The following is a 113,926-nucleotide window of genomic DNA, read 5'->3' as shown; positions in this document are numbered from 1 at the left end:
AAAGCCGACGTCGCCAAGCGCCACGCGGAAGGCGTAACCGGGCCACTCCCAGCCGATCTCGCGACCGCATCTGGTTCGGGTCTCGATCCCGACCTGTCGCCAGCCTCGGCCTATGCACAGGTCGCCCGCGTCGCGCGTACCCGCGGCCTCTCCGCCGACAAGGTCCGCGCGCTCGTCACCGCCAACGTCGACGGCCCGCTGCTCGGCATCCTCGGCGAACCACGCATCAACGTCTTCGCTCTCAACCGCGCCCTAGACGCCGCACGTTGAACGAGGAAGGACGACCATCCCCTGAGGCCCTTCTGCGACAGGCGTCGCAGGAGGGTCGCGGCCGTCTGAAGATCTTTCTCGGCGCCGCTCCCGGTGTCGGCAAGACGTACGAGATGCTCTCCGAAGGTGCCGAACGTCGCCGCGCCGGCGTCGATGTCGTCATCGGAGTGGTCGAGACGCACGGCCGCGTCGAAACCGAAGCGCTCACGCGGGGCCACGAGATCGTCCCGCGCAAAGCGATCCCCTACGAAGGCCGCACGCTCGACGAGATGGACCTCGACGCCATCCTCGAACGCGCCCCCACGCTCGTCCTCGTCGACGAACTCGCCCATACCAACGCGCCCGGCAGCCGCCACCCGAAGCGCTATCAGGACGTCGAGGAACTGCTCGCTGCGGGCATCGACGTCTATTCGACGATCAACATCCAGCACATCGAGAGCCTCAACGATGTCGTCGCCTCGTTCACGCGCGTCCGCGTCCGCGAGACCGTGCCCGACAGCATCGTCGAGGCCGCCGAGATCGAAGTCGTCGACATCCCGCCGGACGAACTGATCGAGCGGCTGAAGGCGGGGAAGGTCTACCTGCCCCAGGAGGCGACCCGCGCCCTCTCGCATTTCTTCTCCAAGTCGAACCTGTCGGCCTTACGCGAGCTCGCGCTCCGCCGCGCCGCGCAGGCTGTCGACGCGCAGATGCTCGAACATGTCCGCGCGCTCGGCGTCGGCGGCACCTGGGCGGGCGGTGAGCGGATCGTCGTCGCGATCAGCGAACTGCCCGGCGCGCTTGGCCTCGTCCGCGCCACCAAGCGGATCGCCGACGCGATGCATGCTCCCTGGACCGCGGTGTATATCGAGACACCCCGCGCGCAGACCTTCGGCGAGCCCGAGCACCGCCAGCTCGCCGCAGTCTTCAACTTGGCGACGCAACTCGGCGGCGACGTCGCCACCGTCCCCGCGACGTCGGTGGTCGACGGCCTGAAGACCTTCACGGCCGAGGCGCGCGCGACGCAGCTCGTGGTCGGCAAGTCCACCCGCTCGCGCTGGTTCGAGCTCCGCCACGGCTCGGTCGTCGACCAGATGGTCCGCGAGTCACCCGGCATCGCCGTCCACGTCCTGCCGATGGACCCACCCACCGCGCCCCGCGGCACGCGGGTGCGGACCGGCGGATGGGGCAGCAAGGCCGGCTACGCCTGGACGACGGCGATGGTCGCGGGTGTCACCGGCGTCGCGAGCGCGCTGTTCCACATTCTCAACCTCGGCAACGTCGCGCTGCTATACTTGCTGCCGGTGATGGCCGCGGCGAGCCTGTTCGGCCTTCGCACCGGGCTGTTCGCAGGTGTGGTTTCGTCGATCGCGTACAACTTCTTCTTCCTGCCGCCGACCGGTACGCTGACGATCAACAATCCCGAGAACGTGATCTCGATCCTGGTGCTGCTCGGCATCGCGTTCGTGACGAGCCAGCTCACCTCGCGAGTCCGCGCACAGGCCGACATCGCCGCCGCCAGCGCCCGCACCAACGCCGCGCTCGCCGGCTTCCTGCGCCAACTGACCTCCCTCAACGACCCGGTGGCGCTGGCCCGCGCGATTTGCGAGGAAATCGGACGGCTGTTCGGCGTGCGCGCGGTCATCCTCGTCGCGGAGGACCCCGGCCTTGCGGTGCAGGCAGCGAACGGCGCGGATTACCGGCTCGAGACGATGGAAATGGCGGCCGCGCAATGGGCCTATGATACGGGTGCGCCTGCGGGCCGCGGGTCGAGCACGCTGGCGGCGTCGGAGTGGTTCTTTCAGCCGCTGCGGTCGGGCGAGCGGACGCTGGCGGTGCTCGGCCTCGCGCGCGAGGCGGGTGGAGATCCGGTGCGGTCGGACCAGTTGCCGCTGCTGATGAGCCTGGTCGATCAGGCGTCGCTCGTGCTCGAACGCGCGCGGCTGGAGGTCGAGATGCGCGACGTCGATGCGGTGCGGGAGCGCGATCGGTTGCGGCAGGCGTTGCTGTCGTCGGTCAGCCACGATCTGCGTACGCCGCTGACCTCGGTGATGGCGGCGGCGGCGGAATTGCACCGCGGCGTCACGCCCGCGCTGATCGACACGATCGAGACCGAGGCGGCGCGGCTCAACCGGTTCGTCGGCAATCTGCTCGACATGGCGCGAGTCGAGGCGGGCGCGCTCCGGTTGCGGCTGGAGCCCACCGACCTGACCGATGCGGTGGCGGGTGCGGTGCATGATACGAAGCGCGTGCTCGAAGGCCATGCGATCGAGCTCGACGTCGCACCGAACCTGCCTTTGGTCCGCGTCGATCCGCAGTTGCTGCATCATTGCCTGCTCAACCTGCTCGACAATGCCGGGCGCTATGCCGATCCGGGCACGCCGATCGTGGTGCGTGCGGAACACCGCTTCGGGATGCTCAGGCTGTCGGTGATCGATCAGGGGCCGGGCCTGCCGCCCGGCCGCGAGAAGGAGGTGTTCGAGACGTTCCGCCGCCTCGAAGGCTCCGACCGCGCGATCGGCGGGACGGGGCTCGGGCTTGCGATTGTGAAGGCGTTCGCCGAAGCGATGGGGATGAGTGTCGAAGCCAGCAACCGCGAAGACCTGACGGGCGCTCGGTTCAGCCTGTGCTTCCCCGTGGCCCTGCTGGTCCGCGACACCGATGGAGCGAATCTGTGAGCGCACAAACGGTCCTGATCGTCGACGACGAACTGCATATCCGGCGGCTGTTGAAGAACACGCTGGAGCGCGCGGGATACGGCGTCGAGGAGGCGGTCGACGCGCGTGCTGCGCTGCGGATCGCGGGGAGCCGGCCGTTGACCGCGGTACTGCTCGATCTCGGGTTGCCCGATCGTGACGGGCTCGAACTGGTGCCGCTGCTGAAGAAGCTCGGCGATCCGATCATCCTGGTGGTCTCCGCGCGCGAGGCGACCGACCAGAAGGTAGCTGCGCTCGATCTGGGGGCCGAGGATTATGTGACCAAGCCGTTCGATACAGAGGAACTGCTCGCACGGTTGCGGGTCGCGTTGCGGGGGCGCGGCGAGGCGACGTCGCGGCCGACGGTGCTGCGTGCGCAAGGGGTGGAGATCGATTTCGAGCACCGCCTCGTCCGCCGCGGGAACGAGGAGGCGCATCTGACGCGGAAGGAGTTCGACGTGCTGTCGGCGCTGGCCGCGCATCCGGGGCGGGTCGTGACGCATCAGCGGATATTGGAAGCGGCGTGGCCGACCGATCATGACCGCCGGATCGAATATCTCCGCATCGTGGTGCGAAATTTGCGGCAGAAGCTGGAGGGGACGGGGGGCGTAGGGACCGTCATCGCGAACGAGCTCGGGATCGGGTACCGGCTCCTCGTCGAGGCCTGAGTGAAGAAAGCATGTTTCCCCGCGAAGGCGGGGACCCAGTCTGGGCTCCCGCCTTCGCGGGATAACAAGGAAACGGGCGGTCTGCTCTTTATTCCGCGCAACCAGCCGTCACGCTACCCAACCCAACCGTCACCCCAGCGAAAGCTGGGGTCTCCCTGCCATAGGTCGCCCCTGCCGCGAGAGGTCCCGGCTTTCGCCGGGATGACGAAGTTGCGCACTACGCGAACACTATGGCTCCCCCGCAAAATCGATCTCGAACGCTTATGCGGCTAGCGATAGCTGAAGCGTCGCATGACCGACGCCCGCCGCCTTCGCACCGACCTCAGCCTCCGCGCGAGCGGCTTCCTGTCGCTCGCGCTCGCCGCCATCGCAATCCACACGCTGGCCGGTCTCAAGCCATCGACCAGCGTACTCGCATTCCTGCTCGCCACGATCGGCTTCCTCTGCGCGAGTGGCGGCGCGATGCTGGTGATCGTCGGCCACCACATCCACGACCGGGTTAAGGTCAGCGCTCGCTGGCGACGCGTGGCGCGATAGGCCGCGCCGGGGGCGGGACCTGTCGACGCGCGCGCCCGATGTCCTTATGCTACCGCATTGCAGCATGATGACGAGGGAGCGCTCTGCATGATCGGTCGACGCGAAGTAATGACCGCGCTGGGTCTGTTGGGTGTCCTGCCACAGGCCGCCGCAGCGATTCGCGCAGCGCCCGGCAAGGCGGAGCCGTTTTCGTGGGAAACGCTTCAGCAACGCGCCGCAATGTTTGCAACGAAGCCGTACCGGGCCCCCGCCAAGGTCGCTGCCGCCGCGGCGATCGATTACGACAAGGTCGGCAGCATCCGCTTTCGCGCCGACAAGACGCTCGCCGGCGGCATCCGGCTGTTCCCGCTCGGTCGCTATGCGCCGATGCCGGTCGCGATCAACGTCGTCGAGGGCGGGCAGGCGCGCCGTATCGAGTTTTCGCGTGACCTGTTCGAGGCCGAAGAGGGGCATGCCGCCGCGCTCGGCATCGCGGGTTTCCGCGCGATGGCGCCGGGCGGGACCAGCGACTGGATGGCGTTCCAGGGCGCATCCTATTTCCGCACCGCCGGCGCGCAGGATCAATATGGCCTGTCCGCGCGTGGGCTCGCGATCAACACGGGGCTGCCGGGTCGCGAGGAATTTCCCGACTTCACCGAATTCTGGATCGAGCGGACCGGCGCCGACGCGTACACGATCTACGCGCTGATGGATGGAGCCAGCGTCACGGGGGCGTACCGGTTCCAGTCGCGGCATGTCGCGGGCGCGGGCGTCGAACAGCAGGTTTCATCCGTACTGAACATCCGCCGCGACATCGAGCGGCTCGGCGTCGCGCCCGCGACCAGCATGTTCTGGTACGGCGAAGGCAACCGCTCCGCCGCGGTCGATTGGCGGCCCGAGATCCACGACTCCGACGGCCTCGCGTTGCTCACCGGCGCGGGCGAGCGCATCTGGCGACCGCTCAACAATCCGCCGCACGATACGCTCGACAGCTTTGCGGATCAGGCGCCCAAGGGCTTCGGTCTGATCCAGCGCGACCGCAATTTCGATCATTATCAGGACGACGGGGCGTTCTACGATCGCCGGCCGAACCTATGGGTTCAGCCGCAGGGCGATTGGGGCAAGGGTGCGGTGATGCTCTATGCGTTCCCGACCAACAGCGAGACGGTCGATAACGTCGTCTCGTTCTGGACGCCGGCTGCGCCTGCCAAAGCCGGCCAGCGGTTGCAGTTCGATTACACGCTTTCGTGGCAATCGAGCGACCCGACCGCGGTCGCCAGTGCGGCGCATGTCGTCGATTGCTGGCAGGGCGTCGCCGGCCGACCGGGTTCCGAGCCGGTCAAGGGCGCGCGGAAGCTGGTGGTCGATTTCATCGGCGACGGTCTTGCCGGACTCGACCGGCAGAGCGGCGTGACCGCGAAGATCGACGTCGTCCGCGGCAAAGTTCTCGCCAACGCGGCGTATCCGGTGGTCGGCCAGAAAAACCACTGGCGCGTGACCGCCGACATCGCGCCCGATGCGCAGGGCCCGGCCGACGTCAGGTTGTTCCTCACGCGCGGCGGTCGCGCGCTCAGCGAAACCGTGCTGACGCCGATCTTCTGATGCCCGCACTTCCCGCTATGATGCCGGGCGAGTCACCGATCGAGATGCTCCCGCAGCGTTTCGACGGTCCGCCGCCGCCCTGGTCCGCGCCCGAGCCGGGGCCGGGCATGGTCGTTTCGAACGACGATATGCTTGCGCGCCGGATCATCCTCATCCTGATGACCGGGCTGCTCGCCACCGCGGCATCGTCCGCGGTGCAGGAATCGCTGCTCGCCGACGGGCTGAGCCTGTGGGACGCGGTGTTGCTGGCGCTGTTCTTCCCGTTGTTCGCGTGGATCGCGTTCGGCTTCATGAACGCGGCGATCGGCTTCGTCCTGTTGATGACCGGCGGGCATCCGGGCTTCGTGCCCACGCCGCGCCAGTCCGAACCGCTGGAGGGTCGCACCGCGATCCTGATGCCGGTTCACAACGAGGATATCGATGCGGTGTTCGAGCGGATCGCGTGGATGGCGCGCGCGATCGCCGCGGGCGGTGTCGCCGACCGGTTCGATATCTTCATCCTGAGCGACTCTGGCGAAGCGGCGGAGGCGGTCGAGGTCGCGGCGTGGCACAGGCTCGCACCGACGCTCGATTGCGCGCTCTATTATCGTCGTCGCACCGAGAATGTCGGCCGCAAGCCGGGCAACGTCGCCGAGTGGATCCGGCGGTTCGGCGGCGGCTATCGCTATATGCTGATGCTCGACGCGGACAGTTTGATGGGCGGCAACACGATCATCGGCATGGCGCAGGTGCTCGAACGGCGGCCTGCGGTGGCTCTGCTCCAGACCGTGCCGGCGGTGATCAACGGCGTCACGTTTTTCCAGCGCTGGATGCAGTTCGCCAGCCGCCTTTATGGCCCGATCTCTACCGCGGGACTCGTCTGGTGGTCGGGTTCGGAGGCGACGTTCTGGGGCCACAACGCGATGATCCGGATCGAGGCGTTCGCGTCGAGTTGCGGCCTGCCCGATCTCCCCGGTCGCGCGCCGTTCGGCGGCGTCATCATGAGTCACGACATGGTCGAGGCGGCGTTGCTCCGCAGGCGCGGCTGGCGCGTGCACATGCTGATGACCGAGGAGACGTTCGAGGAATATCCCCCAACGCTGATCGACGCGGCGGTGCGCGACCGGCGCTGGGCGCAGGGAAATATCCAGCATCTCAGCCTGCTGACGTCGTCTGGGTTCCACTGGGTCAGCCGGCTGCAACTGCTGATGGGCGCATCGGCGTTCATCACCTCGCCGGTGTGGCTGTTGATGATCGCGACCAGCGTGGTGCAGGCATTGCTTGGCGAGCGTAATATCGTCGAGGCGCAGACCTCGTTGCAGGTGCTGTTCGTGACGCTGCTGCTGCTGTTCGGGCCGAAGCTGCTGAGCGTGATCTGGGCGTTCTCGAATGCGGAGCGGCGCGCGGGGTTTGGCGGGCGGCGGGGGATCGTGCGGTCGGTGCTGGTCGACGTGCCGTTCTCGATGTTGTCCGCGCCGGTGATCGCGTTGACGCAGACGATGGACCTCGCCGGGATATTGATGGGGCGCAAGTCCGGCTGGGCGCCGCAGAACCGCGATGCGCAAGAGTTGTCGCTGGCGGACGTGATGCCGCGCTATCGCTGGCATGTCGGGGTGGGCGTCGCGCTGCTAGCGGTGACGCCGTTCGCGCCGGTGACCGCGGCGTGGCTCGCGCCGGTGACGCTGGGGCTGTTGCTCAGCCCGTTCCTGACGATGCTGACGGCGAGCGAGAAGGCGGGGAAGTGGGCGACCGGTCACGGTATGTTCGTCGAGCCCGGCGAGCATGTGTCGGTTCTCTCGCGGCCGTCGCTGCCGGCGCACAGCGGGTAGCCCCGCGCGCCCTCCGTCATTCTGACGAAAGTCAGGACCCAGGGTCACAAGCGGTGCTATTCGTGGCTCTGGGTCCTGACTTTCGTCAGGATGACGATAGGGGTGTCAGGACGGCCGACTAGGCGCGGTGTCCGCTCAGCTCCGCCCCGGCATCCACCTCGAACCGGCGGTTCCAGATCGTCGCCGACGCCGACACCGCGGTCACCATGAGGAACGCCAGCGTGAAGTCCGTTAGCGCCGGCCGAGTCGCGCCGGTGCCGAGCATTCCGACATGCAGCGACGCCGCCCCCACGCAGATCCCGAGCGACAGCATCAGTTGCTGGAACGTCGCGTAGAAGCTGGTCGCGCTGCTCATCCGCGACGAGGGAATCTCGTCATACGCGATCGTGTTGTACGCCGAGAACTGGAACGACATGAAGAAGCCGGATAGCATCAGCACGCCGAAAATGACGGGGATCGGCCAGTCGGGGCGGAAGAGGCCGGCGACCGCGTAGCCCGAACTCGCGCATAGCCCGCCGACGATCAGGCTGTTGCGGAACCCGAAGCGGCGCAGCACGCGCGGGGCGAGCCCCTTCATTCCCAGCGAGCCGATCGCGCCGGCGATCGTGATCGCGCCGCTCGCCGCTGCGGTCATCCCGAAGCCCAGTTGGAGCATCATCGGCAGCAGGAACGGCTGCGCGCCTTGCGTGATGCGAGTCAGCGATCCGCCGATCACCGACAGGCGGAAGGTGGGGATCCGCATCAGCGACAAGTCGAGGATCGGGTCGCTGCGGTGTTTCGCGTGGCGGATGTAGGCGACGCCGGCAATCAGTCCGACCGCGATGAGCACCATCGCGCGCGGCAATTCGCCTGTCCTGCTCGTCATCTCGAACCCGAACAACAGGCAGCCGAGCGATACGCCCGACAGGATGAAGCCGGGGACGTCGAACCGCGCCGGTTTGTCTTCGCGCACCTCGCCGATGAAGCGCGTCACCAGCACCACGCCGAGCAGGCCGATCGGCACGTTCAGGTAGAAGATCCAGCGCCAGTCGAGATAGGTGACGATCGCGCCGCCAACCGGAGGGCCGAGTATCGGGCCGATCAGCGCGGGCATGATCAGCCACGACATCGCCTGGACCATGTCCTCCTTGGCGACGCTGCGGAGCAGGACGAGGCGGCCGATCGGGATCATCATCGCGCCGCCGAGACCTTGCAGGAAGCGGGCGACCATCATGAACGGCAGGCTGGTCGCCTGGCCGCAGAGCATCGATCCGCTGACGAAAATGAGGATCGCCGCACGGAAAATGGTGCGCGAGCCGAATCTGTCCGCGAGGCGTCCGCTCGCCGGGATGAAGATCGCGAGCGCGAGCAGGTATGAGGTCAACGCGGAGCTCATGCTGGTCGCGGGCACGCCGAAATCGCGTGCCATTGTCGGCAGCGCGGTGGCCAGCACGGTCGAGTCCATCTGTTCCATGAACAGTGCACACGCGATGATCAGTGCGGTGATGCGGTAGTTGCTCGGCGTATGCGGCAGCGCGTCCGGATCCTTGGCGACGCGCGCGATGGTGTCGGCGGCAGGCATGATGCCGTCGCGGATCTCGCTGTTGATCGAGGCGAGCCCGCGTCTGCGGAGCCTCATGCCTGCCACCCCCCGCCGAGTGCCTTGAACACGTCGACCTGGCGATCGACGAGCAGCGCGTCGGATGCGGCTAGGTTCGCCTGCGCGGTGGTGAGCGCGGCCTGCGCTGTCAGCAGCGACAGGAAGTCGGTGCGGCCGAAGCGGTAAAGCGTGCCGGCCTGATCCGCGGCGCGCGCGGCGCTGGACTGCGCGCGGCGGAGGGCTGCATTGCGGTCGCCTTCGCGGGCATAGGCGGACAGTGCCGTCTCGGTCTGGCGCAGGGCTTCGAGCGTGGTCGAATCGAACTGCGCGAGCGCCTGGTCAGCGGTGGCGCCGGCTTGGGCGATCTGGGCGCGAACAACCGGGCGGTTGGGGAAGCTCCAGCTTATCAGCGGCCCGAGCCCGAGGTGGAACGCGTTGGTCGAGCCTAGCGACGACACCGGCCCGGTGAAGCCTGCCGAACCACCGAGGCTGACCTGCGGATAAAGGTTCGCGGTCGCGACGCCGATCCGCGCGGTGGCGGCGGCGAGCGTGCGTTCGGCGCCGCGGATATCGGGGCGGCGGCGGATCAGCGCTGCGCCGTCGCCGATCGGGAGCGGACGGTTGAGCGCGGGCGGCTTTGCGCAGGTGGCGACGTCCTTCGGGTAATCGGCGGGTGCACGGCCCATCAACGTCGCCAGCCGGTATAGCGCGGCGGTGCGGGTTGCGACCTGGGCGGGGATCAGCGCTTCGCTCTGGTCTACCGCGGTTCTGGCGCGCGTCACTTCGAAGGCCGTCCCGCGGCCGCCGCGTTGCAGGCGTTGCGTCACGTTGAGAGTCTGGCGTTGTAGGGCGAGGATGCGGTTGTTGGCGGCGAGCACCGAATTGGCGGTGCACGCGGCGGCATAGCTGCGCGCGGTTTCGGCTGCGACGGTGACGCGGACGTTGTCGCGTGCGGCGGCAACGGCCTCTGCGTCGCCTTGGGCCGCCTCGATCCCGCGGCGGATGCGGCCGGAGAGGTCGAGCGGATAGGCCAGCGTGATGCCGAGGTTATAGTCGAGCGTGCCGGGGAGGCTGCCGCCGGTCGTGTACGGGCGGTCGAGCGAGGTGCCGCCGCCGAGCACGGTCGACAGCGTACGGCCGGCGGCGACTTCGGCGACGACCGCATCGGCGCGGCGCAGGTTGGCGTCGGCGGCGCGCAGGTCGGTGTTGGCGGCGAGCGCTTCGGTGACGAAGCTGTCGAGGCGGGGGTCGCCATAGAGCTGCCACCAATGGTCGGGGAGCGGGGTGTCGACGAACGCTTTTTCGTGGCCGCTGTCGAACTGGCCCTGGGCGGAGGGGTTGTTGACGGCGGCGCGGTCGGGGAGGGCGTAGTTCGGGCCGGCGGTGGTGCAGGCGGCGAGGGCGAGTGCGGCAATGACCGTCGCGAGACCGTGGCGGCCAATACGCGCAATGCTCCCTCTTCCGTCATCCTGACGAAAGTCAGGACCCAGAGCCACGCAGGACATCGCTTGTAACCCTGGGTCCTGACTTTCGTCAGGATGACGGCGGGGGGTGGGGCGGAGGGGGACGAGCATCATGCCGTCGTCCCCGGCGCGACGCGCGGCTCGACCGTCACCGTTGCGGTGCGGCCGACGATCAGCTGCGTTCCCTTCGGCACCTGGGTCAGCTTCACGCGCACCGGAATGCGCTGCGCCAGGCGCACCCAGTTGAAGGTCGGGTTGACGTTCGGCAGCAGGTTCGTCGTGTTCGTCCGCTCGCTGTCATTGATACCCGCGGCGATGCTGTCGACGCGGCCGTGCAGCGCCTGCGGCTCGCCCATCAGGTGCACCACTACGGGGTCGCCGAGATGGATGCTGCCGAGCTTGGTTTCCTCGAAATAGCCCTCGACGCGGAGTGAATCGGTGTCGACCAGCGCCATCGCCTGCGCGCCGGTCGCGATGTAGTCGCCGGGGTGGAGATCGAGGTTGGTGACGATCCCGTGCACCGTCGCGCGCACCGTCGTCCTTGCGAGGTTCAGTGCCGCGGTCGACCGCGCGCTCTGCGCCTGGGCAAGCGCGGCGGACGCGGTGGCGACGCGCGCGACGTTCTGCTCGTGTGTTTCCTTCGCTACCAGATCGCCGAGCGCCAGATCGCGCTGCGCTTCACGGCGCGCCTGCAACAGCGTCGCACGGGCGCTTGCGATCGAGGCGTCGGACTGCGCCAGCGTCAGTTGGAAGCGCGGGCGATCGACCACGAACAGCACGTCGCCGGGCTTTACCGCCTGATTGTCGTGCACCGCGACCTGCGTGACCAGCCCTGCGACGTCGGGCGTCACGCGGACGATATCGGCGCGGATATGCCCGTCGCGCGTCCACGGATCGGTCTCGTAGCGCTGCCATAGCCACAGCGCGACCAGCACCGCGAGCGCGACGATGATCAGCGTGACGGCGGAGCGACCGAGTGGGGCAAGCAGCGATTTCAGGCGGGTATTCATGCGGAAGGTCCGGTCAGCAGGGCGAGCAGCCCGAGGATGAGGATGAACAAGGCGAGGTCGACGAGCGGTCGATAGGTGACCGCGCGATAGGCGCCGGCGAACGCGAGCAGCCGCGTGGCGACGCCGGTGAGGAAGACGGCGGCGACCGCGAGCAACAGGATGCTCGGCAGATAGACGCCGCCGATCGAGATTTCGCCGGTCATGCGGCCACTCCGTACGCTGGTGCCTGATAGGGGGACGCCGACGGGAACAGGTTGCGACGCAGCGAGGTCAGCGCGAGTATGCTCGTCCGGTGGCGATCGGGCGTGGATGTGGCCATCGCCGCCATCGCGGTGTCGATCCCGGCGAGCAGATCGGGTTCGGGGGGCGCAGGCTCGTTGGGGCGCAGGGCGCGGTAATGTGCGCCGATCCCGCGCAGCACCGGCGTGATCATCGCGGCCTCGTCGGGCGTACCGTCGAGCCGCAACTGCTTGAGTTCGCCGACCGCAACGCCGACGCGCAGATCGGTCAGCGCGTCGAGCAGCGGCTTGCCCGGATCCTCGCCCTGCAAGGCGAGCCGCGGCGCGAGCAGGCCGATCCGGTCGAGCATCCGCGCGATCCAGCCGGCCGCATCGGGGCGGCTCATCGAGTCGCTGCGCACCGCCAGTTCGCGCCAGCCTGCACGGATCAGCCGCCGCGCGCTGGTGTCCGCGCCGATCGTCTGGAACAGGCCGACCGTTACCACCGCGAACAACGTGCCGACCAGCTGGGCGATGCCGCCGTTGATGAAGCTGTTGAAATCGGTGCCGAAGCGGTCGTTCAGCCCGACCGTGTTGAGGCCGCCGAGCAGTGCGCCTAGCGTTACGAGCAGAGTCGTCGGGCGCGCGAGGTACATCCCGCCGATCAGCATCGGCGGCGCGAGGACCGCGACCAGAGTCACGAAATCGGTCACGCGTGGCAGGATCGCGAAGGCGTAGATCGCGGATATGACGAGGCCGAGGATGGTGCCGTAGAAGAACGCCTTGATCGCCGGCGCGGGATCGTCGCTGTTGCCGAACAGCGCGCAGCACACGCCCGCGATCAGCACCGCGCCGGCGCCGTCGGCCCAGCCGGTACCGATCCAGAAGACGCAACCGAGCAGGATCGTCGCGACCGTCCCGGCGGCGGCGCGCAGGGCGATGCCGCGGTCGCGGTGGAGCGGGCGCCTGGCGATCCGGGCGAGCAGGCGGGCGACTGCGGGGGTGACCGGCGCGCGCGACGGCGAGCGCATCTGGTCGCGCAGGTCGCGCGCGTTGCGGTGCGCATCGACCAGCTCGCCGAGCCGGGCGAGCAGGCTGAGCCGCAACGCATCGCGCCAGATCAGCGTGTCACCGACCGGCGGCTCGAGCGCGCGGGCGCGTTCGATCAGCGCGTCCGCGGTCGAGCCGCGGTCCGCTACAGGCGGAGGTTCGCGCAGCCACTCGCGGACGTCCTCGATCAACGCGAGGGCCTCGGGACGGGGTGCGTCGGCACCGCGTTTCAGCTCGACGATGCGGTCATCGACCGCGCTGGCCAAGGGGAGCAGCATCGACAACTCCGCCTGCAACGCGCGGAGCGTTCGCGTGCGGGGCAGGAGCCGCGCAGTGTCGAACGGGAGGTGGATCGAGAGCTGGTGGAGCTCGTTGATGTCGAGCGCGAGCCGTCGGCGATCGCGGTCGAGCGCGGCGTCGGACGCGCCGGCGAGCGAATCGCGCGACCAGCGTTCGGCATCCGCGAGGATCGCGTCGATCCGGGCGAGCAGAGTCGCGGTCACGGTCTGCGGAAAGACGAAGCCGTGGATCAGGCTGCCGCAGAGAATGCCGATCGTGATCTCCTGCACGCGCAACGCGGCGATCGTGAACACCGCGCCCGGCGTCGTGACAGCGGGAAAGCCGATGATGCTGGCCGTATAGCCTGCGAGCAGGAACAGGTACGCGCGGGGCGTCCGGTCGAGCAGCGAGATATAGAGGCACAGCCCGAGCCACAGAGCGAGGCCGAGCGAGAGCAACTCGGGGGCGTTGACCAGATTGGGTACCAGAACGACCGCGGCGACCGCGCCGAGCACGGTGCCGGCGACGCGGAACACCGCCTTCGACAGCACCGCGCCCGCGAGCGGCTGCGCGACGATGTACGACGTCGTCACCGCCCAATAGGGGCGCGTCAGCCCGATCCTCAACGCGATGTAATAAGCGAGGATCGCGGCGACGAAGCATTTGACGGAGAAGAGCGCTTCCTTCCCCCCGAATCGGGCGAGGTTCATCGCGCGCGATCCGCCATGAAACGTGCGCCGAGCCGTTCCGCGACGTGGAGCGCGGTGGCGAGATCGGCGTCGGACACGTCGTCGAGCATTGCCGCGCGCAAGGTCGCGAATTTCGCTTCGATCGTGGTCACGAGGGCGCGGCCGTGTGTGGTCAGGCGGATACGGCTGACGCGAGCGTCGGCGGGGTCGCGCCGACGCTCGACCAGGCCCGCCGCGGTCATCTGGTCGATCGAACGGACCAGCGAGGCCTGCGTCACGTCGAGCTGGCTGGCGAGATCGGTCTGGCGAATGTCGTCGCCGAGCCGCCCGACCTGGACGAGTGCCCAGCCGGTCGACGCGGAGACGTTCATATCGCGCAGCGCACGATCCGCTGCCTGCCGCCACATCTTCGCGAGCGGGAGCAGCGTGCGCGCGTAGGCGGATTCGAGGGCGGCACGGGGGGAAGTCATTAGCGTGCTAAGTAATGCCGTTTACTTATGCTGCAATGCGGAATCGGTTTGTGACGGAAAAGTTAGAAACGTCCGCGGACTGATCGGCACCACCCCGGCGGAGGCCGGGGCCCAAGTGGAAAGGTTGCAGTAACGGAAGGCCGAACTCAGTTAGCAACGTTACCCAATTGGGCCCCGGCCTTCGCCGGGGTGGTATCGGGTAGAGCGAGCGGTGTTACTCGACCGCCAAGATCACATGGCTCGCCTTGACCAAGGCCAGCGCGCGCGTGCCGATCTGCAGGTCGAGCGCGTCCGCACTCTCCTTGGTCAACGTTGCGGTCAGCGTCTTGCCGAGCGTGAGTTCGAGCGTCACTTCGCTGGAGATCGCGCCGTCTTCGCGCGCGATGACCGTCCCCGCCAGGGTGTTGCGGGCCGACGTCCGTAGGTTTTCGTCGCCTCGCGCCAGGATGACGAAGCTCGACTTGATCAGTGCCAGCGCGGTCGCGCCGGGCACCAGCCCGAGATCCTCCGCACTGCCGCGCGTGATCGTCGCGACGATCTCGACACCCTCGGCGACGGCCAGCGTTACCTCGGCATCGATCGTTCCCGGCGTCACCTGCGATACGGTCCCCCGCAAGACGTTACGCGCGCTCGTCTTCATCCCAATCCCCCATAGCAAAGGCTTCAACGACAACCCGTTCGACACGCTCGCCTCGATCCGTGCCATCGCGCTGGCTAGTTCGGTCTCGGCGACCGCATAGCCGTCGAGCACGGCGATGCCCGCCTCGGTGATCGGGCTCGCGCCGCCGTCCTTGCCGCCCGCTGCGGGGAGGACGAGCGGGCGGTCGAACAGGTTGTTCATCACCTGCACCGCGTCCCACGCCGCCTTGTAGCTCAGCCCGACGACCTTGGCCGCGCTGGTGATAGAGCCACCGTCGCGGATCGCGCGGAGCAGCGCGATCCGGTCGGCGCCGACGCGACCGGTCTGATCCTTGGCGAGCAGGATTGTGGCGTGAAGGGCCGGGTCCGTCATCCCTGCGTCATACTCACTGGCGGATGCGGAAGGTAAGCCCGATCGTGCGCGCGTGGCTCGGCGTGGCGAGGATGACGGCGGGTCAGGCTAGGAGCGCTACGATCTCCGCCGCGATCTCCGCGGGTAACCGCGACGCGCCGCCCGTCACCGTCGACACCGTCGCCCAGCGCCCGAGTAGACCGGCCTCGGCCATCGCCGCATAGTTAATCCGCACGCGGTCCTGCAGCCCGGTATCCGCCTCGTACGCATCGAACGCATCGTCGGTGTAGGACCGCTTGCGCTTCTTGAGGATCAGCCCGCGGGCGATGTCGGCGGGGGTGTCGAGATATACCGAGAGATCGGGCTTCGGCAACGCGAACGAGCCCGTCTCGAGGTCGGCGATCCACGTCATCATCGCATCTGCCTCGTCAGCAGGCACCTGTGCCGCCTGATACGCCATGTTCGAGGCGATATAGCGATCGAACACCACCACCTCGTTCGCCGCCATCGTCGCCAGCAGGTGCTCGCGCGATTCCATGCGGTCGAGCGCATACAGCACCGCAGCCGCTTTCGGCGACGTGCCGCGCGGGAGCGTGCCGGCCAGCATCGCGCCGAGCGCCCAGCCGCCGACCGTTTCGGTATAGCGCGGGAACGACATGATTTCGGCGGTGCGGCCGGCGGCGCGCAGCTGCTCGACCACCAACGCCGAGGCGGTGGCCTTGCCCGCGCCGTCGGCGCCTTCGATTGCCATTAGGAAGCTCATTGGTGCGCCCTAGCAAGCCTTACCGGCTCACCAAAGCCTGCAAATCGATGAGGCCTCGCAGCAGCGACGTGCCGCCCGGCGACGCGATGTAGCGCGGCGTCCAGCTCGGGCGGAACTTCTCCTTGTACGCGCGCAGGCCTGCAAACCCGTAGAAGCGCTCGCCGTGGCGGAACAGGAACGCCGCCACCTTCGACCAGGTCGGTGACAGCCGCCGCGCCTCGATCCCCGACAGCGGCGCCATCCCGAGCGAGAAATGGCGATAGCCGTTCTCATGCCCCCACAGCATCAGCCGCGTGAACAGAAAGTCCATGCCGCCCTGTGGCATGTCCTTCGAATGGCGCATCAGATCGACCGACAGCTCCTGTTTGTTGGGCGTGCCCCAGACGTTGGCGAAGGCGACGACCTTGCCCTCGATCCGCACCACCGCGCAGTCGAACTTGGCCATATAGTCTGGCTCGAACCGGCCGACGCTGAAGCTTTTCTCGGCATGATCCTTGTCGGCCAGCCACCAGTCGGAGATCTGCTGCAACTCGGGGATGATCGCGGGCATCTCGGCAGCGGGGACGACCGCGAACTGCGCGCCCGCGCGTTCCGCGACCCGCGCCGCTTTGCGGACGCTGCGCATCTCGGGAGTCTCCAGCGTGAAGCCCTCGAGTTCGACGGTTGCCTCTTCGCCATATTTGACGAGCTTCAGCCCCATCTCGATCGCGATCGGCACGATCCTGAGGCCGATCTGGTAGAGCAGCAGCCGGCCCTGTGCGGCATCGGCGCGCGCGCGGATCGCCCAGAGCAGTTCTGACCACGCCTCGCTTGGGCCGACAGGGTCACCAAGCACGATCCAGCTCGCGCCCTTGACCTGGTACATCAGGAACGCATCGCCGCTGTCCGATACCAGGAAGCGCTTGTCGCCGGTGAAGGCGAGCATCGCGTCGGTGCGGTCGGCGTGCGCGAGTGCTGCCTGAGCCACGTCGTCGGGCAGCGTGTCGTGGACGACCGGCACCGGCGCCGCCGCAAACATCCGCCAGATCGCCGCACCGATCAACAGGAGCCCGACCGCGAGACTGGTGCGCAGGAACCGCGACGCATTGGCATTGGTCTCGAATTGCCACCACAGGTCGCTCGAATAGCCGACCCGGCGGTACGCGAAGAACCCGATCAGCACCGACAGACCGATCGCCGCGCCGACGCCGACCAGCCATTCGGGCGACAGCGGCTCGGCGGTCAGTCGCGTTCGCCGATAAAAGGCCGCGCGCGTCCATTGCAGCGCGACGGCGGTGAGCAGCAGGATCGTCGCCTCCTCATAATCGAGGCCCTTGGCGATCGATAGCAGCGTGCCCGCGACGAGCAGGGTGCGCGCCGCCCAGAACGCGCCGTCGAGCCGCCGGTACAGCCCAAGCGCAACGAACAGCAGCATCACCCCGACAAGGCTGGCAGCAACGTGCGCCATCTCGCTGATCGGCAGCGGCAGGATCGTCGCCAGCGTGTCCATCCGGCCGGGCGCGGCGGGCAGCGCACCCGACACGAGCAGCATCGCCCCGCTCAGGAACACCAGCACGCCGAGCAGCAGCGGCGCGAGCGGTAGTGCGATCGTCAGCGGATCGGTGCCGCGACCCTTGCCGCGATCCCGATTGCGCCATTGCCGCCCCTCGTGAAACGCCATCAGCATCGCCGCCAGGATCAGCGGCGCGACATAATAGATGATCCGGTAGGCAAGCAGCGCGGCGAGAACCGTGGCGTTGTCCTGCGGCATCGTCGCGATAATCACCGCCTCGAACACGCCGAGCCCGCCGGGGACATGGCTGATCAACGCGACGACGATCGCGACGGCATAGCCGAGAAACAGCACTGGATAGAGGTCTGGCGATGCGTTTGGCAGCAGCACGAACAACGCCGCGCTCGCCGCCGCGAGGTCGACGGTGGACACCAGCAGGAGGGCGATCGCCTGTCGCCAGTTCGGCAAGGGCAGCCGCCAGCCGAACAGTCCGAGTGCGCCGCCATGCCGATACCGCAGAACGATCCCCAGCATCGCCAGCGGGATCGCGATCCCGATCGTCCGCTCAAGCAGCGGTGGCATCGTCCAGTGGACGATCGGCAGCATCCCCGGATGGATCGCCATCGACAGGCTCGCAACGGCGATCACTCCTGCCCAGAAGGTGACCCCTGCAATCAGCACGACCCGCGCCACCGCCGCCTCGTCGAGACCGGCGCGGCTATAGACGCGATAGCGCGCGGAGCCCCCGGTCAGCATCGCCAGACCGAGATTGTGGCTGATCGTGTAGCTGGTGAACGAGGCGACCGCCGCGGTCCGCCATCGCAAGGGGTGGCCGATCACCTTCAGTGCGATGGTGTCGTAGAAGGTGAGCGCGATATAGCTGACGACGGTCAGCGCGATCGACGCGGACAATTCGGGCCAGCCGAGCGCCGCGAAGGCCGCGCGCACCTCCGATAGACGGATCTCCGCGGTCAGCTTGTGGATCGCGGCGAACCCCAGCACGGCGACGACCAGCACCGCAAGCGCGATCAGCGTGCCGCGACGATGCGCGATCCAGTCGCGGATACCGGTCATGTGCGTCAACCGCGGTGCCACGTCTGTGTCTTGCAGAAGAAGCCGCCGATCAGACAGCCCTTCACCGTGATCGTGTTCGTGTCGACCAGCTTCAGCGTCGATCCGAACGTGCGTCCCATGTCGGGGACGAAAATCTGCCCCGACCATGTGTCGCGTCCACTGGGGCGATACTCGCGGAGCAAGGCAGTCCCGATCAGTTTCGGCGTGCCACCGTCGCGGGCATCGGCCTGCGCCTCGTCATTGGCGCGGACGACCCAGCCGCAGAGTTTGTCGCCACACGCGCCCGTCTTCACGGCCACGCTGTTCTTCGGATTGTGCCAGACTCCCTCGACTGCAGACGCGGGAGCGGCAGACGGGGGAGCGGGGCTTCCCGCGATCATCGCGAGCGCCAACAGTGCAGCAACCATCAATCGATCCTCAAGCTGCGGAGACGAACCGCCATATCACGTCGTAGAGCGCATCGGCGTCGCGGTGAAGCGGATGCCCACCGGGCAGCGCGACGCGTCTTGCATTGGCCTGCGTTAACAGCGGGCAAAGACTATTCGTCTCAACGATGCCCTGGACGCACAGCAGAGGGGCCCAGGTGAGGTGGCGCGCGGTGGGCAGCGCCGGCGTGGTCGGCGTCCAGAGATCGAACACCTCGCTCGGCGAGGCGCGGAACTGGACGTTGTCCTCGGGCACGATCAGCGCGACGCGGGCGATTTTCGCGCGCAATGGCTGAGGAAGTCCGACCAGCCCGACATGGAGCATGTCTGCGCCGAACGACTGGCCGATCAGGATGACCTGGTCGGTATGGCCGAGCCGCAACGCGCGCTGTTCGGCACGCGCGATCAGCGTGGTGATGTCCGCGGGCGTCCGGGTTTTGCGTAGATAGGTCAGCGTGTTGACCGCGACCACCGGCACGCCGTCTGCGGCCAGCCGCCGCGCGATCTCCGGCGCCATGCCGATCTTCAGCCCGAGGTCGCCACTCAGCAACACGACCGCATAGCGGCGCTGGGGTTTGGAAGGCGCGATGTCGGTAAACACAGGTCCACCGAAATAGCCGAGCCAGGCCATGAAGCCGACTGCGGCGACACCGAATACGGCAAAAGCGAGCAAGGATCGGCGAAACCACATCATTTGCAACCGATTGCGCCCGACCGGATGATCGGCACGTGGAGCAGACATGACGTTTTCGTCACGCATTTTGGCCGTATCGCACTTTGTCCGGGCGCCGAAAATGCCTGTTTGAGAAGCTCCACCCGGCGAAGGCCGGGGCCCAATTGGCAAGGTGGTCGTAACGGCGCGCCGCGCCTCGTCATTGCCGTCCCCCAATTGGGCCCCGGCCTTCGCCGGGGTGGTAGGTTTCGGTGGAGCGTGAATTTCGCCGACGCGGTAGTTTGAAGGCGAGGCATTTCGACACGTTTTGGTCGTTGTCTCCCGCCTCACCCCGGATCGTGCGCGAGGCGCTCGTGATGGCGGATCACCTCGTCGATGATGAAGCGCAGGAATTTTTCCGAGAATTCGGGATCGAGTTGCGCGTCGGTCGCCAACTGCCGCAGCCGGGCGATCTGGCGTTCCTCGCGACCCGGATCGGCGGGCGGCAGGCCGTGCGTCGCCTTGTGGCGGCCGACCGCCTGCGTCACCTTGAAGCGCTCGGCGAGCATGTGGATCAGCGCCGCGTCGATATTGTCGATGCTCTGGCGGTATCCGTTCAGCAGTTCGTCAGCCACGCGAAGCACCCTTTCATTGGTTCGCCGCGCCTTTTGCGGGCGGGGACGACGAACGGCAAGGGGCACCAAGGGTTGCTTTGCCGGGGCATAGGCGGCAGAGGCTCGGGAAGATGAGCGCCACCGTCCACCGCCTCGAAACCGTACGTCCCAATCCCGAGTCCCAGCCGTCGCTGGACCCGATGGTCAAGCTCGTCTCGGGCGATATGGACCAGGTGAACGCGGTGATCCGCGGCCGGATGGAGTCCGAGATTCCGCTGATCCCCGAACTCGCCGGTCACCTGATCGCGGGCGGCGGCAAGCGGATGCGGCCGATGCTGACGCTCGCGAGCGCGCAATTGATCGATTATGCGGGGACGCAGCATCACCTGCTCGCCGCCGCGGTCGAGTTCATCCACACCGCGACCCTGCTCCACGACGATGTCGTCGACGGCTCGGACCTGCGCCGTGGCAAGCGCACCGCCAACATCATCTGGGGCAACCCCGCCAGCGTGCTGGTCGGCGATTTCCTGTTCAGCCGCAGCTTCGAACTGATGGTCGAGGCGGGCAGCCTCAAGGCGTTGAAGATCCTCTCGTCGACCAGCGCGGTGATCGCCGAGGGCGAGGTCAACCAGCTGACCGCCGCCCGCCGCGTCGAACTCGGCGAAGAGCGGTATCTCGACATCATCGGCGCCAAGACCGCCGCGCTGTTCGCCGCCGCCTGCCGGATTTCCGCGGTCGTCGCCGAACGCCCCGAAGCTGAAGAGGCCGCGCTCGACGCCTATGGCCGCAACCTCGGTATCGCCTTCCAGCTGGTCGACGACGCGATCGATTACGTCTCGGACGCGGACACGATGGGCAAGGACGCGGGCGACGATTTCCGCGAGGGGAAAATGACGCTCCCGGTGATCCTGGCTTACGCGCGCGGCTCGGCCGAGGATCGCGCGTTTTGGAAGGACGCGGTCGAGGGCCGCCGCGACAGCGACACCGACCTCCAGCACGCGATCCGCCTGATCCGCTCGACCCGCGCGGTCGACGACACCTTTGCGAGAGCGCGGCATTATGGGCAACGCGCGATCGACTCGATCGCCGGTTTTGCGAACGGCGACGCCAAGGATGCGATGATCGAAGCCGTCGAGTTCGCGGTCGCCCGCGCCTACTAGACCCTTTCGTTCGCCCTGAGCGAAGTCGAAGGGTCTGACCAGAGCGCAGGTGCTTCGACTTCGCTCAGCACGAACGGCATATTTTGTAGATACAAAAACGGCGGCCGATCGCTCGGCCGCCGTTGTTTCTAGAACCGGTTAGGGCTCAGCGGCACTTCACGTTGCCGCGGTCGACCGAGCGGCCGAGCAGTGCGCCGCCACCGGCACCCGCCAGCGTGCCGAGCGTGCCGCCACCGATCAGGTTCGCCAGCGCGCCGCCGCCGAGTGCACCGATCACCAGACCGGTCGTGCCGTCGTTGCGCTTGCAATAGGCGCGGCCATCGCGACCACGATAGATCCGGTCGTTACGGCCGAGGCGGCGCTCGCGGTACTTGCCGTCCTGGTAGCTGCGCGACGGATCCCAGTTACGGTCGTCACCACGCCAGTTGCGATCGCCACCGCGACGGTCGTCACCACGTCGGTCGTCACGGTCGCGACGGTCGTTGTTGTCACGGCGGTCATCGTACCGCTGGGCGGTCGCGGCGGTCGGCAGCATCGCCGGCGCTGCGACGGCGACCGACATCAACGCTGCTATAAGATGCTTCTTCATGAGATACTCTCCTGATCTGTGTCAGGGTAACCCGCACCGCACCGGAAAAGTTCAAACCGCCAGATTCAGACGGTCGCCGCGTCCGCCATCGAGCAATCATGGCCGCTGCCCGTCTCGACCTGCAACGTCGCATGGCCGATCCCGAATGTGTCGTGGAGCATCGTCCGCGCATCGCTGAGGAACTGATCGCCCGGATGACCACCCGGCATGACCAGATGCGCGGTGAGGACGGGTTCGGTGGTGCTCATCGGCCAGATGTGGAGATCGTGGATCTCTGTGACGCCGGGCAGGCCGCACAGAGCCTCGTCGACGTGATCGAACTCGATCCCGCGGGGGACGGCGGACAGCGACATCTCGACGGTCTCGCGGAGCAGGCCCCAGGTCTGCCAGAAAATGAGGATCGCGATGACGATGCTGACCGCCGGATCGATCCAGGTGAAGCCGGTACGCCAGATCACGATACCCGCGATCACCACGCCCGCCGAGACCAGCGCGTCGGCGGCCATGTGGAGGTACGCGCCGCGGATGTTGACGTCGCCTTTGCGCCCGCGTGCGAACATCCAGGCGGTGATCGCGTTGACCGCGATGCCGACGCCGGCGACCATCGAGACGGTGAGGCCCGCGGTCGGGGCGGGATCGGAGAAGCGTTGCGACGCCTCCAGCACGATCGCGCCGAGTGCGACCAGCAACAGCAGCGCGTTGGTCAGCGCGGCGAGGATCGTCGAGCCCTTCAGCCCGTAGGTGAAGCGCTTGGTCGGTGCCGTGCGCGCGAGCATCGTCCCGCCCCAGGCGACGACGAGGCCGAGCACGTCGGAGAGATTATGGCCCGCGTCGGCGAGCAGCGCGACCGAGTCGATCCGCAGGCCGACGATCGCCTCGACCGCGACGAACACGATGTTGAGCCCGATCCCGATCGCGAAAGCGCGGTCGAACGAGGCGGGGGCGTGGCTGTGGCCGCCGTGGGAGTGGCCTCCGGCGTGGCCCGCGTGCGCGTGGCCATGGTCATGAGAATGCCCGTGATGATGTCCGCCCAAGGCCCGCGCTCCGCTAAATCCGGCCGCCGCCTAGCATCGACGTATCGTGAGATACTAGGACGCGCGCATTCTTAGTCGGTTGCGCCCTGTCCCCTCCCACTCCGTCACCCCGGCGGAGGCCGGGGCCCACCGTACCGCATACTCACCTGTTTCGGATGTGCGGAACAGTGGATGCCGGAACGAGGCTCCCGTGAGCGAAGCCGAAGGGCCCGGCACGGGGAAAGGATCACCCCTCGTTCGCGAGGGCCTTCAACCGATACAGCGCGTCCAGCGCATCGCGCGGACTCATCGCGTCGATATCGAGTTTCGCCAGATCCTCGCGCAGCACGTCGCACGCAGCCTCCTCGACATGCGCCGCGGCGGCGAACAACGGCAGGTCGTCCAGCCCCGCCGCGAGCCCCCCCGTCTTCGCACGCCCAGCCTCGAGCTTCGCCAGCACCGCCTTCGCACGCGCCACCGTAACCGGCGACATCCCCGCCAACCGCGCGACGGCCAGTCCGTAACTACGATCCGCCGGGCCGTCGGCGAGTTCGTGGAGCAGCACCAGCTCGCCCTTCCACTCGCGCGCGCGGACGTGGTGCAGTGACAGCGCCTCGCAGCGTTCCGCCAACCGCGTCAGCTCGTGGTAATGCGTCGCGAACAGACACCTGCACCGGTTGTCCTCGTGGATCGCCTCGACCACCGCCCACGCGATCGCGAGGCCGTCATAGGTCGACGTGCCGCGCCCGACCTCGTCGAGGATCACGAACGAGCGCGGCGTCGCCTGCGCGAGGATCGCCGCGGTCTCGACCATCTCGACCATGAACGTCGAGCGCCCGCGCGCGAGGTTGTCCGACGCGCCGACGCGGCTGAACAGGCGGTCGACCAGCCCCAGGGTGGCCTTGGTCGCGGGCACGTACGACCCGGCCTGCGCGAGGACCGCGATCAGCGCGTTCTGGCGGAGGAAGGTCGATTTACCGCCCATGTTCGGGCCGGTGACGAGCCACAGTCGCGAGGCCTCCGACAGGTTACAGTCGTTGGCGACGAACCGGTCGCCCGACTTCGCGACAGCCGCCTCGACCACCGGATGCCGTCCGCCCTCGATCTCGAAGCATGCGTGATCGACCAGCGAAGGCCGCGCCCAGGCGCCTTCTGCGGCGCGCTCCGCCAACCCGGCCGCGACGTCGAGCCGCGCGAGCGCATCGGCGGTTGCCGCAATCGCCTCGCGACCGGCGAGGGCTTGTGCGGTGAGTTCCTCGAGATGCGCCGCCTCCGCCGCCAGCGCATGCGCGCCGGCCTGCGACACTTTCGCCGCGACTTCGTGCAGGGCAGGGGTGTTGAACCGCACGACGCCCGCGAGCGTCTGGCGATGCGTGAAGCCGCTCTCGGGTTTCATCAGCGGATCCGCTGCCCGCGCGGGAACCTCGACATGATAGCCGAGCACGCCGTTGTGGCGGATCTTCAGCGCGGTGACGCCGGTCGCGGTGCGGAACTCCGCCTCCAGCGCGGCGATCGCGCGCCGCCCACCAGCGCCTGCATCGCGCAGGTCGTCGAGTGCGGCGTCATAGCCTGCCGCGATATACCCGCCGTCCGACGCCTCGATCGGTGGCGACGGCACCAGCGCGCGCTTGAGCAGGTCGATCAGCGCGCCGTGCCCGCGCAATCTCGGCGCGATGTCCCGGAGCAGCACCGGCGGATCGACGATCGCGTCCATCCGCTCGCCGAGGCTCCAGGCGCCGTCCAGCCCGTCGCGCAACTGCCCGAGATCGCGTGGGCCGCCACGCCCTGCCGCCAGCCGCCCGAGCGCGCGGCCGATGTCCGGCAGTGCGCGCAAGGTCGAGCGCAACCGCTCGCGCGCCGCCTGGTCGTCGTGGAACAGCCGCACCAAGTCGAGCCGCGCGTCGATCGCCGCCTTGTCCATCAATGGCGCACCGAGGTCCGCGCCGAGCAACCGCGCGCCGGCGCCCGTGACGGTCCGGTCGACCGCGTCGAGCAGGCTGCCTTTGCGCACGCCGCCGGTGGTGCAGGTCAGCTCCAAGCTCTCGCGAGTGGCGGCGTCGATCGCCATCGTCTCCGCCGCGCGCCCGATCCGCGGGGGGCGGAGGAAGGGCATCGTGCCCTTCGCGTTGTGCTCCAGATACGCAACCAGCCCGCCCGCTGCGGCGAGCCCCGCGCGTCCGAACTGCCCGAACCCGTCGAGCGTCGCCACGCCGTACAGTCGCTTCAGCCGAGCCTCGCCCGCGCCGCTGTCGAAGTCGATCTTCGGGCGCAACGTGGTAGCGGCTTCCTCGAAAGCGCTCGCCTCCGATGCCACGACTTCGGCCGCGCCGAGCCGCGCGAGTTCCGCCTCGACCGCATCCCCTGCAACCTCGACGATCTCGAACCGCCCGGTCGACACGTCCGCCGCGGCGATCGCCACCGATCCGCCAGCCTCGCCGATCGCCACGCACCAGTTATCCGAGCGCGCGTCGAGCAGCGCCTCCTCGGTCAGCGTCCCCGCGGTCACCACGCGGACGATCGCCCGCGCGACGAGCGCCTTCGATCCGCCGCGCGCCTTGGCTTCGGCCGGGCTCTCGACCTGCTCGGCGATCGCGACGCGGTGGCCCGCCTTGATCAGCCGTTGCAGATACACAGTCGCCGCATGCACCGGCACGCCGCACATCGGGATCGGCTTGCCCTCATGCTCGCCGCGCGCGGTCAGCGCGATATCGAGCACCCCCGCCGCGATCCGCGCATCGTCCATGAACAGTTCGAAAAAATCGCCCATCCGGTAGAACAGCAAGCAATCCTGCGCCTCCGCCTTCAGGCCGAGATACTGCGTCATCATGGGGGTAGGGGCGGGGCTCGACATCACGGTGCGGGTAGCGAAAAGCCGCGCCCCGTAAAACCCCTCTCCCCTTGGGGAGAGGGAGGGGCCCGCGCGAAGCGTAGGAGGGTGAGGGGGCGTGAGGCTCGGGCGCGCACCCCAACCACCCCTCATCCGGCGCAGGCGCGCCACCTTCTCCCCGAGGGGGAGAAGGCCGTTCCAATCGCAACCCCCTCTCGCTTTAACGGCACCACCCCGGCGGAGGCCGGGGCCCAGTTGGAAAGGCCGGAGTAACGACGGACCGCCCTTCGTTAAATCCGTCCTCCAACTGGGCCCCGGCCTTCGTCGGGGTGGTTCTGGTTGGCGGCGGCCACCCAATAGAGCGAAGTGTCCGGGGTGACGAACCGCGGCCACCTGCCTAGAAGGTCCTCCAAACCTAACGACCGCGCGAGGCCCGCCCATGTCCGACGAAACGCTGCAATTCTCCGAACGCGAAGCCTTGCTCTTTCATTCGGAAGGCCGCCCGGGGAAGATCGAGATCATCGCGTCGAAGCCGATGGCGACGCAGCGCGACCTCGCGCTCGCCTATTCGCCCGGCGTCGCGGTGCCCGTGCAGGCGATCTACGACGATCCCGCCACCGTCTACGACTATACCGCCAAGGGAAACCTCGTCGCGGTGATCTCGAACGGTACCGCGATCCTCGGGATGGGCAATCTCGGCCCGCTCGCCAGCAAGCCGGTGATGGAAGGCAAGGCGGTGCTGTTCAAGCGCTTCGCCGACGTCGACGCGATCGATATCGAGCTGAAGACCGAGGACGTGAACCGCTTCATCGACGCGGTCGAGCTGATGGAGCCGACGTTCGGCGGCATCAACCTCGAGGACATCAAGGCGCCCGAATGCTTCATCATCGAGCAGGCGCTGCGCGAACGCATGAACATCCCGGTTTTCCATGACGACCAGCACGGCACCGCGATCATCACCGCCGCCGGCCTGATCAACGCGTGTTTGCTGACCGGGCGGAAGCTCTCCGAGGTCAAGATCGTCGTCAACGGTGCCGGCGCCGCGGCGATCGCCTGCACCGAACTCGTGAAAGCGATGGGCGTGCGCGGCGACAACGTCATCCTCTGCGACCGCAAGGGCGTGATCTACCAGGGGCGCGAGGGCGTCGACCAGTGGAAGTCCGCGCACGCCGCGGTGACCGAGACTCGCACGCTGACCGAGGCGCTGGTCGGTGCCGACGTGTTCCTAGGGCTCTCCGCAGCGGGCTCGCTGACCCCGGAGATGGTCAAGGACATGGCCCCCGCGCCGATCATCTTCGCGATGGCCAACCCCGAGCCCGAGATCCGCCCCGAACTGGCGATGGCCGCGCGTCCCGATGCGATCGTCGCGACCGGCCGCTCGGATTATCCGAACCAGGTCAACAACGTGCTCGGCTTCCCGTTCATCTTCCGCGGTGCGCTTGATGTCCGCGCGACCGGTATCAACGACGCGATGAAGATCGCCGCCGCCAACGCGATCGCGGAGTTGGCGCGCGAACGCGTGCCGGAGGAAGTCGCGGCGGCATACGGCGTCAGCCACAGCTTCGGCCCGGCCTACATCATCCCCGCGCCGTTCGATCCGCGGTTGATGGAAGTCGTCCCCGTCGCGGTCGCGAAAGCCGCGATGGCCTCGGGCGTCGCGACCAAGCCGATCCTCGACATCGAAGCGTATCGCCATTCGCTCCGTGCACGCCTCAACCCGACCACGTCGGTGCTGTCGATGGCGTACGAAGGCGCGCGCGCGCATCCGAAGCGCGTGATCTTCGCGGAGGGCGAGGAGGAAGTCGTCCTGCGCGCCGCGATCGCGTTCAAGGAGGGCGGCTACGGCACGCCCGTCCTAGTCGGCCGCGACGACGTGCCCGACCGGCTGCGCGCGCTCGGCGTCACCGATCCGGAGAGCTTCGAACTCCACAACAGCCGCGTCTCGCCGCTCGTCCCCCGGATGGTCGACTTCCTGTATTCGCGGCTCCAGCGTCGCGGCTATCTGCGCCGCGATTGCGAACGGATGGTCAACCAGGACCGCAACATCTTCGGCGCGCTGCTGCTCCAGCTCGGCGAGGGCGACGCGATGATCACCGGCATCACGCGTACCTATGGCGAAACGATGCGCCAGATTTATCGCGTGATCGATCCGGCCGCGGGTAAGACGCCGTTCGGTATTCATCTGCTGGTCGGGCAGAGTCATACGGTGTTCATTGCCGACACGACGGTCAACGAGCGTCCGACCGCCGAGCAGCTGGCGGACTTCGCCGAGCAGACCGCGGCGGTCGCGCGGCGGATGGGGCATGAGCCTCGCGTGGCGTTCCTCAGCTATTCGAACTTCGGCAATCCGAAGGGTGAGTGGCTCGACAACATCCGCGATGCGGTGACGGTGCTGGATGGCCGGCAGGTTGGCTTCGAATACGAAGGCGAGATGGCGCCGGATGTGGCGCTGAACCCCAAGCAGCTGGCGAACTATCCGTTTGCGCGGCTTTCTGGCCCGGCGAATGTGCTGATCATGCCGGGGCTCCAGTCGGCGCATATCTCGGCGAAGTTGCTGCGCGAACTGGGCGGGGACTCGGTCATCGGCCCGATGTTGATCGGGATGGAGAAGCCGGTCCAGGTTGCACCGATGACATCGACAGCCAGCGAACTGGTTACCCTGGCAGTCCTCGCAGCCGGTGGTATCGCGCGATAAACTCCCTCGCCCCTACGGGGAGAGGGAAGGGGCCCGCGGCGCTTGCCGTGGGAAGGGAGAGGGGCGTGAGGCTCGGGACGGTTCATCCCAAAGCCCCTCTCCCTTCCGTCGCAAGCGCTCCTCCCTCCCTCTCCCCGGAGGGGCGAGGGAATCAGCTCAGGCGTCGATGCTTGTGCCGAGTGACGCGTGCACCAGGCCGCCGTCCACCGTGATCGTCTCCCCGATCACATAATCCCCCGCGCGGCTCGCCAGATAAATCGCCGCACCCGCCATATCCTCGTCCACCCCAACGCGCTTCGCCGGAATCCCCTGCGCCACCGCATCGCCGTGGTCCCGTGCCGCCTTGTTCATGTCGCTGGCAAACGCGCCCGGCGCGATCGAGGTCACGTTGATCGAATCCGTCACCAGCCGCGCCGCCATCCGCTTCGTCAGGTAGATCAGCGCCGACTTCGACGCATGATAGCTGTACGTCTCCCACGGGTTCAGCCGCTGGCCGTCGATCGAGGTGATGTTGATCACCTTCGCCGGCTTCGCGCGTGATCCCGACGCCTTCAACGCGGCATGCAGAGCCTGCGTCAGGAAAAACGGCGACTTCACGTTCAGGTCCATGACCTTGTCCCAGCCGACCTCCGAAAACTCCTCGAACGGCACGCCCCACGCCGCGCCCGCATTGTTGACGAGGATATCGAGCTTCGACTCATGTTCGGCGAACTGCGCGGCCAGCGCCTTGCACCCCGCCACCGTCGAGACATCCTGCGGCAACGCGATGCAGTTCGGCCCCAGTTCCGCCGCCGCCGCCTCGCAGACATCGGCTTTGCGCGACGAGATATACACCTTGGCCCCCTGCGCGATGAAGCCGGTGGCGATCATCTTGCCGATCCCGCGGCTGCCGCCGGTGATCAGCGCGACGCGGCCGTCGAGCCGGAACAGGTTGGTCGTATCCATCACGCATCCTCCGAATGTTTGGCCGCTTGGTATCGCCGAGCGGCGCCCGCCGCAAACCCGTTTTTCGAACGCGCCATCATTGACGAGTGCAGAAGCCATACTATGCTCGCAAAAAAGAGCAGGAGAGAGCGTGTGAGGTTTTCAGGCAAGCGTGCCGTCGTGACCGGCGGCGCGTCCGGCATCGGCCGGGCGACCGCACTCCGACTCGCCGACGAAGGCGCCACCGTCCTGATCGGCGACATCGACGAGACCGGCGGCCACGCGATCGCCGACGCATCCGGCGGCCGCATTCTCTTCCAGCGTACCGACGTGCTCCAGGCGGGCGATATCGAGGCGCTGATGCAGACCGCCGACGACGCGGGCGGACTCGACATCCTGTTCAACAACGCCGGCGCCGGCGGTTCGCGCGACCCGATCGGCGAGATCTCCCCCGAGGATTGGGACCGCACCCAGGCGCTCCTCCTCCGCTCGGTCGCGCTGGGCATCCGCTACGCAGCACCGCTCATGGCGAAACGCGGCGGCGGCGCGATCGTCAACACCTCGTCGGTATCCGCGCTCGGCACCGGCTACGCGCCGACCGCCTATTCCACCGCCAAGGCGGGCGTCCTCCACCTCACCAAACAGGCCGCCGCCGATCTCGCGCAACACAAGATCCGCGTGAACGCCGTCGTCCCCGGCTTCATCGTCACCAACATTTTCACGCGGGCACTCGAACTCGACGCCACCAAGACGTCGCAGGCGGACGCGATGATCGCGCACATCGCCGCCGACGCACAGCCGATCCGCCGCCCCGGCACCGGCGAGGACATCGCCGCCGCGGTCGCGTTCCTCGCCAGCGACGATGCGAGCTTCATCACCGGCACGCACATCCTGGTCGACGGGGGCATGACGATCGGCACGCGGCCAAGCTGGGACCCGGCGCAACCCTCGCTGTTCGCCATGCTCGACAAATTGAAATGACCGCCGCGTCATGAGTGCACCCGCCCGCCGCCTCTCGACCGGCACGATGGCGAGCTACGGCTTCGGCGCGGTCGCGTACGGGGTGAAGGACGCCGGGTTCGGCACGTTCCTGCTGCTGTTCTACAACCAGGTCGTCGGGCTGCCCTCCGCCACCGTCGGCCTCGTCATCATGATGGCGCTGCTGATCGATGCGTTCGTCGACCCGGCGGTCGGCTTCTTCTCGGATCGCACGCGGACCAAATGGGGCAGGCGGCATCCGTGGATGTACGCGTCCGCGCTGCCGATCATGGTCGGCTGGCTGCTGCTGTGGAACCCGCCCTCGGTCATGTCGGAGCCGCAGACGCTGGTCTGGCTGTTCGTCATGGCGGTGATCGTGCGCAGCGCGGTGAGTTGCTACGAGGTGCCATCGGTCGCGCTGACCCCCGAACTGACCTCCGGCTATGACGAGCGCACGCGGATCATGGCGTATCGCTATCTGTTCGGCTGGGTCGGCGGTCTGCTGATGCTGCTGTCGGCGTACCAGTATTTCCTCGCGCCGACGGCCGCGTTCCCGAACGGCCTGCTCAATCGCGCCGGCTACAGCGGCTTCGCGCTGGCGGGGGCGATCTTCATCGGCGTTGCGATCCTCGTCTCCGCGCTCGGCACGCACCACGAGATCAAGCATCTCCCCAACCCGCCGATCGCCAGGCAAACTCTCCGCGAATCCTTCGCCGAACTGCGCCAGACCGTAAGGAACCGGGCGTTCGCGATCCTGATGGCGGCCGGCGTTTGCGCGTACACGATCCAGGGCATCAGCTATGCGATGTCGAACTACCTCTACACCTATGTGTGGGGCTTCAAGGGGCCGGTGTTCGTCTACCTGACGATCGCGTTGTTCTCGGGCGTCTTCCTCGCGTTCCTCGCCGCGCCCCGGCTCGGCAGGACGGGGAGCAAGCCCAAGGCGGCGATGGGCGCGGTGCTGCTCGGCGCGGCGCTCAACACGTCGCCCTACTGGCTGCGGATGCTGGGCGTGTTTCCGGAGGTCGGCGACCCGCTGCTGCTGCCGATGCTGTTCGGCTTCTTCATCCTGGGCACCGCGTCGAACGTCACCGGGTTCATTCTCGGCGCGTCGATGATGGCGGACGTGGTCGAGGATTCGGAGGCGAAGACGGGGCGAAGGTCGGAAGGCGTGTTCTTCGCGGGCTCGTTCTTCGTTCAGAAATGCACGAGCGGGATCGGGATATTCTTCGCCGGCATGATCCTCGCGGTGGCGGGGTTCCCGGCCAAGGCTATGCCGGGGACGGTGCCGGTGGAGACGATCGACCGGCTGACGTTGATCTACGCCGGCCTTTATATCGTGCTGGCGTGCGTCTCGGCGTTCTTCTTCTCCCGCTTCCCCTTCGGTCGGCGCGAGCACGAGGCCCGACTAGCGAGACTGGCCGGAGCGCCCATCGTCGACGCAGCCCCACGCGAATCCTAATCTTCCCCCCTCCCTGGAAGGGAGGGGCCGGGGTCGGTCGGCTGCTTGTCGATCGCTCCGTCGGCCAACAGGCCGACCCACCCCCAACCCCTCCCTTCCAGGGAGGGGGGCAGGACGGTGACAGCCACCCTTCCAGCGAGCGGGGCGGCACGGTAGGACCGACGCCTGGCCTTCCCCCTTGGAACGGCGACATCGGAGTTCCCATGCGCATTCCCGCTCTAGCCACCGCCCTCGGTCTCGTCCTCGCATCCCCCGCCGTCGCGCAGACGATCGCCCCCGTCCTCACCACCCCCGACGCGCGCGACCCGCACAGCTACGCCCGCCCCGCCGAGGCCCGCGTTACGCATGTCGCGCTGGATCTCGCCGCCGACTTCGACACGCACGTCATCCGCGGCATCGCCACGCTCGACATCCTCGCCGTCCCCGGCGCGAAACAGGTCGTGCTCGACGACAACGGCCTGAAGATCGTCAACATCACCGACGCGAACGGCAAGCCGCTCCCCTACTCGGTCGGCGCGGTCGACAAGATCCACGGCGCACCGCTCACCGTAACCCTGAACGGCGCCAAGAGAATCCGCATCGCCTACGCCTCGTCGCCCGACGCGAAGGCGCTGCAATGGCTCACCCCCGAGCAGACCGCAGGCAAGAAACAGCCGTTCCTGTTCAGCCAGGGCGAGGCGATCCTCAACCGCAGCTGGATCCCGACGCAGGACTCCCCCGGCATCCGCCAGACCTGGGAAGCGAAGATCGCCGTTCCCAAGCAGCTTACCGCCGTGATGAGCGGGCTCGCGACCGGCAAGCCGACCTGCGTCGCGGATCGCTGCACATTCCAGTACAAGATGGACAAGCCCGTCGCCCCGTATTTGATCGCGCTCGCGGTCGGCGACATCGCGTTCAAGTCGACCGGCCCGCGCACCGGGATCTGGGCCGAACCCGCGACGCTCCCCAAGGCCGCGTACGAGTTCGGCGAGCTCGAGAAGTTCGTCGCCGCCGCCGAAGGGCTGTACGGTCCGTATCGCTGGGGCCGCTACGACGTCCTGGTCCTGCCGCCGTCGTTCCCGTTCGGCGGCATGGAGAACCCGACGCTCACCTTCGCCACGCCGACCGCGATCGCCGGCGACCGCAGCCTCGTCTCGCTGATTGCGCACGAGCTTGCGCACAGCTGGTCGGGCAATCTCGTGACGAACGCGACGTGGGACGATTTCTGGCTCAACGAAGGCTTCACCAGCTATTTCGAGAACCGGATCATGGAGGCGCTCTACGGCAAGCGCCGCGCCGACATGGAGGCCGACCTCGCCTGGACCGACATGCTCGCCGCGGTGAAGGACGCCGGTGGCCCCGCCGCGAAGGACACGCAGCTCCACCTCGATCTCGACGCGTCGCGCGATCCCGACGACGGCATGACGCAGATCGCCTACGACAAGGGCGCTGCGTTCCTCCGCACGATCGAGAAACAGGTCGGCCGCGCCCGGTGGGATGCGTATCTCCGCAGCTATTTCGACCGCCACGCCTTCCAGCCGCAGACCAGCGCCGGCTTCCTCGCCGACCTCAAGTCGAAGCTGCTGACCCCTGCCGAAGCCAAGACGATCGGCGTCGATGCGTGGGTCTACAGCCCCGGCATCCCCGCGAACGCGGTGCATGTAACGTCCGCCGCTTTCCCCGCGGTTGACGCGGCGGCCAAGACGTATGCGGCTGGCGGTCCCGTCTCGGGCGTGCCCGGCAAGGCTACAACGCAGGAGATCACGCGGTTCATCACGCAGCTCCCGCGGAAACTCCCGGCCGAGCGGTTGAAGACGCTCGATACCGCGTTCGGGTGGAACACGACGGGCAACGCCGAGATCCGCTTCGCCTGGCTGCAACTCGCGCTTGCCAATCACTATGCGCCCGCCGATGCGTCGGCCGAGCAGTTCCTGACCTCGCAGGGCAGGCGGAAGTTCGTCGCGCCGCTGTTCCAGCAGCTGATGGACTCGGGCGACTGGGGCCACAAGCTGGCAATGGAGATATATGGCGAGGCGCGGCCGGGCTATCATGCGGTCACGCAGGTCACCGTGGACCGCATAACCGGTTGGAAACTCATGAACTGAGCCGCCCTGAGCGCCCATTCGGGGCGTTGGTCGGCGCGGTAACACGCTTCGTCGGATATGGTTCCCGCACGGGTTCCAATTAAATCGAACCTCCCGTAGCCAGAATGCGACAAACGGGTTTTGGCCGGGGGGTCTCGATGAATTTCAAGGCGTTAGCAGCGCGTTTTGCGCTGGTGGTATCGTGCGGCCTGATGACGGCCACCCCTGCTGCGGCTCAGTTCTGGCAGTGCGTGACGTTCGCTCGCTCGGTGTCGGGCATCGAAATCCGCGGCAACGCGAACACCTGGTGGAGCCAGGCCGAGGGTCGCTATGAGCGTGGCCACACTCCGAAGGCCGGCTCGGTCCTCGCCTTCTCGCCGACCTCGCGGATGCGCGTTGGCCATGTCGCGATGGTCTCGAAGGTCGTCAGCGACCGCGAAGTCCTCCTTACGCATGCCAACTGGTCGCGCCCCGGCGCAATCGAGACCAACGTTCGCGCGGTCGACGTTTCGGCTGCCGGTGACTGGAGCATGGTGAAGGTGTGGTATGGCCCGCAGGGTGACCTCGGGACCTCGGCCTACCCGACCAAGGGCTTCATCTACTCGGGCCATGCGCCTGCTGGCGACACGCTCGACGCGCAGCCTTCGTACCAGATGGCCAGTGCCACCCACACCATCACCGCAACGCAGCGCGCCAACGCCGCGCAGCTCGCGACGATCCAGCACGGCCCGACCGATCCCCGCGGGATCTTCACGCTGGTGAACGAGGCGAACTGAGGTTCGTCTTTCGGTTGGCGGCTGGGTTCGTTCCGGCATCCACTGCCTAGTCCCCCCACGTCAGCAATTTACCGTTTCGCTACTGATCGCCTATGACAGTTAAGCGCCTCAATTTTGACCAACAGGCACCACCCCGGCGAAGGCCGGGGCCCAATTGGAAAGGCCGCGGTAACGGAATGCGGCCCTCGATCATCAATGGTTCCCAATTGGACCCCGGCCTTCGCCGGGGGGGGGCAAAATAGGACACCGTCCGTCCCCTTGTTCTCCCGCGAAGGCGGGAGCCCAGTCTGGGTCCCCGCCTTCGCGGGGAAACAAGCTTACGCGCTCAACGGCGATACGCGGTGGCCGCCTAGCGGGAGCACCCGCTCAAGCAGCCTTAAACGTCAGCGCGTCGCCATTCATGCAATAGCGCTTCCCCGTCGGCTTGGGCCCATCGTCGAATACATGCCCGAGATGCCCGCCGCAGCGCCGGCAATGCACCTCGGTCCGCGCCATTCCCATCGTCGAATCCACCCGCGTCCGCACCGCGTTCGGCAAGGGCTGCCAGAAGCTCGGCCACCCCGTACCGCTCTCGAACTTGGTCTTCGACGAAAAGTTCGGCAACGCGCACCCGCCGCACGAGAAGATCCCCGCGCGATGCTCGCCGTTGAGCGGGCTCGAATAGGGCCGCTCGGTGCCCTCCTTGCGGAGCGTATCATACGCATCCGGCGACAGCTTCTTGCGCCACTGCGCGTCGGTCAGCGTCACCTCGAACCGCTCGGCGGCCTGCGCGGGTTGCGACGTGCATCCCCAGAGCGCGAAGCCGGCGACGCCAGCTCCGGCAAGCGTGAGGAAAGCGCGGCGGTCCTGGGTCATGTTCGTCTCCATGGTTCGGATATAGGTACGACCGAACCACCCGATAAGGTTACGCCAAGACTCAGTATTTGCTGATTTCCACCGGCAGCGTGCGATAGCCGTGGACGAAGCATGCGGCGACGCGCGTCGGTTCGGCGAGCACGTTGATCCGCATGCGGCGAGCGGCCATTTCCTCCAGCAGGATCGCGATCTGCATTTCGGCAAGTCGTGCGCCGACGCAGCGATGGATGCCGTGCCCGAACGCCAGGTGCCGCCGCGCGTTCGGGCGATCCACCACGATCGCGTCCGCATCATCGCCGAACACGCTCTCGTCGCGGTTCGCCGAGATGTACCAGAGCGCGAGCTTGTCGCCGGCCTTGATCCGCTGGCCCATCAGTTCCGTATCCGCCGTCGCGGTGCGGCGCATGTGGGCGAGCGGGGTCTGCCAGCGCAGGATCTCGCTCACCGCGTTGGGGATCAGCCCCGGATCCGCCTCCAGCTTCGCGCGCGACTCTGGAAACTTGTCGAGGCCATACGCCAGCGCCGACATCGAATTGCGCGTCGTGTCGTTGCCGCCGACGATCAGCAGGATGAGGTTCCCGATGAACTCGTTGTGATCCATGTGGCTCATCGCGTCCGAGTGGATCATCATCGAGATCAGGTCGGGCGTCGGATCCTTGTCGATCTTCGCGTCCCACAAGCCTTTGAAATACGATCCGCATTCGAACATGTACGCGAGCCGCTGGCCGCGCAGTTCCTCGTTCTTGACGATCTCGATATCGCCCGCCCAATCCGACCACAGGGTCAGTTTCCGCCGGTCGGCCCAGGGGAAGTCGAACAGGATCGCGAGCATCTGCGTGGTCAGCTCGATCGCGACGGTGTCGACCCAATCGAACGGCGTGTTCCACGGCAGGCTGTCGAGCATCGCGGCAGTACGCCTGCGGATATCGCTCGACATCCGCGTCATCTCGCTAGGCGTAAAGGCGGGCGCGACGGTGCGGCGCTGACCGGTGTGCACGGGGCGGTCGCGCGCGATGAACATCGGCATGCGGACATCGCGCTCGGCGACGAAATCGGCGATCGTGATCCCGCCGGCTTCGGAAGAATAGAGATCGGGGAGCGATTCGACCTCGACGATGCCCTTGTAGGTCGAGACGGACCAGTAGGGGCCATAGTCGGAATGCTCGACATAATGGACCGGGGACTCGGCGCGGAGTTGGGCGAATGGCGCCTGCCAGAGGTCGTCGCGGTAGAGTTCGGCGCGGCTCACGTCGAGCGGATCGACCACCGCGCTCACGTCCACGTCGCGTACCAGAGTCGCCATCGTCTCTCTCCCGTATTTTGCCGTAAGAGAGGCTTTGCTGACACTTATGTCAATAGGATTGGGTTGAGTGGTGTAGTACCTCTTACCAACCCCGTTCGTGCTGAGCGAAGTCGAAGCACCTGCGCGCGGGGCGTACCCTTCGACTTCGCTCAGGGCGAACGGATACGGGGGGCGGAGGGGGTCTCAGACCGCCTTCACCTTCCGCCGCCAGAACGGCCGGGCACTCCCCGATTGCAGCACGCCCCGCCGAAACAGCCGCGCGCCCACGGTGATGAAGATCGTCACCCACAACGCCTGCCACGCGAGCGCCGCGACGTGCGGCCACAGTTCGGGCGAATTCGCCGCGCGGCCCGCCATCGCGAATGGCGACGACAGCGGGAACAGCTCGGCGGCGGTGGCGATCCAACTTCCGGGGTGCGAGACCGCCGCCGAGGACAGCCCGAACATCGCGACCTGCAGGATCGTGATCGGCAGCGACAGCATCTGGATTTCACGCATCGTCGACGCTTGCGCACCGACGCCGAGGAACACCGAGCCCAGCAGCAGATACGCCATGCTGAAATACGCGGCGAACAGCAGCGCGAACATCGGCGCGCCGACCGCGGGCGTCAGGTCGCCCAGCGCCACCGCAGCGGCGGCGGGCATCAAAGACGTGATCTGCGTCACGACGGTGCCCCAGAACGCGACGAACAGCACGGCCACGCCGAACATCCCGATCAGCTTGCCGAAGAATACCGACTCGAGCGGCACCGCCGCGGCGAGCACCTCGATCACCTTGTTGTTGCGCTCCTCGGCCATCGTTCCGACGACTTGGCCCGAGAGGAACAGCGTCAGGAAGAAGATCCCGAACACCGCGAAGAACGCCGACTGGTGCTGGCCGCCGACCGAGGTGGTCGAGCGCGTGATCTGCGTCTTGGTCGCGGCGATCGTCGGCAGCGTGCCGCCCAGTTTCTGCGCCGCCAGAGTCGTCTGTGCGAGCATCCCCAGATAGTCCGCCGACCTCGCGCCGCGCGGCCCGTACAGGATCTGCGGCGCGTTAAGCGGGCCGTAGAGAACTGCGGACGCGTCGATATCCTTCGTCTCGAACGCCGCGCGCGCCTGTGCCGCCGGGTCGGCCGAGGGCGCGACGGTGGTCAGCCCTGGGGGCGCTTCGTCGTCGCGGAACATGCCGCGCAGCCGTGTATCGGCCTCCGCGATCGGGCGTGTGACGGTGGCAGGGACGATCGCAATGATCCGTGTCTTGTCCTGCGCGCCGCCGCTGACGCTTGCCGCACCCATCCCGCCGATCGCGCCGAACGATCCCATGATGACCGGCGCGAACAGGAACAGCAGGAAGATCGGCGTGAACACCGTGGCGATGAAGTCGCGCCGCGCGATCGTGAAGGTCTGGCGGAGGGTTCGGCGGAAACGCGTCATGCCACGACATCCTTCGCGACGTCGGCATCCTGCCCAACGATCCTTACGAACGCTTCGTGCAGGCCGGGCCGCTCGATCGACAGCCCTGAAATCCCGTATCCCGCGTCGATCAACCTCACGAGCAAACTCTCGATCCCCTCGTTCGGCAGCTCGAACCGCCAGCTATCCCCGTCCTGCACCGCGTCCATCGGCAGCACGCCGCGGATCGCAGGATCAGGCCGATGCGGTGTGTAATGCACCCGCTGCGGCAATATCCCACGGGCGTCGGCCACCGTGCCTTCGAACCGCCGTTTGCCGCCGGCGATGATCGCCAGCCGATCGCACAGTCGCTCGGCATGGCTCATGATATGCGTCGAGAACAGGATCGTCGCGCCGCGGTCGCGTTCGGCGAGGATCAGCTTCTCGAGCCGCTCCTGGTTGACCGGATCGAGGCCCGAAAACGGCTCGTCGAGCACGAGCAAGTCGGGCTGGTGGACCACCGAGCCGAGCAATTGAACCAGCTGCGCCATGCCCTTCGACAGTTTCCGGATCTTCTCGTCGACCGCATGGCCGAGCCCGGCGGCTTCCATCAGCACCACCGCACGCTCGCGCCCGGTCTTCCAGTCGAGGCCACGGAGCGCCCCCAGGAACGCGATCGCCTCGCGCGCCTTCATTGCCGGATACAGTCCGCGCTCCTCGGGCAGATAGCCCACCTGGTCGCTCGCATCGCGTGGATTGTCGTAACCGAGCAATGTGCGCGATCCCTCGTCGGGCTCGATGATCCCGAGCAGCATCCGCAGCGTCGTCGTCTTGCCCGCGCCGTTGGGCCCGAGCACGCCGTACACCGATCCGCGCGGCACCATGATGTCCACCCCGTCGACCACGCGCCGATCGCCGAACCGCTTCACGATCCCGCTCGCGGTGACCGCCCATTCATCGTTCACGCGCAATCTTCCTACCGAGGGTGACGTCGTGGTAGCGGGCGTACGTGGCGCAAGACAAGCTGGAACACCGACTTAAGGCCAAAGCGGCCGAATTGGGTTTTGCCGCCTGCGGAATCGCGCATGCCGACGCCGCGCCGCGTGCGGGCGAACGCCTGCATCAATGGCTTGCGGACGGCCGCCACGGTGACATGATCTGGATGGAGGAGCGCAAGCACCACCGCGAAAGCCCCGCCGGCCTCTGGCCCGAAGTCCGCAGCGTGATCGCGCTCGGCATGAGCTATGCGCCGAAGGACGACCCGCTGCGATTGGCGGATGAGGGCGGGGTAGGGCGCATCTCGGTCTATGCGCAGGGCCCGGATTATCACGATGTCGTGAAGCGGCAGTTGAAGGCGCTCGGGCGATGGCTGGCGGCGGAGGCGGGGCGCGACCTGCCCCCGTTCGACTTGAAGGTGTTCGTCGACACCGCCCCCGTCATGGAAAAGCCGCTCGCCGAAGCCGCCGGGCTGGGTTGGCAAGGCAAGCACACCAACCTCGTCAGCCGCGAGCATGGCAGCTGGCTGTTTCTCGGTGCGATCTACACGACGCTCGACCTGGCGCCGGACCGCGGTGGCGTCGACACCTGCGGCAGTTGCGACGCGTGCCAGAGCGCCTGTCCGACCGACGCCTTCCCGAAGCCGTTCCAGCTCGATGCCCGCCGCTGCATCTCCTATTTGACGATCGAGCATGCCGCCCCGATCCCGCACGAGTTCCGCGCCGCAATCGGGAACCGCATCTATGGCTGCGACGACTGCCTGGCGGTGTGCCCCTGGAACAAATTCGCCGCCTCGGCCAACGCGAACCTCGCGTTTCACCCCCGCGCGGAACTGGTCGCGCCGGAACTGGGGGACATCCTCGCGCTGGACGATGCCAGTTTCCGAACCGTGTTCGCCGGCTCCCCCATCAAGCGCATCGGCCGCGACCGCATGATCCGCAACGCGCTGATCGCAGCGGGCAACAGCGGTAATCTGGAGCTAGTCGAGCCTGTCGTAAAGCTGCTGGCCGACGAAGCCCCGGTGGTGCGCGGTGCCGCAATCTGGGCACTCGGGCGTCTGGATGCCGTGCGCTATCACAGCGAACGCAACGGGTTCTCGACCCTGGAGCACGACCTGGACGTCACTGCCGAATGGGCCGCCAGCGTCGCCGCCGACTATCAAGCCTAGTTTTCGACACGTCCGGTTTGAGGAGGAGAGCAGACTGGCCGCTTTTGACAGGGATAAAACGTGGTTGAGCCCAACCGCCTAACCGACAACAACGGTGTCTTGCTCAATGAAGGCGGCACGCAAGCCGAACATCCATGGGACCCAAAGCGCCGTGTACGCTGGCCATAGATATTCGTACCATGGGAGCGGGTGTACAAGCTGGGCGATCGAACCGAGCATCAGGACGAACCCCGCACCACCCAAAAAGATCGTCGCAAGAGCACTCCGGAAAGGTCGGTCGCGCCTGTAGGCGGTCAGGCGAACTGGCTGATTGTATCTTCGCAGGCAAAGACCGGTGATACCAATTACGAACGGTGACGCGATAATCGCGATCAGAACGCTGCCATACATCGGTATGCCAATACTATCGCCGTCCGGCTGCAACCGGCCCGAGCGCAGTAGCTGAGGCCAGTACACAAAATTTAGAATTGGAAATGCAGCAATTAGGAATGCTGTCAAAATCCATAAGGGGCGAGCAGCTGCGGGCAACGAACGTCTCCTTTTGGAGATGCTACTGTGCAGAGTGATTGTCGGAAAGTAGACGATCTCGCCCGTTACTTGCCCCCCTCGCGGCGCGTCAGTGCGGCGACGCAACTTGCGCGGTCGATCGTGCTGCCGTCGGGTTCGCGCGCGTCGAGATAGGTGACGCGGGGGGCGTCGGATCCCTTGGGGTAGAGATACGCGTCGAGCACGCAGATGCCGCTCTGGAACTGCAGTTTTCGCGCGCTGCCTTCGCGGACGTCGGCGTCGGGCTGGCCGAACAGCTTGGTCAGGCCGGCGGCGTCCTGGCCGAGGACGCGCTCGAGCCCGACGCTTGTGTAGGGGATTGCGGGGCGGCCGACTGCCGGCTTGGCCACCGGAGCGGCGCAACCCGCGAGCCCGCCGCCGAGCGCTACGGCGATCGTTATGGTCGTCAATCGCGTCATGATCGGCCTTTACGGGAATACTGGGTGTGGAAATAATGCGTCGCCATCGCGGCGCCCAGAACCGGCGCAGCGATGTTGACGATCGGAACCACGAACAGCCCGGTGTTCGCAAGCCCCAGCACGGACCGCCCGCTCTTGGTCGTCGCACGCCAGCCCCGCATCGCCGCTGCGTCCATATGTCGCGCTGCCACCATGTCGCCGAGATCGCGCCCGAGCAGCCAGCCGTTGACGACGAAGAACGCCGCGGCGGTGCCGACACCGGTGACGAGCAGTGCGATATAGACCGGCAGCATCAGCAGGTTGACGAGCACGACGCGGGCGGCGGAGCGGAAACCCATTGCGAGGCTGCGGGCGAGGGGCACGGGGCGGGCGGTTTTCAGCGCCTCGGGATAATGCCGCGCTTCGACGGCTTCGACGACCTCGTCCGCAAAGATCCCGACGACCGCGATCGCGACGGCGCGGAACAGGAGCCATAACGCGAGGATCGTGACGAACAGCGCGAACGCCGCGGCGAGTCCGTCGGCCTGCCGGCCGAGCCACGTGGCGAGTGCGGCCTGCGTGCCCCACCATGTCCCGACGCCGAGCAGTGCGAAGACGAGCAGCGTGACGAGCATCGACTTCACGAACACGCGGAGGACCGGCGGATCGGTGAGTTGGCCGAGCGAGAGGAGGAGGGCGCGGAGCATCGGTTCGGGATGACGCGCGGTGGTGGCAAGGTCAACGAAGCTTTGGCGTTGATGGTGGCTACGACGTTCCCCCTGAGCGTTACGTTCCCCCGCGGATGCGGGGGGCCAGCGCAACCACGCACACCGCCCGAGACTCTGGACCCCCGCGTTCGCGAGAGAACAGGAAAGGCGGTGTGTCTGTGCTGTAGATATCTATTATGCGAGAACCGCTGCAACTGTTCGAACCGCCGTAACCGTTGCAGCAGCCCGAACCATGATCTCCACCCCGGCGGAGGCCGGGGTCCAGTTGGGAGACAGCGGTAACGACGGGCCGCGTTTCATTACGACCACCTTTCCAACTGGGCCCCGGCCTCCGCCGGGGTGGTACCTATCCCCAGACGACATACTGTTCCGGCGGCCCCGCAGACCCCGCCTCCGCAGGCAGCGGCACCCCCACACCAGTTGCACCAATCCCGCCCGGCATTTACGGCAAGCGTTTTCCCGCACCCCGGAGTCTCGCCTTGCCCAACCCAACCTACGACGTCGTCGCGATCGGCAATGCCATCGTCGACATCCTCGCCACCGCAGACGACGCGTTCATTGCCGAGATCGGCGTCGCCAAGGGCTCGATGCAGCTCATGTTCTCGTCCGAGGAAGCCGACGCGCTCTACGCCAAGATGGGCCCGGGCATGGAAGTCTCGGGCGGGTCGGCCGCCAACACCGTCGCCGGCATCGCCGCGCTCGGCGGCAAATGCGGGTTCATCGGCCAGGTCGCCGACGACCAGCTCGGCCAGGTCTTCGCCCATGACGTCCGCAGCATCGGCATCGAGTTCGCCACGCCCGTACGCGCGGGCGACCCGACCACCGGCCGCTGCCTGATCTTCGTCACCCCCGACGGCCAGCGCACGATGAACACCTTCCTCGGCGCGGGCCAGTTCCTGCCCGCCGCCGCGATCGACACCACGATGATTGCCGACAGCGCGATCCTGTATCTCGAAGGCTATCTCTGGGATCCCGAAGAGCCGCGCGCCGCGATGCGTGCCGCGATCGATTGCGCACGCGGGGCAGGGCGTAAGGTCGCCTTCACGCTCAGCGACGTGTTCTGCATCTCGCGCCACGGCGGCGATTTCCGCCAGCTGCTCAGCGACGGCCTGATCGACATCCTGTTCGCCAACGAGAGCGAACTCGCCGCGCTTGCCGAGACGGAAGACTTCGACGCAGCGGTCGCCAAGATCTCGGCGCAGGTCCAGACCTTGGTCGTCACCCGCGGCGAGCACGGCGCCTGCGCGCTCCAGAACGGCACGCGCGCCGAGGTGAAGGCCGAGCCGATCGCCAAGGTCGTCGACACCACCGGCGCAGGCGACCTGTTCGCGGCGGGGTTCCTCCACGGCCAGGCACAGGGCTACGACCTGCACGCCTCGCTGAAGCTCGGCGCGGTCTGCGCGGCCGAGATCATCAGCCATGTCGGCGCCCGCCCGATGGTCGACATGAAGGCGCTCGCCGCCAAGCACATCGGCTGAACGTGGCCCGCCGCGCCGTCATTCCCGCCTCCGCGGGGATGACGCGTTGGCGACGAAGCACAAAAAAAGGGCCGCGGGAGTTTCCTCCCGCGGCCCTTTCTACGTCCGGTCTCAGTGACCCGGCGTCAGGTCGATGTCGGTCTCGCCACCATCGGCCATTCCGCGACCCAGATAGCTCTTCCGGTAGCCGTACAGGAAATAGATCACGAGCCCGACGGCGCCCCAGATCGGCAGCACCGCCATCGCCTCGTACGGCAGCGAGAAATACAGTCCGATGCAGCCGACGATCGTCAGCGGTGCGACGACCCAAGCGGCCGGTGTACGGAACGGACGATGCCGGTTCGGCTCGCGCTTGCGCAGGATCAGCAGCGCGATCGCGACCATCATGAACGCGTACAGCGTGCCCGCATTGGCGATGTCCGCGAGCTGGCCGACCGGCAGGAACGCCGCGGCGAACGCCACGAACACGCCGGTGATCGCGGTGACGATATAGGGCGTCTTCCACTTCGGATGCACGCGGCTCAGCACTTCCGGCAACAGGCCGTCACGGCTCATCACGAAGAAGATTCGGGTCTGGCCGAACATCAGAATCAGGATCACCGACGGCAGCGCGAGCCCCGCCGCATAGCCCATCCAGTTGCCGACGTTCGCATAGCCGATCTGGCGAAGGACGTGCGCGAGCGCTTCGTTCGAGCATACCAGCGCCTGCGCGTTGGCCGGAATGAGGCATGCGCGCGCCAGTTCGGGCGAGCCCGTCGTGAACGGTACGCCCGCCGCATCGAACAGCGGCTGGCCACCGATCGTCCCGATCGCGCCTGCCGCGACCAGCATGTAGAACACCGTGCAGATGCCGAGCGACGCGATCAGGCCGATCGGCACGTTGCGTTGCGGATCCTTGGTTTCCTCCGCGGCGGTCGAGACCGCGTCGAAGCCAACATAGGCGAAGAAGATCGTCGCCGCCGCACCGACCACGCCCAGGCCGTTGCTGCCGAGGATGCCGGTGGGAAGGAACGGCTCAAAATTGCCGCCATGCGTCTTGGGCAGCGTCAGCGCGACGAACGCGGTCAGCGCCACGACCTTGATCGTCACCAGCACCGCGTTGACGCGGGCGCTCTCCGTGGTGCCGATCATCAGCAGCCATGTGACGAGCAGCGAGATGACGACCGCGGGCAGGTTGATGAACCCGCCGGGCACGTACGGCCCCGCTGCCAGCCAGAGCGGCAGGTCTATCCCGAACGTTTCTCGCAGGATCGAGCCCGAGAAATAGCCGGACCACCCGACCGACACGGCGCTCGCGGCGACGGCATATTCGAGGATCAGCGCCCAGCCCACGGTCCAGGCGAGCAGCTCGCCCATCACCGAATAGGTGTAGGTGTAGGCGGAGCCGGCGACCGGCGCCATCGCCGCGATCTCGGCATAGCAGAGCGCGGCCACGACGCAGACCGCGCCGGCGACGATGAAGCTCAGGATCATGCCCGGCCCCGCCTTCTGCGCGGCGGCGGAGGTCAGCACGAAGATGCCCGTGCCGATCACGCAGCCGATGCCGAGCATGGTAAGCTGGAACGCGCCCAGCGATCGGTGGAGCGATTTCTTCTCCGCCGTCGCCAGGATGGCGTCCAGTGATTTTACGCGACCAAAAATCAATTCGGTACCCCCCGGGGATTGCAGGGGCCCGGTCAGAAGGCCCCCTTGCTCAATCCCCAGAGCCTAATGGCAATTTTATTACGTGCAATCCTTTAGTGCGGCAAAGCTGCCCTATCGCGCCAGCATCGGCCCCAGAGGACGCCCGCCGAAGACATGAACGTGCAGATGCGGCACCTCCTGGTGCCCGTCTTGGCCGATGTTCGCGAGCAGGCGATAGCCCGGTTCGACGAGGCCCGCAGCGCGCGCCACGGCCCCGACGGCCCGGATGAACCCGGCGATCTCGGCATCGGGTGCACGCGCGGAAAAGTCGTCCCACGACACGTACGCACCCTTGGGGATCACGAGCAGGTGCGTCGGCGCCTGCGGGTTGATGTCGTGGAACGCGATCGCGAAGTCGTCCTCGTAGACTCGCTGCGACGGGATCTCGCCGCGGAGGATCTTCGCGAAGATGTTCTGGTCGTCATAAGGCTGGGTGGCGTCGATCGGCATATATTCCCCTCCCGCTTGCGGGAGGGGTTAGGGGAGGGGCTGGGCCATCCCGATCCCGGCGGAGCATGTGCGTCATGCCCTCCCCCGACCCCTCCCGCAAGCGGAAGGGGGGCGGATCAGCCCGTCCGCCCGGCCTTTTCGACCAGCCCGCCGACACCCTCGCGCCGCTCCAGTTCTGCGCGCACGTCGTCCAAACTCAGGCCTGCATCGGCCAGCAATACCGCGAGGTGGAACATCAGGTCCGCCGCCTCCGGCACGATGCTCGCCTCGTCGCCCGAACACGCGGCGATCACCGTCTCGACGGCTTCCTCGCCGAGCTTCTGCGCGATCTTCGGGCGGCCCTTGGCGAACAGGCTCGCGGTGTAGGAGGTGTCGGCGGGCGCATCGCGTCTCGCGCGGATGGTCGCCTCGAGGCGGTCGAATACGGGGTCCATGCGCGGCGTGCTGACGCAGCAGGGCAGGCGGGTCAATCCTCCGCGGGCGGTTTGCTCTTCGCGAACCGCTTCCGCAGCGCGCGTCGTACCAGGAACACGCCCATCACCGCGAACACGAACAGCGCGATGTCCGACAGTTCGGGCGCGGTGCGCGGATGGACGATGCCGTCATGCCCCGACTGGACCGCGAGGAGGGGCAGGGCGGTCATCTGATCAGGCTGCCCGCAACGGTGAAGCGCGAACCGGCGTCCGCACCGGGATCCCCGCCGCCGCCAGCGCGGCATGCGCATCGCCGATCGACGCCTGCCCGAAATGGAAGATCGACGCCGCCAGCACCGCGCTCGCATGCCCGTCGCGGATGCCGGCGACGAGATCGTCGAGCCCGCCGACGCCGCCGCTGGCGACCACCGGTACGCTGACACGGTCCGATATTGCGCGGATCAGCTCGAGGTCGTAGCCGCTGCGCGTGCCGTCGCGGTCCATCGACGTGACCAGCAACTCGCCAGCGCCCAGTTCGGCGAGCTTCAAGGCATGCGCGATCGCATCGATCCCGGTTGCGCGGCGGCCGCCATGCGTGAATACTTCCCAACCTTCGCCCGACCTGCGCGCGTCGACACTCGCCACACAGCACTGGCTGCCGAACCGCTCGGCGATATCCGCGACCAACTCAGGCCGCTCCACCGCCGCGGAGTTCACGGCCACCTTGTCCGCCCCCGCCAGCAACAGCGCCCGCGCATCATCCGCCGTCCGTACACCGCCACCGACCGTCAGCGGCATGAAGCACACCGCCGCGGTCCGGCGCACGACGTCGAGGATCGTCCCCCGACCCTCATGGCTCGCCCCGATATCGAGGAAGCACAGTTCGTCCGCGCCGGCCGCGTCATACGCCCGTGCCTGCTCGACCGGATCGCCGGCGTCGCGCAGTTCGACAAAGTTCACGCCCTTCACTACACGCCCATCGGCGACGTCGAGACACGGAATCACGCGCGCGCGGACCGTCATGTGCTTGGCCGAAGGTTTTTTTCACGCGGAGACGCGGAGACGCGGAGACGCGGCGGAGCCGCTAAGAAGAATATTTCGCGCAGGGGCGCAGAGGCGCTGAGAGAGAGGTTACTCTCCGCGCCTCTGCGTCTCTGCGCGAACAAGTTTCTGCCTGCGGCGCTCAACTTCTCTCCGCGTCTCCCCGTCTCCGCGTGAATCATCCTGCTGCCTTCGCCACACTCAACGCCGCCGCAAGATCGAGCCGCCCGTCATACAACGCCCGCCCCGTGATGACCCCCTCGACTCCGTCCCGCACATGCAAAGCCAGAACGTGGATCTCGGCAATCCCCTTCACCCCGCCGCTGGCGATCACCGGAATGTCCACCGACCGCGCCAGATCGACCGTTGCATCGACGTTGCACCCCTTCAGCATCCCGTCGCGCCCGACATCGGTGAACAGCAAAGACGCCACCCCCGCATCCTCGAACCGCCGCGCCAGATCGACCGCGCTCGTGGTCGAAACGTCCGCCCAGCCCTTGGTCGCGACCATGCCGTCCTTCGCGTCGACCGCGACGACGATGCCGCCGGGAAAATCCTTTGCGACGCCGCGCACGAACTCTGGGTCCTCCAGCGCCGCCGTCCCGATTACGACGCGCGACACGCCCAGATCGAACCAGCCCTCGACGCTCGCCCGTGTCCGGATCCCGCCGCCAAGCTGCACATGCCCCGGAAACCGCGCGACGATCGACCGCACCGCATCGCCGTTGACCGAAGCCCCCGCGAACGCCCCGTCGAGATCGACCACGTGCAGATGCTCCGCGCCCGCCTCGGCGAACAGCATAGCCTGCGCCGCGGGATCGTCGCCATAGACGGTCGCGCGGTCCATATCGCCCTCGGCGAGACGCACCACCTGACCCGCCTTGAGGTCGATCGCGGGGAAAATGATAAGGCTCGCAGGGGTATCTATGGCCGCCACTCCAGGAAACGTTCGAGCAGGGCCAGGCCGTAGCGCTGGCTCTTCTCAGGGTGAAACTGCACGCCGATCATCGTGTCGCGACCGATCGCCGCGGTGACGGGACCGGCATGGTCGGTCGTCGCGAGCACGTCGGCGCCTTCGAAGGCAAAGCTATGCAGGAAATACGCCTCGCCTGGCTCGATCAGCGGGTGCGCAACGGACGGAACGACGTCGTTCCAGCCCATATGCGGCACCTTGGCCTCCATCGTACCGGGCTCAAGCCGCCGCACGCGTCCGGAGACCCAGGCGAGTCCCGCATGCGTTCCCATCTCTTCGCCTGCATCGGCCATCAACTGCATGCCGACGCAGATTCCCAGAAACGGCGTACCCTCGTCGCGAACGCGCCGGTTCAAAGCCTCGACCATCCCCGGCACCGCGCGCAACGCCGCCGCGCAAGCGCCGTACGCGCCCACGCCCGGCAGGACGATCCGGTCGGCCTTCGCGACGACGTCGGCGTCCGACGTCACGACCAGATCGACACACCCAGCCGTCCGCAGCGCGTTCTCGACCGAATGCAGGTTCCCCGCACCGTAATCGATCAGCGCGAGCGTCATGCTGTATCCCCGCGACCCGGTACAAGAAGTCCGTCACCCCAGCGGAAGCTGGGGTCTCGTCGTAACGGGGATACCCCAGCTTTCGCTGCGGTGACGGGCTTTTGAGCTGACGGAGTCAACGCGCTCACAGCATCCCCTTGGTCGACGGAATCGCGTCGGCCTTGCGCGGATCGATCTCGATCGCGGTGCGCAGCGCGCGCGCGACGCCCTTGAATGCGGCCTCGGCGATGTGGTGGTTGTTCGACCCGTACAGCGTCTCGACGTGCAGCGTGATCCCCGCAGCCTGTGCAAAGCTGTGGAAGAAATGCTCGAACATCTCGGTGTCCATGCCGCCCAGGCGCTTCTGCGAGAACAGGTCCTTCCACACCAGCCAGGGCCGCCCGGAAATATCCAGCGCCACCCGCGTCAGCGTCTCGTCCATCGGCGACAGCGCATCGCCGTACCGCGCAATCCCGCGCTTATCGCCGAGCGCCTGCGCGAACGCCTGGCCGATCGCGATCCCGGTATCCTCGACGGTGTGATGCTCGTCGATGTGCAGGTCGCCCTTGGTCCGCACGCGGATGTCGATCAGCGAGTGGCGCGAGAGTTGCTCAAGCATGTGATCGAAGAAACCGACCCCGGTCTCGACGTCGTACACGCCGGTCCCATCGAGGTTCACGGTGACGTCGATCGCCGTCTCGGCGGTGGAGCGGGTGATCGTGGCGGTGCGCATGCCACCTCCCATAACATCCGCCACGACGCATGCAATCTTGACCGGCATCCGAATGGCGCTACCCAAGGGATATGACCGATGGACTGCCCGATAGCCTGATTCCGTACGACGAGATCGTACAAGAAGCCCTGCGTGCCGTGGTCGGCCGCGTACTCGGTTCGGTCGCGGAGGCCGGCGGGCTTCCCGGCGAGCATCATTTCTACATCACCTTCAAGACGCAGGCCCCCGGCGTCGACATCCCCAAGCGCCTGATCGAACGTTTCCCGGACGAGATGACGATCGTCATGCAGAACCGCTACTGGGATCTCATCGTCGACGACGAGCGCTTCTCGATCGGGCTGAGCTTCAACCAGGTCCCGTCGAAGCTGGTGATCCCATACTCGGCGATTACCGCGTTCCAGGATCCCGCGGTCAGCTTCGAACTCCGCTTCCAGGCGCAGGAGGGTGCGGAGGACGCGCTCGGCGACCATGACGAAGCCGAGAACGACGGCCCGACTGCGGTGCCGATCGAGGACGGCTCGAACGTCGTCGCCGTGGATTTCAAGCGGAAAAAGTGACCCAAACTCCCTCGCCCCTACGGGGAGAGGGAAGGGGCCCGCGGCACTTGCCGTGGGAAGGGAGAGGGGAGTGAGGCTAAAGCCGCTTCCTCCCAAAACCCCTCACCCTTCCGTCGCAAGCGCTCCTCCCTCCCTCTCCCCGGAGGGGCGAGGGACCCACGCACGCTACGGAAGGTTCTCCCAGCATGACCACCCGCACAGAAACCGACACGATCGGCCCGATCGAAGTCCCCGACGCCGCCTACTGGGGCGCGCAAACCGAACGCTCGATCGAGAACTTCCCCTTCGCCACCCGCGAACGCATGCCGATCGAGATCGTCCACGCCCTAGCCCTCGTCAAACAAGCCGCCGCCCGCGTAAACCGGTTGCACGGCCTCGACGAAACCATCGCCGCCGCGATCGACTCCGCCGCGCAGGAAGTCATCGACGGCAAGCTCGACGACCAGTTCCCGCTCGTCATCTGGCAGACCGGCAGCGGCACGCAGTCCAATATGAACGCGAACGAGGTCATCGCCGGCCGCGCCAACGAAGTCCTCACCGGCACCCGCGGCGGCAAGTCGCCGGTCCACCCCAACGACCACGTCAACATGAGCCAGTCGTCCAACGACAGCTTCCCGACCGCACTCCACATCGCCGCCGCGATCGCCACCACCCACCGCCTGATCCCCGCCCTCGACAAGCTCCACGCCGCGCTCGACGCCAAGGCCAATGCCTGGGACGACATCGTCAAGATCGGCCGCACCCACCTCCAGGACGCAACTCCGTTGACGCTCGGCCAGGAATTCTCCGGCTACGCGAACCAGCTCTACCGCTGCCGTCACCGCATCGAGCCTGCGATCAGCCACGGCATGGTCATCCTAGCGCAGGGCGGCACCGCGGTCGGCACCGGCCTCAACGCGCCTGCCGGCTTCGGCGACGCGATCGCGCACGAACTGGCCGAGATCACCGGCCTGCCGTTCGTCAGCGCGCGCAACAAGTTCGAGGCGCTCGCGTCGAACGACCCGCTCGTACACCTGTCCGGCACGCTCAACACGCTCGCGGTCGCGCTCACCAAGATCGCTAACGACATCCGTCTGTTGGGCTCGGGCCCCCGCTGCGGCTTCGGCGAGATCGACCTTCCCGCGAACGAGCCCGGCAGCTCGATCATGCCCGGCAAGGTGAACCCGACGCAGTGCGAGATGCTGACGATGGTCGCGGGGCAAGTGATGGGCAACCACGTCGCGGTCACCGTCGGCGGGATGCAGGGCCATCTCGAGTTGAACGTGTTCAAGCCGTTGATCGGCGCCAACGTGCTCCGCTCGATCGACCTGCTCGCGACCGCGATGGAAGGGTTCGCGGAGCGCTGCGTCGACGGCATCGAACCCAATCGTGGGCGTATCGCAGACCTGCTCGATCGCTCACTGATGTTGGTAACGGCACTGGCCCCCGAGATCGGCTACGACGCCGCCGCGAAGATCGCCAAATACGCGCACGCCGAAGGGCTGACGCTGAAGGAAGCCGGCCTCGCGCTAGGCCTCGTCGACGCCGAAACCTTCGACCGCGTCGTCAAGCCCGAATCGATGCTCGGTCGCTAACGCCCGCCTCGCTCCGCCCCCCTCCCGTTCGTGCTGAGCGAAGTCGAAGCACCTTCGTTTGGGGCACACCCTTCGACTTCGCTCAGGGCGAACGGGACGGATGGGGCGGGCAGCGGCAGCTCGCCGGGAGCTCATCGGAAACTCCGCCGGGAACCCAAACGCCCCTCGCGCGCTAACCCGCCACACGGACAGGAGAAATTACGTGGGCGCAACGACCATAGGCGCGCTGATCGGCGCAGGCATCGACTCGCTCAGCGGCGACGACGGCAACGCGGACGGCGCGATCATCGGTGCGATCACCGCCAACGTACTCAAGGTCGTCGTGCCGCTAGCCGTGACCTACGCGACCGGCTGGGCAGTGCTGCGCGGTGCAGCGGAACTCAAGGACCAGGTTTTCGGGGAGTCAGAAGCATGATCGGACGTATTATCAGTGCATTGGTCGGCCGCGAAATGGGCCGTCGCGACGGTTCGGGCGGCGCCTCGGGCGCAGTAAAGGGTGTCGTGGCGATGGGCCTGATGCGCCGCATGGGCCCACTCGGCATGATCCTCGGCGGTGGTTACGCAGCCAAGAAGGCCTACGACCGCAATAAGGCCCGCAAGGCCGGCTATTAATCCGCCTTCGTAATACCACGCGCGGGCCGCGCATGGGTTGACGCCCATACGCGGTCCGCGGCAAGGGCGCGCATGCCCCACACACTTCCGTCCGACCCGCATGGTTTCCGTCGTCGCGGAGTCCTGTTCGTCCTGTCCTCGCCGTCCGGTGCCGGCAAGTCGACCATCGCGCGCAGATTGCTCGCGGACGAGCACGAACTCGAGATGTCGGTCTCGGTCACGACCCGTTCGGTGCGACCCGGCGAAGTCGACGGCAAGGATTACCATTTTACCGACCTCGAGGGCTTTCGCGACATGGTCGCGAAGGACGAGTTCCTGGAGTGGGCGCACGTCTTCAACCATCGCTACGGCACGCCGCGCGCGCAGGTCGAGGAGATGCTCGCGGCCGGCAAGGATGTGCTGTTCGACATCGATTGGCAGGGCGCGCAACAGCTGTTCCAGATCGCCGGCGGCGACGTCGTCCGCGTCTTCATCTTCCCGCCCTCGATGGAAGAACTCCACCGCCGCCTCACCAGCCGCGGCACCGATTCGGAAGAGGTGATCGAAGCCCGCATGTCGCGCGCGGCAAACGAGGTGAGCCACTGGGACGGCTATGACTATGTGCTGGTCAACGACGACGTCGACAGCTGCATCCGCGGCGTGAAGACGATCCTGGCCGCGGAGCGCCTGAAGCGCTCGCGCCAGACCGGGCTGATCGGTTTCATCCGCAGGCTGACGCGCTAACTCATCCCAACCGTCATCCCAGCGAAAGCTGGGATCTCCCCGTTCCGGGTCGCGGCATCCGCCAATCGGGATACCCCAGCTTCCGCTGGGGTGACGGACTTGGAGGGGGTGGGTAAACTCCTAAGGCTAGAGCAGCCCCAGAAACTCCACCCCCAACCCAAACTCCTTGCGCTTCAACTCGCGCAACTGGGTCGCCTGCCAGTCCTCGCCCCACATTTCGACCGACCAGTCCTCATCGATCCCCGCCGCCGCCCAGGCCGCATCGGCATCGATCTCACCCTCGATCAGCGCCAGCCCGATCACCAGCGACCCGGTCAGCGTCACCACCGGCGACAACCCCGCCAGCCGAAAATCGTCATACGCCGCGACCGCCTCATGCAGCCGCGCGATCGTCGTCGCCGGTTGCGCGACGTGCATCACGCCGGTGGTGACCGCGAACGTCACGTCATACCGCCCCCGCGCCCACGCCAGCAGCGGATCCCAGGACGCCGCCTGCCGCTCGACCAACAACGGCGGCCCCTCCGCGCGGTAGCAGAGCAGGTCGCTCTCGCCATACGCCGCCAGCCGCGCGGCGAACTGCGCCGGATCGTTCGCGATCGGATCGGTCGCCGCATTGGCGAGCCCGGTCAGCGGCATCGTCCGCGGGTCGATCGTCTCACCGACCGCGCGCCATTCCGCCGCAACCGCCTCGGCCAGCGCATCGCTTGGCAACGCAAGCGGTCGCCGCCCGGGCGTCCGCACCGGCTTGCCGTCGAGCGTCACTACCCGATCCGCATCGATCGCGACGTCTTTCCAGAACCGCTTCATGCGCCCATTCCGTTCATTCAGGCGTACTCCGCCAGCGATGCGCCAAGCTACGCGGCACGATCGCGATCATCGCCATCGCCGACAACACGATCGCCGTCCCGAGGATCTTCGGCCCCAGATCATGCGCGCGCGCGATCAGGATCAGCCCGAGCAGCGCGCCCGCAACCCCCGCCATCCGGACGACGACCAACACGAACCAGCGCCGCTGCGCTACCTTGTCCGCGTCGGTCATCGCGGCGCCACCATGTGCAGCAGGTCGGGTACGGTCGTCGCAACGACGTCGGCACCGGCATCGGATAGCTCGTGCACGGGGTGATACCCCCATGCGACCCCGACCGCGCGTACGTGTGCCGCTCGGGCCATTGCCATGTCGAAGCTCGTATCGCCGATCATCGCGGTCGTCTCCGCGCTAGCGCCTGCCTCGGCGATCGCCGCGAACAGCATCGCCGGGTCGGGCTTCGACGGATGCCGGTCGGCGGTCTGCAACGTCACGAACCTCTCGGTGATCCCGTGCGCGGCTAGAATATGCGCGAGGCCGCGGTCGGATTTGCCCGTCGCCACACCCAGCAGCCAGCCGTCGTCCGCGAGCGTCTCGATCACCTCGGCGATCCCGTCGAACAACGGTTCGTCGGCCAGTTCGCCACTCGCGCGCATCGCATGGAACGCGTTCTTGTAGTCGGTGGCGAGCGACCGGTGCAGCGCCTCGTCCGCCTCCGGCAGCAACACCTGCATCGCCTCGACGAGGCTAAGCCCGACGATCCGCCGAATGTCCGCGCGCGGCGGCGAAATCAGCCCGGCGCCCTCGAACGCACGCTCGCACGCGACGCAGATATTCGCCTGGCTGTCGACGAGCGTCCCGTCGCAATCGAACACAGCAAGACGGGTCATGAAATTTTCCAACGCATCGCCGCCTCGTAGATCACGCGTGCACGCGAGGGAACGCCAAACCGGAACGCGCGCGCCTGCGAACGGTTCGTGTCGGATACCTCTGGAGACTCAACGATGGCGCACGCACAAACCGACACGCCGAACATCTGGGCCGCCGCCGCCGCGGGCCTCGTCGCAGGGCTAGCGGCCTCGTTCGTGATGGACCGCTTCCAGGCCGGCGTCGCCGCGCTGTCCTCGTCGGAGAGCGATGCGGAACCTGCAACGGAGAAGGCGGCGGACAAGGTGTCGCAAATGGTGGTCGGCCACGACATCCCCGACGGTCGCAAGCCGCTTGCAGGGCAGGTTGTGCACTACGCGCTCGGGGCAGGGCTGGGGATCGCCTACGCGGTGGCGGCGGAATACCGGCCTTCGGTGACCGCCGGCTACGGCACCGCGTTCGCTGCGGCGACGACGGCGTTGCTTGATGAGGCGGCGGTGCCGGCGGTGGGGCTTGGCGACGCGCCGTGGAACACCGCGCCGACGACGCATCTGTATAGCGCGGCGTCGCATATCGTGTTCGGGACGGTGACGGAGGGCGTGCGGCGGTTGCTGCTGGGGTGGCTGAAGTAGGGCGCGACTAGTTGTCCCGCGAAGGCGGGGGCCCAGGAATCAAGCAGCGACGCGATCGTTGCCCCTGGACCCCCGCCTTCGCGGGGGAACAAGAGTGAGCAGAAGCCTCCAAACAAACCACGCCACCCCGGCGAAGGCCGGGGCCCAATTGGGGGACGTCGCTAACGGAAGTCATCGCTCCGTTACCTCAACCTTTCCAATTGGGCCCCGGCCTTCGCCGGGGTGGTGTGAAAGGTAAGGGTCGTCTCCGACGTCTCACCCTCGCCCCTCGGGGGAGAGGGAAGGGGCCCGCGGCCGCTTGGCCGTGGGAAGGGTGAGGGCACGCGTCAGCCGAAAGCCATCAGTTACCGAGTCCCAGGCCCACTCCGAGGCCCAGGTTTCCCAGCGCCACCCGGACGCCCGCGCCCAGCCGGCTTGGCCCCCTCAACCCGAGGCCCGCTCCGCGGCGCCCCGAACTTCGACCCAGCCCCGGTCCGAGGCCCACCCGTCTTCGCTGCAGGCTTGCCCGTCGCCTTCTCCTCGACAACCCCACGTCCACGCCGCTCACCTTTACGGTCTTTCCGCACCGACTTCGCATGCGCCTTCGCCCGCGATTTCATCTGCTCACGCGTCGGCGCGGTCTTCTCGTCGAGCACCAGGTCGTCGCCCAGCTTCTCCTCGAAACCCAATTGCTTGAGGCTCTCGGCGAAATGCGTCGGCAGTTCCGCGGTTACGTCGATCGACCCGCCATCCGGATGATCCACCTTGATCCGCCGAGCGTGCAAATGCATTTTCCGCGAGATCCCCCCGGTCAAAAACGCAGCGGCCCCGCCGTACTTGCCATCGCCGACGATCGGATGCCCGATCGCCGCCATGTGCACGCGCAACTGGTGTGTCCGCCCGGTAAACGGCTGCAACTCGACCCACGCCGCGCGGTTGCCCGCGCGCTCGATCACGCGGTAGCGCGTCCGCGCTGGTGCGCCCTCGGCCTCGTCAACGTGCATCTTCTCGCCGCCGGTGCCCGGCTGCTTCGCGATCGGCAGCTCGATCATGCCGTCCTCGATCGACGGCACGTCTACCACCAGCGCCCAATAGACTTTTCGCGCGGTCCGCCCCGAAAATGCCTTCGCAAAGAACGCCGCCGCCCGCGACGTCCGCGCCACCAGCAACGCGCCGCTCGTGTCCTTGTCGAGCCGGTGGACCAGCTTCGGCCGCCCCTCGTTGTCGTACTGCAACCCATCGAGCAGCCCGTCGACATGCTGCGTCGTCTTGGTCCCGCCCTGCGTCGCGAGGCCCGGCGGCTTGTTCAGCACGAATGCCTGGAAATCCTTGTGGATGACCATGGACTGCGCGAGTTCGGTCTCCTCGTCCGACAGGATCACGCGTTCGCGGACGCGCCTGGGCTTGTCGACGTCGGCGGCGGCCTTGTCGGCTTCGGGCGGCGGCACGCGCAGCATCTGGCCCGCCGCGATCCGGTCGCCCGGCGTCGCACGCGCGCCGTCGACGCGGAGCTGTCCGGTGCGCGCCCACATCGCCACCGTCGTGAAGCTGGTCTCAGGCAGATGCCGCTTGAACCACCGGTCCAGCCGGATGCCGTCATCGTCGAACCCGACGTTGAATTCCCGAAAGCCGGAATCGCTATCGCTTTTGCCCGCAGTCATGCGACGGCCCTTACTGCGGAGAGACCCGCGAACAACGCGGCGACCGAACCGATCACCGACACCAAAACATACCCGAACGCGACGCCGATCGCGCCGCGTTCGATCATCGTGACGACGTCCAGCGAGAACGCCGAAAACGTCGTGAATCCCCCCAATACGCCCACGCCGAGCAACAGCCGCCACGTTTCCGAAGCGGTATTGCGGGCAAGCACGCCAACCAGCACCCCCATCAGCAACCCACCGATCAAATTCACGGCAAGCGTACCAAAGGGATAGTCAGGGCCGAGCAACGACAGCATCGCGCGGCCAGTCAGATAGCGCGCGCCGGACCCGACCGCACCACCGACCATGACATAGAGAAGGGGAAGCATTCTCGCGCCCTAGCGTGAATCGGGCAAAACGGAAAGGTGCGCCGCAGGGGAGGCCTGTGGCGCTCCATTGCGTTGGTTTTAGATCACCGCGCGAGCCCTGTCTCAGATTGTTTCCCCGCGAAGGCGGGGACCCAGACTGGGCTCCCGCCTTCGCGGGAGAACAAGGAGGGGAAGGGGACGTCACCCCAAAAAGCACCACCCCGGCGAAGGCCGGGGCCTAGTTGGCAAGGTCGCAGTAACGAAGGACCGCGCTCAGTTAGCGACGTTCCCCAACTGGGCCCCGGCCTCCGCCGGGGTGGTGCAGTTCAATGCACTTCAGAGCGACGGCGGAGGGAGCAAACTCACCGGCCAGCCTCACCGCCCAGCGTTGGACACCATATCAACATCGCTCCCGCCACCAGCCCGCGCCGTCACGTACACCACATACGCGTCGTTCCCGCGAACCCCGCCCAGCACATGCTGTTTGCCATCGGTGCTATGCCCGGCCGAATACCCTGCCGTCCGCGCCTTCGTGAAATAATAATCGAGCATCTTCTGCATCGGCGCCGCACTCGCGAAACTTACCACGCGTAGCCGACAGCCGTCCCGATCCGCCCCCGCAGCCTCGGTCAACCGCGCGCCCGGATATAGCGGCAGATCCGCCGGCAACCGGTTCGCCCACCCGGCCGAATAGCCGATCTGGCGCGCACACGCCCCTGCATCCGGCGTCTTCTGCCGTTCCGCCAGCGCCCCCAGCGTGAGCGCGCCGTTCGCGGTCTTGCACTCGGGGCAGTCGTTCGATGGAGCCGGCGCGCGCTGTAAGGTCTTGGCATCGACCGGATCGGCGTTGAGCGGGCCCTCGGGCGATACTGCGCCGCTATCGGGGCGGGGCGGCGGGCGCACCGCGTCGGTGTTCGACGACTGCGCCAGCCGCGGATCGACCATGATCTGGCTCCCAAGCGACTCGGCAACGGCGGGATCACGCACCGCGCCGTTGGTCAGCTCGGCATCGAGGCTGTTGAGATCCTGTTGGTCGGTCGACGACCGGTTGCAGGCGGCCAGCGCCAGCGGGAGGAGAAGTGCGGAGCGCAGGGAAAAAGTCATCACCCGCATCCTATGCGCGAAGGACGGTGAAGAAAGCGTTTTCCACACACATCCGATCCTCCCCCGGCAGGGGGAGGTGGCTGGCGCTTGCCAGACGGAGGGGAAGGGCAGGGAAACGTCTGTTACGTGTCCGCCCCCTCCGTCACCTTCGGCGACACCTCCCCCTGGCGGGGGAGGATCGTACGGATCCGCCCAAGTCTTGCCCGAACCCGCCCGACTCGCCATGTTCATCCCATGCTGAACATCGTCTCGATCCTCATCGGCCTCGTCACCCTGGTGCTCGGCCTCGTCGCGTTCATCCCGCTGCTGGGCTGGATGAACTGGCTCGTCATCCCGATCGGGATCGTCGGCGCAGCCGTCGGCGCGCTCTCGTCAAGCAGCGGCGGGCGCAACCTCAACATCGTCCTGATCATCATTTTCGCGCTGCGCCTGAGTCTGGGCAGCGGTATCATCTGACGCAGATAGGGCCCGGTGTTTCCACCGGGCCCTATCGTCTCACGCCAACCGCGTCTTATCGGCAGCGCACGTTGCCGCGATCGATCGACGACCCGAGTACCGCGCCACCGCCTGCCCCGATCAGCGTACCGAGCAGCCGCGAACCACCGCCCGCGATCACGTTGCCGAGCGCACCACCGGCAAGCCCGCCGACGATCAGCCCGGTCGTCCCGTCGTTGCGGCGGCAGTAATAGCGCCCGTTGCCGCCGCGATAGATGCGGTCGTTACGACCCAGGCGGCGCTCCTGATAATAGCGGCCGTCGCGGTAATAGCGGTCGGCGAGATAGCCACGCTGGCCGGGTTCGTAGCGGTTGTAGTCATAGCCGCGATACTGCTGCCAGTTGCGCCCGTCATTGCGACGATCCTGACGGATGTCGCGAATGTCGCCACGGCGGTCCTGGCGTGCGTCGCGCACCTCGTCGCGGTAATCGCGGCGCGCATCGCGGACGTCGCCACGTGAGTCGGCGTTGCGGAGATCGCGGCGATAGTCGCGCCGTGCGTCGCGCACCTGGTCGTTATATTCCTGGTTGGCGCCGCGTACGGTCGATTGCGCGCCGGCGGGAATCGCGCCGAACGCGGTGGCGGCGAGGGCCGCCGAGAGAATGGCGATACGCATGTTTGGTCTCCTGACTGGATACGCAAACAACGGCCGGCCGAAGCGCGAGTTGCGTGAACCGCAAACTACGTCGCATTCAGCCGGCCGACAGACTTAGGTCATTGATAACAGGCGAGGTTGATATCAGGCGAGGGTGTGCTCCAGCGTGATCTCGGCGTTGAGCACCTTCGACACCGGGCAGTTCGCCTTGGCGTCCGCGGCGATCGCCTCGAATTCTTCCTTCGAGATGCCGTCGACCTTGGCGTTCAGCGTCAGCGCCGACTTGGTGATCTTGAACCCGTCGCCGTCCTTGTCGAGCGTCACCTTGGCGGACGTCTCGAGCGTTCCCGCCTCATACCCCTTGCCGGCGAGCGCGAAGCTCAGCGCCATCGTGAAGCACGATGCATGCGCGGCCGCGATCAGCTCCTCGGGGTTGGTGCCGGGCTCGTTCTCGAACCGCGTGTTGAAGCCGTAGGGGCTGTCGGACAGCACGCCCGACTGGGTCGAGACATGGCCCTTGCCGCTCTTGCCGAGGCCTTCATACTTTGCCGAACCGCTGCGTGTGGTCATCGTTTTGATCCTTCATCGGACAAGAAAAAAGGCGTCGCAGTTTCCCACGACGCCCTTCCACAACGCGCAACTATTGAAATAGCGGCATTGATTTAGCCGATGAGTGTCAGCGGCAACGACGGTTGTTGTTGCTCGTGCCCTTGTCGATCGCGCGGCCGGCGAGGCCGCCGAGGACGGCGCCGCCCAGCGTGCCGACCGTGCGGTCGCCGCGGGTGTCGACCGTGCGGCCGAGCAGGGCGCCACCGACGCCGCCGATGATCGTGCCGGTCGTGCCGTTGCTCTTCTTGCAATAGACGCGGCCGTCACGACCACGCCATTCGCGACGATCGCGCGCGTCTGCCGCCGAGACGGGGACGAGCATGGTCGGCAGGACCATTGCGCTGAGGCCCATGGCCAGAACGAACTTACGCATGATGTAACTCCCTAGTGAATTGATCTGCTGGTGTAACGAAGTGACTATAGCGCCAGTTGCATGAACCAAAAACAACACCGCGTTCATGCTGGCGTTCATCTTTGCAGCAGGCGTTGGGTCACTGCGTTTGCGGCACGGGCGACATCATTCCGCGGTCCCGCTTTACGCTGGATGGCAGGCCGGTTACGCCGCCGCGATGTTGCCCGTGCCCTTGCCCGTCGAGATCCTGCCCGTCGCAGCACCCTGGTTCGACCTCGCGGGCCTGGCAGTGTTCGCCGCCTCGGGTGCGCTCGCGGCGGCCAAGCGTGGCCAGACGTTCGTGACGCTCGTCTTCTTCGGGCTGATCACCGGCGTCGGCGGCGGTACCGTGCGCGACTTGCTGATCGGCGCGCCGGTGTTCTGGGTACATGACGCGCGCGCTGCCAGCGTGTGCCTCGGGGTTGCGCTGCTGATCTGGGTGACGCCCGAGCGGTGGTGGAAGGACGAAGCGCTCGGCTGGTTCGACGCGGTAGGGCTTGCTGCGTATGCGGTGTACGGCGCGGCGAAGGCGCTCGGCTACGGCGTGCCACCGGTGCCGGCGGCGCTGATGGGGGTGATGACGGCGTGCGTCGGTGGCATCATCCGCGACGTGCTGGCGGGGGAGCCGTCGATCCTGATGCGGCCGGAACTGTACGTGACCGCGGCGGCGTTGGCGGCGGCGAGTTATGTCGGGCTGGTGTTGCTGGGCGTGCCGCTGGCTTTGGCAGCAGTGATCGCGGCGAGTGCCGGCTTCACGCTCAGGGCGGCCGCCATCCGCTTTCATCTAGCGCTGCCTGCGTACGGTGGACGGCGCTAACTCATCAAGTTTGCCGCGCAATAACCTTGTGTCCCCGCGAAGGCGGGGACCCAGTCTGGGCTCCCGCCTTCGCGGGAGAACAAGGTAGAGCGGGCCAGCAGTTGGACTTGAACGGACAGCCCGATCTAGCTCGTTCTGATGCTGAGGCTGGTCTCCGTCGGTTGGCGAAGCACTACCCTACACCTCAAACCACCCCGGCGAAGGCCGGGGCCCAGTTGGGGGACATCGCTGATGTGTGTTGCGCTCCGTTACGCCAGCTTTCCCAACTGGGCCCCGGCCTACGCCGGGGTGGTGGCCTCCGCCGCGGTGGCGTCGCTTTGACTACGGTCACGCCATCCAGAGGAAGCTCTACCCCCGCACAACCCCGACATCGGCAAACCGCCGCGGCTCCACCGGCGGCACCGCAGGTTCGTTCAACTCGCACTGCCAATGCCCGACATCGATCCACTGCCCATTCTTGTACCCGACCTCGCGGTACACCCCCGCCCGCCGAAACCCGACAGCCTCATGCAGCTTGATCGAAGAATCGTTCGGCAACGCAATCGCCCCGATCGCCTGCGTAAACCCCTGAGCCCGCAGCGTATCGATCAGCGCCTCGTACAACAGCCGCCCCGCACCCTGCCGCTGCGCCGCATCCGCGACATACACCGTGGTCTCGCACGCGAACCGGTACGCCTCACGCTTGTGGAACGCCGAGGCATAAGCGTACGCCAGCACGCCACCCTCGGAGCCGATCGTCGCAACCAGCCAAGGATACAGCCCGTCCGACGCCTCCATCCGCGCGCGCATCTGTCGCGCATCCGGCGCCTCGGTCTCGAACGACACCGTGCCCACCAGCACGTGCGGCGCATAGATCGCCGCGATCGACGCGGCATCCTCCGGCACCGCCGCCCGGATGACGATCCCACCGCCGTTGCCAGTTGCGGGGATCGCCATCAGAACCCGATCCGTGCCAGCAGCAGGTCGAGCAGCTTGGCATCGCCGATGCCCACTGTCGTCGGCCCCATCCCGCCACACTCGAGACAGCGCGCCTGGATCGAACCCGACGTCGCCAGTCGCTTCATGTCGCCGACCGCCCGCGCGAGCATCTGGCGCCGGTCCGCCGCGACGTGCGCGAACGCATCACCGCCGGCTGCCCCGTCTGCGGCATCGTCCTCGTCGCCACCGAAATCCTGCGCGATCGTCGCGAGGAAGCCCGGCTTCTTCTCCAGATACTCGGCATGCACCTTGGCGGGATCGAGCTTGGCGCGCTTGGCGGCCTCGTCGATCGCGTCCTGCAACGTCCCGAACCGGTCGACGAGCCCGATCTGCCGCGCGGTGCCACCATCCCAGACGCGCCCCTGGCCGATCTCGTCGACCCGCGCCGGCGTCATCTTCCGCGATGCCGCCACGCGCGAGACGAACTGGCGATAGCCGTTCTCGATCCCCGCCTGCGCGATCGCGTCGAACATCGGCGTGGTGCCGCCGGTGATGTCGGGCTGGCCCGACAGCGGCGTGGTCTTCACGCCGTCGCTGGTCACGCCGATCTTGGCGAGCGCGTTCTCGAAGGTCGGGATCACGCCGAAGATACCGATCGAGCCGGTGATCGTGCCGGGCTCGGCGAAGATCACGTCGGCCGGCGTCGACACCCAGTATCCGCCGCTCGCGGCCAGCCCGCCCATCGATACGACGACGGGCAGCTTCTGCCGCTTGGCTTCGAGGATCGCGAGCCGGATCTGCTCCGACGCCATCACCGATCCACCCGGCGAGTCGACGCGCACTACCAGCGCCTTCAAAGTCTTCTTGGCGAGCCCGTCGAGCACCGCCTTCTCGATCGTCTTGCCCGCCGCCTTGCCGGGGCCGCTCTCGCCGTCGACGATCTCGCCGGCGATCGTCAGCACGCCGATCGCGTCGCCCACGGTGGGGCGGGGGTTGGCCTTCACCCACGCGTCGTATTTGATCGCATTGTAATTGCCTGCCGGCTTGGTCGCGTCGCTGTCTGCATATTCCGCCACGCGACGCCCGAACGCGATCCGGTCGCCAAGCTTGTCGACGATGCCCGCGCGCATATTCGCCGCGGCGATGTTGCCGTTCGAGGCAAGAATCAACTTGTCGGGCGCGCTCATGAACTGCGCGATCTGCGCCTTGGGGCGTGCTTTCGCGACGGCCTCGCGCCACTGCGCGAACAACGTGCCGTACAGCGCGGTGCTCGCCGCGCGCGCGTCGTCGCTCTGGTCCGCCCGCGTGTAGGGCTCGACGAACGACTTGTAGCGGCCGACGCGGTAGACGTGCGCATTGACGCCGAGCTTGTCGATCAGGCCCTTGTAATAGAGTTGGTTGCCACCCGGCCCCATGAAGATCGTGCCACCCAGCGGGTTGACCCAAATCTCGCTCGCATTCGCCGCGAGCCGGTATCCGCCATCGGTGTACGCGGTCGCGTAAGCAAGCACCGGCTTGCCGCTCGCGCGCACCCGCGCCAGTGCATCGCCGACCTCGCCGAGTGCCGCCGGATAGGCGCCGCCGAAGCTGTCGAGATCGAGCACGACCACTTTCACGCGCGCATCGGTGCGCGCGGTATCGATCGAGCGGACCACGTCGCGAAGGCGAAATTGCCGCGTCCGGCTCTGCCCCGATAGTGCGGCGAACGCGGCCTGTTCCTCGGGCTGCTCGACGATCGAGCCGTTCAGGTCGAGGACGAGAGCACCGTCCTTGATCGCCGTCGTGCTCTGCCGCGCATTGAGCGCCGCGAAGATCAGCCCGAAGAACAGCAGCATCGCGATCAGGACGAGCGCATCCTTGATCGCCACGAGGAACGTCCACACGCCCCGTACGAGCCGCCATTTCTTCCGCGGCGGGCGGGCTGGGTCGACATAGGAGGGGGCGTAGGACGGCGCAGCGGTATCGGTCATGGGAGGAGAGCTAGAGCATGCGCGGACCGAGGTAAATGCCCTGTATTACGCGTCCAACACAGGAAGCGTTCTAGTCCGCACATCTACCCAAAACACCACGCAATCCCCCTCCCGCTTGCGGGAGGGGTTAGGGGAGGGGCGTCCCACGGGCACCCGCCCGAGAAACCCCTCCCCCTACCCCTCCCGCAAGCGGAAGGGGAGCAGAAGGGAAAGTTTGCCCAGCCTTGTTCTCCCGCGAAAGCAAGCGCCCAGGCGCATCCCAATTCCACCACCCCGGCGGAGGCCGGGGCCCAGTTGGGGAACGTCGCTAATGGAGCGATGCGCGCCGTTACTGCAGCCTTGCCACCTGGGCCCCGGCCTCCGCCGGGGTGGTCCTTTGGGTAAACACGCGCAGGTGCCCGAATACCACGTCCGCCCGAAAAAATTTCACCCCCGGAACCTTTGACATGCAGCACCACGAGGCACATATGCCGTCCGTTGGCACTCGATAACCTTGAGTGCCAGAAATCTGTCACAATCCAAAAGGACATGGACCCCATGAACTTTCGTCCGTTGCATGATCGCGTGCTGGTGAAGCGCCTCGAAGCCGAAGAGAAGACGGCTGGCGGCATCATCATCCCCGACACCGCCAAGGAAAAGCCGCAGGAAGGCGAAGTCGTCGCCATCGGCACCGGCACCCGCGCCGAGAACGGCACGATCACCCCGCTCGACGTCAAGACCGGCGACAAGATCCTGTTCGGCAAATGGTCGGGCACCGAGGTCAAGGTCGACGGCGAAGACCTGCTGATCATGAAGGAATCGGACATTCTCGGCATCGTCGGTTGACCCGACGGGCTCGGGATCGTCGGCGTCATGCTGACGTGAACGGGCCGAGAAATGCTGGCTGCGATATCTGCGCCAGCGTCTGCACTTCCTGTACTTCACTTTTTTGAAAGGGCAGCTGACATGGCTTCCAAGGACGTAAAATTCGGTCGTGACGCGCGTGAGCGCATCCTCCGCGGCGTCGACATTCTCGCCGACGCGGTCAAGGTGACCTTGGGCCCCAAGGGTCGCAACGTCGTCATCGACAAGAGCTTCGGCGCACCGCGCATCACCAAGGACGGCGTCACCGTCGCCAAGGAGATCGAGCTCAAGGACAAGTTCGAGAACATGGGTGCGCAGATGCTGCGCGAAGTGGCCTCGAAGACCAACGACATCGCCGGCGACGGCACGACCACCGCGACGGTTCTGGCGCAGGCCATCGTCCGCGAGGGCATGAAGTCGGTCGCAGCGGGCATGAACCCGATGGATCTGAAGCGCGGCATCGATCTCGCCGTCATCAAGGTCGTCGAGGACGTCAAGGCGCGTTCGAAGCCGGTTTCGGGTTCGAAGGAAGTGGCGCAGGTCGGCATCATCTCGGCCAACGGCGACCGTGAAGTCGGTGAGAAGATCGCCGAAGCCATGGAGAAGGTCGGCAAGGAAGGCGTGATCACCGTCGAGGAAGCGAAGGGTCTCGAATTCGAGCTCGACGTGGTCGAGGGCATGCAGTTCGACCGCGGCTATCTGTCGCCGTACTTCATCACCAACCCCGAGAAGATGACCGTCGAGCTTCAGGACCCCTACATCCTGATCCACGAGAAGAAGCTGTCGAACCTGCAGGCGATGCTCCCGATCCTGGAAGCTGTCGTCCAGTCGGGTCGTCCGCTCCTGATCATCGCCGAGGACATCGAGGGTGAGGCTCTGGCCACGCTCGTCGTCAACAAGCTGCGCGGCGGCCTGAAGGTCGCAGCGGTCAAGGCACCGGGCTTCGGCGATCGTCGCAAGGCGATGCTCGAGGACATCGCGATCCTGACCAAGGGCGAGATGATCTCGGAAGACCTCGGCATCAAGCTCGAGACCGTCACGCTCGGCATGCTCGGCACCGCCAAGCGCGTCACGATCGACAAGGACAACACCGTCATTGTCGACGGTGCCGGCGATCACGACACGATCAAGGGCCGCACCGAAGCGATCCGCCAGCAGATCGAGAACACGACCAGCGACTACGACAAGGAGAAGCTCCAGGAGCGTCTCGCCAAGCTTGCCGGCGGCGTTGCCGTGATCAAGGTTGGTGGATCTTCCGAGGTTGAGGTCAAGGAGCGCAAGGACCGCGTCGACGACGCGCTGCACGCAACCCGCGCAGCCGTCGAAGAAGGCATCGTCCCCGGCGGCGGTACGGCTCTGCTGTACGCAACCAAGGCTCTCGACGGTCTCGAGGGTGCGAACGACGACCAGACGCGCGGTATCGACATCGTGCGCAAGTCGCTGACCGCTCTGGTTCGCCAGATCGCGCAGAATGCGGGTCATGACGGTGCGGTGGTTTCGGGCAAGTTGCTCGACGGCAACGACACGTCGATCGGCTTCAACGCCGCGACCGACACGTACGAGAACCTGGTGGAAGCCGGCGTGATCGATCCGACCAAGGTCGTCCGCACCGCGCTGCAGAACGCAGCATCGGTCGCAGGCCTCCTGATCACGACCGAAGCGGCCGTGAGCGAAATGGCCGAAGACAAGCCCGCCATGCCCATGGGCGGCGGCGGCATGGGCGGCATGGGCGGCATGGACTTCTGATTTTCGACCGGGGCAGGGCAACCTGCCCCGGACAGAAGATCAGAACGGCCGGCGGGCTGGGCGGCGAAGCCCCCAGGCCCGTCCGACGAAAAGGGCCGGCTTTGCCGGTCCTCCGTTCCGAACACACCGACCAAAGCAAAGGGCCGGGGAGCAATCCCCGGCCCTTTGTTTGTCCCCGCGAACGGTATACCGTCAGCCGATGACCGCCCTCCACCTCGATCCCGCCTACCGCCGAGTCGAAGTCGACGAATTCCTCGACATGGATTTCGGCGGCGCGAAGGCTGAATTGGAAGATGGCCTGATCTACATGATGGCCGGCGGCAACGAAGCGCATGCCCGCATCGCCGCCAATCTCCTGATGTATATAGGCCCCAAGTTGCGCGGCACCGGCTGCCGCCCCTACGGCTCCGACTTCGCCACCCGCACCGGCGAGCGGTCGGTACGATTTCCCGACCTCAGCATCTACTGCAACAACCCGTCCGCCCCCGGCAACGACCGCAAGAAGCTTCTCGGCGACCCACAGGTCGTGTTCGAGGTACTCTCGCCATCGACCTCCTCCTACGACCAGAAGGTCAAGCTCGAGGAGTATCGCGAGCTCGAAGGCACCCGCGAGATCGTCCTCGTCGACCCGACCGACGAACGCATCCGCCTTGTCCGGCGCACGCCGAGCGGCGGATGGACCGACGACTGGCTGCGCGATCGTACCGATCTCCACATCCCATCGCTCGACCTGACCATCCCGCATGACGAGATCTTCGCCCGCGATTGAGGCGCTCGACGTCCCACGACTGCCGAATGCAGGCAAGAGACCGACAAAGGCTGGCCCATCCAGCAACATGAGTTGCTGCCAGTTCCAACACGTTGCGCCGTCGTGCGGCTGGAACGCCATCCTGATGTAAGTGAAGGGTGCAACTGCGCCGCGTTCGCGCTACCATCACGGCATGACCGCAGGACGCAACGAGCAGTTGACCGAAGCCCAGCGCGCCTGCCTGCGATTGGTGTTGACCCACCATAACTCGAAGGAGATCGCCGCGATCTTCGGTGTGTCGCCGTCGGCGATCGACAAGCGGATCGAGCGCGCCATCCAGATTCTCGGCGTCGGCACGCGGTTCGAAGCCGCGCGGCGCCTGCAGGAGCACGAGCAGGGCGTGACCGGCGACACCGTGCTGGTTCGTGAACCAACCGAGGCGGAAGAGCCTGCGCTCACATACGAACGGCTACCATCCGAACCATTCGACGTTCCCAATCTCCCCTCCAGCACTCCAGACAGAGCTCAGATCGAGCCGTGGGGGCTTGTTCGCCGCTTCTTCGGAATCTCCGGGGAAAGCGGATCGACGGGAGTGGCCCGCAATCGATTTTCGGTTGGCGACAGGATAATCAGACTTCTCGCTCTCATGGGCCTGATCGCCGTCACCTCGATGGCGCTCGTGAACATGGCGATGACGATGACCAGCCTGTTGCGATCGAACCGAGATCGCGGCGCTCCCGTACACGGCACCGCAACGACGGTGCCAACGGGGAGAACGACGATGCTGAAACAACGACGCGACGCGACCGACAAGGTCACGATCGATTTTCTGAAGGCCGAGGCGGCCGTCGATCACGCGGCGATGCTCGCGGCATCGTGCGTATCGACGTTGTTGCAGCAGCGTGTCGCCGCCAACCTGCCTGTCGGCACCGGCGTCGCGGCGTTGCAGATGGTATCGCAAGCCTCGCTCGATATCATCAACGCCCGCCAGCGCTTCGTCGAGGCGCATCGTGCGCTAGTCGACGTGCGCGCCGAAATCGGTCTTGGGCAGTTCTACGGGTATGGCGACACCGCGGAATGTCCGCCGAACGAAGGTGCGTTGCGCGCCGAGACGCCGGTTCGCCTCGCGGCAGTGGCCTGAACGGCCGGTTTCGGTCCTGCTTTGGAGGTAAGAGTTGGATCGGGTCTGGTTGTTCTACGCGATACAGGTGGCCGCGTCCGGCTATGCCCTTCTGCGGGGCGGGGCGCCGGAGCGATTGACAGGGTTGGCGCTGCTGCTCGCAGCGGTATCGACCGGCCTCGTCCAGCGGGATATTCCGGTCCTGTTCGTAGGACTGGAGGGAGGCGTGATGATCGTCGACCTCGTCCTGCTGGCGGTGATGATCGCGATCACGCTCAAGGCCGATCGGTTCTGGCCGGCTTGGGCAACCGCACTTCACGCGTTGGGGACGGGGGCTCATCTGGCTCGAGCGATGAGCCCTGACGTCATCCGGCTCGTCTACGCTGTCCTCTCCGCGGCCTGGAGCTATCCCATCGTCCTGCTTCTCGTGATCGGGACAGTCAGGCACTCGCGCAGGATCCGGGCACGTGGCTGGGATCTCGACTGGAGTCGCCAGGACCCGACCCTCCGCTGAAGCATATTCGGAAGACGTTTATGACTTACGCAATTGCTGTGGTGCCCATCACGGCCGCCAAGCGCGTGGCCTTTCTACCGGTCGGCGTGTCTATTGCCGATCCGGCGCCCGGTGGGGTCTCCTCGCCGGCACTGGTGGAGGTGGCCAAGCGCCTGTATACCATGAGAAAGGTTCGCGACGACCTGCTCGGCGAAACGCTGTTTTCGGAACCCGCATGGGACATCCTGCTGGATCTGTTCATTTCGGATCACGAGCGTCGCCAACTCAGCGTCTCGGCCGTCTGTATCGGTGCGCGTGCGCCTTCGGCCACCGCGCTGCGCTATTTGGCAATGTTGCAGGACGCCAATCTGGTCGAACGGACGCGCGACGAGCGCGATGGGCGCCGATCGCATGTCCAACTGACGGTGCTTGGACGGCGACGGATGGCCAACCTGTTGGGGCAGTTGGTCGCAAAATAACGATTGGAAGCTCAGCCGCAGCGGTAGCTGACACGTCGTGGCAACGGTCAAGGGACGACGGGCGAGCCGTTTTTTGGAGCGGGTAACGGGAATCGAACCCGTGTATTCAGCTTGGAAGGCTGCTGTACTACCATTGTACTATACCCGCCCGACGCCTGAGCGAGCGATTGGACTAGCGTCGCGATGCGCTCGGCGCAAGCGTCCGTATAGGTGCTGCCGAACATGCTTCACGCCTTGATTACCATATTGCGCTAGGCCGACGGGATGGACCACGACCCAGCGATTACCGTTCCCGCCACCATCGATCCCCGGCCGAAATCGGCGGTCAGCCACGGCGCTGGGCTGTCGGGACTGTTGGGCGTACTCGTCTGGATCGCCGTCGCCCGCCATTACGGCATGGACGGGCCGTATTCGGCGCTGATCAACGTCGCGGCGTGCGGCTTGCCGATGATCGCTTGGTCGCTACTGGTCGACAAGGTGCATTTGAGCCCGAGCACGGGAGTTGACTGGACGGCTGGCAAATCGTGGCGCGAGATGCTCGACACGAGTCTAACCAAGCTGGCCGGACTTTGGGCGACCTGGGCCGCGATCGCGGTGATCTATGGCGCCGGGCGCTTTTATTGGCAGGGTAATTTCGCGTTTGCGATGTGGTGCTTCACCAATGCCGCGCCGATCCTGTTCGTGGTCTCGATCCCCTACGTCCTTTGGATCGACCGCTATCTGGTCGAGCCGCGCGACGGTGCCTGGCATCTCGGCGGGTGGATGACGGGGCAGGCGGGTGTCGACCGTGAGGCGATCTATGGCCACCTCCGCGCCTGGGGCGTGAAGACGTTCTTCCTCGCCTTCATGCTCGCGATCGTGCCGCCGGGGTTCGGCGATTTCGTCCGCGGTGACGCCGCATCGGTGCTGCGCGATCCGGTCGCCTTGTCGAGTTGGCTGGTAACGCTGATGTTTCTGATCGACGTGGCGTTCGCGACGGTCGGCTATCTGCTGACCTTCCGTCCGCTCGATTCGCACATCCGCAGCGCCAACCCGTTCGCGGCGGCGTGGATGCCTGCACTGATGTGCTATCCGCCGTTCATCCTGATGACCCCCGGCGGACCGCTCGATTATCATCCGGGCACGTCGGATTGGGCATATTGGTTCCAGGGGCATCCGATCCTGTTGGCGCTGATCGGCGCGGTGCTGGTCGGGCTGACCGCGATCTACGCATGGGCGACGATGGCGTTCGGCTTTCGCTTCTCCAACCTCACCAACCGCGGGATCCTGACGCATGGGCCCTACGCGGTGTCGCGGCATCCTGCGTATCTGTCGAAGAACGTCTTCTGGTGGATCTCGACGATTCCCGTGCTGACGCTCGGCAGCGTCGTCGACGCGGCGCGCGCGACGCTGCTGATGGCGGCGGTCAGCGGGGTGTATTACTGGCGCGCCAAGACCGAAGAGCGGCACCTGAAGCTCGACCCGGACTATCGCGCGTATTTCGACTGGATGACGCGCAACGGCTTGGTGCCGCGGCTGTTCGCGAGACTGCGCGGCTAATTTCCCCCCTGTTTACGGGAGGGGTTAGGGGAGGGGCCGACCTCTATACTTCTAAGCGCAACGCCAGCGGCCAAGCCCTCCCCCGACCCCTCCCGCAAGCGGGAGGGGAGGAGTTAGAAACTCGCTTCGTCGTAGACCTTCGAGACGTCGCCGTTCCATACGCCATGATAACGCTCGAGCAGCACTTCGGCGGGCACCTTGCCGCTGCGGACGATCTCGCGCAGCGGGTCGAGGAAGCCCGTCTCGTTGTCGCCCGCCCGATTGAATCGCGCCCGCGCCGACAGGCCCGCACCGGCGATATCGAGCACTTGCCCCGCGATGTCGCGCAGCTTGCCGCCGCCCGCGATCGGCGCGTTTAGTCCCAGCTTGGGCACGCTGTCGCGCAACGCCTGACGCTCGTCGATCGTCCAGTCCTTGACCAGGTCCCACGCCGCATCGAGCGCACCCTGATCGTAGAGCAGCCCGACCCACAGCGCCGGCAGCGCGCAGATCCGGTTCCACGGGCCACCATCCGCACCGCGCATCTCGAGGAACGTCTTCAACCGCACCTCGGGGAACGCGGTCGACAGATGATCGGTCCAGTCGTCGAGCGTCGGCTTCTCGCCCGGCAGCACCGACAATTCGCCCTTCAGGAAATCGCGGAACGACAGCCCGGCGGCGTCGATATACTTGCCCTCGCGGTAGACGAAGTACATCGGCACATCGAGCGCGTACTCGGCGTAGCGCTCATAGCCGAAGCCATCCTCGAACACGAACGGCAGCATGCCGGTGCGGTGCGGATCGGTGTCGGACCAGATATGGCTGCGATACGACAGCATGCCGCTGGGCTTGCCTTCGGTGAACGGAGAGTTCGCGAACAGCGCGGTCGCCAGCGGCTGGAGGGCGAGCCCGACACGGAATTTCTTCACCATGTCCGCCTCGGATGCATAGTCCAGGTTCACCTGGATCGTGCAAGTCCGCAGCATCATGTCGAGCCCCATGCTGCCGACGCGCGGCATGTGCCGCAGCATGATCGCATAGCGCCCCTTGGGCATCGTCGGCAGTTCGGCCCGCGTCTTGTCCGGCCACATGCCGAGCCCGAGGAAGCCGATGCCGAGCTTCTCGCCTGCCGCCTTCACCTGCTCCAGGTGACGCCCGGTCTCGGCGCAGGTCTCGTGCAACGAGTCGAGCGGGGCGCCCGAAAGCTCGAACTGGCCCGCGGGTTCCAGGCTGATGCTGCCGTCGGGACCCGACATGGCGATCGCGTTTCCGCCTTCCATGACCGGCTTCCAGCCATATTGCTCCAGCTCGCCGAGCAACGCGCGGATGCCGCTCGGCTCGTCGTAGGACGGCGCATGATGGTCGCCGTTCGCATAGACGAATTTCTCGTGCTCGGTGCCGATCCGCCACGCATCCTTCGGCTTTTCGCCGCCCGCGAAACTGGCGATCAACTGGTCGCGCGACTCGATTGTCGGGCTGGTCTTTTTCGGAGCGGGAATCGTCGTCATCGCCGCGCCTTACGCGTCGATGAACGAGGGTGCTAGAGGGTATCCGGACCAATCGGTAGCAATGTCGTATCGATCAATCGCCGCGCCAATCTCCCGCCGCCGCCATCCACAAGGCAACGGCTGCACCTGCCGCGGTTTCGGCGCGAAGAATCCGCGGCCCCAGCCCGATCCCGACGGCGTTGGGATGCGCGCGGATCGCCTCGCGTTCGTCGGCATCGAAGCCACCCTCGGGCCCGATCAGGATTGCCGCCGGTCCCGGTCGCGCCCGCATCGCCTCCAGCGCCGGTACGCCGCCGGTCTCATCCGCAAAGAACAGCGCGCGGTCCTCGGGCCAGTCGCGCAGTAACGCGGCGAGCTTCACCGGCTCGGCAACCTCGGGCAGCGCGGTGCGCCCGCATTGCTCGGCCGCCTCGATCATCTGCGTGCGCAGGCGCTCGGTATTGGGCTTGTCGACGATCGTCCGCCGCGTGACCACCGGCACCAGCCGCGCGACGCCAAGCTCGCACGCCTTTTCCGCCATCCAGTCGACCCGGCCTTTCTTGAGCGGCGCGGCGCACAGCCACAGATCGGGCACATCCTCGCGCGGCCGCAGCAATTCGGTGACGTCGAGCATAAGGTCGCGCTTGCTGACGCTCGCCGCGACGCCGAGCCATTCCCCAGTCCGATCGTCGAACAGCTTCACCGGATCGCCGATCTTCATCCGCATCACACCGACGAGATAATGCGCCGCCGGCCCATCGACGTGGAGCGGACCGGCTGCGAGCGGGGTATCGACGAAAAGGCGCGGCGTGGATTGCGGCGGCCAGGCTGGGGTTGCAGGCATAAGCGTCGCCCTAGCAAATCCTCCCCGGCACGGGGAGGGGGACCAGCGAAGCTGGTGGAGGGGGGCTTCCACGCGAGAAGCGCTTGCGTTCAGCGTCTTCCACTAGGGTTGCGCCCTTCGCTAGCGTTACGTTCGCGGCGGTCCCCCTCCACCCTTCGCCGATGGCGAACGGTCCCCCTCCCCGTGTCGGGGAGGATTTGAGGACGCGCCGTTGCGGGAAGGGGCGTTCAGCGTCTCCGCCGCGCCCACATTTTTCGCGCGATCACCCAAGCCACGACCAAAACCACAACGCCGAGGATCAACACCCCCGCGACCGCGCCCGCAACCCGAAACATTCCCCAGAACAACGCCTCGACGAAGCGGCCGACCGCGACCGAAAGGCCGATCATGCGAGAGGGTCCGAACGCGTCACGCCCCACCGGTACCCGGCAAAGGCTTGCGCGCCAAACCCCGTCTTCCTACGCCCCCATCATGCAGACCAAGCCGAGCCACGCTGAAATCGTCCCCGACAGCGAGCACAGGGGTTTAGTCGGCCGCCTCCCGCCAACCCTTCGCGGCATCGCGCTGCTCGCCCGCTTCGACCGCCCGATCGGCTGGTGGCTGCTGTTCTGGCCAGGCGCCTGGGGAGTCGCGCTAGCCGGCGGCGCGGTGCAGCGCTGGGACCTGATTCTCTGGCTCCTCCTCGGCAGCATCGCGATGCGCGGTGCAGGCTGCGTCTTCAACGACATCGTCGACCGCGACCTCGACGCGCAGGTCGCGCGCACTCGCGCCCGGCCAATCCCGAGCGGACTCGTCTCGATCAAGCTCGCCTGGGTCTGGCTCGTCGCGCTCTGCCTGATCGGCTTTGCGGTCCTGCTGCAACTCACCTTCTTCGCCGCGATCGTCGCACTCGCCAGCCTCGCACCCGTCGCCGCCTACCCGTTCATGAAGCGCATCACCTGGTGGCCGCAGGCGTGGCTCGGCATCGTCTTCTCCTGGGCGCTACTCGTCGGCTGGAGCGATATCGCCGGCGCGCTCGATACGCCGATGTGGCTGCTCTACGCGGGTTCGATCGCATGGGTGATCGGCTACGACACGATCTATGCGCTGCAGGACCGCGAGGATGACGCGATGATCGGCATCCGCTCCTCCGCGCTCCGGATGGGCAGCCACGTCAAGGCCGGCGTCGGCATCTTCTACGTCGCCGCCGTCGCGTTATGGGCCGCAGCCTTCTGGCAAGTCCGCCCGGATCCGCTCGCGATCGCCGCGCTCATCCCCATTGCGCTCCACCTCGCATGGCAGGTCGTCACGCTCAAACCGAACACGCACGAGGGCGCCGGCACCGCAGCACTTGCCCGCTTCCGCGCCAACCGTTTCGCCGGACTGTTGATGTTCCTCGCCTGCGTGGTTGTCGGCACGAGCCTGCATCCCTAACTCGCTGATATGCTGACCCCAGACCAAGCCCGCGACCGCGCCCACGACATCGTCCAGCGCGCGAGGGCGGCGGGCGCCGACGCCGCCGACGCAGTCTTCGCCGCCGACGCAGCGCTCGACGTGTCGATCCGCCTCGGCAAGCTGGAGGATATCGGCCGCTCCGAAAGCGAGGACCTCGGCCTGCGCGTGTTCGTCGGCCAGCGCTCCGCCAGCGTGTCTACCTCCGACCTCTCGACCGCCGCGATGGACGCGCTGGTCGAACGCGCGGTCGCGATGGCGCGCGAGGCCCCTGAAGACCCCTGGGCAGGTCTGGCCCCCGCCGAACGCCTGCTCCACGGCATCACCCCGATGCTCGGCCTCGACGACGGCGGCGAAGCCAGCCCCGAGCAACTCCGCGACGCCGCGCTCGAAGCCGAAGACGCCGCCCGCGCCGTCCCCGGCGTCTCGAACAGCGAAGGCGGCGGCGCCAGCGCCTCGCGCAGCGTCTGGGCATTAGCCACCAGCCACGGGTTCGCCGGCGCCTACGCCGCGACCGGCTACGGCGTGTCGGCCAGCGTTTTGGCAGGCGAGGGCGGCAATATGCAGCGCGACTATGCGCACAGCAGCGCCCGGCTCCGCGCGCATCTCGAAGCCCCCGAAGCGATCGGCCGCCGCGCCGGCGAACAGGCCGTCGCCCGCCTCAATCCCGGCCGCCTCGTCAGCGGCCCCACGACGATCGTCTACGACCGCCGCGTTGGCGGATCGCTGGTCGGTCACATGCTCGGCGCGATTTCGGGGCAGGCGATCACGCGGAAGACGAGCTTCCTGCTCGATTCGCTCGGCAGCCAGGTGTTCGCGCACGGTATCACCATCCGCGACGATCCGCACCGCCCGCACGGCCTGCGCTCGCGTCCGTTCGATGGCGAAGGCCTGCCCGTCTCGCCGAGCGACATCATCGAGGACGGCATGCTCGAACGCTGGCTGCTCGACTCCGCCTCGGCGCGGCAGCTTGGCCTCGAGCCGACCGGCCATGCCGCGCGCGGTGTCGGCGGCGGGCCTGGCGTATCGACCAGCAACGTGTTCATGGAACCGGGCCATGTGCCGCTCGAAACGCTCATTGCGGACATCGAGTCGGGCGTCTACGTCACCGAACTGATGGGCGGCGGCGCGAACGGCGTGACCGGCGACTATAGCCGTGGCGCGGCGGGCTTCCGGATCGAGAACGGCCAGATCACCACGCCGGTCGCCGAGTTCACGATCGCCGGCAACGTCAAGGACATGTTCCTCGCGATGACCCCCGCCAACGATCTCGAATTCCGCTACGGCGTCAACGTGCCGACTCTCCGCGTGGAGGGCATGACGGTGGCGAGTGGCTGACCGGTATCGAGGCCCGGAGCGGTCGCCGGCATGGCTGCGCGCTATGGCGGACGCAGTAGCGAGCATCGCCGCGGAGGCCGGCGCGATGGCGCTCGACCGCTTCGACACCGACTTCCAGCGCTGGGAAAAGACCCCCGGCAGCCCGGTCTGCGAACTCGACATCGCGATCGACCGGATGCTCAAGGCGCGGCTGTCGACGTTGCTCCCCGAGGCTGGCTGGCTGTCCGAGGAAACCGCTGACAACGCCGACCGCCTCGCGCACGACCTGCTCTGGGTGGTCGACCCGATCGACGGCACGCGCGACTATATCCGCGCAAGGCCCGGCTGGTGCGTCTCGGTCGCGCTGGTCGACCGCGGCAAGCCGGTAATCGGCATCCTCGAAGCGCCGTCCCGCGACGAACGCTGGCACGCGGTCGCAGGGCAGGGCGCCACCCGCAACGGCGTGCCGCTAAAGGCCGGCAATCGCACCGACTTCCCCGGCAGCCGCACGCCCGTAGACGCCCTCCCCAAAGCCGACCGCGACCTCATCATGGTCCACAAACCCAACTCGATCGCCCTACGCATAGCAATGGTAGCCGCCGACGAAGCCGACCTCGTCGCCACCCTCCGCTGGGGCAACGAATGGGACATCGCCGCCGCGGTCCTGGTCGCGAGCGAGGCCGGCGCGGTAGTTAGCGATGCATTGGGTGCGCCGCTGGTATTCAACAAACCTCGCCCGCAGGCGTTTGGTGTGCTGACGTCGACCCCCGGCATTCATCCCGCTGCGGTCGCGCGCCTGGCGGACCGGGCTCGCGCGATCGGCGGTTGATCGACTCGGTCAGCGGCTTGCCGTCATCGTTTTATCCGGCTGGGTCAGGTCGAGCACCTCCAACTCGGAGGGGCCGCTCCGCCGACGGATATTACTGTCGACGGGCGTTTGATACGTACCGCGCAGCGAGAACCGCTCGATCCGGTAGACGCCGTGACTGCCTGCCGCGGCGAGTGTGCCGGTGTAGCGGCGTTCGGATACCTGCTTGAGCAGATACCCAGCCCATCCAGTCGATCGCGATCCGCGGAGGATCTCGGCGTCGTCGGTCTTGCCGTCGGGCTTGATCCAGAACCCGATATCGACCCACTGAATTGGGTTTAGGTCGGACGATCTGGGCGGCACCGGATTGAGGAAGTCGAATTTGGCGGCTGCGTCCCTTGCTGCTGCCTGTGCCGTCGGCTCGTACGGCGGCCCCCAGATCAATACCGGGCGGGTCGCAGTATCGTGGCCGATCTCGCGGACCAGGCGGTCGACCTGGTCGTCATCGGCCCGCTGCGCCGCGATCCGCAAGCGGACCACCTGCAACACCGATCGGAGCGCGGGATCGGCGGCGGCGGACCTTGCCTCCGCTTCCGCTAGTAGCCGTGCCGCGCCCGCGGGATCGTTGCGCGCATTAGCAAGGCCGACTCGCCGCAGCGTCGCCAGCATCGCCAGCGTCGCATTGCCATCCGCCATCGCTTGGCGCTCGACTGCCCGGTACGAACTCTCGGCCGCGCGTCCGTTGCCGAGTGACACCCACATATCGCCGGTGGCGAATGCCGCGGCCATCACCGCTGGGTCGTTCGCCGGCAAGTTCTCGCGCAAGGTCCGGACCTGCCCGGCAACGGCCCTTTTGAACACGTCCATCTCGCCATCGTGCAGCGAGACCGTCGCATAGGCCTCGTACAGCGCGGCGACCGGTTTCGGATCGGTCGCGGCATTCTGTTTGTTGCGGGCAACCGCCGCGGCCAGCGTCTTTCGCGCCTGCTGATACGCGCCTTGGCGGAATTGCTGCTCGGCATACGCGATTGAAACTTGCGCATCGCGTAGGGGCGGACAAGTCTGCTCGACGCAGGATTTGTACGCGGCTGCCAAACGCTTGCCGGACACGACGATATCTGGAGTGGCAGCTTGCATCGTCAACGCGAACAGCAACGCGATCATGATTTAGTCCTCCGATACTCGTCGGTAGTTTGCACGATTATACAAGCGCGCTAAAGCAGGATATGATCTGTTTCCGATGTCTAGCGCGCGTTCTTGCCCTTCGTCCGGCTGGTCAGGTGGAACTGTAGGCACCGGTCGCACCGATACACTCTGAGCGGCACGCGGCCGGTCTGCGCCACCACCAGCGCGTCGACCTCCGACACGAAGCGCGCCTTGCGGCGGCAGACGCTGAGGCGGGTGCGCTTCACTCTCTCAATCCTTGTACTTCATCTCCAGGAAGCGGCCGCGGGTGGAGAGGTTGTCGAGGTCGCTCTGCGCGAGGCGGGCGGTCATTTCGCCGATTTCCTGTTCGATCAGCTTCAGGCCGTCGACCAGCTCGGCGTCGGGCGAGCGGCCGTTGCGCGGGGTGGTGCGGAGCGACGCCGGCACTTTCTCGTAATCCTTGACGAAGGCAGGCAGTTGCTCGCCGATCAGCTTCCGGACGTCGACCGCTTCCTGCGTGTTCGCGTCGAGCGTTGCGAGTTGCGGCGTCAGCGTTTCGAGACGCAGGCCGATCCGGTCGACCAACGTCATCGCCGGGGCTGGGAGGGCGGGGCGTTGCGCTTCCAGCCAGCGTTCGGTCTGCGCGGGGAGGGCGCGGATGTCGACCGCCGCGAGGCGCTCGGGCGTGGGCGCGCGTTCCGCCGGCCAGATCGCGAACAGCACCGTGGCGGCGACCAGCAGCGCCATGACCACCATCGCGCCGCCGATCCCGAGCGGCACGATCCAGCCGATCACCATCGCCGCGATCAGGATCGACACGTCGGCGACCGCGATCCGGGTCAGCCGCTTGCCGATCGCCTGCGTCTGCCGCGCCCGCCCCCGCGATGGGACGCGTGCGATGACGGCGCCCGTCCGGTCGTCGGAAATGCGCGACCAGGAGGCGCGGGCGCTGGCGATGGCGTCGTCTACTTCGCTCACGAGGGTTACATCGCCTCCAGCTTGAACGGGCTAGGCGAGGGTCCGCCCAGCTGGCCTTGAGTCGCCCCTTCAGCACGCGCGATATAGCCGCGGGACTTGTCGACCTCGTTCGACAGCGCGCCGACCGTCACCTTCATCGAATCGAGCGCCTTCAGCTTGAACACGTCGATCGCGTCCATCGTGTCGTAGATATTCTGGAATGCGCGTTGCAGCGTCTCCAGCGGGATGGTGGCCGACGCGGCCTGTTCGTGGATCTGCGCGGTCTGCGATTTGAGCAGCTTGCCGGTCGAATCGATGATGTTCGCGGTCGTCGTGTTGAGCGCGGTGATCTGCTCCAGCACCAGCTTCTGGTTGGTCAGCGCCTGCGCCACCGTCACCGCGGTGCGCAGCGCCGAGACGGTCGTGGTCGACGCGCGATCGACGCCTTTCACCAGCTCGACATTGTTCTTCTTGACCAGATCGAGCGCGAGATATCCCTGCACGGTCACCGCCATCTGCGTCAGCAAATCCTGCGTCCGTTGGCGCGTGTAGAACAGCGCGGTCTCGCGGATCGCCTTCGCCTTGGCGGGATCGCTGTGGTCGAGATCGTTGGCGACGTCCTCCAGCTTGGCGTCCATCGTCTTCGACAGGTGGATCATCTGCTCTAGCCGACCCATCGCCGCCCACAAATTGGCGCGCTCGGTATCGATCGCGGCATTGTCCATCAGCAGTTCGTCCTTGCCCGAGCCGAGGCTCTTCAGGATCTGCGCGATGTGCGTCTGCGACGATTTATAGCCGTCGAAATAATTGCGCATCTTGCCACCGAACGGGATGATCCCGAACAGCTTCTGCGGCGCGGTCAGGTTTCCCTTCTTGCCGGGATCGAGATCCTCGACGACGCGGCGTAGCTCGGCGAGGTCCTTGCCGACGCCGGTCTCCTGATCCATCGCCTTGACCGGGCGATCGAGGAAGCGGTTCGACTGGCCGGCGGCGTCGCGGATTTCCTTCGCGCCCATCGCCGTGATCGCGTCGACGCGCTTGCCGAATTCGGGGGAATTGACGTCCTGCGCGACGAGGTCGGTGACGAAGCCCGACACGCGCTCCTCCAACTGCGACTTCACGCCGGCATCGACGGGCACGAGCCCGGACGCCTTCGCGGCCGCGACCGTGGGCACCGGATCGGGCGGGGTCAGCACCAGGCCCGGCTCTTCCGTCAGCGTGTTCGGGGTCGTCGCCATGCTTGTCTCTCCGTTCGGTGGGGCATGGTGGCTGCAACCCGCCCCGCGTTCAAGTGGCGTATATAGATAATACACCCTGGCTTGCCAACAGCTCTCCTTGAAACCGGGCGGCCGCGTGGACAGCTTGTCGGCGACATCACAGGAGTTCCAGCATGCGCGCCATCGGCTATACCAAGTCGCTCCCGATCGACGACCGGCAGTCGCTCGTCGACCTCGACCTCCCCAAGCCCGAGGCGTCTGGCCGCGACCTGCTGGTCGAGGTGAAGGCGGTGTCGGTCAACCCGGTCGACACCAAAATCCGCCAGCGTCGCGAAGATCCGGACGGCAAGCCTCAGGTGCTGGGCTGGGACGCATCGGGCGTCGTCGTCGCGGTCGGTCCGGACGTGACCGGGTTCACGGTCGGCGATGACGTGTTCTACGCGGGCGCGATCGACCGACCCGGTACCAATTCGGAGTATCATCTCGTCGACGAACGCATCGTCGGCCACAAGCCGGCATCGCTAGACTGGGCGCAGGCGGCGGCGCTGCCGCTGACCTCGGTCACCGCGTGGGAAACGCTGTTCGACCGTCTCGACGGGCGTAAACCCGTCCCCGGCGCGGCGAACGCGATCCTGATCATCGGCGGGGCAGGCGGGGTCGGCTCGATCACGATCCAGCTCGCGCGGCAGCTCACCGACCTGACCGTGATCGCCACCGCGTCGCGCGACGAGACGCGGGGCTGGGTCGAGGAGCTCGGCGCGCATCACGTGATCGACCACCGCAAGCCACTCGCCGCGCAGGTCGAGGCGCTCGGGCTCGGCGCACCGGGGTTCGTGTTCTCGACGACGCATACCGACGAGCACATCGCCGAGATCGGCGAACTGCTGGCGCCGCAGGGTCGGCTCGCGCTGATCGACGATCCGAAGACGCTCGACATCGTGCCGCTCAAGCAGAAGTCGATCTCGGTCCACTGGGAGCTGATGTACACGCGCTCGCTGTTCCAGACCGCGGACATGGGCGAGCAGGGCAAGTTGCTCGACGAGGTCGCGCGGCTGGTGGATGCAGGGACGATCCGGACGACGCTGGCGGAGAATTTCGGGCGGATCGACGCGGCGAATTTGCGGAAGGCGCACGAGCGGATCGAGAGCCACACGGCTAAGGGGAAGATCGTGCTGGAAGGGTTCTGACGCACCGCGCCATGCCGGAGTTGTACCGTTAACCTAGGCCACCCCCCGGCGAAGGCCGGGGCCCAGTTGGGGGACGTTGCTAACGGATGGCGGCACCTCGTTATTGCCACCTTTCCAACTGGGCCCCGGCCTTCGCCGGGGTGGATAGAATGGAGGGTGGGGCGTTGCATGTCGCCGCCACCTCACGATCCTCCCCCGCGAGGGGGAGGTGGCAGGCGTAGCCTGACGGAGGGGGCGGCAAGCGACCAAGCCGGTTCCGTGTCCTCCCCCCTCCGTCCCCTTCGGCGACACCTCCCCCTGGCGGGGGAGGATTGCAATATCCGCTCTGGCGCCCTGGCGAACACGCGATACTCTGCACCATGCTTCGCCCGCTGATCCTCGCGCTCGCCCTCCTCCCCGCGGCGGCCACGAATCGTCCCCCGCCAGCCGACCCGCTAACTGCAACGATCCACACCGAAGACGCCGACCGCTTCGCGACCGTCTTCGCCAAAACCAAGGGCAAACCCACCGCCGCGCAACTGAAACGCGACTATCTCGACAAGGGCAGTTTCGGGATCGGCGTCTTCACCCCCGGCCGGATCGTCGACGCGGACACGCTCGCGCACGCCATCGCGGGCAACCCCACCCGCTACGCGCAGGCGATCAAGACCTGCCTCCCCGCCGCCAAGGCCGCCACCGCCGATCTCCGCGCGCTCTATCTCGGTCTCCACGGCGCGCTCCCCGATGTGAAGCTCCCACAAGTCTATATAGTCTTCGGCGCGAACACGTCCGGTGGCACCGCCAAGCCCGGCGCGCAGGTGCTCGGGCTCGAAGTGCTTTGCCGCATGTCGCCAACCCCGGAAAAGCTCCGCCAGACGCTGCGGCATTTCTTCGCGCACGAGACGGTGCATTCCTTCCAGCAGGACGCCGGCATGACGCTCGCCCGCGACCCCCTGCTCACCGCGATCCTGGTCGAGGGCGCGGCCGACTTCATCGCGCAACTCGTCACCGGCGAGGAGCCCGACGCCGCCCGCGCCGCCTGGGCCACCCCGCGCGAGGCCGAACTCTGGCGCCAGATGCAGGCCGATATCGCGCTCACCCGAAAGCTCACCGACAAGGATGACCCCGAGCAAGGCTCACCGGAAGCCAAGGCCTATGCCCGCTGGATCGGCAACTACTCCACGCCGCCCGCCGGCTGGCCGCCCGAACTTGGCTATTGGATGGGGCTGAGGATCTGGCAGCGTTACTATGTCGCCGCACCCGACAAACGCGCTGCGCTGAGGGCAATGCTGGCGGTCCGCGATCCCCGTGCTATTCTCGCCGCCGGAACATACAAGCGCCGTGGAGGTTCCCTCTAAAGGCGACGAAATGCCGCTGCGTCTTCCCGCGGCGCAACAATTACGCTATGGCGCGCGCCAACCCCGTTCCTCGATCAAGAGAATACATTCATGAGCCTCCGCAACGTGGCGATCATTGCGCACGTCGATCACGGCAAGACGACGCTGGTCGACCAGCTCTTCCGCCAGTCCGGCACCTTCCGCGACAACCAGCGCGTCGAAGAGCGCGCAATGGATTCGAACGACCTCGAAAAAGAGCGTGGCATCACCATTCTCGCCAAGCCGACCTCGGTCGACTGGACCCCTCCCGGGGAGTCCGAGAGCATCCGCATCAACATCGTCGACACGCCCGGCCACGCCGATTTCGGCGGCGAAGTCGAGCGCATCCTGTCGATGGTCGACGGCGTCGTCCTGCTGGTCGATTCGTCGGAAGGCGCGATGCCGCAGACCAAGTTCGTCACCGGCAAGGCGCTGGCCCTCGGCCTGAAGCCGATCGTCGTCGTCAACAAGGTCGATCGCAACGACGCGCGCATCCAGGAAGTGCTCGACGAAGTGTTCGACCTGTTCGTGTCGCTCGACGCGAACGACGACCAGCTCGACTTCCCCGTGCTCTACGCATCGGGTCGCAACGGCTATGCCTCGACCGACATGGACGCGCGCGAAGGCACGCTGATCCCGATGTTCGAGACGATCGTGAAGCACGTGCCCCCGCCCGCCGTGGAAGTCGCCGGCGTGCCGTTCACCTTCCTCGTCACGCTGCTCGACCGCGATCCGTTCCTCGGCCGCGTCCTCACCGGCCGCGTCAATTCGGGTACCGTGAAGACCAACCAGGCGATCCACGCGCTCGATAACGACGGCAAGATCATCGAGACCGGTCGCGCGTCCAAGATCATGTCGTTCCGTGGTCTCGAGCGCGTTCCCGTCGACGAAGCCAAGGCCGGCGACATCATCTCGCTGGCAGGTCTCTCGGTCGCCACGGTTGCCGACACGATCGCCGACATCACGGTGACCGAGCCGCTGCACGCGCAGCCGATCGATCCCCCCACGCTGTCGATGCGTTTTGCCGTGAACGATTCGCCGATGGCGGGCCGTGAGGGCAGCAAGGTGACGTCGCGCATGATCCGCGAGCGCCTGTTCCGCGAAGCCGAGTCGAACGTCGCCGTGAAGGTGACCGAGGCGGCCGACAAGGACAGCTTCGAAGTCGCCGGCCGCGGCGAGCTTCAGCTGGGCGTGCTGATCGAGACGATGCGCCGCGAAGGCTTCGAGCTGGGCATTTCGCGTCCGCGCGTGCTGTTCGGCGAGGACGAGAACGGCAAGAAGACCGAGCCGTACGAGACCGTCATCATCGACGTCGACGAGGAGCATTCGGGCACCGTCGTCGAGAAGATGAACACGCGTAAGGCCGAGCTGACCGACATGCGTCCGTCGACCGGCGGCAAGACCCGCATCACCTTCTCGGCCCCGTCGCGCGGGATGATCGGCTATCATGGCGAGTTCCTGTCCGACACGCGCGGCACGGGCATCATGAACCGGCTGTTCGAGAAGTATGGTCCGCACAAGGGCGCGATCGAAGGCCGCAAGAACGGTGTTTTGATCTCGAACGGTTCGGGCGAGGCGAACAACTACGCACTGGGTCCGCTCGAAGAGCGCGGCATCCTGTTCGTGGGCCACGGCGAGGCGCTCTATGAGGGCATGATCGTCGGCGAGAACGCCAAGCCGGACGACCTCGAGGTCAACCCGATGAAGACCAAGGCACTGACCAACTTCCGCGCGTCGGGCGGCAAGGACGACCAGGTCCGCCTGTCCCCGCCGAAGCGCGCGACGCTGGAGCAGGCGATCGCGTACATCGACGACGACGAGATGGTCGAAGTCACGCCGAAGTCGATCCGCCTGCGCAAGCGCTTCCTGGATGCGAACGAGCGTAAGCGCGCTAGCCGGGCTAAGCAGAGCGCGTGAGCCTGGCACGGCGAAGCCGGCCAAGCTTACAAGCTCGGCCGGCCTCGCTCAGGCGAGGTCCGACGACGCGGCTTTGCCGCGGCGCGCTGGCTAGGAAATGCAGAAGGGCCGGGGGGAAACCTCCGGCCCTTTTGTTTTGTGCTAGAAAGAACGAGGGCAGCACTCACGCCGACGGCAACGCGAGCGCTCAGTACTCAAATCGGTGCACCTCCCCGGCGAAGGCCGGGGCCCAGGTGGAAAGGTCGCAGTAACTGGGCGCTGACCTTCGTTAGCGACGTCCCCCAACTGGACCCCGGCCTACGCCGGGGAGGTGCCGATTTCCAGGATATGAAGGCGTTCCCAAATTCCTCTCCCGCGGGGAGAGGAAGAGACGCCAAAGGCGGCGAAAGGTGAGGGCACGGCGCGCTACCGTCCGAAACCGCGCCCTCAAGCAGCAGTAATCCGCCCGCCCCGCGCCAACATCTCCCCACTCGTAACGATCACCCGATCCCCCAGCTTAACCTGCTCGAAAATCAGCTTGGCAAACGCCGTAGGCACCCCAACGCACCCATGCGTAGCGTACTTCCCATCCATCAGCTTACTGCCATGGATCGAAACCCCATCATTCGTCAGCCGCAGCATGTACGGCATCGGCGCCCCGTAAAGGTTCGACACATGATGCGCGTCCTTCTGCGTGATCTTGAACACGCCTAGCGGTGTCGGTTTCTCGTCAGCGCCATAAATCACCGCAGCCGTCCCGATCTCGTAGCCCGCGCGAAAAATCGACAAGGTTTGCGCGACGAGGTCGACGGTTATCACGATAGGTCCCTCGGGCACGCCCTCAGTATCCCAGTAATAGGCGCCGTGCCGGAGCGGCTCAGGCACGTCCAGCACGCGCTTGACGACATACCCCTCGGCAGGGTCCGGCGCTGCGTTCGCCGGCGGCGGCGCTGGTACGGGCTTCGACGCTACGGCCACGGGTTTGGCGACCGACGTCGGTTCTGTTGCGCGCACGCGAACGGGCGATCCGGATAACGCTAGCCCGCCGATCAGCACGGCACTGCCACTCAAAACGGAAAAGGCTATCGCTTGCATCGGCAGGATCGTGCGCATCCCGCCACCCTATCCCATATTCGTAAACGAAGCCGAGTGTCGCGGCACAACGCCGAGTCCCCTCGCGGGACCGACCGCAGCAGGGGTGGGCAGCTATACCGTGGGTTAACAGCCCGTTCCGATGCAGTTCAGACCGAGTCGCCTAAATCCTGAAACACGGTCGGACACTTATGCGTTTGTCCCAAGCGGACCGGGCGTAACTAGTAACGGAGTTCGGAAGAGATGAACGGATTTTTCAAGAAAGTAGGCCTCGGCGTAGCACTCGCCGCAACGGCTTTGACGGCAGCAGCACCAGCCGACGCGCAGCGTTGGGGTCGCGGTGGTTATGGGCGCGGCTACGGCGGCGGCTGGCACGGCCATCGTGGCGGCGGCAATGCAGCCGGCGCAGCGGTGCTCGGCGGCATCCTCGGCCTCGGTGTCGGCGCAGCGATCGCCAGCAGCAACAACCGCAATCGGTACTACGACCGCGGCTATTACAACGGCGGCTATTACGCGCAGCCACCGGTGGCGTATTACAGCCCGCCGGTACGTACCTACTACCGCGAGGATTACCGCCCGCGGTGCTGGAACGAATGGCGGGTCGACCCCTATTATGGCGACCGGGTCGCGGTGCAGGTCTGCAGCTGATCCGACCATAAGGTCGCACGGAGGCGTCGGGAGCAATCCCGGCGCCTCTTTTGCGTCCGGTGCCTTTTTTCTGGCGCGTGCCCGGTGCTTGCCGCTAGACGCGCGACCATGACCGACACGCCAAACACGCCCGAGACCGAAGCCGCCGCCACCCCGGCCGCAACCGGCGACACGCCCCCCGATCGCCTGTCGATCAACCAGCGCAGCCCGTTCTTCCAGCAGGACCTGCTCGAGCGCGGCATCGGCATCCGCTTCAAGGACAAGGTACGCCACGACGTCGAGGAATATTGCATCTCGGAAGGCTGGATCCGAGTCGCGCTCGGCAAGAAGGTCGACCGCAACGGCAACGCGCTGACGCTCAAGCTGGTCGGGCCGGTGGAGGCTTGGTTCGAGCGACCGGCAGCGGGCGCGGACACCGACGAGGGCTGAGCCTGAAGAGCGCGGAGCCTATTCTCTGAGCTGAGAGAAGGATGTTTTCCCGCGAAGGCGGGGACCCAGACTGGGCTCCCGCCTTCGCGGGAGAACATAGCAGCGCGGACCATCGCTGAGTCACTGGCGCGCTGGAATACGGCTGCCCCTCCCAAATCTCGTCACCCCAGCGGAAGCTGGGGTATCCCGCTTGGCGGACGCTACGACTCGAACGGGGAGATCCCAGCTTCCGCTGGGATGACGGCGAGGGACGTTACGCGGGGCGCGGCGCTTACGCCTCCACGCCCTCCAGCGCCTCGCTAGCCTCCAGCCACTTCGCCTCGCTAGCCTCAAGCTTCGCATGCACCTCGGCCCGACGCTTGCTCAAATCCCCCATCGACATCCGCGAGAACCGCGGCTCCGCAGTCGCCGGATCGACCATCGCGCGGTCCAGAGCATTCCGCTCCTTGGTGAACTTGGCCGTCTGCTCCTCGATCTCGCGTAAAGCCTTGCGCAGAGCTGCGTCATTACTCTTCGCCTCGGCCGCAGCCTTCTTGCCGGCCTTCTTGTCGGCCTTCGACGCCGCATCGCCCTTGCCGCCATCGCCCTTCAGGACGAACGCGATGTAATCGTCGAGGCTGCCGTCGAATTCCTTCGCCGTCCCGTCGTCGACCAGCACCAGCCGATCCGCGGTCAGCTCCAGCATATGCCGATCATGGCTGACCAGCACGACAGCGCCGGTATACGCGTTCAGCGCTTGCACCAAAGCCTCGCGCGCATCGACGTCCAGATGGTTGGTAGGCTCATCGAGGATCAGCAGATGCGGCGCATCGCGCGTGATCAGCGCCAGCGCCAGACGCGCCCGCTCGCCACCCGACAACTTGCCGACCCGAGTCGTCGCCTTGTCGCCCGAGAAGCCGAAGCGCCCCAATTGCGCGCGCACGGCCGCCGGAGTCGCGCCCTTCATCAGGTGCGACATATGCTCGATCGGCGAATCGGTCGGATCGAGTTCCTCGACCTGATACTGCGTGAAATACCCGACCTTCATCTTGCCCGACGACGACATCTCGCCGTCCATCGGCGTCAGCTGCGCCGCCAGCAGCCGCGCGAGCGTGGTCTTGCCATTGCCGTTGCGCCCGAGCAGCGCGACCCGGTCGTCGGGATCGAGCCGCATGTTGAGCCGCTTCAGGATCGGCACGTCGGCATAGCCCACCGTCGCCATGTCGAGCGTGATCAAAGGCGGGCGCAGCTCGGTCGGATTGGGGAAGCCGAACGACAGCGTCGGATCGTTATAGCTCTCGGCGATCGGCTGCATCTTCGACAGCATCTTCTGCCGCGACTGCGCCTGCTTCGCGGTCGAGGCGCGCGCCGAATTCTTGGCGATATATTCCTGCAGCTTCTCGCGCTGCACCGCCTGGTTGGCGCGCGCCGCCTCGATCTGCGCAAGACGCTCGGCGCGCTGGCGCTCGAACGCGTCGTAGCCGCCGGGATACAGCGTGATCTTGCCGCCCTGCAGATGCAGGATGTGATCGACCACGTTGTTGAGGAAATCGCGCTCGTGGCTGACCACCACGATCGTCGCCTTGTAGCCCTTGAGGAAGTCCTCCAGCCACATCACCGCTTCGAGATCGAGATGGTTCGAGGGCTCGTCGAGCAGCAGCAGATCCGGCTGCGAGAACAGCAACGCGGCGAGCGCGACGCGCATCTTCCAGCCACCCGAGAAGCTGTCGAGCGTGCGCGCCTGCATGTCCTCGTCGAAGCCGAGGCCGAGCAGGATCTGCGCGGCGCGGGCGGGCGCGGTGTAGGCATCGATCGCGATCAGCCGCTCGTACACGTCGCCGAGCCGGTCGGGATCCTCGCTCGTCTCGCTCTCGATCATCAGCGCGGCGCGCTCCAGGTCGGCTTCGAGCACGGTCTCAAACGGGGTCTTCACGCCGTGCGGCGCTTCCTGCGCGAGGTACCCGATCCGCGCGCCCCGCGGCATGTCGGCGGAACCGTCGTCGGGCTCCAGCTGCCCCGCGATCACGCGCACCATCGTCGACTTGCCCGCGCCGTTGCGCCCGATCAGCCCGACGCGCGAGCCCGGCGGCAACGCGGCGGTGGCGCCATCGAGGATAACGCGTCCGCCCAGGCGCACCGTGATATTGTTCAGGTTCAGCATGCGCGTGCCGTTAGCAGATGCAGCATGGTTTTGCGAGGGGAGGGGTGTCTCTCGCGATGGAGCGGCGAGAGCTCCTTTGGAAGAAGCTGTTCCCCCGCGAAGGCGGAGGCCCAGGACCACAAACGCCACCGCCCGATACCCTGGACCCCCGCCTCCGCGGGGGAACAAGAAGGGGCAGTCCCGCCACCAAAACTATCCCGCATTACTACCACCCCGGCGAAGGCCGGGGCCCAAGTGGAAAGGTGGTCGTAACGGAGCGCCATCCGCCGTTAGCAACGTTCCCCAATTGGGCCCCGGCCTCCGCCGGGGTGGTATCCTCGGAGTGGTTAGATTTCGTCTGAAACGACCGCGGCGCCCCCGGTACCACTACCGATCATCGCAGCTGCCCGCCCACCAACGTGAACCCGCACCCCCGAAACCAACCGCGTCTGCACGACCGCAGCGCCGGCCATTGTCGAGCCGGAGCGCGGCAAACCCCGGTGCACCGTCACCCCATGCAGCGCATCGGCCGGCTCCGCACCCGAGTCCGCAACGTCGTCCCGGTTGCCGTAATGCACCGAAACGCCAGCAACCGGCGCCGCGGCTACCGCCACACCACCATCGCTCGCCAAACCAACACTCCGGACCCCAGGCTCCACCCCAGCATAAGCCTGCCGAAACGTCAGAGCCCGCTCCAACGCCCCCTGCCAGCGATAGAACACATGCGCCCCAACCGTCGTGATCCGCGCAAGACTAGACGCCCACCAAGGCAAAATGCTGGTCGTATGAAACGACGTCGCCGCCCCGACTGGCGCATAAACGCTCCCCTCAAGCGCTGCCGCCGCAACCGCCCGCGCGCGATTCCAAGCCCCCGGCTCGCGCACACGGTTCATCGAGCCGTCGCAGGTAAAGCTGAACTGGCACCCGGTCCGCCGCTCTGCCCCCTGGTACACCACCCCGCAAACGCTGTTCGGAAAGGCCCGGTCGCGCACGCGGTTCAGCACGACCTGCGCCACTGCACGCTGGCCGTCCTCCGACTGCGACCGTGCCTCGTAATATACAGCAGCGGTCAGGCAGTCGGCCGCGCGCGAGGCATCGTCGGTCGATTGCGCGACGGTCGAGAATGGTGGCGCGACGACCGGGGCGGCCCCGGCAAACGCGGTATCCGTAGCGGCCTGTGCCGCCTTCGCCGAAATGTCGTCAGGCACATGCAGCGCCATTCGCGCCAACAACGCGCGAGAGTTCCGCTCCGGCTGGGCCCGGGCGATCGCCGCAGGGCGGTCCGCCGGCACGCACGACGTCGCCATCACCAAAGCGGGCAGGCTGATCAGCGCATGGGGATAAAGGCCGTAACCCGACGTCTTCATCCCCCCGCTCTAAGCCGCGGGGTTTAGGGACTGGTTAATGGCCACGGGAAACGGGGGAACCGCCCGCTAAGGGAGCGCACCCCCGTCATCCCGACGAAAGTCGGGACCTCGATCGGCAAGGACGGACGTGGAAGAGCACGCTCCCGAAAGCTCGCCCCGACCACACCCCCCCGCGTTCGTCAGGATGACGGGGACGCGGCTAGGACGACGGGCTCGAACTCAGTGAACGAACCGCGCAACCACATCGCGGTACGACCGGGACACCTTCACGCTCGCCCCGGAATTCAGCACTAGGAAGCATTCCCCGTTCGTATGCGGCTTGACCTGCTTGACCAGATCCAGGTTCACGATAGTCGACCGATGCACCCGCTGGAACCGCCGCGGATCCAACCGCTTCTCCAGATCCTTCATAGTCTCGCGCAAAATCAGCGTATTATCGCCAGTATAGATGCACATGTAATCGCCGGCCGCATCGATCCGCTCGATCGTATCCACATCGACGCGGAAGATCTGCCCGCGATCCTTGATGTTGATGAGCTTCTCGAACCGATTGGCCGACACGGCATCCCCATCCGGCATGTCCGCCGCCGCATCCGGCGCGACATCGGCGAGCACTTCGCGCAACCGATCGACCTCCTCGACGCCGCGCTTCTCGCTCAAACGTTGCCGAACCCGCTCGATCGTATCCGCCAGACGGGACTCTTCGACAGGCTTCATCAGATAATCGACCGCCTGCGCCTCGAACGCGCGCAACGCATGGTCCGAATACGCGGTGACGAACACGAACAAAGGCGGCTCGACCTCCATCAGCCCCTGCACGACGGAGAACCCGTCGAACCCCGGCATCTGGATATCGAGGAAGACCAGGTCGGGCTTGTGCGTCTTGATCGCGCGAATCGCCTCGCGGCCGTTCGAGCATTTTTCGATGATCTCGACGTCTTCATGGGCCTGGAGTCGGAGTTCCAGCCCCTGGATCGCCAGCGGCTCGTCGTCGACGAGAATGGTACGGATGGTCATGCGGCCTCTCTGTTCACGTCTTCAAGCTGATACGGAATCTCGATCTCGACCGAGAAGCCGCCAGCGGGCGTGGAGCGGGTTTCGAAACGATGGTCGGGCCCATATGCCTGAGCCAACCTGTCTCTAATATTAGCGAGCCCCACGCCTGTGGATTGGCTTGAACCGATCCGGCCCTCGATCAAGCCCGGACCGGTATCGGATACGGCGATCTGCACGCGTTCCCCGGCGAGCCGCACTTCGACGCAGATTTCGGCGCCTTCCTCCTGCGGCGTGACGGCATATTTGATCGCGTTCTCGACCAAAGGTTGGAGCAGCAGCGACGGCAATCTCGCCCGTTCGGCGCGCGGATCGATGTCGAACTTGGGCCGCATCCGATCCTCGAAGCGCATCTTCTCGATCTCCAGATACAGCTTCAGCTGGTCCACTTCCTGCGCGACGGTGACGTGCGCGGTCGGCTCGTTCGCCAGCGTATAGCGCAGGAACGACGACAACCGGCTGAGCATCGCGTTCGCCCGCTCGGTCTGCTTGAGCAGCACCAAGGTCGAGATCGAGTTTAGCGTGTTGAACAGGAAATGCGGGTTGAGCTGATACCGCAGCATCGCCAGCTGTGCCGACGACGCCTGGTTCTCGAGATGCTCCATCTGGTCGATCTGCTGCTCGACGATCAGGTAGAAGTTGATCCCGAAATACAGCGCCGACCACCCGAACAGCACCGTGAAGGTGACATACACCGACCCGAGCAGCCGCGTGAGCGTCACCCCCGGCGTCGCGGTCGCGATGAACGAGAACGTGAACGCGTCGAGCACCGCATACAGGAACGTCGCCGCCGCCAGCGTCGCGATCGTCAGGAAGATGCCAACCAGCCGGTTCATCCGGCGGTACTGGCCGTACATCGTCGAGAGCAGCAGCGTGATGCAGTAGCCTACGATCGCCTCGACGATCACCGGGATCACGCCGTCGAGCGACAGCCCGTTCGAGATCGACACCACCCCGCGCAGCAACAGATACCCGCTCCAGCCAACCGCCTGGAGGATCCAGAACGCGCGCGCCTTGTTCTCGAAAAACGGTCGCGCGGTGAAGGGCAGGCGCCGGGCCGAGTTCAGGGCGGATGAGCCGGGGGGCGGGGCGGGAGTGATAGCCATTGGCTTGCCGCCTTACACGTGGCGCAACGGACACGCAAAACCCGTGGGTCGTGGATATCTGGCGTTGCCTCGAACGAAAAGGGCCGCCGCTCCCTTACAGGAACGGCGGCCCGGTTCGACCAAATGGGTCGAGCTTGGTTTAGAATGTGAAGCGTGCGCCAATACGGATCAGGTACAGCGAACCGTTGAATACCGGCGAAACCGCCGTGCTCGGCTCGCGGAACGACGAGTAGCGATACTGCGCACAGGCCTGACCGGCGTTGGTCGCGGCGACGCCCGTGGTTCCGGTCGGTGTTGCGGCAGCAAGGCACTGCACCTGCACGACCGAAGCCGTCGACGGGAACGCCAGCTGACGGAGACCGCCCCACTTGCTGTTGAGCAGGTTCGGAAGGTTCTCGATATCGCCGAAGATCGTCACGCGCGACCCGCCGATAAACGTCGGAACCTGCTGTTCGAGATGGAGATCGATGCGCGTGAAGGCGCGGCTGCGGGCAATGTTACGGCCCGCGATCTTGCCGCGATAATCCTTCAGTTCGGTGTTGTTGATCAGGCCATCGAGCGCGGTCTGCGTTGCCGCAGAGTCGTAGCTGACGATCGGATCGTTCGCGCCGGTCGGAACGTACAGCAGGTACCGACCATTGTTCGACAGCGTGCCGAACACCGCACTGCGCGTGCTGGTACCGCCACTCTGATCGATCATCGTAAAGCTGTAGTTACGGCCTGCACGGGTCTCACCAAACAGCTGGATCGCGGTACGATAATCACCAAAGAACGCGTGATCGAAGCCGATGTTGTACTTGAACGCCCAGCGGGTTTCGTCGTTCGACCGGCCATAGGCGGCAAAGTTCGGGTCGAGCATCGCCGCGTTGCCGTAGTTGGACAGAGCAGTCGACGACGTCGCCGGCGTCGCGTCCTTCACGTCCTGCCAGGTGTAGCTACCGCCGAGCGACAGACCCCAGTCGAACGTCTTCGAAGCGCGGACGTCCCACACATGACCGCGACCGCGGCTGGTGTTGCCGAGCACGATATCCGTGTTCGGATCGGTTACGCCGATCCCGCCGGCGTTGTTACGCGCGCCGTACCGGGGGCGACCATCGGGCAGGCGCCCGATCACGACCGAGCGGGCGTCGCTGAACTGAACCTGCTGGATGACGTTCGAATAGATGTAGTCGGCGCCGAACTGGATGCCGAACAGATCATAATCGGCCGAGAAGGTGGCCTTCAGCGTCGACGGGATGTCGAAGCTTGGGTCGATCGCGTTGACAGGCGCGGTGCTGAGCGATGCCGTGTTGGTCGACAGATAGTTTGCCAGGACCGCGGGGATGGCGGCGCCGTTGACGTTGTTGAGCGCGGCGTCACCGATCGCGATCGGCTGGTTGTAGACGGATGCGCCGCTGGTGTTGCGGTTGACCGTCACCGAATTGGTGACGACGCCGGTGTTCGAGAAGCTGTTCGACAGGTACACGTCGGGTGCGCCGCCAGCGAAGATGCCGGCACCGCCGCGCAGCTTCAGACGCGAGATCGGCGGCTTGAAGTCGAAGCTGATACGCGGCTGAAACGCGCCCAAGCCCTTGAAGTTCTTGGTGTTCGCGAAACCGACGCGGTTCTGGAAGTTGGCGTTGTACGGGATGCGGCTCTGCATGTCGTACAGGTCGTAGCGTGCGCCATAGGTGAGGTTAAACGTATCGCTGACGCGCCAGCTGTCCTGCGCGCCAAAGGTATATTGCTGATACCCGAAGTTAGCCGCGGCGTCGTTCGTGTTGAGCGATACGGCGTCCTGATAGGTCACCTGGTTCGCCCGGCGCGCCTGGAAATCGGCGAGCGAGTCGAAATAATACGAGCCGGCCGTGTTCTGCAGGAACAGGTTGTTGATCGTCACGTGCGAGAATTCGCCGAGCAGGCGAATGCTGTGATCGCCGACCGAGACGTTGGCCAACGCCGATCCGCCGAACGTTTCCGTCGCGAACGTGTTCGACTGGCTGGAGATGTCCGGGCCGAACGCGATGACCGGCGTACCGGTGCTGCACGACTGAGCCTGGCCGTTGGTGCCGAGCGAGGTCGGATCGAGGCAGACACGGAACTGGGCGAAATCATTGCCGCGCAGCGGATCGCGCGTGCGGGTGTACTTCTTGTACGTGCCGCGGACTTCGGTCGAGAACGTGTCGGACCAATCCGAGTTCAGCTGCGCGATGCCGGCGCGAAGCAGTTCCTTCAGCGTGTAGCCGTTCGAGTCGAGCGAGAAGCCCGGCGTCGTAACCGACTGCGAATTGGCACCGCTGACGACGAACGAGTCGAACGCGTTGACGTAGGACAGTGCGAGCTTCTGGCCGTCGGTGACGTTCCAGTCGAGCTTGCCGACGATCTTCTCGTCCTTCTGCTGCGCGATCGACAGGACTTCGCCCGGGTCGTAGCCGTAGACCGACTGCGAGATCGCCGCGACATTGTCGACCTGCGCCTGGGTCAGGAAGCCCGAGCCGAACGGCACCTGCGACGCGGACGAGACCGTCAGCGGGCGGGCTTCGGTGTTGCGCTCGGCCGAGACCATGAAGAACAGCTTGTCCTTGACGATCGGGCCCGACAACGTCGCGCCATAGGTTTCCGACTTGAAGTTCGTGTCGGGGCGCGTGAACGAGCCGATCTTTTTGCCGTACAGGCCGTCGGTGTTCTGCGAGTAGAAGCCGGTGCCGTGGAAGTCGTTGGTGCCGGACGCGAGCGTCGCGTCGATTGCGCCGCCCTGGAAATTGCCCTGGCGGAAATCATACGGTGCGATCGAGACCGAGACCTGTGCGATCGCATCGTACGGAATCGGGCCGCGTGCGGTCGGGCTGGCATCGACGTTCAGGCCGAAATTGTCGCTGACCGACACGCCGTTGATCGAGAAGCGGTTGAAGCGCGGGTTGCTGCCGGCGAACGACACGGCGCGGTTGTTCGACAGATCGAGCGTGGCGAACGGATCGCGGCGCTGGATGTCGCGGATGTCGCGGTTGACCGAGGCGACCTTGCTGATGTCGCGTGCACTCAGCACGGTCTGCGGGCCATCCGACGACGTCCCGGCGCCACGGATCGACGAGGCGGTGACGACGATCTCATCGCTGCTGGCGGTGCCGCCCGCTGCGAGTTCGATCGGCAGGTCGAAAGGCTGGCCGATGACGGTGAAGACGTCGGTAACGCTGGTGCTGCCCTGCGACGAGGCGACGTCGACGGTGAACGGGCCGCCCGCGCGCAGGCCGGTGACGATGAACGTCCCGCTCGCATCGGTCGTCGCGGTCGAGCGCGTGCCTGACGGGACGTTGGTGATGACCACCGTGGCGCCGTTGACGGGTACGCCGGCGGACTGGACCGAACCGCGGATCGTCGCCGTCGTGTCCTGCGCCATGGCGGCGGCAGGTGCGACGAGCGCAACGACTGCCACACCCAGGAAAAGGTTGTTCCGCATCAGTAATTACCCCTTTGAGAGCCCGCGGCTCCGAACTTCGCGACTTCATGTCGTGTTAATCCGGCCCTGCACTTCGAATATTTCGGATATGTGACATTGGCGAGTCGGGAAGTGTCATGGACACACTCGGTCATACCGCGTTGCAAAAAAGCCACGCAGTGGAACCGTTTCGGCCGGGATGGAACCGCCGACCAGCAGTGTCGCGCGCCTTAGCTGGCGGCGACGATCTCCGCCCATTCGGCTTCGGTGATGACGCGGATGCCGAGGTCGGTGGCCTTTTTCAGCTTGGAGCCCGCCCCCGGACCCGCGATCACGAGGCCGGTCTTGCTCGATACCGACGCAGCGACTCGCGCGCCGAGCGCTTCCGCCTGCGCCTTCGCCTCGTCGCGGCTGAGCGTCTCCAGGCTGCCGGTGAAGACCAGGATCTGGCCGGTGACCGGCGATTCGCGCGTCTCGTGGACGACGTCTGCGGGCTTCACTTCGCGCAACAGGTCGAACACCACGTGGCGATTATGCGGCTCGGCGCAGAAGCCGACCAACGCGCTCGCGACCTCGGGGCCGATGCCGGCGGTTTCGATCGCGCCGACCAGCAGCTTATCGCGGCGGAGCACGAACTTCCGCTCGGGTTCGCCGATCACCGGCTCGATTTGGCTGCGCAGGAATACCGCGTGCCGCAGCACCGCGCCGAGTGCTTTCGCCGACACATAGCGTCGTGCGAGGTCACGCGCGGTAATCTCGCCGACGTGGCGGATGCCGAGCGAGAACAGGAAGCGGTCGAGCGGGATGGTCCGCTTGGTCTCGATCGCGGCGATGACTTTGGCCGCCCACACGCGCCCGTCTTTCTTCCTCGCCGCTAGCTGTTCCTCGGTCAGGCGGAAGATGTCGGCGGGCGATTCGATCAGGCCGTCGCGGAAGAACGCTTCGATCAGCGTCTGGCCGAGACCGCCGATGTCGAAGGCATGGCGCGAGGCGAAGTGGATAAGCCGTTCGACGCGCTGCGCCGGGCAGATCAGTCCGCCTGTGCAGCGATAGACGACCTCGCCCTCCTCGCGCTCGGCGGCGGACCCGCATTCGGGGCAGGTATGCGGGAAGACGTAAGCCTCGCGCTCTGCTTCAGGCGTAAGGTTTTCGACGATCTGCGGGATGACGTCGCCGGCGCGCTGGACGAGCACGCGGTCGCCCGGCCGGACGCCGAGCCGCTCGATCTCGTCGGCATTGTGGAGGGTCGCGTTGGTTACGACGACGCCACCGACCGTCACGGGAGAGAGGCGCGCGACGGGGGTCATCGCGCCGGTGCGGCCGACCTGGATGTCGATCCGCTCGAGCAAGGTCTGCGCACGTTCGGCGGGGAATTTGTGCGCGATCGCCCAGCGGGGGGCTTTGGCGACCTGGCCGAGCCGCGCCTGCCAGTCGAGCCGGTCGACCTTGTAGACGACGCCATCGATATCGAAGGGCAGGTCGGCGCGCTCGGCTTCGATTTTGCGGTAGACGTCGAGCGCCGCCGCCGTTCCCTCGACCCGTGCGAACCCCTCGGCGATCGGGAAGCCCCAGCCGCGTAGCGTGTCGACGACCTCGGCCTGGGTATCACCCGGCACGACGCTGGCCTCGCCCCAGCCGTGCGCGAGGAACCGGAGCGTCCGGCTCGCGGTCACGCTCGCGTCCTTCTGGCGCAGCGATCCCGCAGCGGCGTTGCGCGGGTTGGCGAACTGCCGTGCGTCTTTGCCGCTCTCCTCCGCCTCGGCGAGCAGGCGCGCGTTGAGCGCAGCGAAGTCGTCCTTCGCCATATACACCTCGCCGCGAACCTCGAAGATCGCGGGGATTCTCCCGGCTTCCTCAGAAGTTTGTTCCCCCGCGAAGGCGGGGGTCCAGTCTGGGCCCCCGCCTTCGCGGGGGAACAAGGTTTGCGGGATGTCGCTGATGGTCCGCACGTTAGCCGTGACGTCCTCGCCGACCTGCCCGTCACCTCGGGTCAACGCCTGCATCAGCCGCCCGTCTTCATACCGCAACGAACACGACAGCCCGTCGATCTTCGGCTCCGCGGTGAGCGCCACCGGCGAGTCGTCCGCCAGCTTCAGGAACCGGCGCACGCGCGCGGCGAACTCCTCGACCTCCTCGTCGGCGAACGCGTTGTCGAGGCTCATCATCGCCTTGGCATGCGCGACCTTCGCCAGATGCCCCGCCGGCGCCGCCCCCACCGTCCGGCTCGGGGAATCGCTCCGCACGGCGCCCGGAAACGCAGCCTCGATCGCCGAATTGCGCCGCACCAGCGCGTCATAGTCGGCGTCGCTGATCTCGGGCGCGTCGTCGGTATGATAGCGGGCGTTATGATACGCGATCTGCGCGGCGAGCGTCTCCAGCTCGGCGGCGGCTTCGGTCTCGGTCGCGGGAAGGTCGGTCATTGCGCCGGGTTAGGGGAGGGGGGCGTCTTTCGACAAGACCTGGATCAACATGTCGTGAACATTCGCGTTACTTAAACGCTGACATCGCAAGGTAATTTTCCGGGAAGCGTAATCATGACAGACACCAGCCGCCGAGACCTGTTCAAGGGCGCCGCCGTCACCGGCCTCGCCGCTGCCGCCGCGCCTGCTTTCGCCCAAGGGCAGCGGGCGGGGCAGGCGCCACTCGCCGATCCGCAGACGCGCTTCGTTTCGACGCCCTTCCCCGAACAGCGCCAGAAATGGCCCGCGCTCCAGCGCGACATGCGCCCGGTCCCGGATTGCGGCGAGGCGAGCTATCGCGGCTCGGGGCGTCTTGCCGGGCGGAAAGCGCTGGTCACCGGCGGCGATTCCGGGATCGGCCGCGCGGCGGTCATCGCGTTCTCGCGCGAAGGTGCCGATGTCGCGATCAACTATTACCCGACCGAGGAACCCGACGCACAGGACGTGGCGAAGCTGCTCCGTGCCGAGGGCCGGAAAGTCGTGCTGATCCCCGGCGACCTGACCGATGCGAAATTCTGCAACGGCCTGATCGCACGCGCCGCGCGTGAACTCGGCGGGCTCGATATCCTGGTCAACAACGCCGCCTACCAGCAGTCGAAAGCGTCGATCGCGGAGATCAGCTTCGAACAGTTCGATCGGACGATGAAGACCAACGTCTATGCGATGTTTCACCTCTGCAAGGCGGCGATCCCGCTGATGAAGCCGGGCGCGTCGATCATCAACACGGGGTCGGTCAACTCGGTCGATCCGGGCGAGGAATTGCTCGATTACGCGACCACCAAGGGCGCGATCCTGATCTTCACCAAGGGGCTGGCCAAGCAGCTCGGTAAAAAGGGGATCCGCGTCAACATGATCGCGCCGGGTCCGGTCTGGACGCCGCTGCAGGTCGCGGGTGGACAGCTGCCGGGCAAGATGGGCGAGTTTGGGCAGGACACGCCGCTGGGTCGCGCGGGTCAGCCGGCGGAACTAGCGTCACTGTTCGTAACGTTGGCGGAGACGGGGACCAGCTTTACGAGTGGTAGCGCGTTTGCGGCCACGGGTGGCAGCGGGGTTCTGTAACGGGAGCCAACGATCCTCCCCCGCAAGGGGGGGCACCGAAGGTGCCGGAGGGGGAGGACCGAAAACGCTGGTTGCTCGTGCCTCCCCCTTCCGTCTGGCAAGGGCCAGCCACCTCCCCCTGGCGGGGGAGGATCGGAGACCGCAGAGCCTCACTCCACCCCGGCGAAGGCCGGGGCCCAAGTGGAAAGGCCGCAGTAACGGAGCGATGCGCATCGTTATCACCGTCCCCCAATTGGGCCCCGGCCTCCGCCGGGGTGGTGCTATTCATGAGGCGCGACGACTCACCCCGCACCCAACCGACGCAACCCTTCCGCATCCACGACCCTGATCCGCGCATATTCGACAGCAATCACCTCTTCGCGTTCCATCGCCTTCAGCGCTTTGTTGAGCGTCTGCCGCGACACGCCGATCATCGTGGCGATATCCTCCTGGCGAAGTTCGATGCTGCTCCCGCCCGCGGCGCGCGCGAGGCCCCCCAGCGTCCTTGCCAATCGCACCGGGATCGGTTGCGCCAGCGTATTCATCATGAACGCCAGCGACGCACGCTGGTGCGCGCACGCCAGCAGCGCGATGTCCCACCATAGTTCGGGCGTGGCGCCCGCCAGCCGCCGGAACGCCTCGATCCCGATATGCAGCACGCGCGCCGGCCCGAACGCGACCGCATCATGCGGCCTCGGCCCCGCGTCGAGCGTCGACAGCTCACCGAACCACGTCCCCGGTCCCATCATCAGCACGACGAGTTCGGCGCCGACCGCGGGATAGCCGATCAGTCGGACCTGCCCGTCGAGCACCGCCCATAGCCCATCGGGCGGATCGCCGACGCCGTACAACCGCGTCCCCGCCGCGACAGATCGCACGCTCGCCTGCGCCAGCAACAGCGCGCGCCGCTCGGCCGGCACCGCACCGAACCAGGAGTCCGATTCGAGCTGCGCGTGATCGATCGACGACATCGCAGAAGTGTCGGCCGATCGCCGGGATTGTCAATCTGGTGACATTTCAGGGGCCTGCACCATGCTATGCCGAGCCCATAAAAACAGGAGATGGATGATGGCGACCGCACTCAGGACCGAACCGACCGTACGCGATCTCGTTTCGCCCGAGGAATGGGCGCTGCGCGTCGATCTTGCCGCCGCATACCGTCTGGTGGCGCATTATGGCTGGGACGATTTGATCTTCACGCATCTGTCTGCGCGCGTGCCGGGGCCCGAGCATCATTTCCTGATCAACCCCTACACGCACATGTTCGAGGAGATCACCGCGTCGTCGCTGGTGAAGATCGACGTGAACGGCGACAAGGTCATGGATACGCCCGCGCCGGTGAACCGTGCAGGGTTCGTGATCCACTCGGCGGTCCATGCCGCGCGCGACGATGCGGTCGCGGTGCTGCATCTGCATACGCCGCACGGCCAGGCGGTGTCGGCGATGGCGGAAGGGCTGCTCCCGCACACGCAGACCGCGATGATCGCCGGGCACGACGTCGCGTATCACGACTTCGAAGGGATCGCGACCGAGCTCGAGGAGCGCGAGCGGCTGGTCGAGGATCTCGGCACCAAGCACAGCATGATCCTGCGCAACCACGGCACGCTGACCGTCGGCGAGTCGATCCCGCAGGCGTTCCTGCGGATGTATTTCCTCGAGCGCGCGTGCGAGGCGCAGGTGCTGATGCTCAGCGCGGGTCGCGAGAATCTCAACACGCCGAACCAGGGCGTGGCGGAGAAGGTCGAGGGTCAGTCTAGCGGGCCGGGGATGCGGATGCTGGCGGATGGGCTGGCGTGGCCGGCGCTGTTGCGGAAACTCGACCGGATCGATCCGAACTATCGCGATTGAGGTAAGGGGCGGGCTGCTTGGGGGCTGCCACCCCGGCGGAGGCCGGGGCCCAGTAGGCAAGGTCGTTGTAACGGTTCGTAGCATTCGCCAAATACTGTTTCCCAGCTGGGCCCCGGCCTCCGCCGGGGTGGAAGGAGAGACGCGTGTGATGCAAACGACGTCCGTTGTTTTGTCGGCGCTGTGTCTCGCCACCCCCGCCATGGCGCAGCAAACCCATGTCTCGCCAAAGCCTGCCCCGGCGATCGGCTATGATTGGAACGATGATTCGTCGGCCGACGACCGCGTCCAGCAGACGCTATGGCCGCGCTCGGACGCCAGCGCGGCGGGGCTCGACGACATGATCCACACCGAGCAGACGCCCATCCACGCCGCGATCCGCGAAGACGGCGGCTTCGGCAGTCGCGCGCTGCACGGCATCCGCAAGGTAGGTGGTGACTATATCGTCGTGCCGGTGTTGAAGATTCATCTGGGGCATCCGCGGCAAGCGACGCCTTGATTTCAAACGTCGGTCGAGAGATTCGCCGTAAGATCTCGGCCAATGGGTCGCTCGAAGTGGATACGCAGCCGGCAGTCTAGGGCCCGAAACCTCAGGCCCGCTCGAGCAACCGCTCCGCCTGCGCGCGCGCCTCGTCGGTGATCTGCGCGCCGGACAGCATCCGGGCGATTTCCTCGCGCCGTTCGTCCTCGGACAAGGCGCGTACACCCGTTCGCGTGACCGTGCCGTCGCTACTTTTCGCGATCAGCAGGTGCTTGGCGCCGCGTGCTGCAACCTGCGGGCTGTGCGTCACCACCAGCAGCTGCGTGCTCTGCGCGAGCCGCGCCAAGCGTTCGCCGATCGCGCTGGCCACCGCACCACCGACGCCGCGGTCGATCTCGTCGAACACCATCGTCGACGCGCCGCCCTCTTCCGCCAGCGCCACCTTCAGCGCGAGGATGAAGCGCGACAATTCGCCGCCCGATGCGATCTTGGTCAGCGCCGCGAACGGTGCGCCCGGATTGGTCGAGATCTCGAACTCGACGCGGTCCTTGCCCGCCGCCGACCAGCCCTCTTCGCCAAGCGGCGCGACCACGGTCTGGAACCGCGCCGCGTCGAGCTTCAAGGGTGCCAGTTCGCCCGCAACCGCAACGTCGAGCCGCTTGGCCGCCGCCAGCCGCCGCTTCGTTAGCGCGTCCGAGGCCGTGTCATACGCCTTGCGCGCGGAAGCAACGCGAGCCTCCAGCACGGCAATGCCGCCTTCGCCCGCATCGAGGCGCTCCAGCCGCGCGCGCATCTCGTCCGCCAGCGCGGCGAGATCATCCGGTTGCACACGGTGTTTGCGCGCCATTGCCCGCAACTCGAACAGGCGCGCCTCGTCATCCTCCAGCGCACGCGGATCATAGGCGAGTTCCGCCCGCGCATCGCGCAACTGTTCTTCGGCGACCGACGCTTCGATCACCGCGCGGTCGACCGCTGCCAGTGCCTCGCCCAGCGCGATATGATCCTCCGCGATCCGCTCCAGCACGCGCGCCGCCTGGCGTAGCTTTGCCAGCCCGCCATCCTTGCCTTCGAGAAAATCGTCGATCGCCGCCAGATCGTCCGCGATCTTTTCCGCGCGCTGCATCGACCGTCGCGTATCTGCCAACGTCTCTTCCTCGCCAGCGACCGGCGCCAGCGCATCGAGTTCGGCGACGGTATGCTCGAGCCATTCGCGATCGCGCGCCGCCGTCTCGATATCCGCGCGCGCCGCCGCCAGTTCGGCCTCGGCCGCACGGAACCCGGCATAGGCCTTGCCCGTAGCGCCTGGCTCGGTCCGCCCGAAGATGTCGAGAAGCGCGCGATGTCCGCGGGCATTCAACAGCCCCCGTTCGTCATGCTGGCCGTGAATCTCGACCAGATGCGGCGCCATCTCGCGCAGCAGACCCGCCGACGCCGGCTGGTCATTGACGAATCCGCGACTGCCGCCATCCGCCTTGACGATCCGCTTCACGATCAACGGCTCGCCGCGTTCGATCTCCAGCCCGTTTTCATCGAACAGCAGTGCGAGCGGCGATTCGGGGGCAGGGGCGTCGAACGTCGCGGTGACGACGGCCTGCGTCGCGCCGTGCCGCACGAGCCCGCTATCGCCGCGTCCGCCAAGCGCAAGCCCCAGCGCATCGAGCAGGATCGACTTGCCTGCGCCGGTCTCGCCGGTCAGCACGCCAAGTCCTTCGCCGAATCCCAGATCCAGCGCCTCGATCAGCACCACGTCGCGAATGGAAAGGTCGGTCAGCATCGTGCGCGTCTTAGACGATCAGCGCGCGAAAATGATCCCCTATTGTTCTCACGTCCGTGTTCTCATGGCGGTCCGGCGATCAGTTGCCGGGGCCGGTCCGCGTCGCGCTGCCCGGACCGACCGGCGCAGGGCTCGAAACGCTGCCTGCACCGGTGCCGCCGGTGTTGCCGTTCGCCTTGGGAAGCTCCAGCACGCCGGTACCCGGCGTCCCCGCGGTCCCGGTCGGAATGATCGCCTCGCCCGGTGCCAGCGGTGCGATCGGCTTGACCGGATGCTCCTGCATCAGCTTGTAGGCGTGATCGTACCAGTCGGTGCCGGGATAGTTGCGGCCGAGCACCGCCGCAGCCTTCTCGGCCTCGATCGGCACGCCGAGCTGCAGATACGTCTCCGTCAGCCGCATCAGCGCCTCGGGCGTGTGCGTGGTCTGCTGGAACTTGTCGACCACCGTGCGGAACCGGCCGTTCGCGGCGAGCCACTGGCCGCGCGTCTCATAGAACCGCCCGATTTCCATCTCCTTGCCGGCGAGATGGTCGTTGACCAGATCGATCTTGAGGCGTGCATCCGACGCATAGCGCGTGTTCGGGTAGCGGCGCATCAGTTCGCCTAGCGAATCGAGCGCCTGGCGCGTAATCTTTTGGTCGCGCGTGACGTCGGTGATCTGCTCGTAATAGCCGAGCGCGATCAGGTAATAGGCGTAAGGCGCGTCGCGGTTGCCCGGATGGACCGCGAGGAAGCGCTGCGCCGAGCTGATCGACGCGGTGTAGTCCTTGGCGAGGTAATAGCTGAACGCCGACATGATCTGCGCACGGCGCGCCCAGATCGAATAGGGGTGCTGGCGCTCGACCTCGTCGAACAGCTGCGCCGCTTCCTTGTAGCGTCCCTGATCGAGCCGTGCCTTGGCGGTCGAATACAGCGTGCCGACGTCGCGCGCGACATAGGGCAGATCGCCCTTGGCGGCGCGGCCACCCGCACAACCGGCCATGGGGAGCGCAAGCGCGGCGAGGAGCGTGACCGCGAGGGCACGAGACTGGGTGATACGCATTGGCGTGATCCTTAGCGTAAGCGGATAGCCACGAACAATCCTTTTCGCCGGGCGGGTCTTGCCCCTTTCCTGGAGCCGGATCGCACGGCAATAGTCGTGCGTTGGTGCTCGCCATTCGAAGCGCCATTCACGTCGAGGATCATGTCATGCCGGCCACATTGTTGCACACCCACCGCGTCGAGAAGCCCTGGGGTCGCGACACGCTCTGGCCCGGTTTCGAGGATCCGGCCGAAGGTTCGCCGCCGATCGGCGAAGTCTGGTTCCAGGAGCCCGGCAACACCACGCCCGATCTGCTGATCAAGTATCTGTTTACCAGCGAAAAGCTGTCCGTTCAGGTCCATCCCAACGACGAGCAAGCGCATGATCGCGGGCTGCCGCGTGGCAAGGACGAGTGCTGGACGATTCTCGCCGCCGAGCCGACCTCGACCATCGCGGTCGGTACGAAGCAGCCGATCTCGAAGGACGCGCTGCGCCAGTCGGCGATCGACGGCACGATCGAGGACAAGCTCGACTGGAAGCCGGTCAAGCCGGGCGACTTCATGTATTGCGCGTCGGACACGATCCACGCGATCGGCGGCGGGCTGACCGTGATCGAGGTCCAGCAGAATTCCGAGACCACATATCGTCTTTATGATTATGGCAGCGATCGCGAGCTGCATTTGAAGGACGGCATCGATGTCGCCGATCCGACCCCGTACGTCCCCGTCGCGCCGCCGATCGAGGTCGAAACCGGCCGGACGATCATGGTCGAGGGGCCGAAGTTCGTACTCGAGCGCTGGAAGGGTGGCGATCATGTCGTCAATTTGCCCGGGGGTACGACCGGCTGGGTGATCCCGATCACCGGCTCGGGCGATGTCGCGGGTGTGGCATTCAAGGCCGGCGAATGCGCGACGATGACGGGGAGCGAGACAGTCTCGACGAGCGCGGATGCCGACGTGCTGTTCGCCTATCCTTTGGCGAAGCGGATTTAAGCCAAAGTCCGATTGAACGGGGAGACCCAAGCCCCGTTCGTCCTGCGTTTCCTTGTTCTCCCGCGAAGGCGGGAGCCCAGTCTGGGTCCCCGCCTTCGCGGGGAAACAAGGCGATGAAGCGCACCACATCCCAGACTGCGACCACCCCGGCGAAGGCCGGGGCCCAATTGGATAGGTGGAAATAAAGATGGGCAGCGGTCAGTCAGTCCCGTCCTCCCAATTGGGCCCCGGCCTCCGCCGGGGTGGAGCGTGTTACCGGAGAAGGTTGGCATATCGCCTCACCCCCCGTTAACCCCCGTCGACCTAAACTCGCGGCGACATGCTCCGCATCCTTACCCTCTCGACGCTGTTTCCCGACGCCACGCGCCCGAATTTCGGCGTGTTCGTCGAGCGTCAGACGTTAGGGCTCGCCGCGCATCCCGACGTCAGCCTGAAAGCGGTCGCACCGATCGGCCTCCCCCCCGGCATACTGAAACGCATCGGTCATTATGCCAGGCTGGCAACGCTGCCGGCGCGCGAACGATGGAAAGGCATCGACGTCCATCGTCCGCGCTTTGCGGTGCGCCCGCTGCTCAAGGGGCGCCGCCACCCTGCCGAACTCGTCCGCGCGCTTGCTCCGGTGCTCGACGCGATCCGCGAGGATTTTGCGTTCGACGTGATCGATGCGTCGTTCTTCTTCCCGGACGGACCCGCTGCGGTGGCGCTCGGCAAGCGCTACGGCGTTCCCGTTTCGATCAAGGCGCGCGGTGCCGATATCCACCATTGGGGCACCGCGCCCGCCACTGCAGCGCGCGTTCGCAGCGCCGGGCGGGACGCCGCCGGGATGCTCGCGGTCAGCGCGGCGATGAAGGCCGACATGGTCGCGATGGGCCTCCCCGCCGAGCGTATCCGTGTCCACCACACCGGTGTCGATCAGGACCGATTCCGTCCCCTCGACCGGACCGCAGGCAAGACCGCGCTCGGCATCGCGGGGCCGCTCGTCGTGTCGGTCGGCGCGTTGATCCCGCGCAAGGGGCACGACATCGTCATCGATGCGGTGTCGGCGCTCCCCGGCGTCACGTTGCTGATCGCGGGCGAGGGCCCCGAACGCGCAGCACTCGATGCCCGGATCGCGCGCTACGGCATTGCCGACCGCGTTCGACTACTCGGCGCCGTTCCGCACGCCGAATTGCCGAAGCTGATTGCCGCCGCCGACGTCAGCGCGCTTGCCTCCAGTTCGGAAGGACTCGCCAACGCCTGGGTCGAGTCGCTCGCCTGCGGCACCCCGATCGTCATCACCGATGCCGGCGGCGCGCATGAGGTGGTAAAATCCGCCGATGCCGGTCGGGTCACGATCCGCGACGGGCTGGCGTTTGCCGCCGCGATCGACACGCTGCTCGCAGACCCGCCGGCGCCCGAAGCAACGCGTAAGGCCGCGGCGCCGTTCACCTGGGAGGCCAATACCGCCGCGCTGTATGATCACCTTGCGACGCTAGCCGCAGAACGCCGCTAAACGATCCTCCCCCTGGCGGGGGAGGTGGCTGGCCCTTGCCAGACGGAGGGGGAGGAAAGGGGAAACGGCCGTTCCGTGTCCGCCCCCTCCGTCACCTACGGCGACACCTCCCCCTGGCGGGGGAGGATCGAAAATCCTGAGATCACCCCTCGAGTGGGTAAAGCGCCGCCACGATCCAGCGACCTTCGCCGCGGAGTACCGCCCACGCCCTGGCAGCAGCGCGACTATCCATCGCCTCGATCCCAAACCCGCGCGCCTCGACCGCACGCTTGAACGCAAGCGGCGGCTGGCGCAGCGCATTGCCGGTCCCGAGCAACAGAAACTCGGGCGGAGGATCGAGCGCGAGCAATGCCGCCACGTCCGCCTCGCCCAGCGCCTCGAACGCCGGCGGCTCCCAGCCATCCGCGCGTTCGGGGCTGATCGCTAGCGCGGTATAATAGCCGTCGTCGACCTTGAACCCGCCGCGACCGAACGCCGAGATCATCGGCCCATCGGTCTTCTCGCGGTCCATCCTCATCTAGCGTTCGACCTTCGGACCCACGCGCTCGGCACCGTCCTGCACGCCGCCCTTGCGTGGCGCAGGATCGGCCCGCAGCCCCAGCGTGATCAGCAGCGACGACGACACGTAGATCGACGAATAGGTCCCGACTACGATGCCCAGGATCATCGCCGCAGTGAACCCGCGCAGCACGTGGCCGCCCAGCACCAGCATCGCGACCAGCGCGAGCAGGATCGTCACCGAGGTCATCACGGTCCGTGGCAGCGTCTCGTTCACCGACAGGTCGATGATCTCGCGCATGTCCATCTTCCGGTACCGGCGCATGTTCTCGCGGATACGGTCGTCGATCACGATCTTGTCGTTGATCGAATACGAGATGATCGTCAGCACGGCGGCGACGATGTTCAGGTCGAACTCGAACTGCGTCAGCGCGAAGAAGCCGAGCGTCATCAACAGATCGTGGACGATCGCGACGACGGTCGACACGCCGAACTGCCACTCGAACCGCACCACCGCGAACAACGCGATGCCGAGGATCGCGAGGCCGACCGCGAGCAGACCCTTGCTGATCAGCTCGTCCGAGACCTTGCCCGAGATCGTATCGTACTTCGAGAACGTCGCGCCGGGGAACTTGACCGCGAGATCGTCCGACACCTTCTTGACGAGGCGGTTGGTCGCCCCTTCATCGCCCGCCGGGACGGGCAGGCGGATCGATAGCGTCTTCGGGTCGCTGAACGACTGGATCGAGGCTTCGCCGACGCCGAGCCGGTCGACTTCGGTCCGGACCGCGTCGATCGACGGCGCGGTGGCGAACTTCTCCTCGATCAGGACGCCGCCGACGAAGTCGACGCCCATGTTGAGGCCCTTCGTCACGACCAGCCCGATCGCGAGCAGGGACAGCAGCAGGGTCAGCCCGAACGCCCATTTGCGGAGCGAGACGAACTTCAGGTTCGTGTTGTCGGGTACGAGTTTCAGCAGGCGCATGGTTATCTCCCGCCTCAAATATTGATCGTGGTGGGGCGGTTCTTCCGCAGCCACAGCGCGACCATCATCCGCGTGAACGTGACGGCGGTGAACACCGACGTGCAGATCCCGATCAGCAGCACGACCGCGAAGCCCTTCACCGGACCCGAGCCGAGCAGCAGCATGATCACGCCGGTGATGGCGTGGGTCACGTTGGCCTCGAAGATCGTCCGCGATGCTTCCTTGTAGCCGAGCTCGACCGACTGGATCACACTACGCCCGCGCCGTCGCTCCTCGCGAATACGCTCGTTGATCAGCACGTTGGCATCCACCGCGGTGCCGATCGTCAGCACGAACCCGGCGATACCGGGCAATGTCAGCGTCGCGTTCAGCATCGCCATGACCGCGACGATGACCAGGATGTTGATGACCACGGCGAGGTTCGCATACAGGCCGAACCGGCCATAGGTGACGAACATGAACACGATCACCGCGAGCGCCGCGATGATCGACGCCAGCACGCCGGCACGGATCGAATCCTTGCCCAGATCGGGGCTGACGGTGCTCTCGGCAATCGTCTTCAGCGCGACCGGCAACTTGCCCGAGCGCAGCGTGATCGCCAGCGCGTTCGCTGACTCGACGGTGAAGTTGCCCGAGATCGACGCGCGACCACCAAGGATCGGCTCGTTGATGTTCGGAGCAGAGATCACCGAATTGTCAAGGATGATCGCAAACGGCTTGCCGGTGTTATCCGTCGTGACCTTCGCGAAGCGACGCCCGCCGACCGCGTTGAACGTGATCGCCACCTGCGGCGCGTTGGTCTGCGGCTCAAACTCCTGGCGCGCATCGGCGAGCTGGTCGCCCGAGATGATCACCGAGCGCTTGACCGCGATGAACGGCACGCCGCGCGGATTGCCGGGGTAGGGGAGAACCTGGCTGCCGATCGGCGCGATACCCTTGACCAGATCGGCGGGGTTCGCGGTCTCGTCGACCAGCTTGAATTCGAGCTTGGCGGTCTTGCCGAGCAGGTCCTTCAGCGCCTGCGGGTTCTTCAGCCCCGGCACCTGGACGACGATCCGCGTCGCGCCCTGGCGGACGATCGTCGGCTCCTTGGTGCCGAGTTCGTCGATGCGGCGGCGGACGACTTCGGTCGCGTCCTTCATCGCCGTGTCGACCGCCTGCGTCAGGCCAGCCTCGGTCGGCTTGAGCACGAACCGGCTCGTGTCGACGACATTGATGTCCCACTCGCGCTGGCCGCTCATCCCGGCGCCACCGCCGGTGATCGCCAGCAGGCGCTCGCGCGCCGCATCGACCTGCGAAGGATCACGCAGCAGGAAGCTCAGCTGACCGCCCCGCGTCGAGATATCGCCGATCTCGATCCGCGGGGTCCCATTGCGCATCGTCCCCGCGACGCTGTCGCGCATCGCCTCGATCCGCGTCGCGGCGAGGTCGGCGGTGTCCGCCTCGAGCAGCAGATAGCTGCCGCCGGCGAGATCGAGCCCGAGGTTGATGTGCGGATGCGGGATCCGCCCCCATTGGCTCGTGGTGCTCTCGGGGAGGAAACTCGGGATGGCCAGCAGGCACAATGCCGCCAGCAGCCCGATGATCGATCCGATTTTCCAGCGCGGGAAATCGAGCATCAGTCGTTCGCCGGCTTCGTGTTCGGGCTGGTGATGTCGGTCAGCGTCGCCTTGACGACGCGCACGCGGACATTCGGCGCGATCTCGACCTCGACAAAGTTATCTTCGACCTTGGTTACCTTGCCCAGGATCCCGCCCGAGGTGACGACGCTGTCGTTCTTCTTCACCGCCGCGACCGACGCCTGCAGCGCCTTCATGCGCTTTTGCTGCGGGCGGATCATCAGGAAATAGAACACGACGAACACGAGGAAGAGCGGCGCGAGGCTCAGGAACGAGGCGATCCCGCCCCCCGCCGTCGTGGCGCCGTCTGCGGCCTGGGCATAAGCTGGTGAGATGAACATGAAGGTCCGTATCTGGCTGGGCCGTGGAAGGCGCAAGGTTGGGTCGGGCCGGACGTCGCGCGTCGCGCCCGCATTGGTCCGCCCGCTATCATCGCTTGGAACCTCGCGCAACAGATCGCCACAGGATGAGACGTGGGCGCCGTGCGACCGGGCGCATCTGACGCCCTAGCCGTGTTCCTACTTGCATCCAGCGCAGACCCCGCGTAGTGCGCCCCCCTCGGGTCGCCTTGCGGCCCGTTCGGTCGGAGCGTAGCGCAGCCTGGTAGCGCACCACACTGGGGGTGTGGGGGTCGCAGGTTCGAATCCTGTCGCTCCGACCATTTTCTTACATCGATGAAAAGACGGACTCGTGCACCGCTTGTACGAGCGCATCCCGATACATTCGTCGTCATCCCCGCGGAGGCGGGGACCCATAAACTCGAACGTTGCCCGTCACCAGCAACGCCAGCCCGTATGGATCCCCGCCTGCGCGGGGATGACGGAACTTGGAATGGGGCCGACTCTGATGCCGGCCCCGTCCGGTGATCTTACGCCGTCTCGCTCACCGTCGCCGCATGACCCACGGCCACCGCGCTGAGGTTCACGATCCCCCGCGCGGTCACGCTCGGCACCATCATCTGGAGCGGCTTGGCGAGCCCCAGCAGCATCGGCCCCAGCGGCAGCGACTCGGTCGATGCCGACAGCAGCGACACCGCGATGTTCGCCGCGTCGATGTTCGGCATCACCAGCAGGTTCGCCGATCCGGTCAGCGGGCTGTCCGCGACCAGCCGCCGCCGCAGCGCCTCCGACAGCGCCGCATCGCCGTGCATCTCGCCGTCGAACTCGAACTCCGGCGCGAACTCCTTCAGCAACGCATGCCCCGCGCGCATCTTCTGCGCCGACGGCGACCGCGACGCACCGAAGCTCGAATGCGACAGCAACGCCGCCTTCGGCTCGATCGCGAACGCCCGCACCGCCTCGGCCGCCAGCAACGTCATTTCGGCGATCTGCTCGGCGGTCGGATCGACCGTCACGTGCGTATCACAGAAGAAGAGGCTGCCGGTGCGCAGGATCACCGCCGACATCGCATACAGCCGCGAGACGCCCGGCATCCGCGGGATCAGCGGCATGACGTACGTCATCTGCGTCCACCAGTCGCCGATGCCGCCACACAAGGCTGCGTCGACGCGCCCCTCGCGCAGCAGCATCGCCGCCGCCACGCTCGGTCGAGTCCGCAGCGCGCGCTCGGCGCTATCGGGCGGCGATCCACGACGGCCGACCAGCGCGTTAAACCCGGCAAGCAACGGATCGAACACTTCGCGGTCCGTACCCGGATCGAGCACCTCGACGTCGGTGCCGATCGCCATCCGCAACCCGCTCGACTGGATCTTCTCGGCGATCACCTCGCGCCGGCCGATCAGCACCGGCCGCCCGATACCTTCGTCGATCACCGTCTGCACCGCGCGCAGCGTGCGGTCGTCCTCGCCCTCGCCATACGCGATCGACCGCCCCGCCTGCTTGGCGCGTGCGAAGATCGGCCGCATCAGCTGGCCAGAGCGATACACGAACACTTCGAGATCGCGCAGATATGCGTCGAAATCCTCGATCGGCCGCGTCGCCACGCCCGAGTCCATCGCCGCCTTCGCCACCGCCGGCGCGACGTGCAGGATCAGCCGCGGATCGAACGGCTTGGGGATGATGTAGGTCGGCCCGAACACCGGCGTAGCGCCACCGTAAGCGGTGACCACCACATCCGAAGCGGTCGCGCGTGCGAGGGCCGCGATCGCGTCGACCGCCGCCACCTTCATCGCCTCGTTGATCTCGGTCGCGCCGACATCGAGTGCGCCACGGAAGATGAACGGGAAGCACAGTACGTTGTTGACCTGGTTCGGGAAATCCGAACGCCCGGTCGCGATGATCGCATCGGGCCGCGTCGCATGGACCAGCGCCGGCTGGATCTCGGGCTCGGGGTTCGCTAGCGCAAGGATCAACGGATCGGGCGCGAGCAGGTGCAGCCATTCCTGCTTCAGCACGCGCGGCGCCGACAGGCCGAGGAAGATGTCCGCCCCCTCCAGCACGTCCGGCAGGGTCCGCGCATTCGTCTTGCGCGCATACCGCGCCATGTTCGGCGGCATCACGTCGCCGCGATCGGCATGCACCACGCCGGCGATATCGGTCAGCGTCACGTTCTCGGGGTTAAGCCCCATCGACACCAGCAAGTCGACCGTCGCGAGCGCCGCCGCGCCGGCGCCCGACGTCACCAGCTTCATCTGGTCGAGCCGCTTGCCGCGCAGTTCGAGCACGTTGCGGACCGCGGCGGCACACACGATCGCGGTGCCATGCTGGTCGTCGTGGAACACTGGGATGTTCATGACCTCGCGCAGCTTCGTCTCGATCTCGAAGCATTCCGGCGCCTTGATGTCCTCGAGATTGATCCCGCCGAACGTCGGCTCGAGCACGCGGACCGCCTCGATGAACGCCTGCGGATCGAGCTGGTCGATCTCGATGTCGAAACAGTCGATCCCGGCGAATTTCTTGAAGAGCACCGCCTTGCCCTCCATCACCGGCTTCGACGCTAGTGCGCCGATCGCACCGAGCCCGAGCACCGCGGTACCGTTGGTGATGACCGCGACCAGGTTGCCCCGCGCGGTGTAATCCCGCGCCTTGTCCGGATCGGCAGCGATTTCCTCGCACGCGGCAGCGACCCCCGGAGAGTACGCGAGCGCCAGATCGCGCTGCGTCGCCATCCGCTTGGTCGCTTCGACCGAGAGTTTCCCGGGCTTTGGATAGCGGTGATAATCGAGCGCGGCTTTGCGGAAATCGTCTTCCATGGTCTTCCTAACCTGTCGGCCGCGGCGGCGACCGGGTGGGCGCGGGCAAGGCCCGCGGCGAATGTTCAAGGGAGCGCATAGCCTTAGGGGCACCAATCCGCCAACCCCGCACGGACGTAGCGTCGGTTTGGATGGGGAGGGTGGGTGGCGACCACACCCGGTACCCCACAGCACAGCACCACCCCGGCATAGCACCACCCCGGCGAAGGCCGGGGCCCAATTGGAACGTCGGACATAACGAAGCGCCGCCCTCAGTCAGCACCGTCCCCTCCGCCGGGGCGATGCGCGCCCTAGCAATCCTTCCCCGCAAGGGGGAGGTGGCGCCGAAGGTGACGGAGGGGAGGCAAGCGATCACGTCCGTTGGGTGTCCTCCCCCTCCGACCGGCAAGTGCCGGCCACCTCCCCCTGGCGGGGAAGGATCGAAGATCCTGACCTCCACAGAATCCCCTGTCCTACAGCGAACCAATATGGTTCGCTCCATCCCCAAACAGGGCGGGACCCACATCATGACCATCGACCACCTCATCGACGCCGTCATTGACCGCGAAGGCGGCTACGCCAACCACCCCGCAGACCGAGGCGGCCCCACCAGATACGGCATCACGCAACAAGTAGCCCGCA

At 66.6% G+C, this 113,926-nt stretch carries 107 protein-coding genes and 2 tRNA genes (2 of these 109 cut by a window edge); 44 read left to right on the top strand and 65 right to left on the bottom strand.

The features are described from left to right. The 6 genes from kdpC to mdoH form a co-directional block, all read left to right on the top strand. Positions 1-270 carry the 3' end of a potassium-transporting ATPase subunit KdpC gene (kdpC, locus tag U1763_RS14080; protein ID WP_332755684.1) on the top strand. It extends 306 nt beyond the left edge of the window, so 270 of the gene's 576 nt are visible here — the last part of the coding sequence; the start codon falls outside the window, past its left edge; its stop codon occupies positions 268-270. Next, a complete protein-coding gene (locus U1763_RS14075) occupies positions 267-2,927 on the top strand; it encodes a DUF4118 domain-containing protein (RefSeq protein ID WP_332755683.1) in 2,661 nt (886 codons plus the stop codon). The genes kdpC and U1763_RS14075 overlap by 4 nt, the downstream gene beginning before the upstream one ends. Next, positions 2,924-3,613, top strand: coding sequence for a response regulator transcription factor (locus tag U1763_RS14070; RefSeq protein WP_332755682.1), 690 nt, complete (start codon positions 2,924-2,926; stop codon positions 3,611-3,613). The genes U1763_RS14075 and U1763_RS14070 overlap by 4 nt, the downstream gene beginning before the upstream one ends. A gap of 291 nt (positions 3,614-3,904) precedes the next feature. Continuing rightward, positions 3,905-4,150: a hypothetical protein gene (locus U1763_RS14065; protein ID WP_332755681.1), complete on the top strand. Its 246-nt coding sequence runs from the start codon at positions 3,905-3,907 to the stop codon at positions 4,148-4,150. Between the two features lie 87 nt (positions 4,151-4,237). Continuing rightward, positions 4,238-5,731, top strand: coding sequence for an OpgD/OpgG family glucan biosynthesis protein (locus tag U1763_RS14060; protein WP_332755680.1), 1,494 nt, complete (start codon positions 4,238-4,240; stop codon positions 5,729-5,731). After that, a complete protein-coding gene (mdoH, locus tag U1763_RS14055) occupies positions 5,731-7,539 on the top strand; it encodes a glucans biosynthesis glucosyltransferase MdoH (protein WP_332755679.1) in 1,809 nt (602 codons plus the stop codon). The genes U1763_RS14060 and mdoH overlap by 1 nt, the downstream gene beginning before the upstream one ends. Before the next feature lie 118 nt (positions 7,540-7,657). On the opposite strand, the gene U1763_RS14050 is transcribed toward mdoH, so the two are convergent. The 12 genes from U1763_RS14050 to U1763_RS13995 all read right to left on the bottom strand — a co-directional run bounded on the left by U1763_RS14050 (position 7,658) and on the right by U1763_RS13995 (position 20,329). Beyond that, on the bottom strand, positions 7,658-9,157 hold the full coding sequence (locus tag U1763_RS14050; protein ID WP_332755678.1) for a DHA2 family efflux MFS transporter permease subunit: 1,500 nt from the start codon (positions 9,155-9,157) through the stop codon (positions 7,658-7,660). Continuing rightward, positions 9,154-10,560 (bottom strand): efflux transporter outer membrane subunit, encoded by a 1,407-nt coding sequence (locus U1763_RS14045; RefSeq protein WP_332755810.1) that lies wholly within the window; start codon positions 10,558-10,560, stop codon positions 9,154-9,156. The genes U1763_RS14050 and U1763_RS14045 overlap by 4 nt, the downstream gene beginning before the upstream one ends. 131 nt (positions 10,561-10,691) lie before the next feature. After that, positions 10,692-11,591, bottom strand: a complete 900-nt coding sequence (locus U1763_RS14040) for an efflux RND transporter periplasmic adaptor subunit (protein WP_332755677.1) — start codon at positions 11,589-11,591, stop codon at positions 10,692-10,694. Further along, a complete protein-coding gene (locus U1763_RS14035) occupies positions 11,588-11,794 on the bottom strand; it encodes a DUF1656 domain-containing protein (RefSeq protein WP_332755676.1) in 207 nt (68 codons plus the stop codon). Before U1763_RS14035 ends, U1763_RS14040 begins: the two co-directional genes overlap by 4 nt. After that, positions 11,791-13,848 carry an FUSC family protein gene (locus U1763_RS14030; RefSeq protein WP_332755675.1) on the bottom strand — a complete coding sequence of 686 codons (2,058 nt, stop codon included), beginning with the start codon at positions 13,846-13,848 and terminating at the stop codon, positions 11,791-11,793. The genes U1763_RS14035 and U1763_RS14030 overlap by 4 nt, the downstream gene beginning before the upstream one ends. Then, positions 13,845-14,297 (bottom strand): MarR family winged helix-turn-helix transcriptional regulator, encoded by a 453-nt coding sequence (locus tag U1763_RS14025; RefSeq protein ID WP_332755674.1) that lies wholly within the window; start codon positions 14,295-14,297, stop codon positions 13,845-13,847. Before U1763_RS14025 ends, U1763_RS14030 begins: the two co-directional genes overlap by 4 nt. Positions 14,298-14,511: 214 nt before the next feature. Next, positions 14,512-15,309 (bottom strand): TOBE domain-containing protein, encoded by a 798-nt coding sequence (locus U1763_RS14020; protein ID WP_332755673.1) that lies wholly within the window; start codon positions 15,307-15,309, stop codon positions 14,512-14,514. A gap of 82 nt (positions 15,310-15,391) precedes the next feature. After that, positions 15,392-16,039, bottom strand: coding sequence for a nucleoside/nucleotide kinase family protein (locus tag U1763_RS14015; RefSeq protein ID WP_332755672.1), 648 nt, complete (start codon positions 16,037-16,039; stop codon positions 15,392-15,394). 31 nt (positions 16,040-16,070) lie between these two features. Next, positions 16,071-18,638 carry a bifunctional lysylphosphatidylglycerol flippase/synthetase MprF gene (gene mprF / locus U1763_RS14010; RefSeq protein WP_332755671.1) on the bottom strand — a complete coding sequence of 856 codons (2,568 nt, stop codon included), beginning with the start codon at positions 18,636-18,638 and terminating at the stop codon, positions 16,071-16,073. Beyond that, positions 18,623-19,024, bottom strand: coding sequence for a DUF2147 domain-containing protein (locus tag U1763_RS14005; protein WP_332755670.1), 402 nt, complete (start codon positions 19,022-19,024; stop codon positions 18,623-18,625). Before U1763_RS14005 ends, mprF begins: the two co-directional genes overlap by 16 nt. A 10-nt stretch (positions 19,025-19,034) precedes the next feature. Continuing rightward, the gene (locus tag U1763_RS14000; protein ID WP_332755669.1) at positions 19,035-19,802 is read right to left on the bottom strand and encodes an AcvB/VirJ family lysyl-phosphatidylglycerol hydrolase; all 768 of its coding nucleotides are present in this window, start codon (positions 19,800-19,802) and stop codon (positions 19,035-19,037) included. A 239-nt stretch (positions 19,803-20,041) separates the two neighbouring features. Beyond that, positions 20,042-20,329 (bottom strand): chorismate mutase, encoded by a 288-nt coding sequence (locus U1763_RS13995; protein WP_132737208.1) that lies wholly within the window; start codon positions 20,327-20,329, stop codon positions 20,042-20,044. A 110-nt stretch (positions 20,330-20,439) separates the two neighbouring features. Between U1763_RS13995 and U1763_RS13990 the strand changes: the two genes are divergently transcribed. Beyond that, a complete protein-coding gene (locus tag U1763_RS13990) occupies positions 20,440-21,468 on the top strand; it encodes a polyprenyl synthetase family protein (protein WP_332755668.1) in 1,029 nt (342 codons plus the stop codon). A gap of 145 nt (positions 21,469-21,613) precedes the next feature. Here U1763_RS13990 and U1763_RS13985 read toward each other — a convergent pair whose 3' ends face one another. The 3 genes from U1763_RS13985 to mutS all read right to left on the bottom strand — a co-directional run bounded on the left by U1763_RS13985 (position 21,614) and on the right by mutS (position 25,897). Beyond that, a complete protein-coding gene (locus U1763_RS13985; protein WP_332755667.1) occupies positions 21,614-22,057 on the bottom strand; it encodes a hypothetical protein in 444 nt (147 codons plus the stop codon). 65 nt (positions 22,058-22,122) lie between these two features. Then, complete coding sequence (locus U1763_RS13980) at positions 22,123-23,091, bottom strand: cation diffusion facilitator family transporter (protein WP_332755666.1); 969 nt, start codon at positions 23,089-23,091, stop codon at positions 22,123-22,125. 226 nt (positions 23,092-23,317) lie between these two features. Then, positions 23,318-25,897, bottom strand: a complete 2,580-nt coding sequence (gene mutS / locus U1763_RS13975) for a DNA mismatch repair protein MutS (protein ID WP_332755665.1) — start codon at positions 25,895-25,897, stop codon at positions 23,318-23,320. A 439-nt stretch (positions 25,898-26,336) separates the two neighbouring features. Between mutS and U1763_RS13970 the strand changes: the two genes are divergently transcribed. Continuing rightward, positions 26,337-28,592: an NADP-dependent malic enzyme gene (locus U1763_RS13970; RefSeq protein ID WP_332755664.1), complete on the top strand. Its 2,256-nt coding sequence runs from the start codon at positions 26,337-26,339 to the stop codon at positions 28,590-28,592. Between the two features lie 156 nt (positions 28,593-28,748). Here U1763_RS13970 and U1763_RS13965 read toward each other — a convergent pair whose 3' ends face one another. Beyond that, positions 28,749-29,537, bottom strand: coding sequence for an SDR family NAD(P)-dependent oxidoreductase (locus U1763_RS13965; protein ID WP_332755663.1), 789 nt, complete (start codon positions 29,535-29,537; stop codon positions 28,749-28,751). 132 nt (positions 29,538-29,669) lie between these two features. On the opposite strand from U1763_RS13965, the gene U1763_RS13960 reads away from it, so the two are divergent. The 4 genes from U1763_RS13960 (at position 29,670) to U1763_RS13945 (ending at position 34,795) form a co-directional block, all read left to right on the top strand. After that, the gene (locus tag U1763_RS13960; protein ID WP_332755662.1) at positions 29,670-30,497 is read left to right on the top strand and encodes an SDR family NAD(P)-dependent oxidoreductase; all 828 of its coding nucleotides are present in this window, start codon (positions 29,670-29,672) and stop codon (positions 30,495-30,497) included. A gap of 10 nt (positions 30,498-30,507) precedes the next feature. Next, a complete protein-coding gene (locus U1763_RS13955) occupies positions 30,508-31,956 on the top strand; it encodes an MFS transporter (protein ID WP_332755661.1) in 1,449 nt (482 codons plus the stop codon). A 203-nt stretch (positions 31,957-32,159) separates the two neighbouring features. Continuing rightward, on the top strand, positions 32,160-34,040 hold the full coding sequence (locus U1763_RS13950; RefSeq protein ID WP_332755660.1) for a M1 family metallopeptidase: 1,881 nt from the start codon (positions 32,160-32,162) through the stop codon (positions 34,038-34,040). 137 nt (positions 34,041-34,177) lie between these two features. Further along, complete coding sequence (locus tag U1763_RS13945; protein ID WP_332755659.1) at positions 34,178-34,795, top strand: CHAP domain-containing protein; 618 nt, start codon at positions 34,178-34,180, stop codon at positions 34,793-34,795. A gap of 366 nt (positions 34,796-35,161) precedes the next feature. On the opposite strand, the gene msrB is transcribed toward U1763_RS13945, so the two are convergent. From msrB to U1763_RS13925, 4 genes are all read right to left on the bottom strand, one after another. Beyond that, on the bottom strand, positions 35,162-35,650 hold the full coding sequence (gene msrB / locus U1763_RS13940; protein WP_133030144.1) for a peptide-methionine (R)-S-oxide reductase MsrB: 489 nt from the start codon (positions 35,648-35,650) through the stop codon (positions 35,162-35,164). 61 nt (positions 35,651-35,711) lie between these two features. Beyond that, positions 35,712-36,953: a cytochrome P450 gene (locus U1763_RS13935; RefSeq protein WP_332755658.1), complete on the bottom strand. Its 1,242-nt coding sequence runs from the start codon at positions 36,951-36,953 to the stop codon at positions 35,712-35,714. A 183-nt stretch (positions 36,954-37,136) separates the two neighbouring features. Further along, complete coding sequence (locus U1763_RS13930; protein ID WP_332755657.1) at positions 37,137-38,369, bottom strand: ABC transporter permease; 1,233 nt, start codon at positions 38,367-38,369, stop codon at positions 37,137-37,139. Then, entirely contained in the window at positions 38,366-39,292 is a 927-nt protein-coding gene (locus U1763_RS13925; RefSeq protein WP_332755656.1) for an ABC transporter ATP-binding protein, read from the bottom strand. Before U1763_RS13925 ends, U1763_RS13930 begins: the two co-directional genes overlap by 4 nt. Before the next feature lie 44 nt (positions 39,293-39,336). Between U1763_RS13925 and queG the strand changes: the two genes are divergently transcribed. After that, positions 39,337-40,491 (top strand): tRNA epoxyqueuosine(34) reductase QueG, encoded by a 1,155-nt coding sequence (queG, locus tag U1763_RS13920; protein ID WP_332755655.1) that lies wholly within the window; start codon positions 39,337-39,339, stop codon positions 40,489-40,491. A gap of 78 nt (positions 40,492-40,569) precedes the next feature. Here queG and U1763_RS13915 read toward each other — a convergent pair whose 3' ends face one another. From U1763_RS13915 to U1763_RS13905, 3 genes are all read right to left on the bottom strand, one after another. Then, complete coding sequence (locus U1763_RS13915; protein ID WP_332755654.1) at positions 40,570-41,019, bottom strand: hypothetical protein; 450 nt, start codon at positions 41,017-41,019, stop codon at positions 40,570-40,572. Between the two features lie 65 nt (positions 41,020-41,084). Further along, positions 41,085-41,456, bottom strand: coding sequence for a hypothetical protein (locus U1763_RS13910; RefSeq protein ID WP_443026924.1), 372 nt, complete (start codon positions 41,454-41,456; stop codon positions 41,085-41,087). Continuing rightward, entirely contained in the window at positions 41,453-42,142 is a 690-nt protein-coding gene (locus U1763_RS13905) for an EI24 domain-containing protein (protein ID WP_332755653.1), read from the bottom strand. Before U1763_RS13905 ends, U1763_RS13910 begins: the two co-directional genes overlap by 4 nt. A gap of 500 nt (positions 42,143-42,642) precedes the next feature. Here U1763_RS13905 and U1763_RS13900 point away from each other — a divergent pair, with 500 nt between their 5' ends. Then, positions 42,643-43,641 carry an adenosine kinase gene (locus U1763_RS13900; RefSeq protein WP_332755652.1) on the top strand — a complete coding sequence of 333 codons (999 nt, stop codon included), beginning with the start codon at positions 42,643-42,645 and terminating at the stop codon, positions 43,639-43,641. 111 nt (positions 43,642-43,752) lie between these two features. Here the strand turns inward: U1763_RS13900 and U1763_RS13895 are convergent, their stop codons facing one another. From U1763_RS13895 to hisB, 8 genes are all read right to left on the bottom strand, one after another. Then, entirely contained in the window at positions 43,753-45,285 is a 1,533-nt protein-coding gene (locus U1763_RS13895) for an amino acid permease (protein WP_332755651.1), read from the bottom strand. A 111-nt stretch (positions 45,286-45,396) separates the two neighbouring features. Continuing rightward, entirely contained in the window at positions 45,397-45,774 is a 378-nt protein-coding gene (locus tag U1763_RS13890) for an HIT domain-containing protein (RefSeq protein ID WP_332755650.1), read from the bottom strand. Positions 45,775-45,890: 116 nt separating this feature from the next. Further along, the gene (locus tag U1763_RS13885; RefSeq protein WP_056489754.1) at positions 45,891-46,208 is read right to left on the bottom strand and encodes a phosphoribosyl-ATP diphosphatase; all 318 of its coding nucleotides are present in this window, start codon (positions 46,206-46,208) and stop codon (positions 45,891-45,893) included. 32 nt (positions 46,209-46,240) lie between these two features. Beyond that, positions 46,241-46,417 (bottom strand): hypothetical protein, encoded by a 177-nt coding sequence (locus U1763_RS13880; protein ID WP_332755649.1) that lies wholly within the window; start codon positions 46,415-46,417, stop codon positions 46,241-46,243. A gap of 4 nt (positions 46,418-46,421) precedes the next feature. After that, positions 46,422-47,210 carry an imidazole glycerol phosphate synthase subunit HisF gene (gene hisF / locus U1763_RS13875; RefSeq protein WP_332755648.1) on the bottom strand — a complete coding sequence of 263 codons (789 nt, stop codon included), beginning with the start codon at positions 47,208-47,210 and terminating at the stop codon, positions 46,422-46,424. A gap of 196 nt (positions 47,211-47,406) precedes the next feature. Next, complete coding sequence (hisA, locus tag U1763_RS13870; RefSeq protein ID WP_332755808.1) at positions 47,407-48,156, bottom strand: 1-(5-phosphoribosyl)-5-[(5-phosphoribosylamino)methylideneamino]imidazole-4-carboxamide isomerase; 750 nt, start codon at positions 48,154-48,156, stop codon at positions 47,407-47,409. Further along, positions 48,153-48,758, bottom strand: a complete 606-nt coding sequence (gene hisH, locus U1763_RS13865) for an imidazole glycerol phosphate synthase subunit HisH (RefSeq protein ID WP_332755647.1) — start codon at positions 48,756-48,758, stop codon at positions 48,153-48,155. The genes hisA and hisH overlap by 4 nt, the downstream gene beginning before the upstream one ends. 124 nt (positions 48,759-48,882) lie before the next feature. Further along, positions 48,883-49,470, bottom strand: coding sequence for an imidazoleglycerol-phosphate dehydratase HisB (hisB, locus tag U1763_RS13860; RefSeq protein WP_120301289.1), 588 nt, complete (start codon positions 49,468-49,470; stop codon positions 48,883-48,885). Positions 49,471-49,541: 71 nt separating this feature from the next. On the opposite strand from hisB, the gene U1763_RS13855 reads away from it, so the two are divergent. From U1763_RS13855 to gmk, 5 genes are all read left to right on the top strand, one after another. Beyond that, positions 49,542-50,027, top strand: a complete 486-nt coding sequence (locus U1763_RS13855; RefSeq protein WP_056489744.1) for an SspB family protein — start codon at positions 49,542-49,544, stop codon at positions 50,025-50,027. 185 nt (positions 50,028-50,212) lie between these two features. After that, positions 50,213-51,601 carry a class II fumarate hydratase gene (gene fumC, locus U1763_RS13850; protein WP_332755646.1) on the top strand — a complete coding sequence of 463 codons (1,389 nt, stop codon included), beginning with the start codon at positions 50,213-50,215 and terminating at the stop codon, positions 51,599-51,601. A 202-nt stretch (positions 51,602-51,803) separates the two neighbouring features. Beyond that, on the top strand, positions 51,804-52,016 hold the full coding sequence (locus tag U1763_RS13845) for a hypothetical protein (RefSeq protein WP_332755645.1): 213 nt from the start codon (positions 51,804-51,806) through the stop codon (positions 52,014-52,016). Further along, a complete protein-coding gene (locus U1763_RS13840; protein ID WP_056052077.1) occupies positions 52,013-52,213 on the top strand; it encodes a hypothetical protein in 201 nt (66 codons plus the stop codon). The genes U1763_RS13845 and U1763_RS13840 overlap by 4 nt, the downstream gene beginning before the upstream one ends. A 72-nt stretch (positions 52,214-52,285) precedes the next feature. Beyond that, complete coding sequence (gene gmk, locus U1763_RS13835; RefSeq protein ID WP_332755644.1) at positions 52,286-52,936, top strand: guanylate kinase; 651 nt, start codon at positions 52,286-52,288, stop codon at positions 52,934-52,936. A 126-nt stretch (positions 52,937-53,062) separates the two neighbouring features. Here the strand turns inward: gmk and U1763_RS13830 are convergent, their stop codons facing one another. Genes U1763_RS13830 through U1763_RS13820 form a run of 3 tightly spaced genes read right to left on the bottom strand, consistent with a single transcriptional unit; the run spans position 53,063 to position 54,631 of the window. Next, positions 53,063-53,743, bottom strand: a complete 681-nt coding sequence (locus U1763_RS13830; RefSeq protein ID WP_332755643.1) for an ATP12 family chaperone protein — start codon at positions 53,741-53,743, stop codon at positions 53,063-53,065. Between the two features lie 13 nt (positions 53,744-53,756). Further along, positions 53,757-53,975: a hypothetical protein gene (locus U1763_RS13825; RefSeq protein ID WP_332755642.1), complete on the bottom strand. Its 219-nt coding sequence runs from the start codon at positions 53,973-53,975 to the stop codon at positions 53,757-53,759. Continuing rightward, positions 53,972-54,631, bottom strand: coding sequence for an HAD-IA family hydrolase (locus U1763_RS13820; RefSeq protein WP_332755641.1), 660 nt, complete (start codon positions 54,629-54,631; stop codon positions 53,972-53,974). Before U1763_RS13820 ends, U1763_RS13825 begins: the two co-directional genes overlap by 4 nt. Positions 54,632-54,745: 114 nt before the next feature. Between U1763_RS13820 and U1763_RS13815 the strand changes: the two genes are divergently transcribed. Beyond that, positions 54,746-55,240: a DUF1440 domain-containing protein gene (locus tag U1763_RS13815; RefSeq protein ID WP_332755640.1), complete on the top strand. Its 495-nt coding sequence runs from the start codon at positions 54,746-54,748 to the stop codon at positions 55,238-55,240. Between the two features lie 344 nt (positions 55,241-55,584). Here the strand turns inward: U1763_RS13815 and U1763_RS13810 are convergent, their stop codons facing one another. From U1763_RS13810 to U1763_RS13800, 3 genes are all read right to left on the bottom strand, one after another. Continuing rightward, complete coding sequence (locus U1763_RS13810) at positions 55,585-56,880, bottom strand: RluA family pseudouridine synthase (protein ID WP_332755639.1); 1,296 nt, start codon at positions 56,878-56,880, stop codon at positions 55,585-55,587. Continuing rightward, the gene (gene crcB, locus U1763_RS13805; protein ID WP_056489728.1) at positions 56,877-57,251 is read right to left on the bottom strand and encodes a fluoride efflux transporter CrcB; all 375 of its coding nucleotides are present in this window, start codon (positions 57,249-57,251) and stop codon (positions 56,877-56,879) included. The genes U1763_RS13810 and crcB overlap by 4 nt, the downstream gene beginning before the upstream one ends. A gap of 354 nt (positions 57,252-57,605) precedes the next feature. Next, positions 57,606-58,334, bottom strand: a complete 729-nt coding sequence (locus U1763_RS13800; protein ID WP_332755638.1) for a hypothetical protein — start codon at positions 58,332-58,334, stop codon at positions 57,606-57,608. A 234-nt stretch (positions 58,335-58,568) separates the two neighbouring features. On the opposite strand from U1763_RS13800, the gene U1763_RS13795 reads away from it, so the two are divergent. Then, positions 58,569-58,790, top strand: a complete 222-nt coding sequence (locus U1763_RS13795) for a hypothetical protein (RefSeq protein ID WP_056065665.1) — start codon at positions 58,569-58,571, stop codon at positions 58,788-58,790. A 55-nt stretch (positions 58,791-58,845) separates the two neighbouring features. Here the strand turns inward: U1763_RS13795 and U1763_RS13790 are convergent, their stop codons facing one another. The 3 genes from U1763_RS13790 to U1763_RS13780 all read right to left on the bottom strand — a co-directional run bounded on the left by U1763_RS13790 (position 58,846) and on the right by U1763_RS13780 (position 60,406). Continuing rightward, entirely contained in the window at positions 58,846-59,445 is a 600-nt protein-coding gene (locus tag U1763_RS13790; RefSeq protein ID WP_332755637.1) for a glycine zipper 2TM domain-containing protein, read from the bottom strand. Between the two features lie 123 nt (positions 59,446-59,568). Then, positions 59,569-59,994 (bottom strand): OsmC family protein, encoded by a 426-nt coding sequence (locus U1763_RS13785; RefSeq protein ID WP_332755636.1) that lies wholly within the window; start codon positions 59,992-59,994, stop codon positions 59,569-59,571. Positions 59,995-60,100: 106 nt separating this feature from the next. Beyond that, entirely contained in the window at positions 60,101-60,406 is a 306-nt protein-coding gene (locus tag U1763_RS13780; protein WP_132737292.1) for a glycine zipper 2TM domain-containing protein, read from the bottom strand. Between the two features lie 196 nt (positions 60,407-60,602). Between U1763_RS13780 and U1763_RS13775 the strand changes: the two genes are divergently transcribed. Next, the gene (locus tag U1763_RS13775) at positions 60,603-61,241 is read left to right on the top strand and encodes a trimeric intracellular cation channel family protein (RefSeq protein WP_056066054.1); all 639 of its coding nucleotides are present in this window, start codon (positions 60,603-60,605) and stop codon (positions 61,239-61,241) included. Positions 61,242-61,589: 348 nt separating this feature from the next. On the opposite strand, the gene U1763_RS13770 is transcribed toward U1763_RS13775, so the two are convergent. Together U1763_RS13770 and sppA are read right to left on the bottom strand one after the other, a co-directional pair. Further along, a complete protein-coding gene (locus tag U1763_RS13770) occupies positions 61,590-62,177 on the bottom strand; it encodes a GNAT family N-acetyltransferase (RefSeq protein WP_332755635.1) in 588 nt (195 codons plus the stop codon). Further along, positions 62,177-64,129: a signal peptide peptidase SppA gene (sppA, locus tag U1763_RS13765; protein ID WP_332755634.1), complete on the bottom strand. Its 1,953-nt coding sequence runs from the start codon at positions 64,127-64,129 to the stop codon at positions 62,177-62,179. The genes U1763_RS13770 and sppA overlap by 1 nt, the downstream gene beginning before the upstream one ends. 537 nt (positions 64,130-64,666) lie before the next feature. Between sppA and groES the strand changes: the two genes are divergently transcribed. From groES to U1763_RS13735, 6 genes are all read left to right on the top strand, one after another. Then, positions 64,667-64,954, top strand: a complete 288-nt coding sequence (groES, locus tag U1763_RS13760; RefSeq protein WP_056052039.1) for a co-chaperone GroES — start codon at positions 64,667-64,669, stop codon at positions 64,952-64,954. Between the two features lie 120 nt (positions 64,955-65,074). Next, positions 65,075-66,718 (top strand): chaperonin GroEL, encoded by a 1,644-nt coding sequence (gene groL, locus U1763_RS13755; protein ID WP_056065680.1) that lies wholly within the window; start codon positions 65,075-65,077, stop codon positions 66,716-66,718. 199 nt (positions 66,719-66,917) lie between these two features. Continuing rightward, a complete protein-coding gene (locus tag U1763_RS13750; RefSeq protein ID WP_332755633.1) occupies positions 66,918-67,487 on the top strand; it encodes a Uma2 family endonuclease in 570 nt (189 codons plus the stop codon). 172 nt (positions 67,488-67,659) lie between these two features. Next, a complete protein-coding gene (locus U1763_RS13745) occupies positions 67,660-68,607 on the top strand; it encodes a helix-turn-helix transcriptional regulator (protein ID WP_332755632.1) in 948 nt (315 codons plus the stop codon). 34 nt (positions 68,608-68,641) lie between these two features. Beyond that, positions 68,642-69,100 carry a hypothetical protein gene (locus U1763_RS13740; protein ID WP_132737310.1) on the top strand — a complete coding sequence of 153 codons (459 nt, stop codon included), beginning with the start codon at positions 68,642-68,644 and terminating at the stop codon, positions 69,098-69,100. 20 nt (positions 69,101-69,120) lie between these two features. Then, on the top strand, positions 69,121-69,558 hold the full coding sequence (locus U1763_RS13735; RefSeq protein ID WP_132896018.1) for a helix-turn-helix domain-containing protein: 438 nt from the start codon (positions 69,121-69,123) through the stop codon (positions 69,556-69,558). Between the two features lie 74 nt (positions 69,559-69,632). Here the strand turns inward: U1763_RS13735 and U1763_RS13730 are convergent. Beyond that, positions 69,633-69,706, bottom strand: a tRNA-Gly gene (locus U1763_RS13730). 116 nt (positions 69,707-69,822) lie between these two features. Between U1763_RS13730 and U1763_RS13725 the strand changes: the two genes are divergently transcribed. Next, positions 69,823-71,097 (top strand): methyltransferase family protein, encoded by a 1,275-nt coding sequence (locus U1763_RS13725; protein WP_332755631.1) that lies wholly within the window; start codon positions 69,823-69,825, stop codon positions 71,095-71,097. Between the two features lie 113 nt (positions 71,098-71,210). Here U1763_RS13725 and U1763_RS13720 read toward each other — a convergent pair whose 3' ends face one another. From U1763_RS13720 to U1763_RS13710, 3 genes are all read right to left on the bottom strand, one after another. After that, positions 71,211-72,584: a glutamate--cysteine ligase gene (locus U1763_RS13720; protein WP_332755630.1), complete on the bottom strand. Its 1,374-nt coding sequence runs from the start codon at positions 72,582-72,584 to the stop codon at positions 71,211-71,213. 73 nt (positions 72,585-72,657) lie between these two features. Continuing rightward, positions 72,658-73,407, bottom strand: coding sequence for a 16S rRNA (uracil(1498)-N(3))-methyltransferase (locus U1763_RS13715; protein ID WP_332755629.1), 750 nt, complete (start codon positions 73,405-73,407; stop codon positions 72,658-72,660). 227 nt (positions 73,408-73,634) lie between these two features. After that, positions 73,635-73,796, bottom strand: a complete 162-nt coding sequence (locus U1763_RS13710) for a hypothetical protein (RefSeq protein WP_332755628.1) — start codon at positions 73,794-73,796, stop codon at positions 73,635-73,637. A gap of 82 nt (positions 73,797-73,878) precedes the next feature. Here U1763_RS13710 and ubiA point away from each other — a divergent pair, with 82 nt between their 5' ends. The 3 genes from ubiA to U1763_RS13695 are packed head-to-tail and all read left to right on the top strand — an operon-like array spanning position 73,879 to position 76,984. After that, on the top strand, positions 73,879-74,820 hold the full coding sequence (ubiA, locus tag U1763_RS13705; protein WP_332755627.1) for a 4-hydroxybenzoate octaprenyltransferase: 942 nt from the start codon (positions 73,879-73,881) through the stop codon (positions 74,818-74,820). 9 nt (positions 74,821-74,829) lie between these two features. After that, positions 74,830-76,176: a TldD/PmbA family protein gene (locus tag U1763_RS13700; RefSeq protein WP_332755626.1), complete on the top strand. Its 1,347-nt coding sequence runs from the start codon at positions 74,830-74,832 to the stop codon at positions 76,174-76,176. Between the two features lie 43 nt (positions 76,177-76,219). After that, positions 76,220-76,984 (top strand): 3'(2'),5'-bisphosphate nucleotidase CysQ, encoded by a 765-nt coding sequence (locus tag U1763_RS13695; protein ID WP_332755625.1) that lies wholly within the window; start codon positions 76,220-76,222, stop codon positions 76,982-76,984. Positions 76,985-76,993: 9 nt separating this feature from the next. On the opposite strand, the gene U1763_RS13690 is transcribed toward U1763_RS13695, so the two are convergent. The 4 genes from U1763_RS13690 to U1763_RS13675 form a co-directional block, all read right to left on the bottom strand. Then, on the bottom strand, positions 76,994-78,127 hold the full coding sequence (locus U1763_RS13690) for a hypothetical protein (RefSeq protein WP_132737332.1): 1,134 nt from the start codon (positions 78,125-78,127) through the stop codon (positions 76,994-76,996). Between the two features lie 80 nt (positions 78,128-78,207). Further along, a complete protein-coding gene (locus U1763_RS13685; RefSeq protein WP_332755624.1) occupies positions 78,208-78,375 on the bottom strand; it encodes a hypothetical protein in 168 nt (55 codons plus the stop codon). Positions 78,376-78,379: 4 nt separating this feature from the next. Further along, a complete protein-coding gene (locus tag U1763_RS13680; RefSeq protein WP_277982968.1) occupies positions 78,380-79,087 on the bottom strand; it encodes a hypothetical protein in 708 nt (235 codons plus the stop codon). 5 nt (positions 79,088-79,092) lie between these two features. Further along, entirely contained in the window at positions 79,093-80,304 is a 1,212-nt protein-coding gene (locus tag U1763_RS13675; RefSeq protein WP_277982969.1) for a toxic anion resistance protein, read from the bottom strand. 152 nt (positions 80,305-80,456) lie between these two features. On the opposite strand from U1763_RS13675, the gene U1763_RS13670 reads away from it, so the two are divergent. The 3 genes from U1763_RS13670 to typA all read left to right on the top strand — a co-directional run bounded on the left by U1763_RS13670 (position 80,457) and on the right by typA (position 84,742). Then, positions 80,457-81,470, top strand: a complete 1,014-nt coding sequence (locus U1763_RS13670; protein WP_332755623.1) for a zinc-binding alcohol dehydrogenase family protein — start codon at positions 80,457-80,459, stop codon at positions 81,468-81,470. A 359-nt stretch (positions 81,471-81,829) separates the two neighbouring features. Beyond that, a complete protein-coding gene (locus U1763_RS13665; protein WP_332755622.1) occupies positions 81,830-82,807 on the top strand; it encodes a DUF2268 domain-containing putative Zn-dependent protease in 978 nt (325 codons plus the stop codon). Positions 82,808-82,897: 90 nt separating this feature from the next. Beyond that, positions 82,898-84,742, top strand: a complete 1,845-nt coding sequence (typA, locus tag U1763_RS13660; RefSeq protein WP_056051990.1) for a translational GTPase TypA — start codon at positions 82,898-82,900, stop codon at positions 84,740-84,742. A gap of 426 nt (positions 84,743-85,168) precedes the next feature. Here typA and U1763_RS13655 read toward each other — a convergent pair whose 3' ends face one another. Further along, a complete protein-coding gene (locus tag U1763_RS13655) occupies positions 85,169-85,735 on the bottom strand; it encodes a L,D-transpeptidase family protein (RefSeq protein WP_332755621.1) in 567 nt (188 codons plus the stop codon). Between the two features lie 321 nt (positions 85,736-86,056). Between U1763_RS13655 and U1763_RS13650 the strand changes: the two genes are divergently transcribed. Next, positions 86,057-86,461, top strand: a complete 405-nt coding sequence (locus tag U1763_RS13650) for a hypothetical protein (RefSeq protein WP_332755620.1) — start codon at positions 86,057-86,059, stop codon at positions 86,459-86,461. A 108-nt stretch (positions 86,462-86,569) separates the two neighbouring features. Then, complete coding sequence (locus tag U1763_RS13645) at positions 86,570-86,890, top strand: DUF3297 family protein (RefSeq protein WP_056066699.1); 321 nt, start codon at positions 86,570-86,572, stop codon at positions 86,888-86,890. 271 nt (positions 86,891-87,161) lie between these two features. Here U1763_RS13645 and U1763_RS13640 read toward each other — a convergent pair whose 3' ends face one another. From U1763_RS13640 to ligA, 6 genes are all read right to left on the bottom strand, one after another. After that, positions 87,162-89,030, bottom strand: a complete 1,869-nt coding sequence (locus tag U1763_RS13640; RefSeq protein WP_332755619.1) for an ABC-F family ATP-binding cassette domain-containing protein — start codon at positions 89,028-89,030, stop codon at positions 87,162-87,164. 326 nt (positions 89,031-89,356) lie between these two features. Then, a complete protein-coding gene (locus U1763_RS13635; protein ID WP_132737354.1) occupies positions 89,357-90,376 on the bottom strand; it encodes a cell wall hydrolase in 1,020 nt (339 codons plus the stop codon). Between the two features lie 219 nt (positions 90,377-90,595). Further along, a complete protein-coding gene (locus U1763_RS13630) occupies positions 90,596-91,393 on the bottom strand; it encodes a LytR/AlgR family response regulator transcription factor (protein WP_031393111.1) in 798 nt (265 codons plus the stop codon). Then, positions 91,390-92,535: a sensor histidine kinase gene (locus U1763_RS13625; RefSeq protein ID WP_332755618.1), complete on the bottom strand. Its 1,146-nt coding sequence runs from the start codon at positions 92,533-92,535 to the stop codon at positions 91,390-91,392. Before U1763_RS13625 ends, U1763_RS13630 begins: the two co-directional genes overlap by 4 nt. A gap of 139 nt (positions 92,536-92,674) precedes the next feature. Next, the gene (locus U1763_RS13620) at positions 92,675-95,971 is read right to left on the bottom strand and encodes a TonB-dependent receptor (RefSeq protein ID WP_332755617.1); all 3,297 of its coding nucleotides are present in this window, start codon (positions 95,969-95,971) and stop codon (positions 92,675-92,677) included. Between the two features lie 209 nt (positions 95,972-96,180). Next, the gene (ligA, locus tag U1763_RS13615; protein ID WP_332755616.1) at positions 96,181-98,370 is read right to left on the bottom strand and encodes an NAD-dependent DNA ligase LigA; all 2,190 of its coding nucleotides are present in this window, start codon (positions 98,368-98,370) and stop codon (positions 96,181-96,183) included. Between the two features lie 114 nt (positions 98,371-98,484). Between ligA and U1763_RS13610 the strand changes: the two genes are divergently transcribed. Beyond that, on the top strand, positions 98,485-99,468 hold the full coding sequence (locus U1763_RS13610; RefSeq protein ID WP_332755615.1) for an SDR family oxidoreductase: 984 nt from the start codon (positions 98,485-98,487) through the stop codon (positions 99,466-99,468). A 281-nt stretch (positions 99,469-99,749) separates the two neighbouring features. Here U1763_RS13610 and U1763_RS13605 read toward each other — a convergent pair whose 3' ends face one another. Then, positions 99,750-100,418, bottom strand: coding sequence for a Crp/Fnr family transcriptional regulator (locus U1763_RS13605; protein ID WP_332755614.1), 669 nt, complete (start codon positions 100,416-100,418; stop codon positions 99,750-99,752). A gap of 97 nt (positions 100,419-100,515) precedes the next feature. Between U1763_RS13605 and U1763_RS13600 the strand changes: the two genes are divergently transcribed. After that, positions 100,516-101,295, top strand: coding sequence for a class II aldolase/adducin family protein (locus U1763_RS13600; RefSeq protein WP_332755613.1), 780 nt, complete (start codon positions 100,516-100,518; stop codon positions 101,293-101,295). A 148-nt stretch (positions 101,296-101,443) separates the two neighbouring features. Then, positions 101,444-101,791, top strand: a complete 348-nt coding sequence (locus tag U1763_RS13595) for a hypothetical protein (protein WP_332755612.1) — start codon at positions 101,444-101,446, stop codon at positions 101,789-101,791. A 91-nt stretch (positions 101,792-101,882) separates the two neighbouring features. Here the strand turns inward: U1763_RS13595 and recN are convergent, their stop codons facing one another. Then, positions 101,883-103,547 (bottom strand): DNA repair protein RecN, encoded by a 1,665-nt coding sequence (gene recN, locus U1763_RS13590; RefSeq protein WP_332755611.1) that lies wholly within the window; start codon positions 103,545-103,547, stop codon positions 101,883-101,885. 79 nt (positions 103,548-103,626) lie between these two features. Further along, positions 103,627-104,589, bottom strand: coding sequence for an outer membrane protein assembly factor BamD (locus tag U1763_RS13585; RefSeq protein ID WP_132896041.1), 963 nt, complete (start codon positions 104,587-104,589; stop codon positions 103,627-103,629). Positions 104,590-104,735: 146 nt separating this feature from the next. On the opposite strand from U1763_RS13585, the gene U1763_RS13580 reads away from it, so the two are divergent. Both U1763_RS13580 and U1763_RS13575 read left to right on the top strand, forming a co-directional pair. Continuing rightward, on the top strand, positions 104,736-105,560 hold the full coding sequence (locus U1763_RS13580) for a class I mannose-6-phosphate isomerase (protein WP_132737384.1): 825 nt from the start codon (positions 104,736-104,738) through the stop codon (positions 105,558-105,560). Between the two features lie 319 nt (positions 105,561-105,879). After that, positions 105,880-107,052, top strand: a complete 1,173-nt coding sequence (locus tag U1763_RS13575; protein ID WP_132737387.1) for a glycosyltransferase — start codon at positions 105,880-105,882, stop codon at positions 107,050-107,052. A gap of 142 nt (positions 107,053-107,194) precedes the next feature. Here U1763_RS13575 and U1763_RS13570 read toward each other — a convergent pair whose 3' ends face one another. From U1763_RS13570 to yajC, 4 genes are read right to left on the bottom strand one after another with little or no spacing between them, the layout of a single operon-like run. Continuing rightward, positions 107,195-107,569 (bottom strand): Mth938-like domain-containing protein, encoded by a 375-nt coding sequence (locus tag U1763_RS13570; protein WP_056051843.1) that lies wholly within the window; start codon positions 107,567-107,569, stop codon positions 107,195-107,197. Further along, positions 107,570-108,535: a protein translocase subunit SecF gene (gene secF, locus U1763_RS13565; protein ID WP_332755610.1), complete on the bottom strand. Its 966-nt coding sequence runs from the start codon at positions 108,533-108,535 to the stop codon at positions 107,570-107,572. 14 nt (positions 108,536-108,549) lie between these two features. Further along, complete coding sequence (gene secD / locus U1763_RS13560; protein WP_332755609.1) at positions 108,550-110,154, bottom strand: protein translocase subunit SecD; 1,605 nt, start codon at positions 110,152-110,154, stop codon at positions 108,550-108,552. Continuing rightward, positions 110,154-110,495, bottom strand: coding sequence for a preprotein translocase subunit YajC (yajC, locus tag U1763_RS13555; protein WP_332755608.1), 342 nt, complete (start codon positions 110,493-110,495; stop codon positions 110,154-110,156). Before yajC ends, secD begins: the two co-directional genes overlap by 1 nt. Positions 110,496-110,738: 243 nt before the next feature. Here yajC and U1763_RS13550 point away from each other — a divergent pair. Continuing rightward, positions 110,739-110,815, top strand: a tRNA-Pro gene (locus U1763_RS13550). A gap of 207 nt (positions 110,816-111,022) precedes the next feature. Here U1763_RS13550 and U1763_RS13545 read toward each other — a convergent pair. After that, a complete protein-coding gene (locus U1763_RS13545; RefSeq protein WP_332755607.1) occupies positions 111,023-113,305 on the bottom strand; it encodes an NADP-dependent malic enzyme in 2,283 nt (760 codons plus the stop codon). Between the two features lie 506 nt (positions 113,306-113,811). Here U1763_RS13545 and U1763_RS13540 point away from each other — a divergent pair. After that, on the top strand, positions 113,812-113,926 hold the 5' portion of the coding sequence (locus tag U1763_RS13540) for a glycoside hydrolase family 108 protein (protein WP_332755606.1). The gene runs 422 nt beyond the window's last position; 115 of the gene's 537 nt are visible here — the first part of the coding sequence; it begins with the start codon at positions 113,812-113,814; the stop codon falls past the right edge of the window.

The organism is Sphingomonas sorbitolis, assembly GCF_036663875.1.
Taxonomy (GTDB): Bacteria; Pseudomonadota; Alphaproteobacteria; order Sphingomonadales; family Sphingomonadaceae; genus Sphingomonas.
The sequence above is the reverse complement of the archived record's forward strand: the minus strand, read 5'-3'. Positions and strand labels throughout refer to the sequence as shown.

Coding starts and splice junctions, on each gene's coding strand:
- U1763_RS14065 (WP_332755681.1), top strand. CDS start 3,905: ATGACCGACGCCCGCCGCCTTCGCACCGACCTCAGCCTCCGCGCGAGC.
- U1763_RS14060 (WP_332755680.1), top strand. CDS start 4,238: ATGATCGGTCGACGCGAAGTAATGACCGCGCTGGGTCTGTTGGGTGTC.
- mdoH (WP_332755679.1), top strand. CDS start 5,731: ATGCCCGCACTTCCCGCTATGATGCCGGGCGAGTCACCGATCGAGATG.
- U1763_RS14050 (WP_332755678.1), bottom strand. CDS start 9,157: ATGAGGCTCCGCAGACGCGGGCTCGCCTCGATCAACAGCGAGATCCGC.
- U1763_RS14040 (WP_332755677.1), bottom strand. CDS start 11,591: ATGAATACCCGCCTGAAATCGCTGCTTGCCCCACTCGGTCGCTCCGCC.
- U1763_RS14035 (WP_332755676.1), bottom strand. CDS start 11,794: ATGACCGGCGAAATCTCGATCGGCGGCGTCTATCTGCCGAGCATCCTG.
- U1763_RS14030 (WP_332755675.1), bottom strand. CDS start 13,848: ATGAACCTCGCCCGATTCGGGGGGAAGGAAGCGCTCTTCTCCGTCAAA.
- U1763_RS14025 (WP_332755674.1), bottom strand. CDS start 14,297: ATGACTTCCCCCCGTGCCGCCCTCGAATCCGCCTACGCGCGCACGCTG.
- U1763_RS14020 (WP_332755673.1), bottom strand. CDS start 15,309: ATGACGGACCCGGCCCTTCACGCCACAATCCTGCTCGCCAAGGATCAG.
- U1763_RS14015 (WP_332755672.1), bottom strand. CDS start 16,039: ATGGCAATCGAAGGCGCCGACGGCGCGGGCAAGGCCACCGCCTCGGCG.
- U1763_RS14005 (WP_332755670.1), bottom strand. CDS start 19,024: ATGGTTGCTGCACTGTTGGCGCTCGCGATGATCGCGGGAAGCCCCGCT.
- U1763_RS14000 (WP_332755669.1), bottom strand. CDS start 19,802: ATGCGTGACGAAAACGTCATGTCTGCTCCACGTGCCGATCATCCGGTC.
- U1763_RS13990 (WP_332755668.1), top strand. CDS start 20,440: ATGAGCGCCACCGTCCACCGCCTCGAAACCGTACGTCCCAATCCCGAG.
- U1763_RS13985 (WP_332755667.1), bottom strand. CDS start 22,057: ATGAAGAAGCATCTTATAGCAGCGTTGATGTCGGTCGCCGTCGCAGCG.
- mutS (WP_332755665.1), bottom strand. CDS start 25,897: ATGATGACGCAGTATCTCGGCCTGAAGGCGGAGGCGCAGGATTGCTTG.
- U1763_RS13970 (WP_332755664.1), top strand. CDS start 26,337: ATGTCCGACGAAACGCTGCAATTCTCCGAACGCGAAGCCTTGCTCTTT.
- U1763_RS13965 (WP_332755663.1), bottom strand. CDS start 29,537: ATGGATACGACCAACCTGTTCCGGCTCGACGGCCGCGTCGCGCTGATC.
- U1763_RS13955 (WP_332755661.1), top strand. CDS start 30,508: ATGAGTGCACCCGCCCGCCGCCTCTCGACCGGCACGATGGCGAGCTAC.
- U1763_RS13950 (WP_332755660.1), top strand. CDS start 32,160: ATGCGCATTCCCGCTCTAGCCACCGCCCTCGGTCTCGTCCTCGCATCC.
- U1763_RS13945 (WP_332755659.1), top strand. CDS start 34,178: ATGAATTTCAAGGCGTTAGCAGCGCGTTTTGCGCTGGTGGTATCGTGC.
- msrB (WP_133030144.1), bottom strand. CDS start 35,650: ATGACCCAGGACCGCCGCGCTTTCCTCACGCTTGCCGGAGCTGGCGTC.
- U1763_RS13935 (WP_332755658.1), bottom strand. CDS start 36,953: ATGGCGACTCTGGTACGCGACGTGGACGTGAGCGCGGTGGTCGATCCG.
- U1763_RS13930 (WP_332755657.1), bottom strand. CDS start 38,369: ATGACGCGTTTCCGCCGAACCCTCCGCCAGACCTTCACGATCGCGCGG.
- U1763_RS13910 (WP_443026924.1), bottom strand. CDS start 41,456: ATGACGCGATTGACGACCATAACGATCGCCGTAGCGCTCGGCGGCGGG.
- U1763_RS13905 (WP_332755653.1), bottom strand. CDS start 42,142: ATGCTCCGCGCCCTCCTCCTCTCGCTCGGCCAACTCACCGATCCGCCG.
- U1763_RS13890 (WP_332755650.1), bottom strand. CDS start 45,774: ATGCCGATCGACGCCACCCAGCCTTATGACGACCAGAACATCTTCGCG.
- U1763_RS13885 (WP_056489754.1), bottom strand. CDS start 46,208: ATGGACCCCGTATTCGACCGCCTCGAGGCGACCATCCGCGCGAGACGC.
- U1763_RS13880 (WP_332755649.1), bottom strand. CDS start 46,417: ATGACCGCCCTGCCCCTCCTCGCGGTCCAGTCGGGGCATGACGGCATC.
- hisF (WP_332755648.1), bottom strand. CDS start 47,210: ATGACGGTCCGCGCGCGCGTGATTCCGTGTCTCGACGTCGCCGATGGG.
- hisH (WP_332755647.1), bottom strand. CDS start 48,758: ATGACGCTCGCGCTGATCGATTACGGTGCGGGGAACCTGCATTCGGTC.
- hisB (WP_120301289.1), bottom strand. CDS start 49,470: ATGCGCACCGCCACGATCACCCGCTCCACCGCCGAGACGGCGATCGAC.
- U1763_RS13855 (WP_056489744.1), top strand. CDS start 49,542: ATGACCGATGGACTGCCCGATAGCCTGATTCCGTACGACGAGATCGTA.
- fumC (WP_332755646.1), top strand. CDS start 50,213: ATGACCACCCGCACAGAAACCGACACGATCGGCCCGATCGAAGTCCCC.
- U1763_RS13840 (WP_056052077.1), top strand. CDS start 52,013: ATGATCGGACGTATTATCAGTGCATTGGTCGGCCGCGAAATGGGCCGT.
- gmk (WP_332755644.1), top strand. CDS start 52,286: ATGCCCCACACACTTCCGTCCGACCCGCATGGTTTCCGTCGTCGCGGA.
- U1763_RS13830 (WP_332755643.1), bottom strand. CDS start 53,743: ATGAAGCGGTTCTGGAAAGACGTCGCGATCGATGCGGATCGGGTAGTG.
- U1763_RS13825 (WP_332755642.1), bottom strand. CDS start 53,975: ATGACCGACGCGGACAAGGTAGCGCAGCGGCGCTGGTTCGTGTTGGTC.
- U1763_RS13820 (WP_332755641.1), bottom strand. CDS start 54,631: ATGACCCGTCTTGCTGTGTTCGATTGCGACGGGACGCTCGTCGACAGC.
- U1763_RS13815 (WP_332755640.1), top strand. CDS start 54,746: ATGGCGCACGCACAAACCGACACGCCGAACATCTGGGCCGCCGCCGCC.
- U1763_RS13810 (WP_332755639.1), bottom strand. CDS start 56,880: ATGACTGCGGGCAAAAGCGATAGCGATTCCGGCTTTCGGGAATTCAAC.
- crcB (WP_056489728.1), bottom strand. CDS start 57,251: ATGCTTCCCCTTCTCTATGTCATGGTCGGTGGTGCGGTCGGGTCCGGC.
- U1763_RS13800 (WP_332755638.1), bottom strand. CDS start 58,334: ATGACTTTTTCCCTGCGCTCCGCACTTCTCCTCCCGCTGGCGCTGGCC.
- U1763_RS13795 (WP_056065665.1), top strand. CDS start 58,569: ATGCTGAACATCGTCTCGATCCTCATCGGCCTCGTCACCCTGGTGCTC.
- U1763_RS13790 (WP_332755637.1), bottom strand. CDS start 59,445: ATGCGTATCGCCATTCTCTCGGCGGCCCTCGCCGCCACCGCGTTCGGC.
- U1763_RS13785 (WP_332755636.1), bottom strand. CDS start 59,994: ATGACCACACGCAGCGGTTCGGCAAAGTATGAAGGCCTCGGCAAGAGC.
- U1763_RS13780 (WP_132737292.1), bottom strand. CDS start 60,406: ATGCGTAAGTTCGTTCTGGCCATGGGCCTCAGCGCAATGGTCCTGCCG.
- U1763_RS13775 (WP_056066054.1), top strand. CDS start 60,603: ATGTTGCCCGTGCCCTTGCCCGTCGAGATCCTGCCCGTCGCAGCACCC.
- U1763_RS13770 (WP_332755635.1), bottom strand. CDS start 62,177: ATGGCGATCCCCGCAACTGGCAACGGCGGTGGGATCGTCATCCGGGCG.
- sppA (WP_332755634.1), bottom strand. CDS start 64,129: ATGACCGATACCGCTGCGCCGTCCTACGCCCCCTCCTATGTCGACCCA.
- groES (WP_056052039.1), top strand. CDS start 64,667: ATGAACTTTCGTCCGTTGCATGATCGCGTGCTGGTGAAGCGCCTCGAA.
- groL (WP_056065680.1), top strand. CDS start 65,075: ATGGCTTCCAAGGACGTAAAATTCGGTCGTGACGCGCGTGAGCGCATC.
- U1763_RS13750 (WP_332755633.1), top strand. CDS start 66,918: ATGACCGCCCTCCACCTCGATCCCGCCTACCGCCGAGTCGAAGTCGAC.
- U1763_RS13745 (WP_332755632.1), top strand. CDS start 67,660: ATGACCGCAGGACGCAACGAGCAGTTGACCGAAGCCCAGCGCGCCTGC.
- U1763_RS13735 (WP_132896018.1), top strand. CDS start 69,121: ATGACTTACGCAATTGCTGTGGTGCCCATCACGGCCGCCAAGCGCGTG.
- U1763_RS13725 (WP_332755631.1), top strand. CDS start 69,823: ATGGACCACGACCCAGCGATTACCGTTCCCGCCACCATCGATCCCCGG.
- U1763_RS13720 (WP_332755630.1), bottom strand. CDS start 72,584: ATGACGACGATTCCCGCTCCGAAAAAGACCAGCCCGACAATCGAGTCG.
- U1763_RS13715 (WP_332755629.1), bottom strand. CDS start 73,407: ATGCCTGCAACCCCAGCCTGGCCGCCGCAATCCACGCCGCGCCTTTTC.
- U1763_RS13710 (WP_332755628.1), bottom strand. CDS start 73,796: ATGATCGGCCTTTCGGTCGCGGTCGGCCGCTTCGTCGAGGCGTTGTTC.
- ubiA (WP_332755627.1), top strand. CDS start 73,879: ATGCAGACCAAGCCGAGCCACGCTGAAATCGTCCCCGACAGCGAGCAC.
- U1763_RS13700 (WP_332755626.1), top strand. CDS start 74,830: ATGCTGACCCCAGACCAAGCCCGCGACCGCGCCCACGACATCGTCCAG.
- U1763_RS13695 (WP_332755625.1), top strand. CDS start 76,220: ATGGCGGACGCAGTAGCGAGCATCGCCGCGGAGGCCGGCGCGATGGCG.
- U1763_RS13690 (WP_132737332.1), bottom strand. CDS start 78,127: ATGATCGCGTTGCTGTTCGCGTTGACGATGCAAGCTGCCACTCCAGAT.
- U1763_RS13675 (WP_277982969.1), bottom strand. CDS start 80,304: ATGGCGACGACCCCGAACACGCTGACGGAAGAGCCGGGCCTGGTGCTG.
- U1763_RS13670 (WP_332755623.1), top strand. CDS start 80,457: ATGCGCGCCATCGGCTATACCAAGTCGCTCCCGATCGACGACCGGCAG.
- U1763_RS13665 (WP_332755622.1), top strand. CDS start 81,830: ATGCTTCGCCCGCTGATCCTCGCGCTCGCCCTCCTCCCCGCGGCGGCC.
- typA (WP_056051990.1), top strand. CDS start 82,898: ATGAGCCTCCGCAACGTGGCGATCATTGCGCACGTCGATCACGGCAAG.
- U1763_RS13650 (WP_332755620.1), top strand. CDS start 86,057: ATGAACGGATTTTTCAAGAAAGTAGGCCTCGGCGTAGCACTCGCCGCA.
- U1763_RS13645 (WP_056066699.1), top strand. CDS start 86,570: ATGACCGACACGCCAAACACGCCCGAGACCGAAGCCGCCGCCACCCCG.
- U1763_RS13640 (WP_332755619.1), bottom strand. CDS start 89,030: ATGCTGAACCTGAACAATATCACGGTGCGCCTGGGCGGACGCGTTATC.
- U1763_RS13635 (WP_132737354.1), bottom strand. CDS start 90,376: ATGAAGACGTCGGGTTACGGCCTTTATCCCCATGCGCTGATCAGCCTG.
- U1763_RS13630 (WP_031393111.1), bottom strand. CDS start 91,393: ATGACCATCCGTACCATTCTCGTCGACGACGAGCCGCTGGCGATCCAG.
- U1763_RS13625 (WP_332755618.1), bottom strand. CDS start 92,535: ATGGCTATCACTCCCGCCCCGCCCCCCGGCTCATCCGCCCTGAACTCG.
- U1763_RS13620 (WP_332755617.1), bottom strand. CDS start 95,971: ATGCGGAACAACCTTTTCCTGGGTGTGGCAGTCGTTGCGCTCGTCGCA.
- ligA (WP_332755616.1), bottom strand. CDS start 98,370: ATGACCGACCTTCCCGCGACCGAGACCGAAGCCGCCGCCGAGCTGGAG.
- U1763_RS13610 (WP_332755615.1), top strand. CDS start 98,485: ATGACAGACACCAGCCGCCGAGACCTGTTCAAGGGCGCCGCCGTCACC.
- U1763_RS13605 (WP_332755614.1), bottom strand. CDS start 100,418: ATGTCGTCGATCGATCACGCGCAGCTCGAATCGGACTCCTGGTTCGGT.
- U1763_RS13600 (WP_332755613.1), top strand. CDS start 100,516: ATGGCGACCGCACTCAGGACCGAACCGACCGTACGCGATCTCGTTTCG.
- U1763_RS13595 (WP_332755612.1), top strand. CDS start 101,444: ATGCAAACGACGTCCGTTGTTTTGTCGGCGCTGTGTCTCGCCACCCCC.
- recN (WP_332755611.1), bottom strand. CDS start 103,547: ATGCTGACCGACCTTTCCATTCGCGACGTGGTGCTGATCGAGGCGCTG.
- U1763_RS13585 (WP_132896041.1), bottom strand. CDS start 104,589: ATGCGTATCACCCAGTCTCGTGCCCTCGCGGTCACGCTCCTCGCCGCG.
- U1763_RS13580 (WP_132737384.1), top strand. CDS start 104,736: ATGCCGGCCACATTGTTGCACACCCACCGCGTCGAGAAGCCCTGGGGT.
- U1763_RS13575 (WP_132737387.1), top strand. CDS start 105,880: ATGCTCCGCATCCTTACCCTCTCGACGCTGTTTCCCGACGCCACGCGC.
- U1763_RS13570 (WP_056051843.1), bottom strand. CDS start 107,569: ATGAGGATGGACCGCGAGAAGACCGATGGGCCGATGATCTCGGCGTTC.
- secF (WP_332755610.1), bottom strand. CDS start 108,535: ATGCGCCTGCTGAAACTCGTACCCGACAACACGAACCTGAAGTTCGTC.
- secD (WP_332755609.1), bottom strand. CDS start 110,154: ATGCTCGATTTCCCGCGCTGGAAAATCGGATCGATCATCGGGCTGCTG.
- yajC (WP_332755608.1), bottom strand. CDS start 110,495: ATGTTCATCTCACCAGCTTATGCCCAGGCCGCAGACGGCGCCACGACG.
- U1763_RS13545 (WP_332755607.1), bottom strand. CDS start 113,305: ATGGAAGACGATTTCCGCAAAGCCGCGCTCGATTATCACCGCTATCCA.